This window comes from Bacillus sp. AY18-3 (assembly GCF_008042305.1).
GTDB lineage: Bacteria > Bacillota > Bacilli > Bacillales > Bacillaceae_G > Bacillus_A > Bacillus_A wiedmannii.
The window spans coordinates 1-115,343 of sequence record NZ_QKQR01000014.1; the positions used below are offsets into that span (position 1 = coordinate 1).

At 32.2% G+C, this 115,343-nt stretch carries 103 protein-coding genes and 9 pseudogenes; 85 read left to right on the top strand and 27 right to left on the bottom strand.

Annotation, left to right across the window (positions count from 1 at the left end; all coding sequences use genetic code 11):
- The 16 genes from DM800_RS13780 to DM800_RS13850 all read left to right on the top strand — a co-directional run.
- Positions 1-351: hypothetical protein (locus DM800_RS13780; RefSeq protein WP_147787031.1), on the top strand; the 351-nt coding region annotated here is incomplete at its 5' end.
- A gap of 47 nt (positions 352-398) precedes the next feature.
- On the top strand, positions 399-686 hold the full coding sequence (locus DM800_RS13785) for a DUF5592 family protein (RefSeq protein ID WP_002130425.1): 288 nt from the start codon (positions 399-401) through the stop codon (positions 684-686).
- Between the two features lie 14 nt (positions 687-700).
- Positions 701-1,522, top strand: a complete 822-nt coding sequence (locus tag DM800_RS13790) for a hypothetical protein (RefSeq protein ID WP_147787032.1) — start codon at positions 701-703, stop codon at positions 1,520-1,522.
- Positions 1,523-1,537: 15 nt separating this feature from the next.
- On the top strand, positions 1,538-3,475 hold the full coding sequence (locus DM800_RS13795; protein ID WP_147787033.1) for a VirB4 family type IV secretion system protein: 1,938 nt from the start codon (positions 1,538-1,540) through the stop codon (positions 3,473-3,475).
- A gap of 4 nt (positions 3,476-3,479) precedes the next feature.
- A complete protein-coding gene (locus tag DM800_RS13800; protein WP_147787034.1) occupies positions 3,480-4,607 on the top strand; it encodes a bifunctional lytic transglycosylase/C40 family peptidase in 1,128 nt (375 codons plus the stop codon).
- 27 nt (positions 4,608-4,634) lie between these two features.
- Complete coding sequence (locus DM800_RS13805) at positions 4,635-5,213, top strand: hypothetical protein (protein WP_048567231.1); 579 nt, start codon at positions 4,635-4,637, stop codon at positions 5,211-5,213.
- Positions 5,214-5,234: 21 nt separating this feature from the next.
- On the top strand, positions 5,235-6,131 hold the full coding sequence (locus DM800_RS13810) for a hypothetical protein (RefSeq protein WP_048567232.1): 897 nt from the start codon (positions 5,235-5,237) through the stop codon (positions 6,129-6,131).
- 259 nt (positions 6,132-6,390) lie between these two features.
- Positions 6,391-6,651, top strand: a complete 261-nt coding sequence (locus DM800_RS13815) for a hypothetical protein (RefSeq protein WP_048567270.1) — start codon at positions 6,391-6,393, stop codon at positions 6,649-6,651.
- Positions 6,644-7,834 (top strand): MobP2 family relaxase, encoded by a 1,191-nt coding sequence (gene mobP2, locus DM800_RS13820; protein WP_147787035.1) that lies wholly within the window; start codon positions 6,644-6,646, stop codon positions 7,832-7,834. The genes DM800_RS13815 and mobP2 overlap by 8 nt, the downstream gene beginning before the upstream one ends.
- 3 nt (positions 7,835-7,837) lie before the next feature.
- Positions 7,838-8,281 carry a hypothetical protein gene (locus tag DM800_RS13825; protein ID WP_048567234.1) on the top strand — a complete coding sequence of 148 codons (444 nt, stop codon included), beginning with the start codon at positions 7,838-7,840 and terminating at the stop codon, positions 8,279-8,281.
- Between the two features lie 42 nt (positions 8,282-8,323).
- A complete protein-coding gene (locus tag DM800_RS13830) occupies positions 8,324-8,599 on the top strand; it encodes a hypothetical protein (RefSeq protein WP_048567235.1) in 276 nt (91 codons plus the stop codon).
- The gene (locus tag DM800_RS13835) at positions 8,592-12,002 is read left to right on the top strand and encodes an LPD25 domain-containing protein (RefSeq protein WP_147787036.1); all 3,411 of its coding nucleotides are present in this window, start codon (positions 8,592-8,594) and stop codon (positions 12,000-12,002) included. The genes DM800_RS13830 and DM800_RS13835 overlap by 8 nt, the downstream gene beginning before the upstream one ends.
- Positions 12,003-12,099: 97 nt before the next feature.
- Positions 12,100-12,234: a hypothetical protein gene (locus DM800_RS29630; RefSeq protein ID WP_255446990.1), complete on the top strand. Its 135-nt coding sequence runs from the start codon at positions 12,100-12,102 to the stop codon at positions 12,232-12,234.
- 15 nt (positions 12,235-12,249) lie between these two features.
- The gene (locus DM800_RS13840; RefSeq protein ID WP_048567237.1) at positions 12,250-14,907 is read left to right on the top strand and encodes a type IA DNA topoisomerase; all 2,658 of its coding nucleotides are present in this window, start codon (positions 12,250-12,252) and stop codon (positions 14,905-14,907) included.
- A 98-nt stretch (positions 14,908-15,005) separates the two neighbouring features.
- Positions 15,006-15,983: a DUF3991 and TOPRIM domain-containing protein gene (locus tag DM800_RS13845; protein ID WP_048567238.1), complete on the top strand. Its 978-nt coding sequence runs from the start codon at positions 15,006-15,008 to the stop codon at positions 15,981-15,983.
- The gene (locus DM800_RS13850; RefSeq protein WP_048567239.1) at positions 15,976-16,638 is read left to right on the top strand and encodes a restriction endonuclease; all 663 of its coding nucleotides are present in this window, start codon (positions 15,976-15,978) and stop codon (positions 16,636-16,638) included. The genes DM800_RS13845 and DM800_RS13850 overlap by 8 nt, the downstream gene beginning before the upstream one ends.
- Positions 16,639-16,851: 213 nt before the next feature.
- On the opposite strand, the gene DM800_RS29200 is transcribed toward DM800_RS13850, so the two are convergent.
- Positions 16,852-17,004 (bottom strand): ribbon-helix-helix domain-containing protein, encoded by a 153-nt coding sequence (locus DM800_RS29200; protein ID WP_000290205.1) that lies wholly within the window; start codon positions 17,002-17,004, stop codon positions 16,852-16,854.
- 115 nt (positions 17,005-17,119) lie between these two features.
- Between DM800_RS29200 and DM800_RS13855 the strand changes: the two genes are divergently transcribed.
- The 7 genes from DM800_RS13855 to DM800_RS13885 all read left to right on the top strand — a co-directional run bounded on the left by DM800_RS13855 (position 17,120) and on the right by DM800_RS13885 (position 26,457).
- Positions 17,120-17,308: a hypothetical protein gene (locus tag DM800_RS13855; RefSeq protein WP_000440213.1), complete on the top strand. Its 189-nt coding sequence runs from the start codon at positions 17,120-17,122 to the stop codon at positions 17,306-17,308.
- A 29-nt stretch (positions 17,309-17,337) separates the two neighbouring features.
- Entirely contained in the window at positions 17,338-17,598 is a 261-nt protein-coding gene (locus tag DM800_RS13860; RefSeq protein ID WP_147787037.1) for a hypothetical protein, read from the top strand.
- 430 nt (positions 17,599-18,028) lie between these two features.
- Positions 18,029-18,307, top strand: a complete 279-nt coding sequence (locus DM800_RS13865; RefSeq protein ID WP_048567241.1) for an AbrB/MazE/SpoVT family DNA-binding domain-containing protein — start codon at positions 18,029-18,031, stop codon at positions 18,305-18,307.
- A 296-nt stretch (positions 18,308-18,603) separates the two neighbouring features.
- A complete protein-coding gene (locus DM800_RS13870; RefSeq protein WP_048567242.1) occupies positions 18,604-20,145 on the top strand; it encodes an SIR2 family protein in 1,542 nt (513 codons plus the stop codon).
- Between the two features lie 679 nt (positions 20,146-20,824).
- Positions 20,825-23,611 carry a binary toxin-like calcium binding domain-containing protein gene (locus DM800_RS13875; protein ID WP_179955678.1) on the top strand — a complete coding sequence of 929 codons (2,787 nt, stop codon included), beginning with the start codon at positions 20,825-20,827 and terminating at the stop codon, positions 23,609-23,611.
- Positions 23,612-24,212: 601 nt separating this feature from the next.
- The gene (locus DM800_RS13880) at positions 24,213-24,785 is read left to right on the top strand and encodes a tyrosine-type recombinase/integrase (protein ID WP_147787039.1); all 573 of its coding nucleotides are present in this window, start codon (positions 24,213-24,215) and stop codon (positions 24,783-24,785) included.
- A gap of 175 nt (positions 24,786-24,960) precedes the next feature.
- A complete protein-coding gene (locus DM800_RS13885; RefSeq protein ID WP_147787040.1) occupies positions 24,961-26,457 on the top strand; it encodes a caspase family protein in 1,497 nt (498 codons plus the stop codon).
- A 103-nt stretch (positions 26,458-26,560) separates the two neighbouring features.
- Here DM800_RS13885 and DM800_RS29205 read toward each other — a convergent pair whose 3' ends face one another.
- Positions 26,561-26,734 (bottom strand): hypothetical protein, encoded by a 174-nt coding sequence (locus DM800_RS29205; RefSeq protein WP_179955679.1) that lies wholly within the window; start codon positions 26,732-26,734, stop codon positions 26,561-26,563.
- A gap of 20 nt (positions 26,735-26,754) precedes the next feature.
- Positions 26,755-27,699 (bottom strand): tyrosine-type recombinase/integrase, encoded by a 945-nt coding sequence (locus tag DM800_RS13890; RefSeq protein ID WP_147787041.1) that lies wholly within the window; start codon positions 27,697-27,699, stop codon positions 26,755-26,757.
- 468 nt (positions 27,700-28,167) lie between these two features.
- Between DM800_RS13890 and DM800_RS13895 the strand changes: the two genes are divergently transcribed.
- Positions 28,168-28,509 carry a PadR family transcriptional regulator gene (locus DM800_RS13895; RefSeq protein ID WP_075313816.1) on the top strand — a complete coding sequence of 114 codons (342 nt, stop codon included), beginning with the start codon at positions 28,168-28,170 and terminating at the stop codon, positions 28,507-28,509.
- A complete protein-coding gene (locus DM800_RS13900; protein ID WP_147787042.1) occupies positions 28,499-29,338 on the top strand; it encodes a DUF1129 domain-containing protein in 840 nt (279 codons plus the stop codon). Before DM800_RS13895 ends, DM800_RS13900 begins: the two co-directional genes overlap by 11 nt.
- Before the next feature lie 183 nt (positions 29,339-29,521).
- Here the strand turns inward: DM800_RS13900 and DM800_RS13905 are convergent, their stop codons facing one another.
- Entirely contained in the window at positions 29,522-30,136 is a 615-nt protein-coding gene (locus DM800_RS13905) for a recombinase family protein (protein WP_147787043.1), read from the bottom strand.
- A gap of 169 nt (positions 30,137-30,305) precedes the next feature.
- On the opposite strand from DM800_RS13905, the gene DM800_RS13910 reads away from it, so the two are divergent.
- Both DM800_RS13910 and DM800_RS13915 read left to right on the top strand, forming a co-directional pair.
- Positions 30,306-31,754: a Mu transposase C-terminal domain-containing protein gene (locus tag DM800_RS13910; protein ID WP_147787044.1), complete on the top strand. Its 1,449-nt coding sequence runs from the start codon at positions 30,306-30,308 to the stop codon at positions 31,752-31,754.
- A complete protein-coding gene (locus tag DM800_RS13915) occupies positions 31,747-32,562 on the top strand; it encodes an AAA family ATPase (protein ID WP_147787045.1) in 816 nt (271 codons plus the stop codon). The genes DM800_RS13910 and DM800_RS13915 overlap by 8 nt, the downstream gene beginning before the upstream one ends.
- A 212-nt stretch (positions 32,563-32,774) precedes the next feature.
- Here the strand turns inward: DM800_RS13915 and DM800_RS13920 are convergent, their stop codons facing one another.
- The 3 genes from DM800_RS13920 to DM800_RS13930 are packed head-to-tail and all read right to left on the bottom strand — an operon-like array spanning position 32,775 to position 33,619.
- Positions 32,775-32,969, bottom strand: coding sequence for a hypothetical protein (locus DM800_RS13920; protein WP_370512867.1), 195 nt, complete (start codon positions 32,967-32,969; stop codon positions 32,775-32,777).
- A gap of 15 nt (positions 32,970-32,984) precedes the next feature.
- Complete coding sequence (locus DM800_RS13925; RefSeq protein WP_147787046.1) at positions 32,985-33,416, bottom strand: hypothetical protein; 432 nt, start codon at positions 33,414-33,416, stop codon at positions 32,985-32,987.
- Complete coding sequence (locus tag DM800_RS13930; RefSeq protein WP_147787047.1) at positions 33,413-33,619, bottom strand: helix-turn-helix transcriptional regulator; 207 nt, start codon at positions 33,617-33,619, stop codon at positions 33,413-33,415. The genes DM800_RS13925 and DM800_RS13930 overlap by 4 nt, the downstream gene beginning before the upstream one ends.
- A 511-nt stretch (positions 33,620-34,130) precedes the next feature.
- On the opposite strand from DM800_RS13930, the gene DM800_RS29210 reads away from it, so the two are divergent.
- From DM800_RS29210 to DM800_RS13995, 13 genes and pseudogenes are all read left to right on the top strand, one after another.
- Entirely contained in the window at positions 34,131-34,277 is a 147-nt protein-coding gene (locus DM800_RS29210) for a hypothetical protein (RefSeq protein WP_179955680.1), read from the top strand.
- Between the two features lie 205 nt (positions 34,278-34,482).
- Positions 34,483-37,311, top strand: coding sequence for an S-layer homology domain-containing protein (locus DM800_RS13935; protein ID WP_147787048.1), 2,829 nt, complete (start codon positions 34,483-34,485; stop codon positions 37,309-37,311).
- A gap of 46 nt (positions 37,312-37,357) precedes the next feature.
- Positions 37,358-37,681: a hypothetical protein gene (locus DM800_RS13940; RefSeq protein WP_048561829.1), complete on the top strand. Its 324-nt coding sequence runs from the start codon at positions 37,358-37,360 to the stop codon at positions 37,679-37,681.
- Between the two features lie 477 nt (positions 37,682-38,158).
- Positions 38,159-38,263, top strand: a pseudogene (locus DM800_RS13950) (ribonuclease domain-containing protein); the annotation flags it as partial.
- 20 nt (positions 38,264-38,283) lie between these two features.
- Positions 38,284-38,559, top strand: a complete 276-nt coding sequence (locus tag DM800_RS13955) for a barstar family protein (RefSeq protein ID WP_147787049.1) — start codon at positions 38,284-38,286, stop codon at positions 38,557-38,559.
- A gap of 419 nt (positions 38,560-38,978) precedes the next feature.
- Positions 38,979-39,281 (top strand): antibiotic biosynthesis monooxygenase family protein, encoded by a 303-nt coding sequence (locus tag DM800_RS13960; protein WP_147787050.1) that lies wholly within the window; start codon positions 38,979-38,981, stop codon positions 39,279-39,281.
- A 729-nt stretch (positions 39,282-40,010) separates the two neighbouring features.
- Positions 40,011-40,198: pseudogene (locus DM800_RS29915) on the top strand (hypothetical protein).
- Positions 40,199-40,557: 359 nt separating this feature from the next.
- Positions 40,558-42,087 (top strand): thiol-activated cytolysin family protein, encoded by a 1,530-nt coding sequence (locus tag DM800_RS13970; RefSeq protein ID WP_370512868.1) that lies wholly within the window; start codon positions 40,558-40,560, stop codon positions 42,085-42,087.
- 590 nt (positions 42,088-42,677) lie between these two features.
- The gene (locus DM800_RS13975; RefSeq protein ID WP_000581809.1) at positions 42,678-42,884 is read left to right on the top strand and encodes a hypothetical protein; all 207 of its coding nucleotides are present in this window, start codon (positions 42,678-42,680) and stop codon (positions 42,882-42,884) included.
- Between the two features lie 834 nt (positions 42,885-43,718).
- Complete coding sequence (locus tag DM800_RS13980; RefSeq protein ID WP_147787052.1) at positions 43,719-45,323, top strand: sensor histidine kinase; 1,605 nt, start codon at positions 43,719-43,721, stop codon at positions 45,321-45,323.
- Entirely contained in the window at positions 45,320-46,027 is a 708-nt protein-coding gene (locus DM800_RS13985; protein WP_046958451.1) for a response regulator, read from the top strand. The genes DM800_RS13980 and DM800_RS13985 overlap by 4 nt, the downstream gene beginning before the upstream one ends.
- A gap of 391 nt (positions 46,028-46,418) precedes the next feature.
- Positions 46,419-48,485, top strand: a complete 2,067-nt coding sequence (locus tag DM800_RS13990) for a M60 family metallopeptidase (RefSeq protein ID WP_370512869.1) — start codon at positions 46,419-46,421, stop codon at positions 48,483-48,485.
- A gap of 74 nt (positions 48,486-48,559) precedes the next feature.
- Positions 48,560-49,990 (top strand): IS4 family transposase, encoded by a 1,431-nt coding sequence (locus DM800_RS13995; protein WP_147787053.1) that lies wholly within the window; start codon positions 48,560-48,562, stop codon positions 49,988-49,990.
- A 301-nt stretch (positions 49,991-50,291) separates the two neighbouring features.
- Here the strand turns inward: DM800_RS13995 and DM800_RS14005 are convergent, their stop codons facing one another.
- The 5 genes from DM800_RS14005 to DM800_RS14025 all read right to left on the bottom strand — a co-directional run bounded on the left by DM800_RS14005 (position 50,292) and on the right by DM800_RS14025 (position 54,905).
- Positions 50,292-51,038 (bottom strand): ABC transporter permease, encoded by a 747-nt coding sequence (locus DM800_RS14005; protein WP_088083321.1) that lies wholly within the window; start codon positions 51,036-51,038, stop codon positions 50,292-50,294.
- 12 nt (positions 51,039-51,050) lie between these two features.
- Complete coding sequence (locus DM800_RS14010) at positions 51,051-51,791, bottom strand: ABC transporter permease (RefSeq protein ID WP_098157090.1); 741 nt, start codon at positions 51,789-51,791, stop codon at positions 51,051-51,053.
- On the bottom strand, positions 51,791-52,705 hold the full coding sequence (locus tag DM800_RS14015; protein ID WP_147787054.1) for an ABC transporter ATP-binding protein: 915 nt from the start codon (positions 52,703-52,705) through the stop codon (positions 51,791-51,793). The genes DM800_RS14010 and DM800_RS14015 overlap by 1 nt, the downstream gene beginning before the upstream one ends.
- An 86-nt stretch (positions 52,706-52,791) precedes the next feature.
- Entirely contained in the window at positions 52,792-54,186 is a 1,395-nt protein-coding gene (locus DM800_RS14020; protein WP_147787055.1) for a sensor histidine kinase, read from the bottom strand.
- On the bottom strand, positions 54,183-54,905 hold the full coding sequence (locus DM800_RS14025; RefSeq protein ID WP_147787056.1) for a response regulator transcription factor: 723 nt from the start codon (positions 54,903-54,905) through the stop codon (positions 54,183-54,185). Before DM800_RS14025 ends, DM800_RS14020 begins: the two co-directional genes overlap by 4 nt.
- A 299-nt stretch (positions 54,906-55,204) precedes the next feature.
- Between DM800_RS14025 and DM800_RS14030 the strand changes: the two genes are divergently transcribed.
- From DM800_RS14030 to DM800_RS14040, 3 genes and pseudogenes are all read left to right on the top strand, one after another.
- Positions 55,205-56,059: a tyrosine-type recombinase/integrase gene (locus DM800_RS14030; protein ID WP_147787057.1), complete on the top strand. Its 855-nt coding sequence runs from the start codon at positions 55,205-55,207 to the stop codon at positions 56,057-56,059.
- A gap of 16 nt (positions 56,060-56,075) precedes the next feature.
- Positions 56,076-59,039 (top strand): Tn3 family transposase, encoded by a 2,964-nt coding sequence (locus DM800_RS14035; protein ID WP_147787058.1) that lies wholly within the window; start codon positions 56,076-56,078, stop codon positions 59,037-59,039.
- A gap of 75 nt (positions 59,040-59,114) precedes the next feature.
- Positions 59,115-59,375: pseudogene (locus tag DM800_RS14040) on the top strand (LPXTG cell wall anchor domain-containing protein); the annotation flags it as partial.
- Positions 59,376-60,189: 814 nt separating this feature from the next.
- On the opposite strand, the gene DM800_RS14045 reads toward DM800_RS14040, so the two are convergent.
- Complete coding sequence (locus DM800_RS14045) at positions 60,190-61,656, bottom strand: catalase (RefSeq protein ID WP_147787059.1); 1,467 nt, start codon at positions 61,654-61,656, stop codon at positions 60,190-60,192.
- A 1,049-nt stretch (positions 61,657-62,705) separates the two neighbouring features.
- Between DM800_RS14045 and DM800_RS29215 the strand changes: the two genes are divergently transcribed.
- The 10 genes and pseudogenes from DM800_RS29215 (at position 62,706) to DM800_RS14095 (ending at position 70,340) form a co-directional block, all read left to right on the top strand.
- A complete protein-coding gene (locus tag DM800_RS29215) occupies positions 62,706-62,861 on the top strand; it encodes a hypothetical protein (RefSeq protein WP_176142201.1) in 156 nt (51 codons plus the stop codon).
- Positions 62,862-62,891: 30 nt separating this feature from the next.
- Complete coding sequence (locus DM800_RS29220) at positions 62,892-63,047, top strand: hypothetical protein (RefSeq protein WP_179955681.1); 156 nt, start codon at positions 62,892-62,894, stop codon at positions 63,045-63,047.
- A 218-nt stretch (positions 63,048-63,265) separates the two neighbouring features.
- Positions 63,266-63,547: a hypothetical protein gene (locus tag DM800_RS14055; RefSeq protein WP_046958449.1), complete on the top strand. Its 282-nt coding sequence runs from the start codon at positions 63,266-63,268 to the stop codon at positions 63,545-63,547.
- 568 nt (positions 63,548-64,115) lie between these two features.
- On the top strand, positions 64,116-64,811 hold the full coding sequence (locus tag DM800_RS14065; protein WP_147787060.1) for a response regulator transcription factor: 696 nt from the start codon (positions 64,116-64,118) through the stop codon (positions 64,809-64,811).
- Between the two features lie 116 nt (positions 64,812-64,927).
- Positions 64,928-65,127: pseudogene (locus tag DM800_RS29920) on the top strand (malate permease); the annotation flags it as partial.
- 177 nt (positions 65,128-65,304) lie between these two features.
- Positions 65,305-65,616, top strand: coding sequence for a heavy metal-binding domain-containing protein (locus tag DM800_RS14075; protein ID WP_147787061.1), 312 nt, complete (start codon positions 65,305-65,307; stop codon positions 65,614-65,616).
- 499 nt (positions 65,617-66,115) lie between these two features.
- Complete coding sequence (locus DM800_RS14080) at positions 66,116-66,382, top strand: ArsR/SmtB family transcription factor (RefSeq protein WP_048567250.1); 267 nt, start codon at positions 66,116-66,118, stop codon at positions 66,380-66,382.
- A gap of 359 nt (positions 66,383-66,741) precedes the next feature.
- Positions 66,742-67,068 carry a hypothetical protein gene (locus DM800_RS14085; protein WP_048567251.1) on the top strand — a complete coding sequence of 109 codons (327 nt, stop codon included), beginning with the start codon at positions 66,742-66,744 and terminating at the stop codon, positions 67,066-67,068.
- Positions 67,069-67,152: 84 nt separating this feature from the next.
- Positions 67,153-67,425 (top strand): annotated as a pseudogene (locus DM800_RS14090) (IS4 family transposase); the annotation flags it as partial.
- Between the two features lie 584 nt (positions 67,426-68,009).
- A complete protein-coding gene (locus tag DM800_RS14095) occupies positions 68,010-70,340 on the top strand; it encodes a glycoside hydrolase (RefSeq protein ID WP_147787062.1) in 2,331 nt (776 codons plus the stop codon).
- A gap of 289 nt (positions 70,341-70,629) precedes the next feature.
- Here DM800_RS14095 and DM800_RS29925 read toward each other — a convergent pair.
- Positions 70,630-70,749: pseudogene (locus DM800_RS29925) on the bottom strand (Tn3 family transposase); the annotation flags it as partial.
- 93 nt (positions 70,750-70,842) lie between these two features.
- On the opposite strand from DM800_RS29925, the gene DM800_RS14105 reads away from it, so the two are divergent.
- Positions 70,843-72,225, top strand: coding sequence for a HAMP domain-containing sensor histidine kinase (locus tag DM800_RS14105; protein WP_147787063.1), 1,383 nt, complete (start codon positions 70,843-70,845; stop codon positions 72,223-72,225).
- A gap of 342 nt (positions 72,226-72,567) precedes the next feature.
- Here the strand turns inward: DM800_RS14105 and DM800_RS14110 are convergent, their stop codons facing one another.
- Positions 72,568-75,516 (bottom strand): Tn3 family transposase, encoded by a 2,949-nt coding sequence (locus tag DM800_RS14110; protein ID WP_147787064.1) that lies wholly within the window; start codon positions 75,514-75,516, stop codon positions 72,568-72,570.
- A gap of 188 nt (positions 75,517-75,704) precedes the next feature.
- On the opposite strand from DM800_RS14110, the gene DM800_RS14115 reads away from it, so the two are divergent.
- From DM800_RS14115 to DM800_RS14125, 3 genes are all read left to right on the top strand, one after another.
- A complete protein-coding gene (locus DM800_RS14115) occupies positions 75,705-76,310 on the top strand; it encodes a recombinase family protein (RefSeq protein ID WP_147787065.1) in 606 nt (201 codons plus the stop codon).
- 21 nt (positions 76,311-76,331) lie between these two features.
- On the top strand, positions 76,332-77,057 hold the full coding sequence (locus DM800_RS14120; RefSeq protein ID WP_147787066.1) for a HEAT repeat domain-containing protein: 726 nt from the start codon (positions 76,332-76,334) through the stop codon (positions 77,055-77,057).
- Positions 77,058-77,225: 168 nt separating this feature from the next.
- Complete coding sequence (locus tag DM800_RS14125) at positions 77,226-77,519, top strand: hypothetical protein (protein ID WP_147787067.1); 294 nt, start codon at positions 77,226-77,228, stop codon at positions 77,517-77,519.
- Between the two features lie 401 nt (positions 77,520-77,920).
- On the opposite strand, the gene sdaAB is transcribed toward DM800_RS14125, so the two are convergent.
- From sdaAB to hemA, 3 genes are all read right to left on the bottom strand, one after another.
- Entirely contained in the window at positions 77,921-78,580 is a 660-nt protein-coding gene (sdaAB, locus tag DM800_RS14130; protein WP_147787068.1) for an L-serine ammonia-lyase, iron-sulfur-dependent subunit beta, read from the bottom strand.
- A gap of 270 nt (positions 78,581-78,850) precedes the next feature.
- Positions 78,851-79,765 (bottom strand): DMT family transporter, encoded by a 915-nt coding sequence (locus DM800_RS14135; protein WP_098103633.1) that lies wholly within the window; start codon positions 79,763-79,765, stop codon positions 78,851-78,853.
- Entirely contained in the window at positions 79,762-80,994 is a 1,233-nt protein-coding gene (hemA, locus tag DM800_RS14140) for a 5-aminolevulinate synthase (protein WP_147787069.1), read from the bottom strand. The genes DM800_RS14135 and hemA overlap by 4 nt, the downstream gene beginning before the upstream one ends.
- Positions 80,995-81,884: 890 nt before the next feature.
- Between hemA and DM800_RS14145 the strand changes: the two are divergent.
- Positions 81,885-82,469, top strand: a pseudogene (locus DM800_RS14145) (transposase); the annotation flags it as partial.
- A gap of 432 nt (positions 82,470-82,901) precedes the next feature.
- Here DM800_RS14145 and DM800_RS14150 read toward each other — a convergent pair.
- Positions 82,902-83,201, bottom strand: coding sequence for a hypothetical protein (locus DM800_RS14150; protein WP_147787070.1), 300 nt, complete (start codon positions 83,199-83,201; stop codon positions 82,902-82,904).
- A 566-nt stretch (positions 83,202-83,767) separates the two neighbouring features.
- Between DM800_RS14150 and DM800_RS14155 the strand changes: the two genes are divergently transcribed.
- The 5 genes from DM800_RS14155 to DM800_RS14175 all read left to right on the top strand — a co-directional run bounded on the left by DM800_RS14155 (position 83,768) and on the right by DM800_RS14175 (position 87,021).
- Entirely contained in the window at positions 83,768-84,676 is a 909-nt protein-coding gene (locus DM800_RS14155; protein WP_147787071.1) for an acyl-ACP desaturase, read from the top strand.
- 217 nt (positions 84,677-84,893) lie between these two features.
- A complete protein-coding gene (locus DM800_RS14160) occupies positions 84,894-85,355 on the top strand; it encodes a CarD family transcriptional regulator (RefSeq protein WP_162862846.1) in 462 nt (153 codons plus the stop codon).
- A 555-nt stretch (positions 85,356-85,910) separates the two neighbouring features.
- On the top strand, positions 85,911-86,075 hold the full coding sequence (locus tag DM800_RS14165; RefSeq protein WP_000827566.1) for a BC1881 family protein: 165 nt from the start codon (positions 85,911-85,913) through the stop codon (positions 86,073-86,075).
- A 272-nt stretch (positions 86,076-86,347) separates the two neighbouring features.
- The gene (locus tag DM800_RS14170; RefSeq protein ID WP_147787072.1) at positions 86,348-86,581 is read left to right on the top strand and encodes a hypothetical protein; all 234 of its coding nucleotides are present in this window, start codon (positions 86,348-86,350) and stop codon (positions 86,579-86,581) included.
- Between the two features lie 194 nt (positions 86,582-86,775).
- Entirely contained in the window at positions 86,776-87,021 is a 246-nt protein-coding gene (locus DM800_RS14175; protein WP_147787073.1) for a YuzF family protein, read from the top strand.
- 67 nt (positions 87,022-87,088) lie between these two features.
- On the opposite strand, the gene DM800_RS14180 is transcribed toward DM800_RS14175, so the two are convergent.
- Positions 87,089-87,364: a hypothetical protein gene (locus tag DM800_RS14180; protein ID WP_048567261.1), complete on the bottom strand. Its 276-nt coding sequence runs from the start codon at positions 87,362-87,364 to the stop codon at positions 87,089-87,091.
- Positions 87,365-87,642: 278 nt separating this feature from the next.
- Here DM800_RS14180 and DM800_RS14185 point away from each other — a divergent pair, with 278 nt between their 5' ends.
- From DM800_RS14185 to DM800_RS14220, 7 genes and pseudogenes are all read left to right on the top strand, one after another.
- On the top strand, positions 87,643-87,759 hold the full coding sequence (locus DM800_RS14185) for a zinc-ribbon domain-containing protein (RefSeq protein ID WP_071743609.1): 117 nt from the start codon (positions 87,643-87,645) through the stop codon (positions 87,757-87,759).
- A gap of 435 nt (positions 87,760-88,194) precedes the next feature.
- Positions 88,195-88,371 (top strand): annotated as a pseudogene (locus DM800_RS29635) (helix-turn-helix domain-containing protein); the annotation flags it as partial.
- Positions 88,372-88,756: 385 nt separating this feature from the next.
- The gene (locus DM800_RS14200; protein WP_088083931.1) at positions 88,757-88,984 is read left to right on the top strand and encodes a methyltransferase; all 228 of its coding nucleotides are present in this window, start codon (positions 88,757-88,759) and stop codon (positions 88,982-88,984) included.
- Between the two features lie 142 nt (positions 88,985-89,126).
- Positions 89,127-89,401: pseudogene (locus DM800_RS14205) on the top strand (IS4 family transposase); the annotation flags it as partial.
- A 796-nt stretch (positions 89,402-90,197) separates the two neighbouring features.
- Positions 90,198-90,575, top strand: a complete 378-nt coding sequence (locus DM800_RS14210; RefSeq protein ID WP_147787074.1) for an NUDIX domain-containing protein — start codon at positions 90,198-90,200, stop codon at positions 90,573-90,575.
- A gap of 410 nt (positions 90,576-90,985) precedes the next feature.
- Complete coding sequence (locus DM800_RS14215) at positions 90,986-91,837, top strand: S1 family peptidase (RefSeq protein ID WP_255446992.1); 852 nt, start codon at positions 90,986-90,988, stop codon at positions 91,835-91,837.
- 926 nt (positions 91,838-92,763) lie between these two features.
- Positions 92,764-93,642, top strand: a complete 879-nt coding sequence (locus DM800_RS14220; RefSeq protein ID WP_179955682.1) for a LysR family transcriptional regulator — start codon at positions 92,764-92,766, stop codon at positions 93,640-93,642.
- Between the two features lie 146 nt (positions 93,643-93,788).
- Here the strand turns inward: DM800_RS14220 and DM800_RS14225 are convergent, their stop codons facing one another.
- Both DM800_RS14225 and DM800_RS14230 read right to left on the bottom strand, forming a co-directional pair.
- Positions 93,789-93,995: a tautomerase family protein gene (locus DM800_RS14225; RefSeq protein ID WP_097814315.1), complete on the bottom strand. Its 207-nt coding sequence runs from the start codon at positions 93,993-93,995 to the stop codon at positions 93,789-93,791.
- A gap of 36 nt (positions 93,996-94,031) precedes the next feature.
- The gene (locus DM800_RS14230; RefSeq protein ID WP_147787077.1) at positions 94,032-95,009 is read right to left on the bottom strand and encodes an iron-containing redox enzyme family protein; all 978 of its coding nucleotides are present in this window, start codon (positions 95,007-95,009) and stop codon (positions 94,032-94,034) included.
- Positions 95,010-95,227: 218 nt separating this feature from the next.
- Here DM800_RS14230 and DM800_RS14235 point away from each other — a divergent pair, with 218 nt between their 5' ends.
- On the top strand, positions 95,228-95,785 hold the full coding sequence (locus DM800_RS14235) for a nitroreductase family protein (RefSeq protein WP_147787078.1): 558 nt from the start codon (positions 95,228-95,230) through the stop codon (positions 95,783-95,785).
- A gap of 90 nt (positions 95,786-95,875) precedes the next feature.
- A complete protein-coding gene (gene racE / locus DM800_RS14240) occupies positions 95,876-96,706 on the top strand; it encodes a glutamate racemase (RefSeq protein WP_147787079.1) in 831 nt (276 codons plus the stop codon).
- 1,854 nt (positions 96,707-98,560) lie between these two features.
- Here the strand turns inward: racE and DM800_RS14250 are convergent.
- Positions 98,561-99,109, bottom strand: coding sequence for a GNAT family N-acetyltransferase (locus tag DM800_RS14250; protein WP_147787081.1), 549 nt, complete (start codon positions 99,107-99,109; stop codon positions 98,561-98,563).
- 319 nt (positions 99,110-99,428) lie between these two features.
- On the opposite strand from DM800_RS14250, the gene DM800_RS14255 reads away from it, so the two are divergent.
- The 5 genes from DM800_RS14255 to DM800_RS14275 all read left to right on the top strand — a co-directional run bounded on the left by DM800_RS14255 (position 99,429) and on the right by DM800_RS14275 (position 104,558).
- The gene (locus DM800_RS14255) at positions 99,429-100,631 is read left to right on the top strand and encodes a macrolide family glycosyltransferase (protein ID WP_147787082.1); all 1,203 of its coding nucleotides are present in this window, start codon (positions 99,429-99,431) and stop codon (positions 100,629-100,631) included.
- A gap of 671 nt (positions 100,632-101,302) precedes the next feature.
- Positions 101,303-102,703, top strand: coding sequence for an MATE family efflux transporter (locus DM800_RS14260; RefSeq protein ID WP_147787083.1), 1,401 nt, complete (start codon positions 101,303-101,305; stop codon positions 102,701-102,703).
- A 386-nt stretch (positions 102,704-103,089) separates the two neighbouring features.
- The gene (locus tag DM800_RS14265) at positions 103,090-103,542 is read left to right on the top strand and encodes a LytTR family DNA-binding domain-containing protein (protein WP_147787084.1); all 453 of its coding nucleotides are present in this window, start codon (positions 103,090-103,092) and stop codon (positions 103,540-103,542) included.
- Positions 103,543-103,636: 94 nt separating this feature from the next.
- Positions 103,637-104,146 (top strand): DUF6622 family protein, encoded by a 510-nt coding sequence (locus DM800_RS14270; protein ID WP_147787085.1) that lies wholly within the window; start codon positions 103,637-103,639, stop codon positions 104,144-104,146.
- 22 nt (positions 104,147-104,168) lie between these two features.
- A complete protein-coding gene (locus DM800_RS14275; protein ID WP_147787086.1) occupies positions 104,169-104,558 on the top strand; it encodes a DUF3021 domain-containing protein in 390 nt (129 codons plus the stop codon).
- A gap of 338 nt (positions 104,559-104,896) precedes the next feature.
- On the opposite strand, the gene DM800_RS14280 is transcribed toward DM800_RS14275, so the two are convergent.
- Positions 104,897-105,697: an ADP-ribosyltransferase gene (locus DM800_RS14280; protein ID WP_147787087.1), complete on the bottom strand. Its 801-nt coding sequence runs from the start codon at positions 105,695-105,697 to the stop codon at positions 104,897-104,899.
- Between the two features lie 385 nt (positions 105,698-106,082).
- Between DM800_RS14280 and DM800_RS14285 the strand changes: the two genes are divergently transcribed.
- The 5 genes from DM800_RS14285 to DM800_RS14305 all read left to right on the top strand — a co-directional run bounded on the left by DM800_RS14285 (position 106,083) and on the right by DM800_RS14305 (position 108,021).
- Positions 106,083-106,655 (top strand): tyrosine-type recombinase/integrase, encoded by a 573-nt coding sequence (locus tag DM800_RS14285; protein WP_147787088.1) that lies wholly within the window; start codon positions 106,083-106,085, stop codon positions 106,653-106,655.
- A 24-nt stretch (positions 106,656-106,679) separates the two neighbouring features.
- Positions 106,680-106,910: a hypothetical protein gene (locus tag DM800_RS14290; protein ID WP_147787089.1), complete on the top strand. Its 231-nt coding sequence runs from the start codon at positions 106,680-106,682 to the stop codon at positions 106,908-106,910.
- An 11-nt stretch (positions 106,911-106,921) separates the two neighbouring features.
- A complete protein-coding gene (locus DM800_RS14295) occupies positions 106,922-107,173 on the top strand; it encodes a YueH family protein (protein WP_063263878.1) in 252 nt (83 codons plus the stop codon).
- A gap of 22 nt (positions 107,174-107,195) precedes the next feature.
- The gene (locus DM800_RS14300; protein WP_147787090.1) at positions 107,196-107,630 is read left to right on the top strand and encodes a NucA/NucB deoxyribonuclease domain-containing protein; all 435 of its coding nucleotides are present in this window, start codon (positions 107,196-107,198) and stop codon (positions 107,628-107,630) included.
- A 142-nt stretch (positions 107,631-107,772) separates the two neighbouring features.
- Positions 107,773-108,021, top strand: a complete 249-nt coding sequence (locus DM800_RS14305; RefSeq protein WP_131233795.1) for a hypothetical protein — start codon at positions 107,773-107,775, stop codon at positions 108,019-108,021.
- 422 nt (positions 108,022-108,443) lie between these two features.
- On the opposite strand, the gene DM800_RS14310 is transcribed toward DM800_RS14305, so the two are convergent.
- The 3 genes from DM800_RS14310 to DM800_RS14320 form a co-directional block, all read right to left on the bottom strand.
- Positions 108,444-109,307 (bottom strand): hypothetical protein, encoded by an 864-nt coding sequence (locus tag DM800_RS14310; protein WP_048567326.1) that lies wholly within the window; start codon positions 109,305-109,307, stop codon positions 108,444-108,446.
- 69 nt (positions 109,308-109,376) lie between these two features.
- Positions 109,377-111,677 carry a hypothetical protein gene (locus DM800_RS14315; RefSeq protein ID WP_147787091.1) on the bottom strand — a complete coding sequence of 767 codons (2,301 nt, stop codon included), beginning with the start codon at positions 111,675-111,677 and terminating at the stop codon, positions 109,377-109,379.
- A gap of 225 nt (positions 111,678-111,902) precedes the next feature.
- Positions 111,903-112,964, bottom strand: coding sequence for an alpha-xenorhabdolysin family binary toxin subunit A (locus DM800_RS14320; protein ID WP_048567328.1), 1,062 nt, complete (start codon positions 112,962-112,964; stop codon positions 111,903-111,905).
- A 652-nt stretch (positions 112,965-113,616) separates the two neighbouring features.
- On the opposite strand from DM800_RS14320, the gene DM800_RS14325 reads away from it, so the two are divergent.
- The 3 genes from DM800_RS14325 (at position 113,617) to DM800_RS14335 (ending at position 115,263) form a co-directional block, all read left to right on the top strand.
- On the top strand, positions 113,617-113,928 hold the full coding sequence (locus tag DM800_RS14325) for a hypothetical protein (RefSeq protein WP_048567329.1): 312 nt from the start codon (positions 113,617-113,619) through the stop codon (positions 113,926-113,928).
- Positions 113,929-114,228: 300 nt separating this feature from the next.
- Positions 114,229-114,507 (top strand): putative quinol monooxygenase, encoded by a 279-nt coding sequence (locus DM800_RS14330; RefSeq protein ID WP_002169788.1) that lies wholly within the window; start codon positions 114,229-114,231, stop codon positions 114,505-114,507.
- Between the two features lie 498 nt (positions 114,508-115,005).
- The gene (locus tag DM800_RS14335; protein WP_048567330.1) at positions 115,006-115,263 is read left to right on the top strand and encodes a helix-turn-helix domain-containing protein; all 258 of its coding nucleotides are present in this window, start codon (positions 115,006-115,008) and stop codon (positions 115,261-115,263) included.
- Positions 115,264-115,343: the final 80 nt, after the last annotated feature.

The window sequence follows — 115,343 nt, forward strand, 5'->3', positions numbered from 1 at the left end:
GGAAGTAGCCCGGCACCAGTAGAAGCATCAAGATCAGTGCCAAGTGGAGGGGGCCCGGCATCAGCCGACATCGTAACGGTGACACATAGTAGCCCGATTATTCCTTATGAAAGTGATAAAGAAGTGGCGGCAAGTAGAAATCAAGAAACACGGACATTAGGACAATATACAACGGATAAAGTTAAAAATACTACATCATCGGTGAAACAAAAGGTAAGAGGAGTGCAAGAACGGATTCATAATTCTGAAACGGTACAGAATACAAAGCGTTTTTATCAGATGGGGCAAAACACAGGCAAAAGTTGGGGAGATATCGTGAACAAAAATAAAAATAATACGGATAAAAAATAAGCGTAATCGTGCGCTTATTTTTTATTGTCGAAAAGGAGGGAATCCCGATGAGAAGCTATCGGATTCCGAAGGAAATCAGTACAGAATTACGGATTAATAAAGTGCTTTATTTAATAGATTTCTTTTTATTAATTGGTTTATTAGTTGTAACAATGATTCTTAGGAATTTCGTACATGATTCCTTTCAGTTACCATTTGTTATTTTCATGGCAGCTATTGCAATTATTATGATTTGGCGACCAAGTACGAATCCTCAAAAACGAATGTATGAAGTGTTGATTATTACACTGTTAAGAAGGAAAGGTGCATATTGCGCCATTGATAACGATCAATAAGGGAGGGATCACATATGGCGTTATTCAGCGAAAAAGATGTGGAGAAAGAAGAGCCAAAACAACTAGAAGTGCCGAAGAAAACAGCATTTCGATTTAATGAAAAAAATGTAAAAGAATCACTTTCTGAACCAAAAGATATTGTGAAGGTGGTACCCAACAAAAAGAAAGAAGAAAAACCAAAGGTAGAACCAAAAGTAGAACCAAAAGTAAAAAAACAGAAGAAAGAAAAGCCAAAGAAAGATGTTTCGAAAAAGAAAAATACAAAACTGTTAGGTTTTTTATCTAGAAAAAAGAAAGAAGCGCCACCAAAGGTAAAGAAAAGTATTGCAGAAATTATGCAAATCGTAGATATGACAGAGGATGGCATATTTGAGCTGAAAAATGAGGAGTTTTTAGAAATTCTTCAAGTGGAAGGTGACGATATGTTCTCAAAGAATAGCGACGAACAAGCATTTGTCATTTTCTCACATGCTTATTTTTATCAAGCCTACAAACAGTCCATTAAACTTGTTTTTTTAAACTTCCCATGTCAAACAACCGAACAACAACGTTATATAGAGAAGAAAATTAAAGAATGTACCAGTCCTTTGTATGAACGAATTTTAAATCAAAAGTTAAAAGAACTTCAGTTTTTAGAATGGGGCAGAACAAATCGGGAAGCCTTCTTATTTATTTACGGAGAAACGGAATTAATCGTAAAAGAACGTGTGGATGCAGCAAAGCGATATATCAAACGCTCTACTGAACTATTAGAGGTGGATGAAGAGAAAAAGTTAGAGCTTATGTTTAAATTGTTTAATCAAAATGCAAAATTAGGAACGAAAAATATATGGTAGTAAGGGGGAAACAATATGTTTGCGTTCAAACGTAAAAAATCTAAAAAAGAAAAACAGGAAGAACTAAAAAAGAAGAAAGGTTACAACCCCTATTTAGTGGCTAGAGTTCAGCCACAAGGGGGAATCAGCTTTAAAGAAAGTTATGTGCAAACAGGTGATGGATTAGGTACTTGTATTCATGTTTTTGACTATCCAACAGAAGTAAATGATTTTTGGTTAGAACAAATTATGAATATGCCGAATGTGATCACAACATTAGATGTAATGAGTGATGACCGAAAAGAAGTCGTTGAATCGATTAATAAATCCATGAGTGAACAAAGTGTACGGCATGATACAGCAAAGGATAATATAGATCGGATTGATGCAAAAAATGAATTTTTAGAGCTGGAAGCTCTTTATACGGATTTGAAACAAGGTGAGGTCATGAAACGTATTCATTTGCGTATCTATGTTTCCGCTAGAACTTTAGATGAGCTAGAAAAACAAGTAAAAGAAATCATGGAAACATTAGAGTCTTATAACTTTCGAGGAGCTGTCTTTTTAAATGAACAAGAGTATGAATGGGATGCACTCGTAACGAGCTTTGATACACAAAAAAATTATGTGAACCGAAGAAAAGGAAAAGAAATTCCGGCAGTCAGTTTGGCTGGTGGATGTCCATTTCACTATTCTTATTTGAACGATCCATACGGTACGTATTATGGAACAACGAAAACAAAAGGAAATGTTATTTTTGATATTTTTCATAAAGACAAACAAAGAAAGTTTTATAACGGTGTAATGATTGGAAAGCCTGGTGCTGGAAAATCAACATTACTAAAAAAGAAATCAGTAGACTATGCAAGTAAAGGTCATTTTATTCGTATTTTTGATATTGTAGGTGAATTCGAGGAAACAGTACGTGATCTGAACGGGAAAACAATTGCATTAGATGGTTCGCAAGGTCAAATTAACCCACTTCAAGTATATAAGACAGCAGAACTTGAAGAAGTTAGTTTCACTCAACATCTATCTAAACTGACAATTTTTTATCGATTCATTGCGCCAGAAGCAAAAGATGATGAAATTAAAGAGTATGAAAATTTGCTTCGAAAATTATATATTCGTATGGGATTATGGAATGATAAAAAAGGAGCAACAAATGAAATTACAACAAGAAAACCAAATGAGTATCCCATTTTCTCAAACTTTTTATCTTTTGTTCGTGATGAATTATATGAGAATGTAGAAAATAGAAAACACCATGAGAATTTAGGAGAAAGCAGAAAACATCGTTTAGAGTTGATTGAATTAAATCTTGTGAATTTAGTAGAAGCATATGCACAATTATTTGATGGTCATTCTACTATTGAAAACTTTAAAAAAGAACAAGTTGTATCGTTTTCCTTACGAAACATTTCAAATTTTAAACCGGAAGTATTCCAAGCGCAAATTTTTAATGTTTTTAATTTAATATGGGATGAAATGATATCCAATGGTGCGCCACAATTAGAGGCATATACTAAACAACAACTTGCTTTTGAAGATGTAATTCGTTATTTCATTATTATTGACGAGGCGCATCATATCATAAACACGAAAAAAGAAAGCGCTCATGCTTTACAATTTTTAACTAAATTTAGCCGAGAAGATCGAAAATATTTTGCAGGGCTTTTATATGCAAGTCACACGATTCGAGATTTTGTACCGGAAGGATCTTCACAAGAAATGATTGATGAAATTAAAAAGCTATTTGAACTTACACAGTACAAATTTATCATGCAACAAGATAATAACAGTTTAGATATGTTACGAAAAGTATTTGCAGGACAGTTAAGTGAAAGTGAGATTGCAGCGATTCCACATTTACCAACCGGGGATGTCATTTTAAGTATTGGGGCTGTAAAAAACATTCATTTTCATGTAGAAGTAACAGACGAAGAATTGATGTTATTCGGGGGAGGTGCTTAATACCATGCATCTAGTTTTAAAGGTTATACCAAAGAAATGGCTCATCACTTTAGCGCTAATTGTGATGGGTCTTTTTTCTTTTCTTTTACTTGGAGTTATGAGTATTTTTATTGCGGCAATGGGTGGAGAAAGTGGAACAGACGCAGGTGATATTACGTATACAGGTGAAGGGCAAGTCATGAATGTTTCGCCCGAAGTTTTAAAATGGGAACCTACGATTCGGAAGCATGCGAAAGCTTTTGGCGTGGAACCGTTTGTCGCTTTAATGCTTGCTCAAATGATGCAAGAAAGCGGAGGGCGTGGCAGCGATCCAATGCAGAGTTCCGAAGGCGCATTTAATACGAAGTATTGTAAATCACCAAACTGTATTACAGATCCAGATTACAGTATTTGGGCAGGTGTACAGGAGTTTAAACATGCGATAGAAAGAGCCGGAGTAACGAGTCCAGGGGACATGGATCATATCAAAACAGCCCTTCAAGCATACAATTTTGGAACAGGTTTTTTTGATTTTGTTGGAGCAAATGGTGGCAAGTATACGAAAGAATTAGCAATTAAATTTTCACAACAACAGTATCAAAAAGTAAAACATACTGGCATGTATCATTGCCTTAGACCAGAAGCCGTACCATATCAAGCGTGCTACGGCGATATTTTGTACGTTGACGCAGTTTTAAAATATTATCAGCCGGGTTCTGTCGTTTCTGGTGGAGGAGGAAATCCAGGAAGTGGAGGCAGTAGCGATTCAAAAGTTGCCGATGTAGGTCGCCAATGGATAGGGCGTTCTACCTATGTATTTGGTGGAGGACGTAACACAAATGACATCGCAAGAGGGATTTTTGATTGTTCAAGTTTTGTACGCTGGGCATTCGAACAAGTAGGGATGTATACCAGTCCGATAGGAGCCGTAAGTACGGAAACATTAAACAAAATTGGTACAAAAGTATCAGCAAATGATATGAAACCGGGTGATGTTATTTTCTTTGATACCTACAAACATGACGGACACGTTGGTATTGTAATTGATAAAAATACTTTCATTGGATGTCAAACGAATAAGGGTGTTTCCATTGAAGATCTAAATAATCCGTATTGGAAAAAAGTCTTTTCTGGTCATGTAAGAAGGTTCTAAAAACCGAAAGAATAGGAGACTAAAAGAATGAAAGATAAACGGAAATTTTTGTTTATTGTACTTGCAATTTTAGTGGCTGGTGTGACAGCTTTTAATATCTATTTGAGTAAAAAGTCAATGAGTGATGGCAAAGAAAAACAGTTAAAACTTTCAAATGAATTACTAACAAAACAAAATGAAGACTTAAAAAAACGATTGGATAAGGTGCTTCCTTCCGCACAAGAACAACAAAGAAGGGCGTACTTATCGACAGCCGAAACGTTTATACAATTATCATTTCACCGAGAAAAAGAAGGGTACAGTGAGCGAAAAGAAAAGGCAAAATCTATTATGAGCGAAGAACTTTTACAACAATTCTATCCGACTGACAAATACGAATTAGGAGATACGTATAAAACAAAACCAATAGAAATGAAGTTTTATTTACAAGAAAATGAACCCGATAAAGAGGAGGTAAATGTACTAGCTGAATTTATAAATGTCACGACAGATTCAACGCAAAATCGAGAAGAAAAAGTAAACAATGTGTTGCGAATCATCATGAAAAAAGATAAGGAAACATGGCGAGTTACAAGTGTGGAAGAGCTAAATATGAAAGTTTTATAACGAAAAAGGTGGGGTGAGAGTGTGATAGGTGCAATTGGTAAGAAGAGTGAAAGAATCAATCTAAGAAAAAATAAGTCGTGGGTCTACCTAACAATTATCAGCTTTCTATTTTTGGGTTTTTTTGCTTTCTTGACATCTAAAATTTACATGCCAAGCGATGAAAAACTATTCCATACAGAGACAAATAAAGTAATTAAGTTGTCGGGTATGGGGAAGTTGATTGTAGAAAAAAGGGAATACAATCCACACAAAAACTTTATACAAATTTACTTTCGATTAGAAGGATATGAGGAAACAGGATATACATTTAAGGCACAGCAAAAAGCAAATCCAGGTGTTCAGTTACCTGTCAAAGTATTGTACGAGGAGAACGGAAAATACGTTGTAGAAGTAAAAGACTTATCTCCGAATTGGGGAGCGTTAGCTTTCGATATTTACAATAAAAATGGTGAGAAAGAACAAATGGATATTCGTAAATTCACACAAGATGTTAACGAATCTGAAGAAGAAAATGCAGCAACAAAAAGTCCGAATAAATTAGTTCAGACGATTTTTACCGATCAAAGAAAAACAAAAGCGAATGACGAACTGATAGCTGAAGATAAAAAAACATATGAGCTAGATTTTATAGAAAGAGACAAAAAGGATATCGAAACAAAGATAAAAAATTATGGGAAAGCAATCAAACTGGAAGAGGAAAGTGCGAAGACAGTTTATGAAAAAGTAAAAGAATTACAAGATGAAATGAAGTATCAAACGGAAACAGAAAAAACGGAAACACAATCAAAAATAGCATCCTTAGAATCTAAAATAAAATCATCAGAAAAGAACGTGGAATTGTTTAAAGGGGAACAAAAAATTGCACGAGATAAGATCAAAAAGTTAGAGCAAAAGGCACACGAAATTAATAAAAAGTGAAAAAAGATATAGGGACACAATGGAGACATTGAGGTGAAATAAGGGGACACGAAAGGGACATTAAGAAAAAATAACGGGACATGGTGGAGACATTAATAAAAAAGGTAGGGACGTAATGGGGACATTCAACTTCTTTTCTTGCCCCCGTCGTTTCGCTAGGCTCCGCCTAGCCCCACACCCTCGGTGGGGGCAGAAACCCCTTATGCTCTTCTCCCTATTTTTTGATCTCTACCCAGAATTGCGGAAAGGAGCGGAAATTGTGAATCTAAAAATAAGAGATATAGATCCAGTTGCCTTAAAGAAAATAGATGAAATTGCAAAGAGAAAGGGAATATCCCGGCAAAAATTTTTGAAAGCTCAAATTGAAATGCTGGCATTTTTTCAGCAACAAAATAAAAGGGAAATGGAATTGGAAAATCTCATTGAAAAGAACATCCATATGATGAGTGATTGTTATAACGCAATGGAAAAAATGAATGAGTTTATTCAAATGATGATGCAGGATGTTGAAAATGAGTAATGCAGTTCCTGTTCAGTCTTCCGTCACACCGGGTGTTGTTTTAAAAACGAAATTTGTGTTACCAAGTTCCGATGCGTTTCAGAACTATATTGATTATGTAGATCGGGAGGAAGCGAAAAGTGAAGTGAAGCTGAATCCGAAAATGTTCGAAACGTATCAAGACTATATGGGAAATTCAGAAAAGACATCGGCACTATTTACGGAACATGCAAATCGTTTAACAGAAAGTGAAAAAAAGTCCTTAAAGGAAATGTTTAAAACCGCTCATGAGAATGGAAGTATCATGTGGCAAGATGTCATTTCTTTTCATAATCCCTGGTTAGAGAAACAAGGAATTTATGATGAGAAAACAAAAACATTGGATGAAAAAAAGTTAATGGATGTAACACGGCTTGCGATGAAGGAAATGCAAAAAAGAGAGGGGTTGGAAAAAAGCTCTATCTGGTCGGCAGCCATTCATTTTAATACGGATAATATTCATATTCATGTGGCAACTGTTGAACCATTTCCAACGAGAGAACGTGGTAAAAGAAAACCAAAAACATTAGATGCGATGAAGGGTAAAGTCGTAAATAATTTGTTAGATCGTAAGCAGGAACAAAAACAAATTAATGATCTGATTCGAAACAATATGGTGGGAAGGAAAAAAGAAGATTCCGTTTTTGATTGGCGTAATCAACATTTGAAACCATTGTTTTTACAAATCTATAAACAGTTACCAAGTGATAAAAGACAGTGGCAATATAGCTACAATACGATTCAACCATTAAAGCCGCAAATTGATGAATTAAGCAGTCGGTATATTCAACATCATCATAAAAAAGATTACGATCAGTTTCTCCAAAAGTTAGATAAAGAAGTGCAAGTTTTTAAAGAAGCATATGGGGAAGGAAAGTATGATAAGAAGCAATATGAAAATTACAAGACGAATAAAATCAGTGATCTGTATAAAAGGATGGGTAACGCCTTTTTACAAGAAATGAAGGCATATGATAAAGAACAAAAAAGAATCCATCACATGAAAAAATCAAAGTCATTTCGAAAATTTCAGCAGAATGTATCTATTCAGTATTCTATGAGAAAAGTGGAAGGCGCTTTTAAAAGTGAATATGAAAGTTGGAAAAATCAAAAGTATTATGAGCGTATGCAAAGGGAAAATGCATATGAAAATGAAAGGGGTTAGATCATGGAGAATAAAAAAATACGAATGAAGTTATCATTAAATGAAAATGTCCATCAATACATTCAAGACTACATGGATGAAAATAATATTACTCATCCTGGTGATGCTATATCGAAAATTTGTATGGAACATCAAGCATCAAAAAGTTCAGAATGGTCATTGAATTATATTTCCGAAATTGTATCAAAGAATCTACACGATGTGTTGAAAAGTGAACTAACAAAAATTCGTCTTGGTGCCAATAGTGCGGATAGAAATACACAAGTTTTAATCGAATTAATGAATGGATACTTTTTTGCTAATGACCTGGATTTAGAAAGCATTATTACAACGGATAAAATAGAAGTCGGTGGCGTGAAAATTGCAAAAGAAGTCGTAGCGGAACGGATTAGTAACGCAAGACAAAAACGTTTAGATCATGAGGCATCAAAGAACAATGTAACGTAAGCTACATTGTTTCTTTTTATAAAAAAACAGGAGGTTAGTAGGATGTTATTATTTCGTGAAGATATCGCATTAGGGGTCATTAAAGAGGTTGGAGAAGGTGAACTTATTTTACTTGTAAAAGAGGAAGAACTAACAATCAAAATTACACGAGAACAAGAGGAAGAACTTGCAGTTCATGTCATGAATCAAGAGAATATGTTAGTTCCGATCAATGTAAAAACTCATGAGCTTTTCTTCGATACAGCTGAGAGGTGGAATGAAGAGGAAATGGAGGAATTACAAAAAGCAAGTGAAAGAGTAGGAGAAGATCATGAGTAAAAGTTATAAGAAAAAGTATCAAACGAAATCACCAGAAGAAAAGAAAGAAGCTGTGCAAGCTTTAACAAAAAAGATGGAAAAAAACGTTGAAGGTTATTTTCGTACACCGGGAGATTTAAAAGAGTATCTAACGTTTATGGCAAAGTTTTATCACTATTCACCATCTAATATTTCATTAATACAGAGTCAATTCCAGGGAGCCAGTGCAGTTGGTTCCTTTTCTTTTTGGAAAGAAAAAGGATTTCCGGTTAAGAAGGGTGAGAAAGGAATTAAAATTCTCGTTCCAAACCGAACGGTAGCAAAATTTAAAGACAAAGATGGGACATGGAAATCCGTTACAAAGGCGAGTGAGCAAGAGAAAAAACAAATTGAATCTAAAAGCGTAGAAGTGAAACCAGGTCGCTTATATTTTGCTATCGGTCATGTGTTTGATGTGTCCCAAACAAATGCAAAAGCGGAAGATCTTCCTCGTATTTTTCCGAATCGTTGGCTAGAAGGGAGCGTTACAGATTATCAGAGTTTGTACAAGGGAATGGAAGCTATTGCGGAAAAAAACGATGTGAAAATTATTGCGCCAAAATCCGAACTGGGTGTCGTAAAAGGTGTGAGCTATCCCGTAACAAAAGAGGTTGCGTTGAATCCTAGAAACAGTGAATTACAAAATGTAAAAACACTTCTTCATGAATTGGCGCATGCCAAACTTCATACCGCAGAGACACGTATGAATTACACAGCACCAGAAAAAGAGTTCCAAGCAGAAATGACAGCTTATGCGGTTTCTTCTTATTTTGGGATTGATACAGGCGAATATTCGTTAGGATATTTAGCGAGCTGGACGCAAGGAAAAGAAATGAAAGATAAAACCAAGTTGTTGAAAGAAGTACATGAAACTTCGATTGAATTTATTGAAACAATTGAAAATACGTTAGAAAAGGAAAAAGAAAAAACGAATGAAAAGGGAGTAGATAATATGTCAAAACAAGTGTCTGAATATGAAAGAGATAATTTTGAAATTTTGACAGGTATTCAACAAGATGTGCAGCGCAATATTAATGAAAAGTTAGGATTAAATTTCGAAAGACAATGGGAAAACTACGAAATTCAATTGTCAGAAGATGGACGGATAATTGGAGGTATTTATCCTAATATGCGATTAACTGTAGGAGAAATGCATGCAATTGTTAATCAATATGGGACTGAAACAGAGAAACAAAGTATAAATAAAATTACAAAGACTTTGGAGTTTTTTCACGAAATGGATGAGTATGAATATCCGGAGTTGGTAAATAAAGAAGTATTAAAAACTCCAATTGCGAAAGTTACTTCTAACTCAAGAGGGGATATGAACGTAGAGTGCCTTTCTGGGCGTATAGAAGATAAACGTGGGTTATTTAATTTTGATAATGCAATAAATCAAACAGTGAATCAAATCAATCATTCTATTGCAGAATCACATAAGGATATTATGACAACTAGAAATGAAGAACAGGATGGAAAAAATAAAGAGAAAGAGCATGTAGTAACAGTTGAAATACTAGATAAGGATATAAAAGACGGTGAGATTGCAAAATTACACATGGTGGATGCAGAAACCAAAGAAGTATATCATATGGCAATTTATGATCCAGGTGTATTAGATCGTGATGAATTTTATAATGGTGAAAGGGATGTTTCTAATATTGAACATATTTTTAAAGGAGATGTTTATGAAAAAGTAAAAGATACTCTCCTTGATAGAAACGAAAGTCAATCATTTACTGTACGTGAAGAGGATATGCTTATTCCTTTAAGTGAGTTAGAACAAGATGATCGATACGCTATTTTATTTAATACAGAAAAATATGAAGCGGCTAAAATAAAAGAAAATGAAAGACAGAATGAAAATAGAGAACAGAATGAAAGTGAAAAAAATATTTTACTAGTGGAATACATGAGTTTAAGTAATACGACACAAGAGCTGGTTTCTGTTGCAGAGTTAAGGGAACAAGCAGATAAAAACCGAGCGTTTGAGCCTGTAGAAGGTGCAGAAAAATTGAGTGATAAAGAATTTATAGAAGCATTTAACGAGGCGAATCAAGAAAAGTATGCAGCACTAAATCAGAATGAAATTAGTCGTCCAACTATGTTAGTTCAATGGAGCGACAATGAAACTTTTAAGAATAATCAACTGATTCCATTTGGAGAAGCCAATGAAAAAATGGCTGAAGTTATTTCAAGTATTGAAAAGGCAAGAGAAGAAGCTAAAGAAAGAGGTCAAACCATCCCTTACGATCAAGCTCGTTATCATATTGCCATTCCAAAAGAAGTAGATAGGGAATTTGGGAGAATGGAGCTTGTGAGTATGGATCGTATGAATATGGGTGATGGGGACTACAAAACGCCATATGAACAAGTATTAAACGAGAAAAGGTATCTATCGGATGAAGTGAAACAAGCGTTACGAGATGAGGTAATGAACCATAGAAATAACAAAGAAATACCGATGGAAAAAACACAGGAAAGTACATTGGAAAAATCAAAAGAGATACCTAATCACTTAGTTACAATTGAAGTATTAGCAAATGGTGTTCACGATGAAGAAGAAGTTGCAAGAATCCACATGATGGATGCTGTTACGAAAGATATTGATTATTTGTCTGTATGGAATCAAGATTCAACAAATCGGGAAGATTTATCTGTTTTTCTCATGGAAAAGAACGGGAAACGGGAAAATTACTCCTTAGATAACATTTTGAAGCCAGATTTATATGAAAAAGTTCAAAGTTCTATCTTTGATGGAAGAGGAAATTTGTCATTTGTTGTTTATGAAAAGGATGCAAATATGAGTCTAGATGAGTTGGTAAAAGATGAACGATATGGACACTTAGTTGATAAAGCGGAGGCACAAAAAGATTACTCATTTAATGAAAAAGAAGTGGAATTATATAAAGAAATGAAAAAGGAAGGATATGCACCTATTGTCTCTTTAGATCAACAAATTCAACCTTCAAAAGAAAAAGAATCAACTACATTAGATAAGGACTTAAGCCGAAAATTCGAAGCATACAGACGTTCACAATATGAAGAAACACCAGATAATATTGATAGCATTGTCACTCGTGTAAAAGCTGAAGAACGGTATTATACAACGAAATATGTTTCGATTGATAATGAGCTGGTAAGCCAGGAACACGTAGTAAAATTAGAAAATCAAGTGGATGAGAAGCTTGGAAAAGAAGGAATAACAGTGAATCAGTCTACAACTTCAAAGGAAACGGATTTTGATAAAAAGTTTCAGCCATTGAATGGAAAAAAAACGAATGATAAAGAAAAAGATAAGGAAATAGATCCTGGGAATGTAGATCAGTCAAAAACTACAAAGAAATCAGGTAGAAAAAGAGAAACAATGGAAATGGAACGATGAAAAATTTTATAACAGGAAAAGCAGATTAAATCATTTTTTGTTACTCAATTGAGATAGCGGAGAGTGATTTTTTTATAGAACGAAAGGAGAGAATGCCATGAATGTATGGCTGTTTGCGGGCTGTATGTTCCTTGTAGCTGTCTTGTTAAACATGTTGCTATTATTTGGTCACAGAATGATGAAAAAGCGGAGAAATAAGAAATGGAAGCGTAAAACTGAGATTGTAGATTAATAGGAGGTAATACGTATGGGGAAAACATTGTTTATTGCTGAAAAATCGAAGGTAGCTGTTGAGTTATTAAAATCACCTAGATTTAGAAACTCACAAAGGTATACAGGGAGTAAGCCATATTATGGCTACTATGAAAATGAAAATTATATTATTAGTTGGTGCCGAGGACATTTATTAGAACTAAAATATCCAGAGGAAATGGATGAGAGATACAAAGAGTTTAAATTTGAGCACTTGCCCATTATTTTAGAGCCGGAATATAAAGAAAAATCGGATAGTCTTGAACAAATTGAAATATTGGTTAAGTTGTTAAATCGTCCCGATGTAGATCATGTGGCAAACGCCTGTGATGCGGATAAGGAAGGTGAGCTTATCTATCGTGAAATAGTTGAATATGCAGGTGTGAGCAAGCGAGAATCACGCTTGTTTATCTCTTCTTATGAAGCCGCAGAACTAGAGGGAGCCTTGAACCGATTAGAACCAAGAGCAGATTATGATGGACTTGCTCAATCCGCTAAAGCAAGGCAATACCTGGATTATATTCTAGGGATTAATGTTACAAGAGGCTGTACATCCAAACTAGCAAGAAACCAATTCTTATTGGCTTCTGGTCGTGTTCAAATGTGTATCTTGAATGAAATCAGGCAAAGGGAAATTGCTATTCAAAATTATAAAGAACAAACCTATTACAATTTAAAGCTACTAACGGAAAACGGTTTATCACCAGTAATGAAAACAGAAGATCAACTGATAGATCCATCGCCACTACAAAAGCTTGGAGATAGCTTGAAAGAAACGAATGTAATTGTAACGGAATTTAAAGAAAGCAATAGAAAAAAGAAACCAAAATTATTATATAACTTAACGGATATCTACAAAGATGCTCACGCCAAACTGAAGATAAATGCGGAAACAGCAAAAAAGCATATTCAGAGTTTGTATGAAGAAGGCTTTATCACATATCCTCGTTCTTCATCCAGGCACTTACCTACAGAACAAGTGGAACGAGTGAAGGAAGTAATGGCAGCATTAGAAAAAAGCTCCTATGCAAATCTCGTACAACAAGTAGTTCCATCTTCTATTACGAAAAAACATACTACTTTTAATGATGAGTTAGTCAGTAGTCATTTTGCCATCATCCCAACAACAAAATTATATGCCGGAACCAACCGAAATCCATTAGAAAAACAGTTATATGACTTAATTGTAAAACGATTTATCGGGAATTTTATGAAACCAGCAATCTACCTGGTAAGAGAAGTACATTTTATAGATCAAGAGGGCAACACATACAGTACAAAAGAAAAAATCCTACAAGAGAAAGGGTTTCTAAGTGTGTTTCAAGAGGATATAGAAGAGGGGTCAGTTGAAGCATTTCAGATACCTATTTTACGAGAAGGAGATTCTTTCAGAATTGTTCAGTATGACTTGATTGAGTCTCGAACAAAGAAACCAGCCTTTCATACGGAAAGTTCTATTTTAACCTTTATGGAGACGGCAGGGCGTAAATTAGATGATGAACATTTGAAAGAACTTATGAAAGGAAAACGGATTGGGACAGTCGCAACGGAAGAAACGTTTATCCCAAAATTGTTAGAGCGAAGCTATATTGATGTTACTAACAGTCAGATTCGAACTACTAATATTGGTCGTGCGTTTATAGATGCTTTTCCGGTAGATGAAATCAAAAATCCAGCTTATACGGCTGAAATGGAAGGGATGATTTACATGATCGAAAAGAATGAAATGAAATATGAGGAATTTGTGGAGAAAACGAATACGTTTGTAAAAGACACAGTGGAACAATTAGGCGCAATGGATGATAAGGTGTCGGATAGCATTATTAATACTTGGAATCAGCAAATTGAGGTGTGCAAATGCCCTTGTAGAAAAGGAAAAATCCTTCATAAAGGCAATTTTTACGGGTGCAGTAATTATCCGGAATGTGAAATCTCCTTACCGAAAAAAATTAAAGAAAAAGCGATTCCGGAAGCGCAAGCGAAAAAGCTGTTTGAAGATAAGAAAACAGATCTTTTAAAAGGATTTAAGTCCAATGAGAAGGAGTTTTCCGCTTATCTCGTGTTACATGAAGGAAAAGTTAAATTTCAGTTCCCAACACAAGAGGAGCTGTCATTTGGTAAATGTCCAAAATGTAAAAAAGGGGATATGCTTCATCGTAAAACATTTTATGGATGCACAGAGCATAAAAACGGATGTGATTTTATGTTACCAGCCAAAATGAAAGGGAAAGCAATCCCTGGCAATCAAATGAAGAAGCTACTTCAGTATAAAACAACGGATTTTATCAACGGCTTTCAAGGAGAAAAGGGAGAATTTACAGCAGCTATCTATATGGAAGCGGACGGAAGTTTGAAATTCCGTTTTCCAACGACTGAAGATCGTACCATTGGTAAATGTCCATTGTGTAAGAGTAGGGTTCTTGTAGGGAAAAGTAACTATTTATGTGAGAAATACAAAAAAGGCTGTGACTTCATTATTTTTGGTACATTCTCTGGTAAAAATTTAAGTAGTAACCATGTGAAAAAGTTATTAGAAAAGAATGTGACAGATCAGATTAAAGGGTTTATCTCAAACAAAAACGGGAAGAAATTTGACGCTCGTTTATCATACAGCGTACAGGAGAAGCGATTAAAATTCTTATTCGGCAAATAAAAATGAAATGTAACAACTATAAGTAGCAAAAGAGGACTAGGAAACGGAATAGTCCTCTTTTTTATTTCATTTTATAGAGTAAAGGGGGGGATTCCGTAATGGCATATGTCAGTGCGGAGGATGCGATGAAAGCAAGAAAAGTTGACTTGATTTCATATCTGGAAGCAAAAGGAGAAACGTTTAAGAAAGAAGGTAACTATTATCGTCATACGGAGCATGACAGTCTCATCATTAAAGGGAATCAATACGCCTGGAATAGTCGTGGGGAAAAAGGGTATGGAGCGATTAGCTTTGCCATGATGTACTATGACATGACATTCCCACAAGCTGTGATGGACATTCAGAAGGGGGACTACAAAGAGTTTGATCGTTCAAAAGCTGAAGAAGAACGCAAAAAAGAGCAGCAGCCATTTAGTTATCCCAAACACCTGGAAGTAAATAAGCAAACAGAGATTAAAGAATATCTGGTTAATGAACGGAAAATAGATCCTCGCTTGGTGAATTGGCTGATTAAAAAGGATCTTATCGCCCAGGATAAGAAAAATAATGTGGTGTTTAAATGGAGGGAAGAAGGAGGCAAAGGGAAAGTCATTGGTATGAACCGTCAAGGTACAGTAAAAATGGAGAATAAAAGAGGAAGCTTTAAGCAAATTGTCCCGAATTATGAAAAAATTAATGCCGGTTTTACGGTTGATGTAGGTAAACCGGATAAGATTTATTTTTATGAAGATCCAATCGACATGTTATCTCATTGGAGCATTAAACAAAATAATATCCAAAACGCTCGCCTGGTTTCTATGCATGGATTGAAGTCAAAAACAGTGATTCAATCTTTAATGGATGCGAAAAAAGAAGGGCACGATATTAAAGAGGTCATTATGGCAGTTGATAACGATAAGGCTGGGAAAGACTTCATTCAGACAATGAAATGCTTTGTAGATCTTAAAGAGGATATTCCAACGAATGAAAAGGATTGGAACGATGTTCGGAAGAAACAAGTGAGTGAGCAACAGGCAAAAGAAACAGCCCAACCAAAGAAAATGAAACCAATTAAAGAGGTGGAGCGAAGTGTCTAATCTACCAGAAATGCCGAACATATTACAGATTTTGATTTATGGTTTTATCCTTTATGTTCTTGTTCGTATTTGTAAATTTGTGTATCGAAAGTTCCAGGAGAGAAGAGTACTGAAGCGAATAGCAAAATCCGGTATTCGCTTCATAGACAAAATGGATGGACATCAATTTGAAGTATATCTAAAAGCACTCTTTCGAGAGTTGGGTTATTCTCCAACAGTCACAAAGCAATCAAATGATTTCGGAGCGGATTTGGTATTGAAGGGAAAAAATCGTATTGTAATCCAGGCGAAACGCTACGGGATGAAAAATAGAGTCGGTATCAGTGCCGTACAAGAGATATATGCAGCACAAGCTTATTACAAAGCACACGAGGGCTGGGTTGTAACAAACAGTGTATATACAAGACAGGCGAAAGAATTAGCGGAGGCATGCCATGTAAAACTTATAGATCGTGTAGAACTTCAGAAATTGATTAATAAAATCAATCCCGAATATTCGGCTGAAGATGTGTATCAAGGGGTAAAACCTGCAGAACGGAAATGCCCAACATGTAAACATGATTTAGTCATCCGAAATTCAAATAAAACAGGAAATAAGTTTTTTGGCTGTTCTCAATATCCCACATGTACACATACAGAACCAATTAATACATGAGCTGTGATGAAAATCCGGCTCTTTTTCATTTGTTTAAAGAATACATGAGAAAAATCAGTTTAACACAAAAATGACTCTTCAGATTTGATTGTATGAGATTTTTAATTAGTTATTAATATAATAAGTCGTATTTGTCATAAAAACGTATGTAAAGGGAGAAACGGACTTTAAATGCGTTTTTAGGTTTTTTAGGGAAAATAAAAAGGGCAGTCATTATTTACGACTTAACCCTTTGTCTACGATCTGACGAATTGCTTCATTTCGATTCTTCAGCTTATTTTCATGCCAATAATTTTCTATTTGTTCTACTTGTTCTTTTGTAAAAGTAACTAAAATTTGAGTGTACTTATCTTTATTAACAGCCATATTACAACCTCCTCTATAAAAAATATTATAAGTTATATAACTTATATTGACAACCAGAAAAATGAGTAATAGAATGGTTATATAAGTTATATAACTTTATTGAGGAGGTTATTACATGGAACGAAAAGTTAAAAAGATGATGGCTGATCTTCAATTTATTATGAATCATGGTCAAATCAGTGTAGATTTTATGGATCTAGGATATAAAAGAATGCTTTTTAGTGCATTAGAAGCTACCGGAAAAAGGTTTAATGTGCATACCAATGAACATAATGAAACAACCTTGTTCTTAGAGTTAGTTTAGTAAATTTACGCAATGAGGAGCTGTTAATAATGGAGCAGTTAACCATTTTTGACGTAATGGATGAAACTAAAAATAAGTTATATGAGGTATTAGAGAAAAATGGATTAAATTATAAGATTCATAAGTACTATTTATATTCGAATTATGAAGGGGCTGTTCAGTATTACTATATAAGGACAACTGATAATACAATTATTGATTTGTGTCTTTCCGATTTTCCAGAAATATTTGCAATCCATGAAGGGTTTAGTGATAAACAAATTAGAAAGATTTACAACTGGAACTTATAAGCTATATAAATAACAAATTTAATTAATGGAGGAATAAAGAATGAAGATTGCTGTATCGGAATGGAAAGCATTGAAAAAAGAAACAAAGTTAAAGTTATTACGTTATGCGATGCTGGAAAGCAAGCATAAATATGCAAAATAAAAAGCTCTTCATTTGCAAAAAGCAAACAAAGAGCAAAGTCATGAGTGACCGTCGAGGAAAGAAATTGGCACATTTCTTTCCTCTTTATTTTAACATATAAAAACATGTAGAGAAAAGGGGCGTATAGAATGGAAGAAGGTCATATTTCCTTTCAGCAAAGGGTTAAAGAAGTACTTGTTATGATCGTTAGTTTTTGGATCATTATGTTTCTTATGTATGGCGAAATCCTGTTACAATAGTTAAGAATAACTTGGTACAAATTGATAATGAAATGGAGAAAGATACTAGATGAAAGCAACCGGAATGACTAGAAAAGTAGATGAATTAGGACGTGTAGTACTTCCAAAGGAACTTAGAAATACACTTGGTATTAAAGAAAAATCACCATTAGAGATTTTTGTAGAAGGGGAAGATATTATTTTACAGAAGTATCAGCCTGGTGGTGTTTGTGCATTAACAGGAGAAGTGTCAAATCGTAACATGGCATTAGCAAATGGTAAGATAACATTAAGTCCAGAAGGTGCAGAACTATTACTAAAAGAAATAGAACAGTATCTTGTAAAATAAGTGCTCCTTTCAAGGGGCTTTTTTAACAAGAAAAACATATAATTTCACGTACCGTAATGAAAAAATAGAAAACAAAATACATATTCAATAGTCTACATTTAATTTTATGCTTAATTGTTGATTTGAAATAAAGTCTCGACGTTTGGAAAAAAGTTAAACACTAGAACATTTAGTTTTTATATTAAATGGTATAATTTACTTAATCATTTAAAAATCACTTCAATTTTTAAAATCAAAGTTATACATATTGAGTTTGGGATTTTATTTTGAATCTATTAAAAAGAAAGAGGGATTAGATGCATATTAGTAATTTCATTAGAAATTTTACTAATCATCCAGTACTTTTTGTAGGTACTGGAATGAGTCTTAGGTATTTAGAAAATTCTTTTACATGGGATGGTTTACTTTCATATATTTCAAATAAGATTAAAGGATCAGATGAATTTTATTATGATTTGAAGTCAAAACATGAAAAAAACGGTGAGTATGACTACTCTAAAATCGCGAAGGATCTTGAAAAAGAATTTAACGACGTATTAATGAGTGATCGTAATGGTCAGTTCAAAGAAATTAATGATCAATTTTACGAAAATATGAAAAATCATATTAATATTAGTCGCTTTAAATTATATATTTCGCAATTATTATCTAATTATATAATTAAGGATAGCCAACAGCATGAAATTTCTGAGCTAAAGAAAGTAAGGAAGAATATTGGTTCGGTGATTACAACAAACTATGACAGTTTTATAGAGGATATATTTGAATTTAAAGAACTAATAGGTAACGAAATTTTGTTAAGTAATCCCTATGGTTCTGTCTACAAAATACATGGTTGTGTTAAAGATCCCAGTAAGATTATTATTACAGATGATGACTATGGGGTTTTTGATGAAAAATATGAACTTATTAGAGCACAATTGTTATCGTTATTTATACATAATCCAATAATATTTTTAGGTTATAATATAGGCGATAATAACATTAAAGGAATTCTTAAAACCATTTTTACATATATAAATCCTAATACCCCACAAGCAGAAAAAATTAGAAAGAATTTTTTGCTCGTAGAACATGATAAAGGATCACAGAATACTGAAGTTACGGATCATGATATTGACATGAGTGGATTTTCTACAATCCGTATTAATAAAATCAAAACTGATAATTTTTTAGAAATTTATAAACACTTGGCAGATTTAAACTTGCCCGTATCTGCAATGGATATTAGAAAAGTACAAAATATAGTTAAAGAGATTTATGCAGGAGGTAATATAGAAGTTAGTGTTACAGAGGATGTAGACGCATTAAAAAATGAAGAAAAGGTATTAGCCATCGGATCATTAAAAACAATCACTTATGAATTTCAAACAAAAGCGGAGTTAATGGAAAATTACTTTAAGATAATTGATGAATCTAACCATCAATTATTAAAGTTAATTGACAAACATAAATTCCAAAAAAACCAATATTTTCCTATATACGCATTTAGTAAGATTCAATCAGAACTGGAAAGCTCCGTTGAATTAAAAGGTAATCAAAATGAGAAAATAACTAACATAATTAATAATGCAACGGATTTTGCCCAAGAGCATACAAGTATTAGTGGGATTTTACAAGATGATAATATAGTACAATCAAAAAAGAACCTAGCTATAGTATTAGGAATAATAAATGATAGAATCCAACTAGATACGGTTGAAGAACACTTAAGGACTTATTCGGACAAGAAGTCTACGGATTATCGAAAAATTTTATGTGTTTATGATTATAAAAAGTATGCAGATGAACATGAGATGATAAATCTAGCTAGTTCTGGAGGTTCAATTGTAAGCTAATGGCACTCTAGGTAATAGGTATCTTATTAGAAGTTCAAGTTTTATTTCGTTATAGAGCATGATTGTTGAAAAACAAGATAGAAAATGATCAATCTTTTTTAGAAAAACTAAGATAAACTCTTTTATTATTATATGTTTGTTCTTTCCTGTTGCAGAATCCTTATTATAAGGATTCCTTTTTTTGTATCTAAAATTTACAAATAAAAAAAGATAAGATCGGAGAGGATGATCTTATCTTAAGCATAAGGGAAAAACAAATGACAGAAACCATCTTAATATTTATAATATTATACTTTTTGTTAATTTTCGATATAAAAACCATATATAACAGATATATCTATATTGAGAAATTTTTTACAAAATAAACTATAAATAATCAAAAAATCGAATGTAAACTTTTAGCCAGAAGTTTACTTTCAATAATAGGTGTCTTGCCACATCGCTATCAAGTTAACAAAACAAAATACCCTCTAAAATGAAAAAACAAGCCATCCATTCTGTATATTATTGCAAAAAGAATAGTGTTTTTTAAAGATGAGGATACAAAGTGCCTTAGATTTATGTCGATTTCGCGAAACTTATTACAAATAAAAACTTAGATTCCATGAAATTACATTTTCCGCCATGTTCTTTTGCTATTATATGTTTGTACGTTATTTTATCTATGAGGAGTGAAGAAATGAAGATAGAAAAAAAAGTAGAAGAACATAAGAACGCAGGTAGTTTTTCACGCTATGGTTTAATCGGTTTTTATTTTAAAGGCATCCAATTTAATGACCTCTTGTTAATAACACAAAAAAAAGATAGTAATTTATCTTTAGATAAAATTCAAGTGTCCTCGATATCTAATATTCAAAATGAAAAGATACAATCTGCTAGATGGATAGGATTCATTAAACCAGAACAAACAGATGCATATGTATTCTCCACTCCTTCTAACCATGAAATGTTAATACAAATCGATAATCAAATCATCAATATGGGAAGAAAAATAACATTAGAAAAAGATAAAATATATCCGATTCGAATAGAAAGTCGTTTTGAGAAAGATATAAATCACACAGTAACTTGTGAATTATGTTGGACTTATTCCGATAAAAAAGAAATTATTTCTGAGGTTTGTCTATTATCACCAGACTTTAAGAACACAGAATTTTACCCGCAAACTAGTTTGTTTGGCGATGTAGCTGATGATACTACTGACTCCGATCAAGATGGGCTAATAGACGATTGGGAAACCAATGGATATACGATTGATGACAATGGAAATGTTGTTCAGTGGCGTACAGAATATGAAGGAATGTACACAAAGTATGTATCCAATCCAAAGCAAGCTAGTACGGTAGGAGATCCGTATACTGATTTAGAAAAAGTCACAGGAAGTATGGATCGTGCCAATTCCTTAGAAACTAGAAATCCATTAGTAGCAGCCTGTCCACAAGTTGGAGTTAGTATGGAAAAACTTATAATATCAGAGAATGAGGATCTTACAAATTCTCAAGAAAACTCCACTTCTTCTAGTAAAACAGAATCAAATACAGGAAATACTAGCGCAGAAGCTGGGGCGGAGGGTAAAAAATTTGTTGGTAAGATTACTGCAGGGTTTTCACATACATCTTCAACAACACAAACAACTGAAGAAAGCACAACCAAGCAAGTTCACATTAATACCGGTCAGTCTGCATATTTAAACGCCAATGTTAGATACTTTAATACTGGTACTGCACCTATTTATCAAGTAACACCTACAAATAACTTTATTATAGATGATGAAACAATTGTGACAATTACTGCTCCATCGAGCAATATCGGAAATTCACTCTCCCCTGGAGCAACATATCCTGACCAATCTCTACACGCTATGGCATTAACAGAGATTGAACCAGGAAAAGACTTTACAATTCATTATGATAGTTTAGAAAAGCTTCAATCTGGGGAACAACTATTAATAGAAACCACTCAAATTAGTGGGAATGTCGATGATACTAATACATCTTGGGATAAATATTTTACGCAAATAGAAGCTAGTTCAGCATGTTTAATATTAGATACAGGCGATGAAGTGTTGGAAAGAAGAGTAGCTGCAAAAAATTATAATGATTCACTTGATTATACGCCAGAAATTACTTTAAGAGATGCAATTCAAATTGCTTTTTTAGCTACGAATGATGGTGATAAACTGTTTTATAATGACAGTCCAATTTGTGAAGAACTTGTACAGCTTGTTTACGATCAACAGACAGCTGATGATTTTGAGAGCCAGTTAGAAGCAAATCCGGATAAAAAGATGTTTGATTTATTAGTAAAACAAGGAATGAAAATTTTAATTAAAATTCCTTGTGTTAGTTTTGATTGTAATGGTTCTGCTAGTGTTACAAGTAATGGCATTACGTGGACAGGTGCAGCACACCAAGATAACATAGGAATAGAAGGTGGATGCTTAAAAGGGACGAATGCTACTGGAACCTTAAACCCTTTATTAGATCCATATGGAAAATATGTTTTAAGCATATATGCAAAGGCTATTAATGATAACACATCAATAGACATGGGAATAATGGATAAGAATAGTAATAATAAAAGACATAGCAGTTTTACATTAGATGCGGACTGGCAAAGAGTTGATTTTGAATTTAAGGTTCTTGATGATACATCGATAGCAGATCAAATTTATGTAAGCTCAAACAATGGTGACATTTATTTTGATGACATTACAGTCACAAAAATTGAAACGTTAACAAGTAATATTACGGAACAAGTTATACAGCAGGCACATACTGACCCCCAATGGACAACAAACAATGATAGCTCTTATGGGCCACAAGTTACTTCCGTATCTCTTAAACTTGACCCTGAGTATATATGTGATTATGAAGTAATTGTTGATGGGAAAAGCTACGGAACAGGCACACGCTATGAGACCACTGAAGAAGGAATACAGAAGATAAATTTTACTGAATATAATGCTGGACAGACTTTCGATATAGGTTCTCGCGTTCAAATTAATGCTATATATAAGAATGACTCCACAGTAAAAGCAATAGTAGCTTTGTGGTACAGTCAAAAAAATATAGATGTACAAGGTTGGGAAAGGCTTAATATGAATGCTACAATAACGTTTACTGAAATTGGTGATGATGGTGATCCAGAACCATACGGTTGGATTAAATTCTATTCTAGTGTGGTATCAGATACAACAGCAAATGAAGTTACCTTATGGTCAGATGAAAGTAAAGATACTTTGAAAACAAAAACAGTCAACATTTTAGATTTTTATGCACCTAATAATGGCTTTACTTTTTATGGTGATGTGATGGAGAGTGATGGTAGGGGGAACGCAGATGATAGACTTGCAGATCCAAAGTATCCAGGGGTAGCTGATCCAACAGATACTAGTGTTACTCTTTATGGACCAGATTCTGAAAATGATTATATTACTATTCAGTTTTCCGTGACTTATCCGTAATATAATATTTAAAGTCTCAAAAACCTCTGTTTTTGAGACTTTTTTATGTGTTCCATATGATATTGTAATACTACTGTTTTATCAGTCTCAGAACTTATCTTAAAATCAAAATCTCATTATTTTTTAACTTGATGAGTTATAAGACAAAGCGAGATGAAGAAAATCTAGCTCGTTTCATGTTGAAAGTTGCTTAGCGTATACTTTTGTTAAAATGTGGGCAGCAAGCCATTATATATTTGTTATTTCCTGTTGCAGAGTCCTTATTATAAGGATTCTTTTTTTTTGCATTAAATTTCTACAAACAAAAAAGATAAGATCGGAGAATTCGATCTTATCTCTAGCACAAGGAGTAAACAAAAGTGATAACCATCATAATTTTATTATAATTTAATTTTTGTTAATTTTGAATATTAACACCATAATTAACAAGTATATTTATATTGAGAAATTTATTACAAATTTAGTTATAAATGTTTTTAAAAACGAATGTAAACTTTTATTTCCCCTTAAACATTGACTTTTATCTAATTTCATTGCTATCATAAAAAAAGACAAAAAAGTATACATTCAAATCATTGAAAATAAAGGGATTGAAAAACAGATGGATAAAAAGAAACATTTAATTGATGTACAACCAATTCGGAGCATAGAACAGCTTAATGATATGAAATGGTCGCTCAAACGTCATTGTTCAGATCGTGATTACATTTTATTTCTAATCGGTATTAATACGGGGTTACGTGTAAGTGATTTACTTAAAATGGAAACGAGTGAAATTTTAAAACTGAAGCGAAAAAAACGAAAAGAATTTAAAGTAAAAGAAGGAAAGACAAAAAAGGAACGTATCATAAATATTACATCTATTTTTGAGGAAGTATTGCCATACGCTGAAGATCTAAAAAGTACCTGGTTATTTCCTTCCCGAAAAGGTGATAAACCTATCAGTAAAATTCAAGCCTATCGACAGTTACAAAAAGCCGGGGATTTTGCCGGAGTCGAATCTTTAGGCACTCATACCATGCGTAAAACGTTTGGGTATTGGTTTTACAAGCAGACAAAGGATATTGCTATGCTACAAGAAATATTGAATCATAGTACACCACAAATTACACTAAGATACATTGGAATTAATAAAGAAGAAAAAGATAATGTACTTGATACATTTCGCATCTAATTTATTTTAGATTCTTTTTGGTTTGTCGGAAATATAATGACTGAGTTTTTGATTTGAAATAAAGTCGTATTGCTTCATCTTTTTTTAGTGCTTAGATACAATGTTTATAGAAAAATTTGGTACAATTGTATTATATATTTTTTAGTATTAATGAAGAAGAAGTGGGGCGAGATAGTTGGGAGTAAAAATAGCAATATTAATTGGGGTAAGCGAATATAAAAATATTAGTAATTTAGATGCATGCTTATGTGATATTGAGGTAATGCATGAACTACTTAAGCAAACAAATGAATATAGTGAAATTTTATTTATTAACAAGAATTTGAATAGTAATCAAGTAAAAGACCAAGTTGTAGAGTTTGTAAAAAAATATGAAAATCCTGAAGAAGAAATCGATCAGGTATTTTTCTATTTTACTGGACATGGTAAGACAAACTCATCTGATGTTCATTTCTTGTTATCAGATTATGAGTCCACAAAGTTAAAGGCTACTTCTTTACAAAATTCAGAGGTAGATAGTTATTTACGATTGTTAAGTCCTAAATTAGCTGTAAAGGTCATTGATGCATGCTATTCAGGTGCTACATATATTAAAGACGATGAACAACTTGTAGAAAAAACTTTAAAGGAATCTGCACGGACAAAAGAATTGAAAGACTGTTATTTTATGTTTTCGTCTCAAAATAATGAACCGTCTCTTGCACAAAGGTTAAGTTATTTTACAGAAAGTTTTGTCCAAGCAATTCTTGATCAAGATGCTGGGACTACAATTAGATTTAAGAATATTACAGACAGAATATCTGATACATTTAGTTCAATATATAAAGACGAGCAAACTCCTAAGTTTGTTTTTCAAGCTGATCTTACAGAGGACTTTTGTGCAGTAACAACTGAGTTAAAGGAACAAGTTGAAAAAAAATTAGAGGATATCGGGGCAGTTACTTCAGAAGCTGTAGTAGAAGAAAAAGAAGAATTTTCTTTAATCGAAATGGTTAAAAAAGAAGCAGAAGATTACTGTACAGATTTTTCGGAAATCATAAATGCTGTTGATATAATAGGGGATAAGTTTGAAAAGTTTACACTACCAACTCACATAGCTGACCTCTATGAGTTATCAGTTAATAAGGGTTGTATAAATAGGGGGATTCCTTTAAGTAATATTGATAAATATAAATCTGTACTCAATTTACTTAAAGAAAAACAAAATGATTATTTTGTTAATGTAATATATGAAGAGGAAGAAGAATCTACAAATCCTTATAGCATCGCTTCACTATATCCATCATTTGGAAGAAAAAAAGAAAAGAAACCTATAGATTTAGAAGTGCTATCTGGGGAAATTCCCTTTGATTATATCTCTATTGAAATTAAGGCGAAGTATCCTAGTCTTAAATCTTATAAATTTGCGTTATTAATTTTCCTGTCACGTATGAATTTCCTGATTATGAATTCTGTTGCGCCATATAAGGAAATTGCATGGAATCAATTTGCAACAGAAGAAGAAGAAATGAAATGGGTATACAGGGAAATTAAAATTAAAGACACTCAAAATTTGACAATCACTACTGAAAAAATCTTAGGTCAGTGTACGAATATTATACTTGATGAACTAGGCACAAAGTTTGAAATACAGGGTAAAGAAACAGAACGTAATTTGATTAAAACACAATAATAAAATTCAGCGAAAAGAAATGAGTATATTAGACTATAAAAAAGAGTCCTAATAATAAAGGACTCTTTTTTTATGGTTATTTGATATTATCAAGGTTTTTAATTCACACTCGCTTTTCAATCAGTTGAATTTGAAAAATGTCACTGTCATTAATATCAAGCACCTTCATTTCTTCTTTAAACGAACGCCAAGGTTCCACTTTAATGGATTTTATACTTTTATCCCGCAAAGTATATTCTCTTATATAATATGAATTGTGTTTTTTATTCTTCTTCAAATAACCTTCCTCCGTTATTATTAATTGATGTAATCATAATATCTTTTTAACGAAAGCTTAGATTTAAAACCTACCTGTTTTATAATTTCTCCCTCTAAAACTTCATTTTCGATTAGCCGTAAGATGAATGTATTCCGTAGATGTTGTGCTGAAATTCCTTTTCTTAATTTCGCTCTTTCAACTTCAAGTCGAATCATTTTTTGAACAGCAATTTCTGTTAAGGCTTTTGGAGCATCGTTTTCATATGACCAATGATAAGTTTTTCGAGTAAAATCAAATGCAACGAATAGTGGATCATTGCTATGATATTTGGGACGAACAGGTTCCGGAATAGTTTTATAATAGTTAAATAATATCTTTTTATCATCTTCAGTTAAAAGAACCGTTCTCTCTATACCCACTATTCCTGGTACTAAGATCGTATTTTTTTCAAAATGGACGTGCTTCATCTGTAAACCTACAAGTTCTTGTAAGGACAATCCATTATTAATGAGTAAGTGCACAACAGCAATGTTACGCTCCATAAGTACTGGGCGAACGGATCGTTGTTTTTCTGTTAATCCTTCTAATGAGGTTAAAATGTACTTTAACCTTTTTTCTTCCGCTTTAGAAATAAAGTCTTCATCACGTAACGCACGATTAGGCTGAACTACAAGATTCATATCTTCCATTGGATTGGGTATGTCTAAATATTGATAAAGTCTACTTAAAACAATATAAACACGATGTATCGTTTTATCCGAGTAATTTCGTTGCTTCTTTAAATCATTAAAATACTCTTCATAATCCTCTGTATTAATTGTCATCCATATATTGTGGAATGGAAGCTTTTTAGATTTTTGCAACCACTGACCAAAATCTTCAATATCATAGGCATAGCGTTTAATTGTAGAAGGTTTTCTTCCTTTATCTAATAAGAAAGAAGAAAAATACTGTACTGTATCTTGGAACTCTTTTGTTGGCATAACCTTATCATCCTAATTTTTTCTTTTAGTATATCAAATTTAAAATAACTTAAAGTATTGTGACTTTACCCATAAAGTTGCGCTAAAGGAAGCATATCCTTGCCGGAAATTACATGTTTTTGGGTGTAACTTTAGGAGATAATTTGCGTAGTTTTCAAATGATAAATTGCACATAAAACAGCTTTATTTTGGATGAAAAATACTTCATCGAACGAAAAAATAAGATAAAGTTGTTAAAAAATCTGACTTGAAGAAAAAACTCTAGACATTTATCCAAAAATAACATTTATAGCATGCTATTGACTAAACGTTACTTTAATCCAAAAAAATTAGCATATAATGACTAGTATGTTTTACAAACTAGTCATTATATGCTACAGTGTTTTTAACTAGTATGTTTTACAAACTAGTTAATGAACGATACCGCATTTCTAACTAATATGTATTACAAATTAGCGAGGTGAGTAAATGAAAGAAACACAACTACTAAAGGGGGTACTTGAAGGTTGCGTGCTATCTATTATTAAACAACAACAAGTATACGGTTATGAACTTGTACAAATAATGCGTGATTATGGGTTTACAACAATAGTAGGTGGAACGATTTATCCTCTACTGCAAAAGTTAGAAAAACAAGGGTTAATTAAAAGTAAGGAGCTCACTTCACCTGATGGACCAAATAGGAAATACTTCTTTATTACACATGAAGGAGAAGAACAACTAGAGGGTTTTGAAGAACAATGGGGTTCATTGATTGTAAAAGTGAATCGGATTTTGACAAAAGTGGAGAGTGAATCGGATGAAAAATAATACCGCTAAACAATTAGTGGAGCAAAATAACAAGCTTAGAGAACAGCTATTCCCAGAAAATAAAATATATTATGAAGATATTTTACTGTATATGCGTACATTTGGTTTTTTCTATGAAGAATTAGAAACAGAACAACATTTAATGGTGATATTACAAGATATTTTAGAAGCACAAAAACATGGTGAATCGGCAGAAGAGTATTTAGGTAAAAATCCAAAAGAGGTTGTCGATCAACTGACACAGCAATTTGATAAACCTTCATGGAAATCGATTTTTAAAATTAGTGGTTTAATTTTTTTAATTAGTATGTTTTACGATATTGTAGGTAGTTTTACAGCCCCATCATTACAAATAAATGGATTGGTTATATTGTTGAATGGAATATTCTCCGTTGCATTCGTTTATGGTGTTTTTAAATTATTACACCTGAGTATTTATATGAAAACGCAATTACCAAGGTTAATTAAATTTTTCGTAGTATGGATAATAGCAATGATTCCGTTTGGGGTATTTATCCTCATTCGACTTTTTACACCAAAACAAGGAATTTTAAAAATTGGTACCCCATTTGATTGGATTGCCATTCTTGTTATTTTAATCGTGTCTATCGTTTATGTTATATTCAAGAAGAAACGTGAATTCTTTGGGGGTCTTACTTATGTTGTCGCTTTAGGAATATTCGGTTTATTGTTAAGGATACCACAAACGAAAGAATTAGTTCAGGGTGGTAAAAACCAAACTTTTGTCATTCTTTGCATTATTTTTCCTATTGCGCTCTACGCACTAGTCGAATGGTTACTATTTCGAAAAATGGAAGATGAAAATTAGTTATGAATAAATAGTGCTTACAATACAGAGGTATCATTTTAACACTCTTTAAATGAACGATAATACTTCAAATCGTAACATCCATATAAAAGATAATCCCCGCATTTTTCTCAAATATTTTTAAAAGTGCAGGGATTTTTTTATTAAAAAATCAACATTTTTAGTTTTGATTAAACTGTATTGTCAATTAATATCTTCCTCGAGTTCTTTTTGAATACGATAAACCGTTGGTCTGGTCACGCCGTTTTTTTCAGCAATCTTCTTTATAGGTAATCCTGAATTTAACATTTGTACGATTTGATAATAGACAGCTTGTTTTTGCGGATCTCGCGCACCTGGCCCATAAAGGGTTGGTCGCCCTTTATAAACCCCTTTTTCTTTCGCGATTTTTATTCCTTGTGCCTGTCGTCGTTTACTTTCTGTTCGTTCTTTTTCCGCAAACATAGCCAAGAGTTGAAGAATTAAATCTTTGACAAAACGGTCTAATAGCGGATCACCTAGGGGCTCACTTAATATAGGCATACTTGTAACAAGTAAACCGATTTTTTCTTGCTTCAGATAATTTATTGTACGAATGATTTCATTATAATCACGTCCTAATCGATCAATTGCTTCTACCATTAAAAAATCGCCTTCTCGTACAAAATCTAAAGCTCTTTTAAATTCTACACGATTCATAAAATCCGCTCCGGATTTTTTCTCTACAAATATTTTTTCCACACCGTGATTTTTAAATTCTACAATTTGTCGATCTAAGTTTTGATCCATAGAACTGACTCTCGCATAAGCAACTTTCACTCTCAAAAACCCTCCAGTTTTCCACCATTTATTTTACACCCTAATTTTACACTTAAAACATCCGTTTCTCAATATATGACCCGTGTAAAATTAGGGTACACCCAAAATAGACACATAACAAAGTATATGAAATAATTGTGTTACATTTTATGGAAAGGAGAACAAATAAATGGACAAAGAACATTATCACTCATTAACACAATGTACAGAACAACAATTGGAAGATGCATACAAAAAATATAAAATTATTTTTCCTTATTTAGAAAATGAAAAAACTGTTCAACAAATCAGTGAAGAGACAAAATTATCAATTCGTATCATTCAATATTGGATTTGCAAATTCAAAGAAAATGGTTTATTGGGTCTTGTCAGAAAAGAACGTTCTGATTGTAGGAAATTTAAAATACCTGACTTAGTTCAACAGCAGATTCAAAAAATTCATCTTGAAAATAAAAACATTTCTATTTCTTCTATTCATCGAAGAATAAAAAAGTGGTGTGAAGAAAATGAACTTGCTGAACCTAGTTATTATCAAGTTTGGAGTTTCATAAGGAACATCCCTAAGAACTTAATTGAATTAGCTCATTACGGAAGAAAACATTATGAGAATAAATATGATTTAGTTTATTTGCGTGAAGCTAAACATCCTAATGAATTCTGGCAAGCAGACCACACTATGTTAGATATAGAAATTTTGAATGCAAAAGGTCAACCAGAAAGACCATGGTTAACTGTAATACTAGATGATTATAGTAGAGCAATTGCGGGATTTTACATCGATTTTGGTGCACCAGATACTATTCGAACTGCTTTAACACTACGTCAGGCAATTTGGAGAAAAGGAGATAAAAATTGGCCGATTTGTGGTATACCTGAAACATTTTATACAGATCACGGAAGTGATTATACATCTCAACATATGGAACAAATCTCAGCGGATTTAAAAATGGTACTGTCATTTTCACGGGTAGGGGTTCCTAGAGGACGCGGAAAAATAGAGCGATTCTTTCGAACTGTTAATACGATGTTTCTTCAAGATTTACCAGGATATATAAAGAATCATACATCACAAAAATTAATGACATTAGATGAATTAATAGAGCAATTCCACCAATTTGTTTTAAATGCTTACCATTATAGGATTCATGGGACAACAAATAAACGTCCAATTGAAATGTGGAATGAATCTGGATTTCTTCCTAATATGCCTGAAAGCTTGCAGTCTTTAGATTTACTTTTGTTGTCATCGGCTAAGCCACGTAAAATCCATTCAGATGGTATCCATTTTCTTGGATTAAAGTATATGCATACAAACCTTTCAGCGTTTGTTGGTGAAGATGTAATTGTTCGATACGATCCAAGAGATATTGCTGAGATTCGTGTTTTTTATAAAGGTACCTATCTATGTACTGCAATATCTTCTACAGTTGATGGGTATTCAATAGGCTTGAAAGAACTTCAAGCTGCAAGAAATAAACAACGCAGAAAATTAAAAAATAGCGTTATTATCACAACAAAATCGGTTGTTGAGCATTTAAAGGTTGAAAAAGACGCATCAGAAAAAGTGAAACAAGTTAAGCCTATCACTTCAAAACTTAAGAGGTATAAAAATGAATAAACAGAGCCACTTCATTGAAACCAAAGAATATAAAAAATTCGCTGAATTTAAATATATCGGTATCTGTCATGGATTACCCGGTGTGGGAAAAACAATTTCAGCTCGTCAATATGCTAATTGGGATTATACCCATTCTAAGATTAACGCATTTTCTGTTTACAGTGACCAAGGGAAAAATGTAAAAGATGATACGATTTTAAAAAGTAATACTGTTTTTCATACCGCTCCATCTGTCCGACCTTCAAGGTTATATGACATGATTAAGCACACATGCTTCAACCTTCAAATGTCTAAAGATGGTTATCTAGCGATAAGAGATAACTATGAAAATAATTGGACAAGTTCATTTAAAAAAGCAGATGAGTTTAGTACGATCGATCTCATTATCATTGATGAGATCGATCGTTTAAAGTTTCCGACACTTGAAATTCTTAGAGATATCTATGACCAGCACAACGTAGGTATGGTGTTTATTGGTATGCCAGGAATTGAAAAAAGATTATCACGTTATCCTCAGCTTTACTCCAGAGTCGGTTTTATTCATGAATTTAAAAAATTAACTCCAACAGAAATGAAACATATCTTAACATATAAGTGGGAGAAATTAGGGAACAAACTACAATATGAGAATTTTGAAGATTATGAAGCAGTGAATACTATTATAAAGATGAGTCGAGGGAATTTCCGATTACTTGAACGATTATTCTCTCAAATTGAAAGAATAATGACAATCAATCATTTAGACAAAATCACTACAGAAGTCGTTGATGTAGCAAGAGATTCTTTAGTAATTGGAGGAAATGAATGAATAACCAGAAAAATAAATTTACAATTATTAGTTTGAAATAAGTTTAATTAGAAATATTTTGCACATTTTTATTTGGTACGAAGTAAAAAGAATCCATTTTAAAAATTTTATTAAAATGGATTCTTTTACGCTACACCTAGACATATTAAAAAAAGTTTGATTATGCAACTCTATCAATTATTCAAAAAATTTCAACTTCAACAAATGCTTATTTAAATTGTATTTTTCTGATGACATCGATCACACAAAATTTCTTTCGCATTTTTTACTAATACCTTATCTAATACCCCAACTGGCATTCTTGATTTAGTTGGGTGATTTAATCGAACAATAAATTCTTCTCCTTCACCTATTTCTTTAGAACAAATAGAACAAATAAGTTTTGCTTCTTTGAAAAATGATAACAACTTTATCACCGCCCTCTATTCATCTTGTAAATCCTGTCTTTGCTTCAATCTTAGTCGATATACATAATACATCGGTATAAAACCACATATAAGTAGAATGCTTCCTAATAATAGGCCGTCTTTCCAGCCATAGTTTGGTGTAATAGAAATAAGGTAGGCAATAAACACTACAATAACAGCTAATACTACCAGCCGAATAATAAATGATTTCTGAGGGTTTATTATTGCCCTTTCTTGTTCTACACTAATATTCATTGATAAATAGGCAGATACGATTGATGTTAAAATAAATACCATCCAAAGAGGGTTCTCGTGCATTCTATCAAGTCCCCCCTGAAAAAAGTCATAACCAAGAATGGATAAGATTCCTATGGTCTGAACAATATACGTGATTTTAATATTTTTTAAGTTCCTTAAAATGAGTCTTTCATCTGTAATTTTCTTCATTTAAAATCCTCCCGATCCAACCAAAATATCTCATCTAATTTTGCATTTACGGCATAACAAATTTGTAAACATAACTTTAGTGACGGGTTATATTTACCTTTTTCAATAAGACTTACAGTTTGTCTTGTAATTCCAACAACATCAGCAAGCTGTTGTTGTGTCAAATCTGCTTTTACACGAGCAATTTTCACGTCGTTTTTCATATCATACCTCCACAAACAATTGTAACTTATATATTGCGTTATGTAAAATATAAATTGCATTAATGTTTAAAAACAGTTCTGTGTTCTAAGATGTTTTTTAGTCCCCAAAAAATACCTTAGCTCTTATAAAATCCATTAAAAATAAATATCCCTTAAGATACTAAATCCAAAGGGATAAAACAGTACAATTTCTTATAACCAGCTACGCTTAAACTTTATTTCGAATCCATAGTAATTTTGCAGAGTTTTCTATTGGTCTATATGCAATTTATTGCTTAAAAACTATGCAATTTATCTCCTAAAGTTACAGGAAATGATTTCTTCTCAATAGGGTACACTCTATCGAGAGGGTAAATATGCAATTATGCATATTTATATTTTTTTATTTTAATAGAAATTAAACCTAATATATAATTAAAAGGTTTTTACGAATTGATAAGGAGATGCGAGTATGAAGAAAATCATAGGACTTATATTATCATTATTTTAATTACTTTCTACCTATGCACCAATGTTTACAGAGGAAGTCGAAGTTTTAAATCAAATAGGCCGCGTCAAAGAGAAAGGAGACTGGTATTATTATGGATCTCGTCAACATAATGCGAATTTTACACTAAGGGATTTTCAAATTAAAAAACTTGGTTTTACTGTATATTAAGAAGGTTCTATAAACGGGCTACTACATTTAAAAAATGAAACATCTTATGCATTAATTATTGTTTAGACAGAATGACTTAGGTTGTCCTTATGCGAAATATCAGTATGAATAGAAATTTGATAATTATATAAAATGCCGTAAATGAAGGATAAAATAAGTGCTAATTTTGCAATTATATTTTTAAAAATTGAATAGGAGATCTATTATGAATACAATTAAGAAATTATTTTTAAGTTCTGTGATATGTATTTTATTATTCAGTACAGTAGGAACAGCGTATGCAGAACAAAATGCTCAAGCAAATTCATCATCTTTTATTGACGTTCCTAAAACCCACTGGGCATATAAAGAAATGATGTATATGGCTGAGAATAAGATTATAACAGGATACGGAAATGGATATTTCGGTGCTACGGATCCTATTATTCGCGAACATCTTGCTGCTTTCTTGTATCGATATTTAAATCCGCAAGATAGTACAAATAATCCATTTGTTGATATTGGTGACAGCAATTTTAAAAAGGAAATTTTGGCACTTACTGCACGGGGTATATTTAGCGTAAATGTAGAGAAACAATTCAATCCGAAAAATAATATGACGCGCGCTGAAATGGCTACAGTGCTTGTCAGAACATTCGATTTAAAACCGCAAGGGAACTTTGAATTTAAGGATATGAAAGGTCACTGGGCCAACGAATATGTCAAAATATTAGCTGGGAATAAAATAACTAGTGGTACTGGGGACGGCAATTTTAATCCAAATGGAATTGTAACAAGAGAGCAATTCTCTATGTTCTTATATAGGACAATTATGGCAACATCAGGTATAAAAAATAATGACGCGGTTGGCTGGGTTGTAGATGGAGAAAAGAAATACTATTATGACAAACCAGGTGTGAAACATACTGGATTGTTGCGTTCAGGGGATGATACATATCTCTTCGATAAAAATGGTAATCTAGCTTCGGGATGGAATACTGTAAACGGAAAAGACTACTATTTTGATAAGGTAAGCGGAGCTGCACAAAAAGGATGGTTCTCTCAAACTACCCATTGGTATTATGCAGACAATAACGGTGCTATTCAAAAAGGCGATGTAACCTACAAGGGAAAACAATTCAAATTTGATAGAACAGGTAAAATGGTAAAAGGGTGGATAACAATCCAATCCCTCGACCAAAATATCTACAAATCCAGAACAGTTGTAAGAGGATTTGACCCGATAAAAGTTAGAAATGATGAAATTCTTGAAGTAGTAGGAGAAGACGGTCCTCTATGGTTTAAGGTGAACTACAATGGTCAAACATACGTTGTGCAAAAATTATTTGCAGTCGTGTTTGACCAATCCTTATCTAATAAAATAGATACGATTCGTCAAGATATTGACGATTTAAAAACGAGTGCTGAGTTAGTAAAGAAATATTCCGAACGCTATAAAAAAGCAAAAGAAACTAAAAATTATGATGCAGCTTTAGTTGAGTCAAGTGAACTCGCACAAAGTGTCTCTCAATTTCTAACGACACTAAAAAAATCTGAATTGCAGAATACTGTAGATAAGATTTATGAAAAAGAAGCTGATCCAGCTGTAAGAGAAAAATACAATTCTACTATCGCAACTTTAGAGATGATGAATGAGGATTTTGGGAAAATCCATAAATTAATGCTACTAAAAGATAGCATTATGGTTTTAGATAAAGCAAATCAGGATTCAGGTAATATTATTCAACAAATTCAAGAAGGGAAATATTTGGTACAGCAGGATAAAGTTAGCCTTCAAAACTATGTTAATAGTATGGTGGGTTATAAGGATAGTATGAATTCGTATAAAAAGCAATTAATTGAGTGGTCTGTTGATGCTACAGAGGCACTTGTAGATGGCTATGCCATGTGGCTCGACGAATTCTATCTTTACTTTTTTTCTATAAATGATCAAATTATAACTCCAACAGAAAAATGGGTTGGTACATTACCAAAAGGTGAAATAGAAAAATTTGCTGATGGTGTCCGGGACTATGGACAACAACTTACCGCTATGCAGGAAGGATTTAAAAGTAGACTACCTGAATATAAACAAATGGCTAATGATTTACGCGTGGTAAATCAAAGTTTTATAAAATTTGGTAATTCTATACAAAAAGCTGGGGCATCACTTCATAAACAAGCCGTAATGGCTGATGGACTAATTAATAGTGTCTCAACGCATGTTGCAGAAGCTCAACAAGCATTTCCAACACTACATACAGATATAATGTCTGGATTAGATGCTGCTAATAACATGATGGACTCTGCTAATAAGATTTCAGGCTACAAAATAGATACGTCTAATGTTGTTAAAAATGTTGGTAATATGGATGGGTTAACAACCCGCCTTAAAGATTTTGGTGTACCACCTGAAAAAATGAAAGAATATCTGGAAGAACAAAAGCGAACGAATGAATTAGGATCTATGGCGCTTGATTTTATTCCAGTTGTTGGACAAATTAAACAAGGTTTACAAATTTATAATGGAAGAGAATTTTTCACAGAGAGAAAATATGAGCCGAATGATTATGTATGGGGAACTGTTTCTACAGTTGTAGGTGGCACTCCTAAAGTTATTGGTCGTGTGTTTGGTAAATATGGAGAACTAGAACAAAAAGCGAAGGATTTAGGAAAAGTATCAAAGGTAACAGAAGAGATTGGATGGAGTATGCCAAGAGGTGGCGGCGTCATTGATGGGCGTAAGTACTCTGAACATGCGCTTGAAAGGATGGCACCTGATACAGTTCAAGTTCGAGCGGAGCTTACAAAACGAGCACGTGAGCGAGCAGAAAGAAAAGGGTATACATTCGGATCAGACAAATACATGGAAGAATTAAAAAAAGTTGATCCTCGGGGAATGACTCCAAATGTAGTTGAAGATATTATAAAAACGGGCACTCGCAAACCAGGAGACAATCCTGGTACTTGGAAATACGTTAGAGACGAAGGCTACGTAGTTATAAATGATAAAGGTGATGTTATCACAGTTGTTCCCGCAAAGAAAAAAGAATAGAATGAATAGCATAGTAAGTAATCTATGACAAAAAGGTTGAGGAATATTGGATATTAAACATGATAAGTATGAGTTATTAGAAATTTTTGAAAGTGAGCCGGAAGATTACTATATTCCAGGTGCGGGTGCGTATCGATATAGTAAAATTGATACACTTGGATTTGAACTGGTTATGAATATGTTCTATTATGATGCAACAGTTGAATTGATAATGCTATACGAAGACAAACGTATCATAGAAACCAAGATGGAATCGGTGAAAGAGATATATACTCGTAATGATTCACTATACATTCTAGGTACAGAAGAAAAGAAAAAAATCAAAGTAAAATTCAAACCATATTTTACAGTTACAATAAATGAGTTTTAAAAACTTAAAATCAATGATTGTAAATATTCTGAGCATGCTTTAGAAAAAATGGCTCCGGATACAATACAAGTTCGCGCTGAATTAGAGGCACATTCCAAAAATAGAGGGGTACACAGAAATTTAAAAATTTGTTAATCCTAGAGGTATCACACCTTCTGTAGTAGATTTTCTGTGCCTTTCCATCGGAAAATCAAGACTAATATAAAAAATGAGTAGAAAAAACAAGGCTTTTACTTCGTGGATATGACTACAAAGTAAGAGCCTTGTTTCATTATATTTGTTCATACAGTTTTCCTTGTAGTCTTCTGTTTTCATCCTTCAATAGCTTATTCTTTATCAATTTTTCGAACAGCTTAGATTTGTTTCTCGTTTAGATAAATATTCTTTTCTTCTAACGCTCTAAAATAAAATGAATCAATTTCATTATCAGGGGTAAACACAGCATCTCCGAGTGAAGTAGATATTTTATAATTTTCTAATTATTCATCAGGGTATCGAGGTAATGATAGAATTCTTTATTCTAATGATGGATTAGTGTATAAAACTTCTGATCATTATAAAACGTTTACCGAAATAAAATAGGAAATAGAGGGATTAAATTTATGAATATAGTAAAATTGGATGGAAGAACATTTACTAGTAAAGAAGTATTGCACCAAACATTAAAAAAACAATTAGATTTCCCTAGTTTTTATGGGGAAAATGCAGATGCTTTGTGGGACTGTTTAACTGGATTTATAGGTCTTCCTATAACAATAGAATGGGAATTTTTCGAGAGTACTCAAAAAATGTTAGGACCTTATGCGGATTTAATTTTAAAAATATTTCAAGATGCACAAAATGAAATGCCAGGTAAGTTCTATATTGTTGTAAAATAATTAAAAGGATCTTAGGTGAAAATAAAAACCGTGGAAATATTTAATTTCTACGGTTTTTATTGTATCAATTAGATTTTCTTTCATAGTGGCCCCTCATACCTCGAATCGTTGCCGTACCCCTACTGGGGTACCGCCAGCATTTCGGAAAAAAACCATGCTAAGAGTATGCAAGATTTTATGCGAAAAATAGGGAGACATAGGGAAGCCAAAAGGCACTCCAGAATAGGAATGTATAAAAAGATGCATAGGGTCATAGAAAAAGAAAAAGGCGAATCCCTTGTGAGAGTAAGGGGACGTCTTTTTCTTTGCTATCGATAATGAGACGGTATGTTAACTTCACGTGTATATGTTATACATCAAAACTTCTCATCCAGCGTTCCCCCACATGATACAATTAAGAAAAGGAGGAGAACTTCAAAATGATTTTAGAAGCAGTCATGTTGCAAGTAAAGGACGGTATGGAGACGGTGTATGAATCGGTATTTAAGCAAGCATCCTCAATCATCTCTTCCATGCCAGGATACATAAATCATGAATTACAACGCTGTATGGAGCAGAAAGGAAAATATTTGCTCCTTGTGCAATGGGAAACTTTAGAAGATCACACGATAGGATTTCGTCAATCTGAACAATATCAAGAGTGGAAAGCATTATTGCATCACTTTTATGATCCATTTCCAACAGTTGAACACTTTAAGTCTGTAGAGTTATCACGAAACTGAACTTGACCGTCTATTAATACTTGAAAAGTAACTTCTAATAACGATAATTATGTAAATAAGCTGTCCATATGGACAGCTTATTGTATTTTTTGCTTAGCGTGTTTTTTTTCCGAAATGCTGGCGGTTCCCTTACTAGTATTCTTGCATTTAAATTATTTTTAATATATTATATTTATATGGTTATATAGAGATGGACGTATACAAAAAAGATTTTACCAAAATGTAATATAACTTATGCTTGTCTTTTTAATATGTATCTAGTAAAAATACATTTTTTATCAATACAATTATGTTTTCAATATAAATGGTAGCTTTTAAATGGAAGTTTATTTACTTTCAATGATAGGAGTTACTGGTTCTAGAACATAGAGGAACAAGGCACCATACAGAGTCATCTGAGGAACCTAAGAAGTATTGTATGCAGTTTGTTCATCTCAAGTACAACAAGAAAGCCTTACCTCTCTAGGCAAGACTCCACTAGTGTAGTTGTATAATTTTTACATGGCAAATAAGAAACAGAAAACATATAACACCAAGTAGCAGAACCCTACCATTCCGCCTACAGCTAATACCTGTTTAACCCAACTCTTAAATTTTAGATTACTGTAAATCTCTTGTACTCTTTCCATATTTCCTCCTATTAAGAAGAACCTTTAAAGACTCTCACCTTGCTATGGTACCATTAAAGAATCACGAATAGAGGTCTAATTTTTGTCTAAACGTATAAATATGCAATATTGCATACAGAAATGTATTGTTACAAATGTAAACGATTACTATAATAAGGGTATAAAGATTAATCACATCCTAGTACTAACAAAAGAGGAGGAAATAATATGGAAATCGCAATGGCAGTTTTAAAATTTATAGGTGGAGCAATCCCATTAGTTCAAGAACTTCTAAAAGCATTTATGTAAATTCACTATTTAGCAATTATTTATAAAAATTATAATACAAATGATCTGTATATCAAAGATGAATTGATATACAGATCATTTGTGTGAGTAAAGTCCCTTTAACATTATTAATATGCAATATTACATATAAAAATGTATTGATAGAATTGTAAGCGCTTACTACAATGAGAGTATAAAGATAAATCACATCTTAGCAACAACAAAAGGGGCGGAAATAATATGATAATTTTAAAATTTATAGGTGGAGTACTCCCATTAATTCAAGAACTTTTAAAAGCATTTATGTAAGTTCATTATTTAGCAATTATTTACAAATAATTATTATACCTTAATACGAAAAAAGGAAGAAGTTGATTTTTGTGAAGACTACAAGAAATACAAAAGGAAAAAAATTACTAGCAAGTTTATTAATTAGCTTTTGCACTATTAATTATTCATCTATTTCATTAGCGGAAACACCTAAAAGTAATTCAGCTAATGCACCCAAACAAGCTATTGGCATTGATACTGGCATAGCAAATTTAAAGTATAACAATCAAGAGATTTTAGCAGTAAATGGGGATAAAGTAGAGAGTTTTGTTCCGAAAGAAAGTACAAATTCAAATGGTAAATTTGTAGTAGTGGAACGTGAGAAAAAATCACTTACAACTTCACCTGTGGATATTTCAATTATTGATTCTGTGGCTAATCGTACGTATCCAGGAGCAGTACAACTTGCAAATAAAGCTTTTGCAGATAATCAACCTAGTTTATTAGTGGCTAAGAGAAAACCTTTAAATATTAGTATAGACTTACCTGGAATGAGGAAAGAAAATATGATATCTGTCCAGAATCCGACATATGGTAATGTGTCTGGAGCAGTAGATGATTTAGTATCTACTTGGAATGAGAAGTATGCATCAACACATTCGTTACCTGCAAGAATGCAGTATACAGAATCTATGGTGTATAGTAAATCACAAATCGCAAGTGCTCTTAATGTCAACGCTAAATATCTTGATAACAGTCTAAACATTGACTTTAATGCCGTTGCAAATGGAGAGAAAAAAGTGATGATTGCGGCATATAAGCAAATATTTTATACCGTAAGTGCTGAACTACCTAACAATCCATCTGATCTTTTTGATAACAGTGTTACGTTTGATGAGTTGACTCGTAAAGGGGTAAGTAATACGACTCCGCCTGTTATGGTGTCAAATGTAGCTTATGGTAGAACCGTTTATGTAAAATTAGAAACATCATCTAAAAGTAAAGATGTACAATCTGCTTTTAAAGCTCTAATTAAGGGTCAAGGCGTTGAAGCGAGTGGACAGTACAAAGATATTTTTGAAGAAAGTACCTTTACCGCTGTAGTATTAGGCGGAGATGCGAAAGAGCATAACAAGGTTGTTACTAAAGATTTCAATGAAATCCGAAATATCATTAAAGATAATGCTGAATTAAGTTTTAAAAATCCAGCATACCCAATTTCATATACAAGCACTTTCTTAAAAGATAATGCAACTGCTGCTGTTCATAACAATACAGATTATATTGAGACGACAACTACAGAATATTCAAGTGCTAAAATGACACTTGATCATTACGGTGCTTACGTTGCTCAATTTGATGTATCTTGGGATGAATTCACATTTGATCAAAATGGGAAAGAAGTACTAACACATAAAACTTGGGAAGGAAACAACCAAGATAAAACGGCTCATTACTCTACAGTAATACCACTTCCACCGAATTCAAAAAATGTAAAAGTCGTAGCGAGAGAATGTACAGGTCTTGCATGGGAATGGTGGAGAACAATTATTAATGAACAAAATGTTCCAGTAACAAATGAAATAAAAGTTTCAATTGGAGGAACAACTTTATACCCAACTGCTAATATTAGTCATTAGGTAGAAGTGAAGCACCCTGTTTACAGGGTGCTTTTTTACATGGTCACAAGTATATCGGGATTTTTTTCAAATATAGCATACTCATCAGATAGCGATGGAGTGTAGACTCATTTAGTAAACTTTGCAACTGAACCACTAATTTTAATTTTTATAGATTTGCAAGAATTTTGTTATATTCAAGTTAGCGTTTTTTGTATATCTATTTCTGTATCTGATGAATTACTACATATCAATACACTTCGGTATTGATATAAAATCTTCTATGTTATTCGAGGTTTTAAATAGTTTAAATAAATTTATGAGAGAACTGAGATGGAACAATGATTTTTTTAAAAGTTATTGCATATATTTTATTAATTAATACTCCTCCCCCTAAAGGGGCCAGCTGACTAACGTCAGTGGGATTCTTGCTACCAAAGGCGAAGTCCATTTCTGGTATCGCTGACGTGCAAGATTGCGGTGTGCTATCACCTAACTAAGAAAAATCTGATATGTATCAAAGTGTGTCCCTATCTTTAAAAATTATAATTGTAAACAACAAATAAGAATGATCTGTGAGAAAACTTAGGGAAAAAAGGAGTGGAGAAATCTTGATACATCAATATGAATTAAATTTTTCAGTGATGTATAGTGGTAAAGTATCAAGCTCACAATCTACGGTGATTCCAGCAAGTTCTTTAGAGGAAGCAAATGAAAAATTACTATCAGAAGTAAAGCGGCGATTAGGGGATTGTAGTATAGAAATTAATTCAAAAAGTTTATATGTTTCAGAAGATAGCCGATATACCATTGAATAAGATATAAAAAAAGTTCCCTAGAAAGGGAACTTTTTTTATATCAATCTCACACAATGGAGGTATGTATTAACAGTTTTTTACTTATAATATCTATTTGAGTATTTCTCCGGAGTGGCCCACATAACTAGATTTATTTCCGTCCCTAATATATAGAAATCTGTTTTCTTCATCTTTTGTAGCTGAGCGAACAAAGTAATATTTATTTAAGGAGTACCCCAAATTAAAATTTTCATATGTAATTTTAAAAATATATATAGATTTATTTATGAGATATTTGTATAGTTTAATTGTCTGTTATTTCTTTTAATCCATTTGTTTATAGTATTTTTTGAGTGCTCCAGCAATGGAGCCTTTTTTATGCAATAATCCATTTTCTGTACGTATCTATATAAGCTTTACCTTCTTTTATTAAGTGTTCCATCATATGTTCATCAACTTAATATTTTGAGATATTCTCAAAATCAAAAAAAGAAAACTTTATAACCATACAGTGATTTATGAGGATTCAGCTCATCTTGTGCATTTTAGGGAGGAGTGTATTTCTTAGCTTGATGGCAATACGATAGATTAACTTTTATGAGTAATTTAGAAGTATTTTGTGAGAAGTATAAGTTGACTAAAATAACCATTTTATAATCCTTGCTACAAAAGAAATGAAAATAATAAATTTCTCTTATTTTTTATTATGGAATAAATTTTGCAGCTAATCAAAACTTAGAAGAAACGATAGAAAAACTCCAAAAAAATAATGAGTAAATTTAAAGTATAATAACAGCTCACCTATTTTATATTTACCAAAGATCGCGTAGAAGAATTAGAGGAGTCAATGAAGAGATGAAAAAAAGGAAAAAACTATTGGATTTATGGAAAACAATCACATTATTAGTGTGTACAGTTGTAATGTTTTCTTTACTTGTAACAGATATATTAATTAGTCATAATGTAGAACGGGCAACGGAGGATAGCCAAGCAGAGAAAGCAAAAACGATTGCACGTATTGTGGCGAATGATTCAGTTGTAATCGATGGTTTAACAGGCAAAGCAGATACTTCCGCAATCCAAACGTATACAAATAGGCTATTAAAAAATACAGATGTTCAATTTATTGTCGTTATGGACATGGGCGGAATAAGAAAGTCTCACCCAGATCCAAAAAAAATAGGTCATCATTTTATTGGAGGAGATGAGGGACCTGCATTGAAGGGACAGGAACATGTTTCACTTGCAGAAGGAACTTTAGGGGTTTCTATGCGAGTATTCGTACCTATTTTTGCTGAAACAGGTGAGCAACTTGGTGCGGTCGCTGTTGGCATTTCAGCTGATAATGTGAAAGAGAGTGTGAAAAAAAGTAGACATATTATTTATATCGGTGTTGGAGTAGGAATATTAGTTGGTATTATAGGGGCGATATTGCTAGCTAGACATATAAAGAAAAGTTTATTTGGTCTTGAGCCACATAGGATAGCGAAAATTCTTGAAGAAAGAAATGCGATGTTACTTTCGGTGAAGGAGGGTATTATTGCTGTAGATAAAGATGCCAATGTAACTTTAATAAATAATGAAGCAAAACGAATATTAAAGAAAGGTGGACTTACAGGAGATATTATCGGTAAAAATCTTGAAGTGTATACGCCGAATTCACGTATAAAAGAAGTGTTGCAAACAGGAGATGTACAATTAAACGAGGAACAAACTGTTTATGGGATTACAATTGTTACGAATCGGGTTCCTTTATATGTAAAAGGAGAAATAGTTGGTGCAATTGCAACATTTCGTGATAAAACAGAGATTAGACAATTAGCAGAAGAACTAACTGGTATTAAGCTATATGCGGAAGCATTACGGGCACAATCTCATGAATTTATGAATAAAATGCATGTCGTCTTAGGGCTTACACATATGAAACAGTATGAAGAATTGCAGAAATATGTAAGTCGTATGGTATCAGAGCATCAATATGAAATTGGTGGGGTTATGAAAAGAATTAAAAGTCCAGTATTTGCTGGTTTTTTACTAGGTAAACTTAGCTATGCTAGGGAGAAAAATATAAAGTTAATTATAAGTGAAGAATCGGACTTACCAGATATATATGATGAGTGTATCATCCATGAACTTATTACAATTGTTGGAAATTTAATTAATAATGCATTTGACGCAGTAATGAATTGTGAGAAAAAACAAGTTGAAGTTGGAATACAACATGGAGATGCTTTAATGATAACAGTACAAGATACAGGAAGTGGAATACCAGAAGATATGCTGGATAAATTGTTTACAAAAGGTTATTCCACAAAGGGAGATAATCGCGGTTATGGCTTGTATCTTGTAAAGGAAAGTACACAGCGAATAAATGGGGAGATTTATATTTATTCATCGTTAGGAGAGGGAACAAAGATAACAATTGAAATACCTAATAGTAGGGATGAGGGGCAAATATGATTAAAGTTTTAATTGTAGAAGATGATCCGATGGTAGCAATGTTAAATACACATTATTTAGAACAAGTAGGAGGGTTTGAACTTGTTCAAGCAGTTAACTCAGTAAAATCGGCGATAGAAGTATTAGAGAAATCGCGAGTAGATTTGGTATTACTTGATATTTTTATGCCTGAAGAGACTGGATTTGAGCTTTTAATGTATATTCGGAATCAAGAGAAAGAAATTGATATTATAATGATTTCAGCTGTACATGATATGGGGAGTATTAAAAAAGCATTACATTATGGCGTAGTAGATTATTTAATTAAACCCTTTACATTTGAAAGATTTAAAGAGGCATTAACTATATATCGAGAAAAACTTACTTTCATGACAGAACAACAAAAAATTAGTCAATCGGAATTAGATTCTTTAATTTTACAAAAGGAAAAAAGAGAGCCTATTGTCACTAAAGAGCTTCCAAAAGGGTTAACGAAACAAACGTTACAATTAATTTGGGAGAAAATTGAGTCACTGAATGGACGGACGTTTACAACAGATGAAATGGCACAATTAGTAGGGGTTTCAAGAGTTTCTATTCGAAAGTATGTCATGTTTTTGACTGAAATCGGAATATTAGAGAATAAAATGGTGTATCAGCATGTGGGAAGACCTGTGAGTCAATTGAGATGTATTGACCAAAATAAAATAAGTTTTTACGTATAAGCGACTTATGATAAGTCGCTTATATTTTTTAAATTTTTGTTGAGAGATGTGAGACTACTCATTTAGCAAGATAAGAAAATTGTCGAAAAAAAGATATAATTGTCAAATTATGTTGCAGTAAGACTTGTTCGATGTTAAATTCTTATTAATAAGAAAAAAGGAAATGGGTTCGTTTCATTCTCATACCTTATCTTTTGTAATTATTTAGTATAAACAAGGTTGAAAATTTCTTTCTTCTAGTATGTTTTATATTTATTAAACTATAGGAAGATTTTTGAGTTTATATTTCTGAAATTTCAGAAATATAAACTCGCCAGGAGATTGAAATTAATTACATTCGTTCAACAAAAGGAGTTTAATGGAACAAATTGAAAAAGAAAGGATTATTTATATGCAGAAAAGGAATCATTATATATTTCAAAAACCGATGAAAGTACTTGCGACATCTGCTATTTTGACAACTACATTATTTACACCTATTATAACAAACAATTTAAATGTACACGCTGAAACAGTTAATCAACCAACTACAAATCAATATGAACTAAGGGAGTTTGACCTACCAGCTACAGGAAGCTATCAGGATGAAGCAACAAGAGAGAGAAGAAGTGAACAAAAAACCTATATACCAACTGGAATTTATATACAACCGAATGAAGAAGTTACAGTTGAAGTATCAGGAACGAATAAGATTAGAGCAATTATTGGAACACATGGCTATGATAAAGAATGGGGAAAAGAAATTAAACTTTCTCCTGGTACGAATAAGATTTCATCTCCAAATGGTGGGTTATTAGGACTTGATAATAATCAAACTACAGGAACAGTTAAGGTGAAAGTCACACAAGGCGGGAGCCATGTCCCGCTCTTTGAATTAGGAAAGCATACGAAAGCAGACTGGATTTCGATGATGGACAAGTATCCAAATGCACATGCTGTTCAATTAAAATCAAAGAAAGCAGTGCTTACGGTTACTCAAGATAGTGCTAAGAAGCATATAGTGAATCAAGACCCTATCCCGTTATTAGAAACCTATGATGAAATGATTCGAGCGCAAGATAAAATATCTGGATTATCTGAAACAGATCCTAATCCTTTACATCGTTCGACTCAACGTATTTGGGCCTTTATAGAAAATCCTAACAAACCAACATGGGGCATGTATGCAAGTCTAGATGGAGCTGCATTTACTACTGCTGGTAACGCAATTGAAAGTGCTTTAAATGTAAATAAATTTGGATGGGGACAAATGCACGAAGCGGGACATGCAAGACAACAACACCCATGGACGTGGAATGATTTAAGAGGAATGGGTGAAGTAACTGTTAATCTATATTCTTTAGCTGCACAAAAGCGATTATTCCCGAATCAACCGACGCGTTTAGAAAAATCCGGTGATTACGATAAAGCCTTTGTATACTTAAAACAAACAGATAAAGACTATAAAAATATTAATGACTTGTTTGTGAAACTTGTTATGCTTTGGCAACTTCATCTCGCATATGGTGAGGATTTTTATCCGAATCTTCACAAACTATATCGAGAGTTACCAAAGGATCAACTTCCAAAAACGGATGAAGAGAAAATTCAAGCATTTATTTACAATACATCCAAAGTAGCGAAACAAAATGTACTCCCGTTTTTTGATCAATGGGGACTGAAAGCATCGCAAGAAACGCGACAAAAAATAGAAGCTTTGAACTATCCAATATTAACCGCACCTATTTGGGAAGCCACAGATTCTAAACCTGTAATTGTAGAAGAAATTCCAGATATGGAACCGAATTTTACAGTACCTGTTGGAGCGACAGTTAATATAGGTAATTCATTCGACCCAATGTCAGGAGTGTCTGCTACTGATAAGGAAGACGGAGACCTTACTAATAAAATAACAGTTGACGGTAAAGTAGATACCTCTAAAGCAGGGACTTACGAGCTAACTTACACAGTTAAAGACTCTAAAAGTCATAAAGTAAACGCAAAACAAACGGTAACGGTTAAAGAGAAAGAAGAAATAAAAGATGAGCCGCCATTACTAAAAGTACCCTCAGAAACTACAATTTCGGAAGGGGATAAATTCGATCCAATGAGAGATGTAAGTGCTACTGATAAAGAAGATGGTGACCTTACATCAGAAGTAAAATATGAAGGTGAAGTAGATACAAATACACCTGGCACTTGCACGATTAAATACACAGTTAAAGATTCTGCAGGTCATTTGGCAACTCAAATACAAACTGTAACAGTTAAAGAAAAAGAAAAACCTATTGAGATTCAAGAGCCTGAGTTAACTGTACCTACTGAAGGGAATATGAATGTAGAAGACAAATTCGCACCAATGACTGGGGTTAAAGCTATTGAGAAAGAAGGTGGTAATATTACTAATAAAGTAAGACATTTTGGTGAAATAGATATATTTAAAACTGGTAGGGGTACCGCCACATCGCTATCAAGCTAACAAAATTAAATTTCCTTCAAATGAAAAAATACGCTATTCTTTCTGTAGAATCATAGGAAAGGATGGCGTTTTTTGTGTCTGTTTCTGTGTCTGACGAATTACAACTATTTGCTCAAGAGATTCAAAGTTTTTTATCTCCAAATACCTTACGGGATCTTGCTAGAGATGTTGGTTTTGTACAACGAACCAGTAAGTACCAAGCAAAAGATTTAATAGCTTTATGTGTATGGGTGAGCCAAAATGTAGCTATGACTTCTTTAACTCAGTTATCTAGCTGTTTAGAAGCATCAACAGAAGTACTCATCAGCCCTGAGGGCTTGAATCAACGATTTAATAAAGCGGCTGTTCAATTTTTACAACACCTATTAGCTAAACTACTAAACCAAAAACTGACCTCACCTATGCCGATTTCTTATCCATATACTTCTGTTTTCAAGCGTATTCGTATTTTAGATTCAACTGCATTTCAACTTCCGGATATATTTTCATCAATTTATCCTAGTGCGGGAGGATGCAGCCATACAGCGGGAGTAAAGATACAGCTTGAGTATGATTTATTAAGTGGACAATTCCTTCATATTCATACAGGTCCAGGTAAACAACATGATCGAACCTACGGTTCCCTGTGTGCCCCAACTATAACAGCGAATGATTTATGTATCCGAGATTTAGGTTATTTTCATTTGAAAGATCTTCAACATATACAAGATAAAAAGGCTTATTATATATCACGTATCAAATCGAATACACGTATTTATCAAAAAAATCCTAACCCTGATTATTTTCAAGATGGAAGAATTAAGAAAGGTACAGAGTATATCCAGATAAATATGGAGGTTTTAATGAACTCTCTTCAGCCAGGACAAACATGCGAAATATCCAACGCTTATGTAGGAATGACTGATAAAGTCCCAACTCGTGTGATTGTTCATCGACTAACAAAAGAACAACAACAAAAACGATTACACGATCAAACTGTAAGAGAAAAAAAGAAAGGAATGAAGTATTCTGCTCGTAGTAAACGACTTAGCGGTATCAATGTATATATGACAAATACCCCTATAGATATTGTCCCGATGGGACAAGTACATGATTGGTATTCTTTACGTTGGCAAATCGAGATTTTATTTAAAACGTGGAAATCATTCTTTCATATTCATCATTGTAAAAAGATAAAACGAGAACGATTGGAATGCCATTTGTATGGGCAACTGATTGCCATTTTACTTTGTTCTTCTACCATGTTTCAAATGCGGCAATTGCTTCTTATGAAAAAGAAACGAGAACTGAGTGAATATAAGGCCATATATATGATTAAAGATTACTTTCTTCTTCTTTTCCAAGCAATACAGAAAGACACCCAAGAGCTATCAAAGATTCTAATTCGCCTGTTCAACCTCCTACAGCAAAACGGGAGAAAATCTCATCGATATGAGAAGAAAACAGTCTTTGATATATTAGGTGTCGTTTACAATTGTACCATGTCTGATAATCAAGCGGCTTAATTCAAAAAAATGAAACCCGTTAGGGTTTATTTCGTGTGCAGATCTTTAGGTTCCCTACACATAAATTTTATAAAAAAGAAACAACCTCTACTTTAATTGACGTTGTATGAGCTTAGCTTGATAGCAATGGGGTACCGCCAGCATTTCGGAAAAAACCCACGCTAAGCAAATTTCGACAGAAAAAGAGACAATTTTACCCTATCAAGAGTAAAATTGTCTCTTTTTCTTAATACACGTATTCCACTTAGAAATTTTATCTGTTCTGTCCACTAATATTTCAATAATTTCGCTGTACTTCTATTCATATAATATCTTTTATTGTAAATCTTCGAACTCCAACAAAAGTAAATATAATAACTAATAAGCAACTTAACAAATAAAAGCTACTAAACTGAAAGAAAGTCTGCAGGCCTTCTAGATGAATAGGGTCCATTGCTAATCCTGGTTGTGCATATGGCCATACATACCCGATATTTAAGTAATGAAATATCATTCCTATACATGTAAAACCAAAACTCATTCCAACTGGAACAGCAAAACTTTTTATAGAAGATGAAAGGAATAATTGTAGTGCAGCAATTGAAAATGTACCAATCCATCCATTGAATGACCAATTTAATAATGAAACCCAAGGAATAGGACTTGTAATACCTAGTAGCTTACCAATTAAGATATAGGCAATTAAAAAAAATACTTGTGTCAATAAAGTTAACATAAAGATTACTAATAACTTTGCCATGTACACATATCGAAATGGAATTGGTAAAGAGATGATTTTTTTCCAATTTCCCTCGCTATGTTCAAAGCGGCATACAAACGCACAATAAATACTTACTACAACAGGAAATAAAAATAATCCATAAATTAATCCAACTTGTGTCCAAGCTTTCTCCCACTCATTTGTTGAGACTGTCATTAAGACATCGTAGTTTACTTGAAAATTTATGAGTCCAAGCGCAATACAAATAAGCGGAATGATTGTCATTACAATCCATATTTTTGAACGTTTTAATTTTAATAATTCGCATCGAAATGAGCTTAATAACATATCTGCATCCTCCTAATGAATATCTTTTTGCGAAAAATGAGCAGTGCTGAGAACGATAAATAATAAACTAACTCCTAAACTTAACAAAAGATTCATCATGACTTCTTGGTTTGGGAAAAATACTATTTTCCCATTGGAAAATGCCCAAGAAATTGGATTTGTCAGAGATGAATAGGTCCAAATTATCCATGTTTTCCAAGGTAACATCTGTCCGAAATACCCAAGAAATGAGCCGATTACACCTGCCGTTAAAGCAAATACTTGATTTTTCACTACCAAAGATATCCAGAGTTGCAAAATAACCATTGGAATACATCCTATAATGGTAAAACAACCATATTTCAGTAATAATATCACCGGAATTCCACTTTCAAAATTGAAAATTTTCCCTATTAATATAATTGCAGAAATAGAAATTATACCTGCATATACAAGAAAAAAGATACTAAAGATAATTTTGGTTATATATACTAGCTGCCTGGATGTGGGAATTGCACACAATAGCTTCCAGGTGTTCCCCTTATTTTCAAAATCAATAATTCGAGATGTAATTGTCGCAATCATTATAGGTAAAAATAATGCATTTATCATACTTACTCTTGAAAGAAGCGACTCCCAATTTAGAAATTCCTTTTTTTCTTGTGACACAATAGCAAATAACCAAAGTAACGCTAAAGACTGTATCAAAAATACTACTAAAAATAATTTTTTTCTTTTTAATTTCAATAATTCACTTCTTAAGGCAGCAATCATTATAAAACACCGCCTTTTTCTGTTAAGCTTAGAAATATTTCTTCCAACGTATGCTTCTCTTCTTCAATGCGATATACTGATAAATTCTGCTGTACTAATAAATGATTTATGTGAGAAATAAGGTGATCCTCTTGTTGATGCGTAACTAGACAATTACCTTCAATTCTAAGATGAATATGATGTTGTTCTAAAATTTGATGAGCCTTTACTACATCATTTACGCGTATTTTCATTGCTGCCTGGCTTTTTTTGCGTAACACTTCAATTTTATCTTGAAAAATAAGCTGTCCACTATTAATAATGCCCACTTGCGTTGCAATTTGATCCATCTCATTTAACAAATGACTAGAAATAACAACTGTCATATCATATTGTTTTGGCAGTTGTTTGATGAGTTCACGAATTTCTTGAATCCCGGCAGGGTCTAATCCGTTTGTGGGTTCATCTAAAATTAACAATTTTGGATTTCCAAGTAGTGCCATTGCTATGCCAAGGCGTTGCTTCATTCCAAGTGAGTATTGTTTAACTAGTTTATCTTTTTGTTTCTCTAATCGAACAATACGCAATACTTCATCAATATTCTTTTTTGGTACTTGTAACATTTGCCGAATTACTTCTAGGTTTTCATGACCTGTTAAATGTCCATAATAAGATGGCGATTCAACAAGAGAGCCAACCTCTCTTAAAATATCTATTCGACTTGTTTTTAAATCTCGATTGAATACCTTAATATTACCTTTCGACGGTTTTATTAATCCCAGTAACATTCTAATTGTCGTCGTTTTCCCAGCCCCATTTGGACCTAGGAATCCATAAATTTCACCTTTACCAACTTGCATTTGTAATTGATTCACACTATTTACAGCTCCATATGTCTTTGTCAAATCTTCTGTTTCAACGATATATGTTCCCATTATTGGCACCTCTTTTTCTTGATTAAGCTATCATTTATTATGAAAGTTCTTGCTTAATCTTGAATTGAGCTGACCTTAAGTTTAGCTTAATTTTCTAACGGAAGCTGAAATGTAATTTTAGTACCGTTTCCTTTGGTGCTTTCTACTGTAATTTCTCCACCGTGAGCTACGATAATTTCCTTTACAATTGCCATCCCTAAACCTGAGCCACTTTTTGGATCAGTATTTGTACCACGGAAGTATCGATCAAAAATATGTGGTAAATCATTTTTATTTATTCCGTCACCATTGTCCTCAATCGTAACTATGGTGTATCCGGATGTTTTTTTTATACGAACTTGTATTAATGTTTTAACATCAGTATGAATGAGCGCATTATTCAATAGGTTTACTGTAGCACGTTGAATTAATCCCTGATCTGCTTTTATAATTAGTTCTTCCTGAGGGCATTCAAATTCAATTAATCGATTCTCATATTGAGGCATATTCATAAATTCAATAATTGTTTCTCGGGTGAGATTCACAATATCTACTGTAGTTTTATGGATAGGTAACAACGCATTCTTCAATTGATATGTAAGTTTTAAATCATCAATCAATTTTTCAATATAAATTGATTTACTTTGAATTACTTCTGCATATTGATACATTTCTTGTGCAGTAATTTTATACTCCCGATTCCCTATAACTTCACTATAGCCTTTAATAGAGGAAAGCGGTGTCTTTAAATCATGAGAGATGTTTATAATCCATTCTGCTCGCATCGTATCTAGTCTTTTTCTTTGAACGTTAATATCCTTTAGTTGATGTGATAACTGATTCAGATTTGTATACACCTCTGCATAGATTCCCTTTTCTTCCGGTACTTGTTTATATTGTCCTTGTTTTAATTTATTAATATGTTCAATTATCATGACAACAGGTTTTGACATATACCTTGCCACAATGTAAGCAAATAATAAAATACAAACCACTGTTACTCCTATCAACATTAAAATCCCATATGGATAGAAGCTAGATAAATTATTGAAGTTCAAATAGACAGATTTTCGCAATGCTTGTTTTGAAGGGAAAGCGACAATGTAACTTTCTACTTGTGTACTTTTATCTAACTTGCCGACAAACGTTGTATAATTCCCAATATCGTACTTATAGCGTAAAATCAACTCACTAGGAGTATAGTGAGTTGGCGTATTTTTAGGCTTATACATTTGAAATACTTCATCACTATTATGATTTAATATTTGTAACCATGCTCCATGTTCTTGTAAAAAATTTTTTCCTTTATTTGTTATAGAGATACTTCCACTTTCTATTGTGATTTCTTTTTGAAAAGCTAATACTGAGCCCTCTGGATCGTCCATTCCCTCACGGTTATAAGTAAATACTAAATAACTAAAAGCAAAAAATTGAACGATTAGGATAAACATAATTAATCCTATTAATGAGGTAATATATAGTCTCGTGACCTTCCACTTCATCTTGCATCACCTTTTGTATTAAGTTTATATCCTAGTCCCCTTACTGTTACAAGGTAATGAGGTTTGGAAGGATTATCCTCTATTTTTTCTCTTAAATGTCTCATATGTACCATTATAATATTGTCATTACCCAGATACGTTTCCCCCCAGACAGCTTCATATAAGCGAGCCTTACTAAAAATTTGATTTGGGTTCTTTATTAAAAATAGTAATATATTAAATTCTTTTGCTGTTAAAGTTAGTAATGTATCAGCCTTTAACACTGTTCCTTGTGCCTCATCTACCGTAATGTCTCCAAACTGATACATATTCCGAGCCTTTTCTTGATATTGATTGCGTCGAAAAAATGCTTTCATCTTATATGCTACTTCTTTCGGACTAAAAGGTTTTGTAATATAATCATCGCCACCTATACTTAATCCAAGTATTTTATCTAAATCTTCATTTTTCGCCGATAAGAAGAATATCGGAACGAATGTAAACTGTCGAATTTGCTGACAAACACTATATCCATCTAAATCTGGAAGCATAATATCTAATATGATAAGATCTGGCTGTACTTGCCTACACATGCGTATTCCTTCTTCTCCTGTTGTACACGTATAAATATGTTGAAATTCCTCTTTCTTTAAAACTGCTTCCAACAAATTTAAAATCTCTTTTTCATCATCTACTATAAGAATTTTTTTCGTATAAATATCTGGGATATTATGTATCATCTATTGCACCTCAATATCTTTCTAAATAATTTAAAATTAAATAGTGAACCGTATTACCTTAATTATTAATGTATCATTTTCATTCTACAGTAGAAAAGTAATTTGAAAGTTTTACCACTTATTTTAGGGAAGAAGTATCATTTTTTCGATATGGGTTCGTTTATTTTTTAACTGTAAGTACATGTTTGGTTTTCCTTTTATGAAAATTTCAAATTAAACATGCGTCACCTAATACAACACAATTTAGGATAAACTCTGCGATTACTTATGCAACACAATTTATAGAAAGGAGTGAGGCTGTGAGTATAGTAGAACGATTTTCTTTTTATCTGGAACAGGAAAGGAAAAGCATAAATACAATTAAGGGATACACATTAGACCTTAAGCAGTACATAAGGTGGTTTAAAGAATCATATGATAGAGATTTAACAAATTTGTATCGTCAAAGTGTGTTGGAGTATATTAGTTTTCTAAAAAATATTAAGATGCTCAATGCCAAGACCATTAACCATAAGGTCAGCGGTCTTGCTAAATTTAACGCATTCTTAATACAAGAAGGTATACAGGAAGACCAGGTGATTTTTAAAACAGATATGATGAAAGTTCAGACACCTTATGCATCTCCTACCAAAATTGCAGATATAGAGGTGAAGAAGTTTTTACAAGATGTGTTAGAAAATAAAAACAAACGTAATTATGCAATTGTAATTCTATTAGCTTACACAGGGCTTCGAATCTCTGAAGCGTTGTCTATCAAAATGAATGATTTTAACTTACAAACTGGGGAATGTATTATTCGAAATGGAGAAGGTGAAAAGCAACGAGTTGTGTTGTTAAACAGTAAAGTCATTCATGCGCTTAGAGATTATCTTTTAGAACGAAAAACATATAGCGTGGCACAACAGTCACCTTATCTATTTATTAGTAAGAAACGGGAGAAACTCGACCGTACGGTTGTAAACCGTATTTTTCAATCATATAGTGAGATGATTACACCTCATCAACTTCGACATTTTTTCTGTACAAATGCAATTGAAAAAGGATTCAGTATTCATGAAGTTGCAAATCAGGCTGGACATTCTAATATTCATACAACGTTGCTTTACACAAATCCAAATCAACTTCAATTAAAAAATAAGATGGAACTCTTATAAAATAAAGGGGAAAGCTATGGGAGTAAAACAATTATTATCGGAAGTACAACGCAACGAGCTTATGGATCTATCACGTTTAACTGAATGGGAGTTGATAACATTTCACACATTTTCTCAACATGATTTAGAACTAATTTTTCGGCATCGGAGAGATTACAACCGGCTAGGATTTGCGGTTCAACTGGCACTTGTTCGTTATCCAGGCTGGGCTTTATCCGAGTACAATGATATTCCAACTTCAGTAATTGGTTATATAGCGCAACAATTACAACTACCTCCCGAGTCTTTTCAAAATTATGCGCAACGCGAGAATACATTATGGGAGCATATGGGAGAAATCCGAGAAGAATACGGATACACTAATTTTTCACCCCAACATCAAGAACACCTCTTACAGCATCTAACAAAACAAGCATTAGAAAACGGAAACACCCTTCATTTAATTGAAATAGCTCTATCCATTTTGAGACAATCCAAGGTCATATTACCCGCTATGTATGTCATTGAAAATATAGTTTGGGAAGCTCGACAACAAGCTGATCAAAAAGTTTATCATATGTTATACGATAGTTTAACACAAGAACAAAAATATAAGATAGATGCTTTACTTATGCCAACTGAAAATGGAATAACACCTTTAGCGTGGTTAAAAGAGTTTCCAGGTCAATCCTCTCCGGAAGCATTTCTAAAAGTTATAAAACGATTAGAACGTATACGAGATATTGATTTAAGTATCGATACAACAGAAATTAATTCTAACCGTCTTCGACAATTAGCTAAAATTGGTGCTAGGTATGAACCTTATGCGTTTAGAAGATTTGATGATGAGAAAAGATACAGTATTATTGTTGCTTTTCTTTTAGAAATTACACAGGATTTAATTGATCAAGCGATTGAGATTCATGATCGTCAAATGATGAATTTACAATTAAAGGGAAGAAAGGCACAAGAAGAATTACAAAAGGTGAATGGAAAAAGACTAAATGAAAAAGTAGTCCAATTTATAGGTATATGTGATGCACTTATTAAAGCAAAAGAAGAAGGATTAGATGCTTTTACAGCACTAGATGGTGTCATGCCCTGGAATAAGATTGTAGAATCAGTTGAAGAAGCCAAACAGCTATCTAGGCCTGTTAACTATGATTATTTAGATCTATTGGAAAATCGTTACTCTTATTTAAGAAAATACACACCTACACTATTACAAACATTTAAGTTTGGAGCAACGAAGTCTGCTGAACCTGTTTTGCAAGCATTGGAAACGATCCATGAGTTAAATAAAGCTGGAAAGAGAAACGTACCAATAGGTGCTAATCTTAGTTTTGTTTCAAATCGTTGGCAAAAGCATGTGTATGATGAGGAGGGAAATATTAATCGTCATTACTATGAACTTGCAGCATTGACAGAATTAAGAAATTATATTCGATCAGGAGACATATTTGTTCCTGGAAGTAGGCAACATAAAGCATTTGATGATTACCTTGTACCTCAAGATAATTGGAAAAGTGTAACTAGTGTTCAGGATTATCTTGCGGTCCCACTCAGAGTTGAGGAATATTTAATGGAACGTATAGACTCGCTAAACCAACGTTTAGATTGGTTGTTCCAAAATAGCAATGACTTAGAGGGAGTTGATATAGCAAAAGGTAAGTTCTATGTTCACCGGCTCGATAAAGATACACCTGAAGAAGCAAAAGCTTATAGTTCGCACCTATACAGTATGTTACCTAGGGTGAAATTAACCGATTTATTACTAGAGGTGGCAAGTTGGACTGGGTTTCATGAACAATTTATTCATGCATCAAGCAACAAATCACCTAGTGAAGAAGAGAAGAATATTCTGTTGGCAACCATTATGTCTATGGGAACAAACATAGGTCTAACTAAGATGGCAGAAGCTACTCCAGGTATTTCTTATAGACAAATGGCCAATGTTGCTCAATGGAGAATGTATGAAGATGCTATGAATCTTGCTCAATCGGTTTTAGTCAACTTTCATCACCAACGAAAGTTAGTAACATACTGGGGAGATGGAACTACATCATCTTCTGATGGTATGCGCATGCAAGTGGGTGTATCTTCTTTGCATGCTGATTCAAACCCTCACTATGGTACAGGAAAAGGCGCTACAATTTATCGCTTTGTTAGTGATCAGTTCTCTTCTTTTTATACAAAAGTAATTAATACAAATGTTCGTGATGCTGTACATGTTATTGATGGTTTACTACATCATGAGACAGATCTTAACATTGAAGAACACTATACAGATACTGCTGGGTATACTGATCAAGTATTTGGTTTAACTCATATACTCGGATTTCGTTTTGCCCCTCGCCTTCGTGATTTAGCTGACACTAAATTATTTACTATAAATGGCATTCAAGAATACCCTGATGTACAAGCACTTCTTAGAGGCAAGATAGATATAAAGGTCATTCAAGAAAACTACGATGATGTATTACGTTTAGCGTACTCTGTAAGGATAGGTAAGGTTTCTGGATCATTAATTATGGGGAAATTAGGTTCTTACGCAAGACAGAATAAGCTTGCAAAAACGCTTCGAGAAATGGGAAGAATAGAAAAAACGATATTTACCTTGGATTACCTTTCAAGTAAAACTTTGAGAAGACGTATACAAAGAGGTTTAAATAAAGGCGAAGCTGTGAATGCACTTGCCAGAGCTATATTTTTTGGAAAACTTGGTGAATTTAGAGAACGCGCTCTCCAAGATCAATTACAACGAGCAAGTGCACTCAATATCATAATCAATGCTATTAGTGTTTGGAACACGGTTTATTTAGAGAAAGCTATTGAAGAACTCAAAAAAAAGGGGGGATTTAGGGAAGATTTAATGCCCCACGTGTCTCCATTAGGTTGGGAGCACATAAACTTTCTAGGTGAATACAATTTTGATGTAGCATATAATTTAAGCTTACGTAACTTGCGTCCATTACATAAAAAAGATCCGGTTTACTCTTAACGGGGTAAAAACCGGATCTTTTTCTGTCGAAATTTGCTTAGCGTGGTTTTTTTCCGAAATGCTGGCGGTACCCCTGGTACTTCTGAGGTAAAATTCCTTGGTCGTGACTCCGGTAGTAATGAGGTAACTACAATACAAAAAGTGGTAGTAACAGATAAAGAAAATGGTATTAATAATATCCCTAACAACAGTAATTCTGATGAAAAAGAAGATACGTATAAAGAGCTTCCAAAAGCAGGTACAAGTACAAATAACAGTGCAGCAATAGGCATATTGATGGTTCTTGTAGGTATGATAATTACTTTTGGTTGCAAATTTAAAAAGGTACTAAAATAGTTGTACCTCAGTGTATTAAATAAAAGTAAGACTGAATCAGGAGCTCAAATTGAAACAATGGAGAGATTGACACTCCCACGTCTAAAGAAGGACTAAAGTCCTGTGTGGGCTTTCTCGTATCGTAAATTCTGTAATTTTTTTGTTACCTTCAAATGAATCAGCTATATGTTAAAATATTTATATTCCTCCTAATCAATTCATGTGATTAGGTGAGCCCTAAAGAGTCCCTATCTCCTAAGGGCTCTTTTCATAAGGTCTATTATTCTATCTCATTTCTCTACTCTATCAAGCAAATTGAAGCATACCCACAAATTATTATCCTCAATATCAGATGCCTTGAAATCTCTCTTCAGGATATTAGGTACTTCCCTCTTGATACGAGAGTATTAAGCCATTATTAGCACTGTTTATAGTTATGTATTTTTTACATAATTAAAATTGATTAACTATCTATTTTTTAGTATTTATTCTTACAAAGATTCAAGTATACATTAGTTCTTCGCCAAGGTTCCCTAAATAAAAATATATCCATAGGGAAGCGTGTAGAACCTTGCTATAACGATAATAAGAAAATACAGCCAATATATGTTACCTATATGCCTGCATTGTAATTGTAGGATTAGCAAAAACAAAATAATAATTTGGAAATGCTGCATAAATTGTATGAACAAATATTAATCTCCTATCTATTGTTGAAGAGAACTAAAAAAAGAAGTTGTCCCTAAAAAGTCGTTTTTTAACGAATTTTTGAGACAACTTCTTTTCTCACATATTGTAAGTTAAATTTGAGAGTAAAATAAAATTAAGCATGTTATTATTTTGTAGAAATTCCTACATACGATGAAATATCAACATTTAATGCTTCTGCTAAGCGAATACCATATTCGCGATCTGCACGGAAGAAGTTACAAATAGCTAGTAGTTTCGTACGCTCATTTACGTCTTTCAAGTCATTAGTTAAGTTTGCAATTAAGTTGTCTTGCTCTTCTTTAGTAAATGAACGATAACGCTCACCGGCTTGTTTGAAGTCGTTCGGTTTCTCATTTTTTTCACGAGATACATAGCCTCCTACTCTCATAGTTGAATCGCGGTATGTTGGGTCTTCAACTGGATTTTCAGTATGGCGGCTCGGTTCATAGTTTATTGTAGATGGGTTTTGATTTACTTGCATCGCACCATCACGTTGTTGATTACGAACAGTTGCGTATGGGCAGTTTACAGGGATTTGTAAATAATTTGCACCAAGTCGGTAACGCTGTGTATCTGGGTAAGAGAATAAACGACCTTGTAATAGTTTATCTTCAGATGGTTCAATACCAGGTATAGTTGCACTTGGTGTAAAGGCCACTTGCTCTACTTCCGCAAAAAAGTTTTGTGGGTTACGATTTAGTGTCATTGTCCCTACTTCAATGAGTGGGAAACAATCTTCTGGCCATACTTTTGTTGGATCTAATGGGTCGAAATCTAAAGAATCCATTTGATCTAATTGCATCACTTGTACGTATAGATCCCATTTTGGATGATTTCCTTTTTCAATCGCATCGAATAAATCGCGAGTTGCATGATTGAAATCTTTACCTTGTACTTGTTCCACTTCTTTTGCACTTAAATTTCGTACACCCTGCTGTGGTTTCCAATGATATTTAATGTAAACAATTTTACCTTTTGCATTAATCCATTTAAATGGATGGACGCCGAAACCTTCCATTTCACGATAGTTTGCTGGTGTACCATAATCAGAAAATACCCATGTCATCATATGAGTAGATTCTGGTGTTAACGTCATAAAATCCCAATAACGATCTGGCGTTTGAATATTTGTATCAGGTGCTGGCTTTAAAGAATGCACCATGTCAGGGAATTTAATTGCATCACGAATGAAGAAAACTGGTAAATGGTTACCTACGATATCGTAGTTTCCTTCTTCTGTATAAAATTTAACAGCGAACCCACGCGGATCACGTGCTGTCTCCGGAGAGCCTTGGCCATGAATAACTGTTGAGAATCGAACGAATACAGGCGTTTCAGTTCCTTCATTTTGTAAAAATGCTGCCTTCGTATATTGCTTCATACTGTTTTTAGTTACAAATACACCGTGAGCACCTGCACCACGTGCATGTACAACACGCTCTGGAATACGTTCACGATCAAAATGAGCAAGCTTTTCTACTAAATGATAGTCTTCTAATAATACCGGTCCACGGCGACCAGCTGTACGAGAATTTTGGTTATCTCCAACTGGAGCACCTTGGTTTGTTGTTAAGCGATTACTTGGATTCATGAAGTGAAACCTCCTGTTTGTAAACGATAATATTTTTTTTATAATAATTATTATAATTTAATATATATTTAGTTTTATTGCTTGTCAATAATTAAAAATCGTTTTTATTTCATTTTTTGAGATAGGGTCCGCGAATCAATCTATAAATATATCTTGTATATTTACCATAGCCAACCTAAAATACTCTACAATAAATCCATGACTCTGTTTTACCCCCTGAAATTATCCAATCAATTAGTAATCTTCTAAACTAGAGCATACTAATCACAGATCTTTTCTGCAGTTTCATTCCCCTTATAGTTATATAAATTAATCCGTATGAGTACTCGTCCATCATTTTGGATTTTTTCAAAACCCCGCCAGTGGTAACTATATGCTCAACTAAGTAATTATTACATGTTATGTAGTATGTATATTAAGTTGTAATTATTATAAATTGATAATTGATAAAAGTAAATAATTTGTCGATAAATGTCATAAAAAAACAATATCAATTCTTTTTTTATAATTTTTATAAAAAAAGAATTGATATTGCATGGAGATTATATTAATATCATTCGAGGATATTATGCACTATTTGGGGCTACCGCCAGCATTTTGGAACAACCAAGCTTCTTAAATGAAAAGATCTCTAGCGTACGATATTCGCCTTTAGGGTAGGAAGATACTAATTTCTTAGGAGAATATAAGTTTGGGAGATTACATTGCTTATGTCTTTTAAATATTAAAGAGCCGATTTGCTCATAACGAGGTAAATTGGGCTTTTTTCTTCTCTGAATTTTCTTAGCTTGGTTTTTTTCTGAAATAAACGTTAATTATGAGGAGAGAATGCCGATGCTTAGAAAATACCGAAATATAGGGAGTTTATTATTAATTCTTACTCTGCTAATTATAGCCTGTGTATTACAGGCCTTGGGAGAGGAGAATGGGGAATGACGGATGCAATTATAGAAATTTTTATGAAATTCATTGTGATTTATTGTATAGGCTGTTTTGGTGGTAGTTTGTTATGGAAAACGAAAACAGATTGAAAAATAAGGAGATTCACTATGAGCCTTCCCACCAAAAAAAAGATGTTGCAGCGAGTTAAAAAAGAGGCAACGTCATACTGTAATGTTGATCCTTTAGCTTTTGCAATAGGGATTAGAAATGGATTTTTAATGGTAATGCCATTTTGGTTAGTTGTATTGTATTTAGTTATATGAAAACGCCATAACTACGAAAGGGTGAAAAAAATGATTGCTTCGAATGGAATTGTAGATATCCATTCGAAAAAGCAGGCCCAAGAATTCACAATGGAAATGACAAAACAAAAGCTTCATGAAACCGTTGGATTCGAATGGGGGAGAACTACACAATCATTTTTAATTGGAACTATCCTTTATATTTAAGCTAAGTATAAAGAACAAGCTCATTTATTCAAACTTAAGGTGTTTGTTGTACAAAGTGGGAAGAAGGACAGCTTTTTAGAATATATCACTAGCCATTTGAGATTACCCTTCCTCTCATGCTTTTTAAATTATGTTAGCTTGTAAAGAATCAATGCGTGCTCTTTGTTCCTATCCTTTCTGGATCGTATATGAGGGCAATAGAGGGGGGAAATAACAAAATGAGTTTAATCACTCCACATTATTTGCTTGTAGGCGGATGTTCGAAAGACAAAGTGTTACAGGCACATAAAAAAGCAAAAGAAATATTTAATCCGAATAATGAAATGAATAAATTGATAAGTCCCTTGAAAAGCGACTCCTTTTTTATACTTTACGACGGCAGCCATCACAGTTGGAAAAATGAAGATGAATATATGAAGGCGAAAACAGCATATATTCAATACCTTGTAGAGTCTGATATTCAGTTTGTAGAAATGGCAACACAAGAATTGATTTCTTGAAAGCATGCAAAAGGTCCAAAAAAACTAGAACAGCACATCTATCATGTAGAAAGAAAAAAACGGCGCATCATTAATCAGCTAATCGATTGGGGAGTTTCAAGAGGCTCAACATTATTTAGGTGAATCCGAAGAGAACTTGGATTATCTAGTCAAAGCGTTTTGAGGTGTATATAAAAACGTGGGAATTTAAGAGCAAACGATGAAAAATATTTCGTTTTCACGTAATAAATTATGTGGTCGTAGAGTTGACAGGGGAATGAGATTAAGGACGAAAAAGTCCTATCACTTAATTAATATAAGGCGAATAAACTAGGGATACCACTCCATGTCCACCAACTTAAGAATCTTTACTAGCTCCACGTTATTCTTTCTAAAAGACTAAATAGAAAGGATGACAGTTTTTTTACTAGATTTTTAAGTTGATGGACATATATAGTGACTCCTAGGAGTTGATACATATAAAAAAAGTGCACATGTATATACAATTTTTTGAAAATAAACTACCAGAATCTTAGAACTTATATCAAACCTATAGCCGTTTATCAACAAGAGTAAAGGAGCGGTGAGTATGACAACAATTTTAGTATTAGAAGATGATATAACCATCCGTAGTTTTATTACATTGAATATGAAGCGTGCTGGTTTCAATGTTTTAGAAATCGATACAGGTGAAAAAGCTCTTGAGCTTTTAGAACAGCATAATGTTGATATTGTAATACTTGATGTTGTGTTACCAGGAATAGATGGATTTCGGGTATGCAAAAGCATACGAAAAAACAATGAAGATATTGGTATTATTATATTAACGGCACTTGTTCAAGAGAAAGATCAGGTACACGGTTTGACAATTGGGGCAGATGATTATATTAAAAAGCCATTTAGTATAATTGGATTAGTAGCACGTGTACAATCATTGCTAAGAAGAATTCAAAAAAATAAAAAGGATTTGAAATTGATTCATTCGGGGCCATTTCAATTAAATCTCCAGCTAGGAGAATTATATAGGGATGAGATAGTAATTGATTTAACTCCAACAGAGCATATTATTTTACGATATTTAATGGAAAATTCCATAAAACCAATTTCACGTAATGAACTCTTGAATAAAATATGGGGTATAAATTGTGTAGGTAATACAAAAGTCATAGATGTGAATATCAGTCGTCTTCGTCAGAAAATCGAAACTATTCCTTCTGATCCTCAGTTTCTCCTTACGGTACGGGGCAAAGGATATAGATGGAATGAAAGCAAACATTGCAACTAATTTGGCATAAAATCGAGTCGCTTATACTTTTTTTAAATTACAAAATTATTTACAAAACTTACAAAAACTATTTTTACTATTGAAAGCATTTTAATATTAATGTTAAGAAAACAAGTTTGGGCAATAGGGGAATTCAAAAGAACGTCGAAACAGTATCTTTTTCTGATGGGAATGAATTGAGAATTGAATCTATTCCTTTAAGATTATAAATGTTAAAATTGATGTTTTACCGTTATATGTAGTATTGGCTGCTATTATTTCTGGAGCATCTGTATATAAAAAATTACCAGTAGATATGATTGGTGGATATGCAGTTTTTTGATAAATAACCCCAACAAGAAACAAGTTTTTTGTGGATAGCTTGTTTTCTTTCACCCTTACAGAACTGTCATCTTTATGTAAGGTTATTAGATAGTTTATTTAGCTTTTAAAATTAATAATAGGATTATACAACCAACAAGAAATTTTTAAAAATTATAGGAGTGTGTTAATAATGATCGTAACAACAACTAATACTATTCAGGGTAAAGAAATTATTGAGTATATAGACATCGTAAACGGTGAAGCAATTATGGGTGCAAATATCGTACGCGACATCTTCGCTTCTGTTCGCGACGTTGTAGGTGGCCGTTCTGGTGCTTATGAAAGTAAATTAAAAGAAGCTCGTGACATTGCCATGGAAGAAATGAAACAACTTGCAACGCAAAAAGGAGCAAATGCAATTGTTGGTATCGATGTAGACTACGAAGTCGTTCGTGATGGAATGCTAATGGTTGCAGTAAGTGGTACAGCTGTACGTAACTAACAAGTAGAGTTGCAGTTTTTTATAGAAAAATATTTTTGAAAAAAATTAGTTACATAGAAGTTCTGGTGAATAGTTAAAAATGTATCAAACAAGTCGATACATTAGGTGTAGGGTTTACACAATCGCTATTAACTATTGGAATTTCTGGCATACTCCAAAAAGGATTCTTGCGAAAGTACATGAAGGGACTCACTCCCTTGGTAAAGGGCAATTTCTGCTACTAGAAATCGCTGATTTGGTTAAGCCAAGATACCTAGTACAAGCATATGGTAAGAAGTCATCAAAGATGACCTTGGAATTATGTATTATATGAAAAAGCCAAATGTAACATTTTCAGATGAATTGAAGGAAGTAAAAATACAAGTAAAAAAGAGAATAAGAGTGTCTCGAGCATACCGGGTTATGTTGAAGAAATAAAAAACTAATTAAATCAAAAAGATGATGCAGAATAAATTATTAATATTATAAACATATATCGATTTAAAAGGAGATTTTTAGTTTGTTAAATTATGAAAAAGACGCAGAAGTTTTTAAGGCATTAGCTCATCCAGTAAGAATTGAAATTTTGAAAGAATTAATTATAAGAGGGGCATGTAATGTAACACAAATTGTACATATACTGGGGATCCCACAATCTACTGTTTCGCAGCATTTAGCAAAGATGAAATCTCAAAAATTAATTATAAATAATAGAAAGGGATTAGAGGTTTACTATAGTGCTCAAAACAAAACAATTAATTCCATTGTCAAAATACTATTAAATTAGAACTCTATTAATTGTAAGTGAAAATTAGTAATCTTTGCACCAAAATTTAAAAAAACATGCCCATCTATCAATACGATTACGTTACATAGGGGGTAACACCCATGCCCGTCAAGCTAAGAAAACAAGTTACCCCCAAAAATAAATTTTTTAACTTAATGACGATGTGATGGAATTCCATAATAGGATTATTTAATAGATTAATTGAGATAAAGATCAGGATAGTTAGAGAAATGCTTTATATATTTGTCTAAAACAACAGGCATTATCAATAAAAAAATAATAATAAATAATAAAAATTTATTGAAAAACAATAAATACCGTGTTAATCTTTAAAAAAAGATAGACAAGGATGAAGAAGAATGAAAAAATTACTATTAGTTGGACTTTCTACAATAACTTTGATTATTATTGGTTTTGTCTCTTACATTACATTAACAACGAAAGATCCATTAAGTGAGAAAGAATTTCCAAAAACTCGAGAAAAAGCAAAGGAAACTGCTATTGAATATTTTCAAAAAGAAAAACAGTTAGATGTTGTGATAACTGAAGTTGGAGTAACGGGAGAAATGGGATATAAAGTTTGGATCGAAGGACATGAGCTGAATAATGAACAAAAAAAGATTCGTGCAATTATAGATGTTGCAAAAGAAGATAAATATAAAGTAATAAGTTCTAATATCGATTAAATGATTCATCATAGAAATCTACCTATAAAATGAAAAAAGCGCTATCCTGTTTGTAGAAATATACAGAAAGGATGGCGCTTTTGTATGAATTTATCGATTCAAGATGAGTTTCATTTGTTCGCTGAAGAACCACAGCGATATCTATCTCCACTTATTCTTCAAAAACTTGGCCAAGAGACAGGTTTTGTAAAACGTAAAAGTAAGTATGGTGCACGAGATTTGGCTGCTTTATGTATTTGGATTAGTCAACATGTAGCAAGCGATTCGCTTACTCGATTATGTAGTCAGCTTTATGCAAATACAGCTACACTTATGAGTCCTGAAGGACTTAATCAACGTTTTAACCGATGCGCTGTTTATTAGTGCACTGTATCCAATCTAAAGCAGAAAACTGCATAATCTTTAAAAATACACCTTATCAAGCTTTATTTGGAATGCTTATTTTTAAAAACAAATAAAAAAATATCAAGCATGTAGGCAACAAAAACGAAAGGTCATGGAATCCCCAACCTTAACTTGATGGGCATGGGCTCACCATACCATTTCGGGAAAATTGTACGTTTAGACATATTTTAGACAGAAATCAACCGATTCCCTGTACGTTAAGAAATCGGTTATTTATTTTATGGCTTTTTTATACAGTTTTTATCTCCCGCTGTTCAATAACTTAATTCTGTATATTTATCTGAACATACATAAGTTTACAAGGTTTTTGAACACAAAAAAGGAGAAATCCTATGTTTTTGGGTTCGATATTAACGTGTACAGAAATATACAATTTTCTGTACACATGAGTCCCCAAAAAAAGAGTTTGTTGGGACACGGCAAGAATTCGTTCTTTTTTGAGCCACTCATCATGAAGCTAAATAAAAAAATACATTGTCACATTCCTGTCACAATGTATTTGTATCATAGAAATAAAAATAAGGAGGTTTATAAATATGAATAAAAAAATGAAAAAGCTAGTTATTCCAATCTTGATGAGTTCAATATGTCTTACGTTGCCATCCCTGAGTTATGCGCAACAAAAGGATATTACAACAAAGGGACAAAACGTGGTTTCTCAATACAAAAATTTCACTTTTGATGTGAATCCTGAAACGGGTGAAATTTTTGTGGAAAAAGATGGTGTAAGAGAAAGTGCATCCTTACCACTACCGAAGAAAAAGATAACAAATCTAATAAAAAAACATGATTGTATATCTTGGAATTATCCAGATGACCAAATAGATGTGAAGATTGAAATGAAAGAATCCTATTTAAGTATTAAGTTAAAATCTACTAAGTCTGAAGGAGCTAATGAATTTACATGGCCTAAAGTAAGTGCAGAAAGCTATACGTTACCATTATGGGAAGGAAAAAATATACCTAGCAATGACCCAAACTGGAAAGAATATTTAAAAGATGAAGATATGTCATTCATAGAAAGTTTTTCTATGAGATTCTTTGCATTGAATAAATCTAAATATTCCATTATGTATATAGCTGACAATATGTATAATGATAATATTCATTTCACTGCTGATTCCGATATACAGTTTAGTTTTACACATCAATATCCTTCTATTAATAAGAATAAAGAATATGGATTCAGATTGTATCTAACTGATAAAAACCCTGTCTCAATGGCAAATATTTATAAAAATTATATAAAAGAACAGGGAGAATTTAAGACCCTAGAAGAAAAAGCAAAAACAAATCCGAACATTAAAAAATTATATGGTGCTCCTCATATTTATTTTTGGGACCACAGTGGGATTTCAGTAGAAAATATTAAGTGGGATACATTCACACAAAAAATGGATGAGACATTTACCAATTGGATTGCACAGTTGTTACAAGAAAATACGGAAGATGGCTCAAAAGATTTTGAAACTGTTATGCAGGAGATAAAGAATCAAAAAGCTATCGATAAAAGCCAGCAAAAAGTAATAGTTAAAGCGATAAATCAGGTATTAAAATTAGAACAACTTTATAATAAAGACATTTTTAGTAATCTAGATACTGGAACAAATGAATTGTTGAAAAAAGGAATCCAAAACTTGAGTGAACAAGAACTATATACACTGAATAAAGGATTAATTAAGAATAAGTTAACAGATGCAGTAGATGAAGTAAGCAGATGGGAACAGAAAGAAACAACAGATGTTTTAGTTGATATGAAGAAATCGAATGTTAAAAAAGCATGGATAGGTTTACCTAATTGGGCTAATGGATTAATGAATCCCAAAATGGTAGAAGAAGCAAATAGAATGGGGTATTTAATCGGCCCTTATGATTCATATCACTCGATTCATGAAGTTGGAAGTAGAGAGTGGAATACTGCTTCTTTTAAAGATAAAACTTTATATGAAAATGCTACAATATCGAATGAAAAAGGAGAAAAAATAGGAGGATTCGCAGGAAAAGGAAGAAAGTTAAATCCAACTTTATCATTACCAAGTGTGAAAGAACGTGTAGATGATATTTTACACAATAATATACAGTTTAATTCTTGGTTTGTCGATTGCGATGCTACAGGTGAAATTTATGATGATTATTCTCCAAATCACATTACTACTCAGGAGCAAGATGTAAAAGCAAGACTGCAAAGAATGAAATATATTAGCGAAGAAAAACATATGGTAGTCGGATCAGAAGGTGGGAATGACTTTGCTAGTAATATAATTGCCTTTGCGCATGGAATAGAAACACCTGGGATTTGGCCCGACTCTGATATGAGAGATAAAAAGAACCCATATTATGTAGGCGGATATAAATCCACTTCACCAGATGGTGCTATTCCAGAACTGAATGGCAAAACCATACCTATTAAGCCTATTTATAAAAACATTTATAATAATCCCGTATATTCAGTTCCTTTATATAAACTTGTATATAATGATTCGATTATTACTACTCACCAATGGGGATGGGGGAGTTTTAGAATTAAAGATGAAATTGGGAATAGAATGTTATCTGAAATGTTGTATAATATTCCACCTTTATATCATATTGATAAAAATGAATGGGAGAAAAGTAAATCCATCATTACCTCTTATTTGAAAGTATGGTCTCCATTTCATGAGAAAGCTGTAACAAAACCAATGACTAATTTTGAAGTATTGTCTGAAGATCGGCAAGTTCAAAGTACGACATTTGGAAAAAACATGAAAGTGATTGTGAATTTCTCAAACCAAGATTTTACATATAACAATGAGAATATAAAAGCAAAAACAGCCATTGTATATGATGGGAAGAAAAAGAGTATATTAGAAGTTCCTAAATACTAGGATACATGACATGGTAACCGCTGTTAAAAGTTCTGAACCAAGGAAATCGGTTCGAAGGGTTTTCTTTTTTTAATCATATGTGTAGATCTCTCCTTGCATAAAATTACGTAGAATATGTATTCTACGTAATTTTTTAAAAAGAGATAACTATAGAAGGGCTAACGATGAAAAAAGTGACGCAGAACTCGATAGATTTAAAGACTACCTTTTAGAAAAAGGGAAACGACTATTAAAGATTATATAAGACATATGACTAACTTTGAAAAATGGCTAAAATCTGAAGGAAGTAGTTTAAACCAATATGTATACGTCTTCTAAGTTCAGGACTCTGTAACCATTCTAGCGTATATAAAGTTCTTTCAATCCTCCCTATTTCACGTAAAGTTACAGATAAGCTATTCCGTCGTGGTATTCAAATGTTTTTCTTTTTCAACTCAATTTCTATATAAGTAATCAAATCATAAAAATATATCGAGGCATAGGATTTAATATGGGGGAAGTTATGAGTAAACTGGCTCAAAAATTATTTATAAATATATCAATTACAATCTTTCTTGTTTTTACACTGTCATTATTAGTAACAAATTATTTTTCACCTAAATATTACTTATATAAAACGAGAGAAAAAGTTAATATTGTGACGACACAAATACAAAATCAATCAAAAGAACAATTTATGAATAACATTCAAAATATGGAACAAAAATATAATCTAACTATTGTGTATACATCTATAACAAATAAACCAGAAGATTTGAGTGGGTCTTTACGTCAGGAACTTTCAAAGAAACGAGTTACATTAAATCGTTTTTGGATTGGAACAGAAAAATTAAAACAAGTAGAAAAATGTGGAAAAGATGGTGAACTATACGATCAAGAAAAATTAAAGTCCCAATACTTTGCTAATTTTCTCTCAAAAGGAGATATTTTTATTGTGGTAGGGGCATCTATGGCTCAATCTGATGAAATAATAAAGATACTTAATAATTTTAATATTTTTATATTGATCTTTACTATTGTTATTGTAATCCTATTAGTATGGATACAATCCAAAAAGATTACTGACCCTTTAAAGCAACTAAGTAAAGTTGCAAAAGATATTTCAAACTTAGATTTTAAACAGACTAATATAAAAACCAATGATGAAATTCAAGGTTTGGCTGAGAGTATAAATATAATGAGTAATAAACTATGCCAAGCCCATCAAAACTTAACTCATAGAAATGAAAATTTAAAAAGAGTTATGGGAGATATTACACATGAATTAAAAACACCTATTGCATTGATTAAAGCATACTCTCTTGGAATCAAAGATGGGTTAGATGATGGAACATATCTAGATACTGTTATTAAACAAACTGATAACATCTCAAATTTAATTGAAGAACTTTTAAAATTTGCAAAAATAGAACGAAATGAATTGAAAAAAGAACAATTTAATATAGTATCACAAATTAACAATATTTTACAAACGCATGAAATTGAACTGCAATCCCAAAATATAGATGTATTTTTTAAATATCCACAAGATAAGATGCTTATATTCGGTGATAAAGACAAAATAGAAATGGTTTTTAATAACTTTATTTCAAATGCAATTAGATATACAACAAATCAAAAAATAGAAATTAAGTTAGAGGAGTCTCGTGAACAGTTGTTGTTTAGTATAAAAAACGGAATAGAATTTTCAACTACAACTAAAATTGAGAAAATTTGGGAACCATTTTTTGTCTTAGAAAGCTCTAGAAGTAAAGACATATCTGGAACAGGTTTAGGTTTAGCGATTGTAAAAGGAATATTAGAAATGCATGATTTTCAACATGGTATTTACACTAGAGAAGATGAAATAGAATTTTATGTGTATATGCAAAAGAGCTTAGAATAAATTAATATTATCTAATTATCAGTGTGATTTAGAATGCAATCATAATAGCTTGTTTCTTTAAAAATTTGCATCTTATCAAGGATAAAAATATTATGGAACATGGAATGTATACCACGTACAGTAGGTGCTTTACGTGCAAAAAGGGTAAATATCTCAGAGAGTTTTTCGTAACATATAATCCAAATATTTACAAGATTTAAATAAATATTTCTAAAAATTCAATATATTTACAAAAAATACAAAAATGATACATTTAAGTTGTAACAAATATGGGGTACAGCCGAGATACGTGTAAAAATAGGTCATAGACTTACTTTTATTTCCATCTACGACCTATTGAGGTTATACGGGGATCGTTTCTTCTATTGGATGAGGGATTTTCTGTAGATCAATTACATAATCCCCAAAGCGTTTTATATGTCTAGTCATATAAGGACTCAATGTCTCTAAATCTTGGCGAGAAAAGCGATAACCTTCTTTTTTTAGTTGCCACAAAATCATAGTGATATCTACTACATTTTGAAAAATTATAGAATTGGTGATTAAATCATTATATTTAATACGTTTTTCCTGTTCGATTGGATCATTTTCCGTAATAATACCATCACCTCCAAAAAACAACCATTTTGAAAACCCATTATAGGCTTCTACTTTATTGGTACTAGCTGTAATTTGTTCACGTAATTTCATATCTGAAATATACTGAAGTAGGAAGATTGTTCGAATCACTCTTCCAAGCTCTCGAAACGCTTGATATAATCGATTTTTTTTACTATTACTACTTAATTTTCTAAGAAGCGTTGAAGGTAATATCTTCCCCATTTTAATGGAAACAACCACTTGAAATAAGTCTTTCCAATGTGTTTCAATTAACCCCCAATCAATTACATCTTTAAATAAAGGGTCTATATGTTTATATTGCGTATGTTTATCAGGACGGAAAAACTTAAGATCCTTCCAATTGCGAATTCTAGGCATAAGATGAATTCCTAATAAATAGGATAAGGCAAATACAGGTGTAGATTGTCCTTGTGTATCCGCATGAAGGGTATCTGGTTGAATGTCAGATTTATTTTTTAATAGTCCATCAATAATATATACTGCTTCCCAAACACCACAGGGAATGAAGTGACTAAAAAGAGCGATATAATTATCTGCAACATGATGATAGGCAAGTCCTCCATATCCCCCATAACGAATATGGTATTCTGATACTAAATTTTCTATATACATATCATGTTTTGTTCCATCAGCTGAAGCTACTTTTCCAGTTCCCCATAGTTTTGGCAGACTAAACGTATTATATTGATTTAAAACATCTTGAAGTGCTGCATTTAATTTTGGAATATGAATGTGTCTACGATTAACGAAAGAAAGCATGTGAGCTGTAATAGTATCACGCATATGTTTAGCCGTTTGTATTGGTCCTAAATTACACCCATATCCAAATGTAGTAACAATATAACGTTCCGTTGGATTTTCTAATTTAGGTTCAGATCCGGATAAAGGACCAAAATGTCTTGTCCAATGAGTCCAATGTTCTACATTACAAAGTATATCTAATACGGTTCGTTCTGGTAAACGTTGTATAATTTCTTTTTCTAACAATTTACTACTTGCAGATATATCTCTTCGTACTAATCGTTTTAAAATAGGCTCGCCATCTTCTGTTATAATTACCTGGCCATTATTCGGATAATTTAAATCAACTGAATTGGCGACAGAAGTTAACTGATGTTTCAGTTGTTTAACAAAATCAGTAGGCGATGAAGGGAAATTAAGTTCTTTACAATACTCCTGAACTAGCGGTTCACATTCTTCCCAAGGTAATAGTTGTTTCCTATAATCAGCATATTTTTCAGAACTTTGTACACTTACATCACCTGTCTTCAGTTCAGCAGCTAAATAGGAAAATATACAGATTTCAAGACGTTTACGATACAGTGAATTAGAATCTTTCTCCACTCGAAGAGTTTGTCTCCATTGCTCGTTTGCGAATGATAAATCAAGATCAGTAGGAAGATGTTCTACTCTTCGATTTTCATTTATCAATAAGAATTGTAAAGCTTTGATAAGAGAATCATCTTGAGTCGTTGAATCCAATTTTAATAATGAAATCAATCGAAATAAGGTCTTTCTATGACTATTGTAGAATTTTTCTAGTAGAGGAAGATAATTATTCCGGTTATACGCAGAAAGGGCTAAACAATTTTGCTGTAAAGATTCTATACCGCCTTTTTTTTCAAATAACTCGGTTATTTTACTTCCTATCATGTTCGTATCATCATACATATGAGTCGTATCTAAAACTTCACCTAATATAGAAATAAGGTTTTCACTTATAGAACGTTGCTGCTCTCGTAAAAGAATTAATTCTTCTTTTCCCCTTTTATGTATCCTAGCAATCCTTTTTAAAAACATATCTATCAAGTTATCTCTTGTTACAATTTGTGAGCGATAAATAACAGACAATAACAACATATACCTTTTGGCCATATGAAAGTCTTTTATTTCTGATGCATCTAAAGCTAGTGCTTCTGAAGCAAAGTGTTTAATTTTAGAATTTGGAATTTCTTTTAATAGTTCCTCGATATTCGACATAAAAGATGTAATAAAATCTAGCCTGCTTTGTAGCTCTTTCATATGAGATATTGAGGGGCTTTTAGGAAGTTCTTTAAAATAATGAAAACCAGAATACTGAGCTTCTTGTGAAGTATAAAGCAATTCATCAAGTTTATGTTTTTCTTGTTTTGACAACCGATTCATAACTGAATGACATAATTGATTGTTAACCAGTGTACGAACACGACGAGCAAGTCTATCTAAAGTACTGAATGCTGGTAGTTCATAACGCTCCTTAATTAATTCCTCAATTGCAACATTAATTAAATCGGGAGGATGATCCATCACATGAGAAGCGTTATAAATAGCTTTTGTAGCTACATGTAAAGCCCCTTTTTTAAATTCATATACCTGTAAATATTGACGAATTTCTTTTTGATGTCGATACATCATTTTTGGATTGAATTTAAGTTCTATTTCACCAGATATATTAAGGCATGATTGAATATGTTGAAGCGCCATTGGCGGAATATCCTTGGGTCGTGGAAAGTAGCCCAATCTTTGAAAGGACTTTAACATGACTAAACAAATAAAAACTGAATTCTCTCCACGTGCTACACGATGTGCGAATATATTTTCTTCGTGTGTAATCGTATAAACTGCTGCAAGTTCTTTCTTAGTTAAATTTTGTTTGAATCTTGGATATGCTGTGCGTTCAACTGAAGTCAATCTCATTCCTCCTAGTTCGAATTATGCTACAAATGTGTACCTATTTTTCATCTTACGATAAAGAGTTAAACCTTGTCTATTATGGGTAGACCCTAATCACACATTTGTGAATTGTTGAAAATGCTAGGTTTCAAGTGTATGATTAGGGTGTATGATAAAAAAGTGGAAAATGAGGTGAATTTTGAAAAATGAAAATTGCTTACGCTAGAGTTTCAACATTAGATCAAAATTTAAATAGACAGATACAAAGCTTAAAAGAATTTGGAGCGGAAAAAATATTTACGGAACAAAAATCTGGTGCATCTGTTCACAATAGAGAAGCATTTCAAGAGGCGCTACAATTTGTTCGAAGTGGAGATACATTTATGGTAGAAGCAATTGATAGACTTGGACGTAATTATGATGAAATTATCCAGACTGTTAATTACTTAAAGCAAAGGGAAGTAAAATTAATTATTACTAGCTTACCTATCATGGCAGAAGCAATTGGAAATTCTTTATTAGATAAATTTATTAAAGATTTAATCGTTCAAATTTTAGCTATGATTGCGGAACAGGAACGAACAGAAACGAAAAGAAGACAAGCACAAGGAATTTCAATTGCTAAACAGAAAGGTATCTATAAAGGAAGACCAACCACCTATTCTCCAAAAGCAAAAGATCCTCAAAAGAGGTTGGTATATAATCGCGTGGTTGAAATGTTAAAGAATGGCGAAGCTATTTCTCATATTGCAAAAGAGAATGGCATAACTAGGCAAACCGTTTACAGAATAAAGCATGCCATATCTAGTTAAGACAATTATATGGAGGTATAAATGAAAAGTTCCGATTCTCAATTAAAAAGTCGTGGGAAAATTACATTTGAAGATTTGCAACGCTATAACGATTACTCAAAGCTTGAATTATTAGAAATGATTAAATCAAAAGAAGCATATAAAAGAACTATCGCTATAAAATTACTATCAGAGAAAAAAGATTTAAATGATGATTTGATTCGTTTGTTTCTTCAAACTCTTACACAAGAAAATAAACTTTATACAAAAATTGAATTATGTGACGTACTTTCAAAAGGTAATGTTCAATCTGCTAAGATTATGGTCGAATATTTAGGACAGATAGGCAATAATCAACATAAAGTATTACCTACTAATGGTTTCAATAAGAAAAGTTATCCTTTGCCGAGGGACATTATCGCCAGAACTTTAGCCCATATGAAAAAAGAGATTTTACCAGTTTTATTGGATGTACTAAAGACAGATAATACTCTTGTAATTAGAGAAGTCATTGATGCAATAGGGTTTATGTGTTTTTACCAAAAACTACATTCAAATCATCAAATTATCGATGCACTTTTACTATGTTTAAAGACCAATTTCAAAGATGATATTATTCGATGGAAATTGGTTAGAGCTTTTGAAAGTTTTAATGATATCAATGTTATTCACACTCTTTTGGACATCGAAAAAAATGATGGTCAGCCGATTATAAGAAATGAAGCCAAAAGATCCCTGAGAATAATAGATAGCCGAACCGGAAATTGAAAAAGGACTTATCCTATTGATAAGTCCTTTTTATATCTCAATTATCAACAATATAATTTAACAAAAAAACCGATTTTAAAATCGGTTGGAAATAAAAGTAAGCCTATGACCTATTTTTACACGTATCTCGGCTGTACCCCAATATAATTTAAACAAGGGGGGATTTTTATGTTAAAAAAATTAGTAGTTGGAGTATTGGCGACTGGTATTGCTTTAACTGGAGGAATGGGGGCTTCGGCAGCAAGTATGGAAAAGCCAGAAGGTCCAGTAAGTTCTTTAAAAGCGGCCAAATGTGAGCTACCTTCTCACATTAAAAAGCTTTCAAATGGTAAATTTGAACAATACGTTAAGCGTTCTGATAATTATTATACTGAACCACTCTGTGGTGGTACAATGCATTGGTACTTCAAAGGTAATGCTCCAGATGGATATTCACGTTATGAAGGGCATCTAATTTTATAGAAATATTTCTATAGAAGTATTTTAAATAATTATAAGTCATATTTTTGGGATGGAAGATTCTAGGTTCAACTCTTTTTTGTTAGGTGAGCATGTATTACTACATATCACTATATGTTTCTCTAAATCCCATTTGATTAGGTTCTGTCTGATACTACAAGGTATCGGCAGTCATGGACACTGTTAATGGTTTTAAGAAAAATAAAATTTGATAGCCTTTCTGTAAAAGCATAAAGATGATATGCCTATGGTAGTAATAAAGAAGGGTATAAAATATTATTAAAAAAAGACTGTTGTAAGAAATGGACAAGTATATGAATTATATGAACTAAAATTTTGTTAAGAAAGGACACTCAATTGGGTGTCCTTTCTTGATTTATTAAATATCATACACATAATGGAATTTAATCTAAAATTAATGTTTGATGAATTCCTGATAATTTTTTAATTTTCCTAATTACTTCTGGAACTAATGGTTTCTCAGTTTCAATTATTAACAAAGATAGTTTTCCGGTTTCTTTTCTTGAAATTCTTACTGTATTAATATTAATTTTACATCTTGATAAGAGAGCGATTACAGAAGAAATCGTACTAAAATGATTATTATTCATAATAAGAAGGGCAGGGGTTGTATCGCGTAACTTTAGTTCAAAACCATTAACTTCAATAATTTTTACTCTTCCCCCTCCGAGTGAGCAAGCAATCATTTCAATTTTATCTTTCCCTTTATATAAGCAAATTTTTGCTGTATGAGAATGTATTGGTTTTGCAACCTCTTCTATACAATTAATTGTAATTCCTCTTTCTTTTGCGATTGTAAGTGCATTAATAATTAGCGAATCATCTATTTTGAAGCCTAAAGCTCCACCAACAATTGCTACATCTGCACCAAAAGGATGATTCGTCTTTTTAAATCCTCCATATAATGAAATTTCAATTCTGTCTGGTTCATGTGAAAATAGCTGTCGGATAGTATACCCTATTTTAACGGCGTCTGTTCCAAAAATATTGGGTGTTCCAATTGAAATAGGACCGATGATATCAAATACAGATCTATAGTTCATAATAGTTGGTTCCCCTTAACATTGTTAATGAAAGTTATAGACAATTAGCTTTCTTTTTCAAAGTATTATTAAATAAAAAAGAATTATGAGGTATTTAACATTTGTTCATAATAGAAGAAGTAAGTAGTTGGTATTCCACTTGTTGATTTGGAAACTTCTTTTGAAAAGTTAAGAAAACATACAGTATATGAACTAAAGTTATTAAATATCTCTTTCAAATATGTGTAAAGTATAGATAGACTTTACTATAAATAAAGCCCACAGGAGTTTTTAACTCCCTGGGCTTTCATTTTTCATAGTAATTCGGTTTCTATATGGTAAACGGAATCCTAGTGCGATTGCGGCTCCGGCACAACTAAATAAACACCCAAATAATAAGTAGAGTGTAGGTGATGATTCCCCAATTGCAACAGACGCAACGCCCCCAATTGCAGGGAAAAGTGCAACCATATAACTACTTACTGATGCACCAATACGCTCTACTAACTTAAGGTAGAACATCCATGCACCGAAGGAAGCAAATACAGTTAAAAATGCTAAAGCTCCTAGGTAAGAAACAGAAGTTGGTATTGTAAAGGTTTGTTGCTGGAAAACACAAACAGCAAGTAAAAGTATTGAAGCTACAATAAAACCAACACTATTTGAATAAACAGCATTAATCCCACGTCTTGCATTTCGAGCAGAAGCCGCGTCTCCAATTGCTGTAAGAACTGTTCCTAATACTGCAAGTCCTATTCCTTTTAAATCACTTGTATTAGAAGACCCCGTTGTTAGTAATGGATAAACCAATATAGAAACGCCTGCAATTCCAACTATTCCACCTATTAAAATTCGAGAATGAAGTTGTTCACCTAAAAATATGCGAAGTGCAATCGGTGTCAAAACTGTTTTTAGTGAAAATAGTAGCGTTACTAATGCAGCAGAAATCCAAATCGTAGCATAGTATAAACACAAATAACTAATAGCTAAGTTACATACCCCAAAAGTAATGAGAGGTAAAGCATCTTCACGGGAAGGCTTACCCTTTGGACGTACCACGCACGCAAGGACAATAAACATGAGTGCAGCTCCCACCAAGCGATAAGTTAATGATAGTTCAAGACTTACGGGTGTACCTTGGATTTTTACTACAATAAAGTTCAAACCCCATACTATCAAGCAAAATATATACATTAAAGCTGTCATGCAAATTCTACCTCAGCAACCTTTGCAAAAGGAATGTCGAAATAATTAAATACTTCTGTTAGTGCTTCAGCTAATTGCAAGATTTGTTCCTCAGTATGATTTGGTGTGACGTTAACTCGGAAACGCTCCGTACCTACAGCAACAGTTGGTGAGTTAATAGGTTGTAAATAGACATGATGCTGTTCAAGTAAACGTTGAGCAGCAGCTTTACATTTTTTAGCATCCCCAATTAGTACAGGAAGAATATGTGTCTCACTTGAATCCATAATAGGAATATTTGCTTGACCCATTGCATCTCTTAACATACTAGTCTTTTGATGTAGGGCATTTCGTTCACTGTCTGAAGATTTTAGGTGTTCAACACTAGCATGACAAGCTGCAACAATTGCTGGTGGCAATGAAGTTGTAAAAATGAAACCGGATGCAAAAGAACGTACAGCATCAATTAATAATGCTGAAGCTGCAATGTATCCTCCAATTACTCCAATACCCTTTGCCATTGTTCCTTGAATAAAGTCTAAACGATCTACAAGACCTAGTTCGGCAGCTATTCCTGCACCGCGGGGGCCATACATTCCGATTGCATGCACTTCATCAATAAACGTTAAAGCATTATATTGTTCAGCAAGTTCTATGATTTTTTCAATTGGTGAAATATCGCCATCCATTGAGTAAACGGATTCAAAAACAATGATTTTAGCTCGATCATGTGGTTGAGCTGCAAGCAATTCTTCCAAATGTTCAACATCGTTATGTCTAAATACCGCTCGTTCAACTTTTGTACTACGTATACCATTAATGATTGAAGCATGATTGCGTTCGTCAGAGAATACGATACAATTTGGAAATAAACGAAGTAAACATTGTAATGTCGCATCATTAGAACCATATCCTGTAGGGAAAACTAAGGCTGCTTCCTTACCATGCCATTCAGCAAGTGAGGATTCAAGTGCAGCATAATGATAATGTGTACCACCTATGTTACGGGATCCACCTGAACCCGCACCAAATGCTCGAATAGCATCGTGCATTGCTTCCGTAACCACTGGGTGTTGTGACATTCCTAAATAGTCATTACTGCACCAAACAACAACAGGTTCTGTATCTTTTTGACCATTTAAGTGTGCCAATGGGTATTGACCGCGAATTCGATTAATGGTAACAAATTCACGATATTGTCCACTTTCTTTTAATGATTGGAGCTTATTGCTAATAATTTCTGAATACATAACCTTACCTCCAAGAAAATTTTACGGTTTGAACCGTTTTATTGTTATATTCTTTTTATTAAAAGAATATAAACATGTAAAAAAATTCTAAAAATTGCTTTTTCATTATAGCAATAAATTACAAAAATAGTTAATGATATGTAAATTTACATATTTTTATTTCTATTAGACTGATATTATACAAGAGGTATTGTATATATAAATGGTACTAGTAATGTTTATTTGTAACAGACGGTATATTAAAGAAGTATGTGGAAGTATTGTAATGAGATTGGGAAAAGATAAGTAGGAAAAGTATAAGGAGTATGACATTATAAAACTTAGGAAATTCATAATGTTAGGCTAGTCTAGTATCATTGGAAAGTAGCAAACTTAATTATAAAAAATTTTGAGTATAGACATGTAAAATAAAAGGCTAACTTTTAGTATATTAAAACAGTAAACTTATAAGTATGATGGTTGAAGCAAGTAATCAAAAGAAATGGTAATAATTTAGGGAATGATTCATTAAGTTTTATGGAATAATACTGCGAAAATTACTTGAGTATGAAGAGGTGTAGAGGACTTATAGTCCTTTGATTTGGGGTATAAAAATGTAGGATAGATTTGTAAAAAATACAATATTTAATAGATAGGGGTTATAGTGCATGTCCATCAACTTAAGATTTCAAAGTATCCCCATAACGAAAATTTTATACCTCTACAGTTAATGAGCGATCTCATCAATAAAAAGTAAATAAAGTTGAGTGTCCTATTATAAGGGAGTAGTACTACCCGTAAAAGTTTAATTGGTCACAGCAACTTAAAAATTTTATAACACCCCCAATTGTACACTTTTTTGTTTTGGGGGTATTTGCTTTTCTTAGCTTGATGGCGATGTGGTGCTACCCCTATATAGACTCACATCAACTCAAATTCATAAACGTAGGAAACAACAAACTTATGTTGAAAAGAAAAAAGGAGTTACATACTCTGAAAAAAGTAAACGTCTAACAGAAATCAATGTTTATATTACCAACATTCCATGGGAAGTTGTTCCGATGGAACATATTCATGATATCTACCCTCTACGTTGGCAAATAGAGATTGTATTTAAAACATGGAAATCTCTTTTTGGTATCAATCGTTGCCGCAATGTTAAGCGGGAACGCCTAGAATGTCATCTTTACGGCCAATTAATCGCTATTTTTCTTTGTTCTTCAACTATGTTCAAAATGAGACAACTGTTACTACAGAAAAAGCAAAAAGAGTTAAGTGAATATAAAGCTATTTACATGATTCAAGATCATCTGTATTTGGTGTATGAAGCCCTACAAAAAAGTACTCAAGAAATAACAAAGGTTTTTCTCCAACTTTTTAATCTCTTACAAAAAAACAGCCGGAAATGTCACCGGTATGAGAAGAAGACAGTCTTTGATATTCTGGGCATTGTATATGAGTATAGTGGTTTGAGAAGGCAAAAGAAAGCTGCATAATTTTTTAAAATAATGCCTATCTAGGTTTATTTGGCATGTGCATTTTTAAGAGTGTACCTCTACTTTAAGGATATTTTAGTCCTAATGAATGAAAGTTCATTTTGTTTCTGTTCTTAAGTTGATGGGCATGTGACGGTACCCTTATGAGAAATCCTACTTTTTATCTGGTTGTAAGAATCTTGGAGTTTTTGCACCAGAATAGTATTATGTATATCGAGAAAAAATAAAAGACAACTCTAATTAAGAGTTGTCTTTTGTGTAATAAAATTCACAAAATCTGAAGATATACAAACGAATATAATACGTTATGGTTGATATTATAACAAAACCGAAGAGTATTGAGAATAAAAAGAATGGTGTAATGATTTTTTAAGGTTTTAGTTAAAAAAGCCTCGAAAATAAACCTTTTATAAAGGTTTCCTTTAAATATGATTATTGTATTTCGAGGGGTTCATTATAAATCTTAGCTATATATTTTACAAAATCAATGACGGGATAGTGTATGAGTGAACGGTGCTGCGTAAAACGAACCCCTGCTTTTTCCATTTTCGAAATGAGTTGTTCAACTTCCAACTCTTTTTGTTGTATTCTATTATAATTTTGATATACAATGTTTTTCCATTGATAGGAAGAGCCGTGAAAATAATTCTCTCCTTTTACCATGTGACTAAATATAATTTCTATTTTTTCTCTACGTTGTTTTTCCTTCATATGTGCTTCCGTTGACTGCATGCTTATCGCCTCTTCCCTTTGTGCTGTATACCGTTTCATAAAATTTGGTCTAACTCATCCATAGCCAATGTACATTGATCTTGTTGGGAATTGTCGTTTAAGGCTATCTAATCAACTATGTTTGTTTTTCAAGTGCTTAATCTAATATATTGGATTTTACATCTAAATAAGCTGATAGTGTGTATAAAACACTATCAAACTTTATTATAAAACGATTCTTTATAGGCATGCACCTTTTTACACTCACCAAGATTTACAACATGACGAGTATCTTCATCCATGAATGTTATTCTCTATTTACTGATGATCGTTTTTTTATCTAGGCTAAGCAATATACCGTATGCCTCAGAACCCCTTTTATAAAAAAGGACAATATATGTAACGGTTCCTCTTTTGATTTGAAAAAATCATATAAAAATATAGGGATCTTAAAGAGTTTTGTTACAAATTTGTTATGTTTGACTTAAAAAAAGGAAAGTAATATTTATTTGTAGAAAATTTTTAAGGATAAAAATGAATGTAAAAATAGAATGACTATCTATGATAAGAAAAGGGGGCACTTATATATGCTAACAAATGATTTAGATTTCCGATTAGAACCACGTTTAAAAGAACTGTATGAACAACATAAAATAAGAGCGCAGAAGATAGACTGGGGTTATCATGAGTTTTTACCATGGGATAAGGGAATGGACTTTAAAAGAGTTCCTTGGGATGAAAGTCAAGTTACTCTTCCTTCTGGCGTAATTACGGCTATTGAAACAGCTTTATTAACAGAAGTGAATTTACCATGGTTTACAACGTATTTATCTGCAACTTTTAAAGGATCCCTTTCTGTTATTACAGACTTTATTCATACCTGGACCTCAGAAGAGGATCAACATTCGAATTTATTGGAGACATATTTACTACTCACTCGAAGTGTGAATCCTAAACGAATACATGAATTAAGAAAGTCAGTCGTTGAGGGTGGATTTGAACCTGATTTTCACACACCAATCGAAGCAATGACATATACGACCCTACAAGAACTTGCAACAATGGTGTTTTACAATAATGTAGCTAAGGTGGCAAGTAAGCATGATCCAGATCTTGCTACATTATTACGCCGTCTTGCAAAAGATGAAACTCTTCATTATGCGTTTTATCGGGACGTCATTCGAACACATTTGGAGTTGGAACCTAATTATTGCTATCATATTGCCAATGTGATTAGGAATTTTAAAATGCCAGGTGCTGTCATGCCTGATTTTGAAAATAGAATGGCTGTAATTGCAAAAGAAGCGAACTATGGACCACTACAATATTTTGATCAAGTACTTGATGTAGTGGTTGATTATTGGGGGTTAAAAGACTTACGACCAATTGCACCTTTAGCTGAAAAAGCAAGAATTGAGATTTTGGAATACCACACAAGATTGAAAAAAATACGGAATCGATTTGGTCGTTTTCAAGGGAAAACTGATCTACGTTAATGAGTAGAGATTTCAGAATATAAGCGGGGAAATTCCCCTTCCCTTTATGGAAAATCTGACACACTCCCTATTGTTTTGGGGGTGTTTTCTACTTAATTTAATTTTTGTTAAAAAAGTGATTGACGATAAAAATGATTTTGTGATATTATAAAATATTTGATAAAAAATCAAATATATGTTAAGGTTAAGAAGGTTACCATATATGGAGGTGGATTATATGTTTCAAATTGGCGATAACATTGTTTATCCAATGCACGGAGCAGGTATAATTGAAGCCATAGAAGAAAAAGAATTCTCAGGGAAAAAACAACAGTATTATGTGATAAAAATGTCAATCCGTAATATGCAAGTCATGATTCCTACGGGAAAAATATTGAGTTCGAGTATACGACCAGTTACTGATATACTTGCATTAAAACACATTATACACATTTTCCAGCATGGAGAATCAGATGAATTACTGCCGTGGAAACAAAGGCATAAAGTGAACACGGACAAAATAAAAACGGGTGAAATACAAGAAGGTGCTGAAGTTGTACGTGATTTAATGCGTATGAAGAAAGAAAAAGCACTGAATACAAGCGACAAAAAAATGTTGGATAACGCACATGAATTTTTGATTAGTGAACTAGGATTAATTAAAGGGATCACTGAAAATCAAATAAAAAGTTTCTGTTAAGGTTCATTATAGATAATGTATTACATCTCCCGGAAATATCCTGAATTTTTCGGGAATATGATGATTATTAAAAGTAAATCATTTCAAAGACATTCAACTTCTTCAACTCACTTTTAGAGTAGAAACCTCTTTTGTTATTACTTCAATCTAATCCATTTTTATTTTTAAATTTCTTTTACGAACGTTCAAAGTTTCATTAAATAACTCGATCAAATAGTCACTTGATTTTTGCAATCCTGATTCACACTGGCACGGACAAGGAGCCGTAAGGATGAAAGAGAGGTAGGGCTTTCATTGTTTTAGGTATATATATCTAAGTCATTATTTCTAGAAGAAAAAACAATCAATCTCATCTCTATCTTTAAGAATTTTTACATTTACTGAGACAGTGAATAGTAATTGTTTATCTTCTTTTCATAAGAGAGATACGCGAGTTGGTAACATCTAAATATATGGTCAACGATACAAATTGATGGGATTTCTAGAACTAGAACCCATTTTTACAATTTATTTCACATAATAAGATTAAATGAAACAATAAGAAGGAGTGAAGATATGAAACGCATGCCAACGCAAGAATTAAGTAACGAGTTAAAGAAGCGGAAAGGGATTACTTCTATTAAGATTGAGCCTTATGAAAAAATTGAAGTTGGTGGAATTGTTGTAGATGGACCGGCTGTTATTTTAATTAATCAAGAATACCTAAAAATTGTTGAATGAAGAAAAGGATGATCCTTTACGAAAAGGGATGATCCTTTTTGTTTGCTGCAGTTAATATGGGATATACATAACTTTTATCTAATGTATTGGGGTTAAAAGGAAGGAGAGGGTCGGGATTATCATAATGGTAAGCTTAATATTGGTAGGATTTCTTTTTATATTATATAAATTAGTTGCTTAAAAAAACTAATTATTTGAACCGATAGATTGTTTTCTTTTTAAGGGTGAGATTTATTTTATAGGAAAATTGATAATTTTAAGGAGGAATTTAGATGTATGCAAGGAAACAACGCATAAAATACGAGAAGATGTCAAAGAACTATGAACGTATTTCTTTAGTTTCGTTTCTTCTATTAATTGTACTTGTTTGTAGTAGTGTGATTATCATAGAAGCTACAGGGGGGGAATATGGAGTGTTTTTGTTGGTAGCGATTTTACTTAACGCACGTATTACGAAAGAATCTCAAAAAAAGTATGAGCAGTATGCTAATAAAGGGCATATTTAAAATAATACATATTTTGAAAAGAACAACCTGAATGTACATTCAAAATATCCCTATATCATCACCTATTAACTAGCAAAAGGAACCTTATTAAAATGTTAGTTTCGTTCCTATAATGAATTATCCTTCTAGCATATTTAAAAGATTTATATCATATATTAAGAGAAAGAATGTAAGTTAGAAAGGAGTCTTATAGAATGAGTTATTTGGAGGAAAATGACTTGAGTGAACAAAATATGGTAAGTGTACCGAATCCCTACGTATATCAGACATTACAATCAGCAATTGGTAAACATGTGGTTATTGAAACTGTAAGAGGTAATGTAAGAGGTAATGTAAGAGGAAAGTTAAAGGATGTGAAACCAGATCATTTGCTCATTGAAGATACGGTACCGTATATTGTACGTATTCAACAAATTGTATGGATTATGCCAAAACAATGATTAAATTACATCTAATTTGATTTATAACAGATTGGTTTCATAGACGACCAAATAAAAACACAGGGTCTTATCTCTGTGTTTCTTCAAATTTTCGTTTTTGGATATATGCTTGAGCATGAATAATTTCTTTCTGCAGTTCTTTTAATTCTTCCGTAGATCCAGTTTCAATCCTCATGTACGTAGTAACTAGACTAATCATCATATCCATCTTCTCTACTATATTTTGAATGACCTGTTCAGCTTGCTCTTTTTTAGGGTGTTGTATTGCTATTAATACATTTTCTATATAATTGTTCTTTCTTTGCTGGATATCATAAATAAACTGTTTTGTGTTTGAGTTCATTTTTTGTTCCTCCATTTCGGATATAGTTCCATTCTATCATATCTGAATGGAAAATATTAGATTCCCCTATATTTACACCTCTCTCGTACATCTCCTCAAATATACAAACTAATTCCTTAACGTACAGAGAACTAATCGAAATGTGTCAATTTCATGTCTAAACGTAAAATTTTCTTTTCGGGGTAGGTGACCCCATATAGATATATCAAATAGCTATAATGTGTAAATAAATTATATGATTTATACCCCTAGCATATAAAAAGAGGAGGTAACACTTTATGGAAAACAGCTTAGCAATAAGAAAGCCTAAACTATCTAAACAATGGCATGAAACTAAAAATGGGAAATTAACTCCTTTTGATGTTACATATAGTTCCGATAAAAAGGAATTGTGAGAAAGGGCATGAATGAGAAACATCCCCCAACCGACATAAAGGAAGTGGCTGTCCTTATTGTTCAAGGAAAAATAAGTTAAGAAAATAATATGGTTTAGACACGAATTTATCCTTTTTCTGTACGCTGTATCACAATATATGTACCTGAAACAGATAATTACAGAACTCAGTAATAAATCAACTAATTAACCAATTCCAAGTATATAAGCATTTCTTAAAAAGAAATTTTTATTACGCACATAATCTATTTAGGTTATGTGCTTTTTTGTCGAAATTAACAGAAATAATTTTCAGAAATATTATTGATTAATCACGAAAACTTGATAGTATAGAAATACAGAAAATCACGTTTTCGTGATTGGAGAGGGGGAATATAATGACCGATAAGAAGAATTCTGTAGAAAAAGTTTTTTAAACTCCCCACTTTTCAATGTTTTTACAGCAAGTGAAGCCGAACAGAAGTGGGGATTGGAAAAAGGTACCGTGAGATCGTCTTGTGTACGCGGTAAATTAAAAAATTATGTAGAATTAGGGTTAGTCAAGAAGTCAGGAAATACATGGCTTCTGACTAAAGGGGTTATGACTGAAGTATACGGATTTCAAAAGAATTAGGGATCTATAAACCACAAGAAATACCCATTAAAAATAGACATAAAAAAGCCCCCACCACCGCCAAGTAAGTAAGGGCTTTTCCAGATACATTATAAAAGAAAGGCTGATTTTAGATTACAATTAGCTACCTAAAAACTCATCACAGCAAGAATATTTTATCATATTTAACTAAAAAAGAAAATTATTATAAAAACCAATTTAAATAAGCGATATAATGTCACTTGTAAATGGTTTATAGATAATTGTATTACCTCACAAATTTGCTTCTTCGGTACATTTGAAATATCTATTTTTATGGTTGTAGCTACATATATAATCTCTGGAATATATTTTGGGTTTTAATTCTAATATCTTTCAACCTATATAATTGAGGAGGAACTATTTGATGAATAAAAAATCTGTAAATGTAAAAATTGGGGATTCTGTACAATTCCATTATCGTCATGATTCTTCAGTAACACTAATTGGTTCGGTAGTTAATGTATTAACTAATACCATTGTTGTGGATGTCTCAGATTCTTCAAATAAGATCCCTGGAGTAGAAAATCGGCAACTAGTAAAGTTGGGTCAGTTTAAAAAAATTTGTAAACAAGATTTGTTCTTAGCGCAATAATTTTCCCTTATAACTAATTCCTTTCAAAAATACAATTTATCTACATCTAACATATGTCAATACGATTGTAGAAGATTTAAAATGCATATTTTAAAGTTGGATTTCTTTGCCCATCCCTTCGAGGAGATGGGCAAAAACCCCTTCTTCGACAATGTTTAAGATGAGAGAACTCCTGTTACGTAAGAAACAGAAAGAGCTAAGTGAATATAAAACGATGTACATAATTAAAGATTATTTTTCAATTTTTCACTAAGCATTACACAAAAACACCCAAGAGCTATCAAAGTTTCTCCTTCGTCTGCTTAACCTCCTACAGCGCAACGAACGAAAATCTCTCATCGATACGAGAAAAAGACAGTCTTTGATATTTTAGGTGTTGTGTATGAGTATATCACTTCTACTCATCAGGTAGCATAGTAAAAAAATTCAAACCCGTCAGGGTTTATTTGATATGCCTACTTTTATAACATCTATAAACAATAATAAAATACTACGTGAAAAGACCGTGTTTTGTATAAAAATATACCTTAAGTTGATAGAGGTGGGGTTCTATCTCTAATGGAGCGGATAGATAAACGGATTATGAAGGAGGAACAAAAATGACAAACAAAGTTGAAGTGGCGCAGGCTTTATTAGAAAGAATCAATGAATTAACTAAGGGTTGTAACGACATAGAAACAGCGTTGGTAAAAGTATATCACTCTAGCTAAATAAAAATGAGCCTTGAGTGTGAAGCTCAAGGCTCATTTTTTAAGGGTAAGGTCGAATTGGCGACCTTACAAACTAATAATACCACAAATTTACATATAAGGCAAATTATAAATTATTTGAACATTCAGTAAATAAAAAAACTAAAGTGGCAGGTGCCCCCACTAATGCAACTGTTCCTGGATATTCCGATGCGTGAAAGCATCAGAAAGGGTGAGCACAATGCATCCGCTAGCTAAAACTAGCATCAAAAAAAGCCCGTACAGAAGCACAGGCCGGTTGTAACACAACGGTAATTACATTTTAACAGGATAGTTAGAAATTATCAAAACCAAATAAAAAACCGCATTACCCCTAAGACGGTTTGGTTATTAAAAATGAAAAAACGCCCAGTTGGGAGACGGGGCGTTTTTTGAAAAGTCGAAAGATTATGAGCTGTTATTATATCATATCGACTTTTCCTAGTAAAGGGAAGAATGTGGAAATGAAAGGAGGTGTAGTTCTAATGTATTGCAAGGGTGGAGTGCTATATCCAGTAGCGTTAACAGACGAACAAAAAAAGATGTTACAAATGTCATCAATGTTATTTCAAGTATTAAAAGTGGGTTTTGATAAACCGCAAGGACAAGCTAGAGGATATACAAATACTTTTTTACCAGGCGGTCATATTGAATTTGGAGAGAGTGCAAAAGATGCATTGATAAGAGAGATTCAAGAAGAATTAGACATTAAATGCACAGTAAATAATTTTCTTGGATTAGTTGAACACAAATGGGAGAAAAATGGAGAATTACATTGCGAGGTAAATCAAGTATTTGAGGTTAATAGTCATGAGTTACAAAAAAATTTAAAGTCTAGCGAATCACACCTTAAGTTTTTCTGATGTGATGGAAAACATTTGGATGATAGGGGCACCATATCATTTCGAGAAAATTGTACGCTAAGGAATTTATAAAGGTCATAGATACTTAATAAACGTTTATAAATGTTTTGCAACATGTTTATAAACGTGATAAACCTGGATTTGATAACGATTAAAGTTACGTCCTTAAAAGTATACCTTTATAAACGGGGCGCTTTTTTATTTTTCGAAGAAATATATCATTTGAACATTTCGAAAAGTTTTTATATTGAAGCCCATAATCATTTCTATATCTTTGTTGAGCGGATGGGAAAAGAATGAAAAATTACAAAGTATATCAAGTTTATTATTAAAATAGTCAAAAGTTTAGCTAATTTATGTCCTATCTATATATAATTAGAGGAAAGTATATATAAAGGATGGGGAAAATCTTGGATGTTTTGGATCAATTAGCGAAAGTCACTGTGAAAATTTCTTGTGATAATGGTACATCTGGTACAGGATTCTTTTTTAATTTTAATTTTAACGAAAAAACAGTTCATACAATTATTACTAATAGGCATGTGTTGGAAGGGGTCAATTCAATAAAAATAGTTTTTTCAACAAATGACTATTTTTCCGCTATGGATCGAAATGTTTCTAAGTTCACAGTTAATTATAGTGACATTCAACAAAATCTTATATATCACAGCGATCCAGATATTGATTTATGTGCATTAATTATCACTACAATAATAAAACATAAGATTGAAAATGAATTGCACTTTGAGATAAGTCATCTCGGGATGGAACACATACCTACTGACGAAGAATTGGAAGGATTAAGATTTGTAGAAGAGCTTACCATGGTTGGTTATCCAAATGGTATATCTGATGAGAAGAATAACTTGCCAATCTTTAGAAGGGGAACGACAGCGACACATCCAGGTGTTGATTTTAATGGGAAATTAGAATGTGTAATAGATATGACTGTTACACCAGGATCAAGCGGTTCACCAGTTTTTATCTATAATTCTGATGGTTATAAACAACGGAATGGTAATATTATTTTTGGGAATGAAAGGTTAATCTTTTTGGGAATAAATAAGGCTGTATTCACTCTTGGCACTTTAGGAGAAATCATTGAAATACCTTCGCCAACTAAACTTATGGCACATTCAAATATCGGGATAAATTTAGGTATAATTGTAAAATCGAAGGCTATTTATGATTTAGAAGAACAAATCAAATCCAGGGTTACTTACTACTCAGAATTAGAGAGAATGGATGAAATAAGTAATTGAAATCAAAAGTAGATAGAAGCAGAATAGTACGTATAGAAATGAAAAAGCATCCATTTGGATGCTTTCATCAAAAAATCCCCTGTTAAAGGGGATTTTTTATTGATTAGAAATAAATTTCTATGTAATTTTCTCCAAGAGGCGTAATATAAACAATTCCCTTAAGAATATTAATATTCTCAATTTTTACTGGAACATCTCCAACGGCTAAGTTAATTAGTTCTAACATTTTTTTCTTAATATCGCGATAAGGAGCCCGAGATATTTTTTATAGAGTCCAGAAGACATTGAAATCAAACCTAATCTAGATACATTTGAAATAGATGTTGCGTTTAAGTGAATATTTATAGAATCTGGATTTTATAAAAACGTGCCTATCAACTTATGAATTCAGAATTACTCCAAAACGAAAAAATGAGTTTCTTTATTACAAGTTAAAACAAAATTTTGTTCTGGGGATACTATAAAGTATTAGCTTGATAGCGATGGAATGCTACCCCTTATTCACAAAGCAGTTAACTTTTTATATTTTAAATAAATAAAACTTCGATATGAATTAAAAAGGGGCTTTTTTGAATTTCAATGGTTTATGTAAATAATCGTAATCAAAGTAGTATAATTCATATTTTGATTTTCGTTTGCAATACTTACATTTTATAGATTTATTCGTTTTTTTTATATGTGGTGCTAAATCAAGATCATGAATTCCCATTAAAATATGTTCTTCACAGGCAAACAATGAAATCTCCTCTTTTCAATGAATAGTTGTGATATACATATATTATATAAGTTTAAAATTATGAAATTCCAATATCAAAATATCATACGCTATATAATATTTTGATATTGAACTGAACGCTCTGATTACATATACTTACATGTGTTGAATTTTTATACAAATGTATATATGTATGTTATGGGGGATATTTATGGAATTTTATCAATTAGAATATTTTCAAGTAATAGCAGAAGAAAGGAGTTTTTCTAAAGCATCTGAAGTGCTACACATATCTCAGCCTGCCTTAAGTAGACAAATTAAGGCATTAGAAGAGGAACTTAAACAGCAACTGTTTATTAGAAATGGGAAAAAATTAAATTTGACAAAGCATGGGCAAAAATTATTTATTGAATCGCAAAGCATAATCAGTAATGTTAATTCATTAAAAATGAGATTCATGTTTAATATTAATGAACAAGATCACATCAAAATTTGCACCACTCCAACAATTAGTGAATGTTTCTTACCTGAATTCACCAAATGTATAGTAAATATCTTTCCTAAAATTAAAATTAAATTTGACATTCGGAATACATATGATGAGGTAATTAATGAGATTGCAAGTAAGAATTGTGAATTAGCAATAGTACCCGACTTTCAAAACATGGATACAGTTGAATTTTTCCCACTCTTACATGAGAAGTTTGTGTTAGTTAGCTCCTATAAATTAGCTAACGATAATCAAGAAATAGTAGTTAAAGATTTAAAAGATGAGCCTTTTATTTTGACTAAATATCCCTGTGTATTACGAAAACAAATTGATAACAGGTGTAAAAAAGAAGGATTCTATCCATATACAGTATCAGAAGTTGAGGATATTCATTTAATTCCTTGTGAGATTGCTGCAGGAACAGGTATTAGTATTTTACCAGGATTGTTTGTACATAATAACGCTGCATTTAAAAATCTATATACATATGAATTGGACCGAGGATTTGGAAGGAATTTCTTTCTAGCATGGAATACATCTAACGAATTATCTATACATACTCAACAAATAATAAATTTATTATCTAAAAATAAAATGTAATTTTAAAATAAAAAAAGAAAAAGAAACATATTTGTTTCTTTTTCTTTGAAAGTTATAATCATTTGCGAGTTTCTACATACATATTATTAAATATCTTAATCATTCAAAATTATTTTATTCGAATTAAAATTACACTGGTCATTTAATTATTTTAAAGTTTCTGATTCCCTATCCGAAACTAAAATACCTGAGCTTCCCCAATTCTCAGGGTTTATTTCATTAATCACAATCATCGTCCTATCCGGACTTTTCCCCAAAACTTCTTGCAATATATGTGTAAAACCATAAACTATCTCAGCCTTTTGTTGCTTTGTGATATTATTCTTAGTTAAAGATATATTTACGAAAGGCATAACAATATTAATCCCCTTATTATCTAACAAATAAAATTATTTGTTTTTATTAATTTCATTCCATAATCCATCATAAAACACAACACGTGCATCAAGAATACTTTTTGCCCCGTTTAATACTGCAATACAGTCATCTTTAGTTTCAATGATTTCTTGTAAAGACTCAAACCATTGTTCACCGTGTACTACATCAATTTCTACATGCGTATCAAAGAATTCAAGAGCACTGCTATCTAAACCAATTTGTCTAAAACCATTAGCAATTTTAGATTGTTGTAAAGGTACAGCAGTTTCTAAAGCTCCCATAGCCCCTAATCCATAAAGGTAATTAGAAAATGCTGTTAATGAAACCATGTTATTTAGAGTAGCGATAGACTCTGGTAAAAACGCAAAATGGTTAGGTACTTCTAATGCCGCTAACAGTTTTTTAAATATAGTTGGATGAGCTTTTTTAATATCCCCTTGTCCTAACTCATCATTTAAATTTTCATACATTGTACCTCTAAATTCTAAAGGTGAGAAGTAGCTTAAGATAGCGATATGAAGATGGAAAAATTCGTTAATTACTCTGTAATTCCCAATAAATAATCTAGCTTCTTCTTTTGTCATTTTTCCCGAATTAATATAGTCCAAAAATGGATGAGTGTTTGCAGGGTGTTCCTTAACCAATTTTAATAGGTATTCTAAGAATGCTTTTTTTTCAGTTACAGGTGGTACTACTGTTTCAGTAGCTTCTTTTTCTACATTCATAATAGTGCCTCGCACTAGGTAGCTTGCTACATTCTCATTTTTTGTAGGATCAAATCCTTTTTCAAACATGTTCATATTGAGCTTAAATAATACTTTTTGAATCGTATTCCATGCCTCTTTGTCTTTATTTAGAAAAGCTTTTTTAGATAAATCCTTAATGTATGGTAGCGTATTTTCTAAGACATTTGTTAATTCAATTTGCTTTTCATCTTGTAAAAAATCAAAATGTAATACTTTGCTTGTTTCAATTGTACTTAAACTCATTTTTATTAACCCCTTTTTGTATGTGTTTTTTGTTCGGGTTAATGTTACCAAGAAAATTAATTGAAATCGAAGACCAAAAAGTTATACAAAGTATAATAAATTTTCATACATAATTTTTCCAAATTAATCTTTCTATTTCAATAACCAGCTTATAAAATGTATTAATATTACATAACTAATTTGTAATATTGTTCTATTCTTAAAAGGGGGAACTATATATGAGTATAATTAATACAATGAAAAATCGAAGAACTATAGGTTTAATGGAGGAAAAAGAAGTACCTTTCGAATTGATTAATCAAATGTTGGATGCTGCTACATGGGCTCCTAATCATAAGAGAACCGAACCCTGGAAATTCCGAGTAATAACGGGTAATGCACGAGTTAAGTTAGGTGAAGAAATAAGTAATATAATGTCTAAAAAATTATTGGATATTGTAAATCGTGAAAAAGAACTAAAAAAGCTTAAAGATAAACCATTAACAGCACCGGTTATTATAGCGGTTGCTGTAAGTCCATCTGGAAAAGTCCCTGTAATAGAAGAAATAGCTGCTGTTTCATGTGCTACACAAAATATGTTACTTGTAGCTGAAGAAAATAACCTAGCAACTATTTGGAGAACTGGAAAAGCTGTTTTTCAAACAGAATTAAATAACTTTCTTTCTTTAGAAAAAGACGATTTCTTATTAGGACTAATATACGTGGGTTATCCCAAGAAAAAAATCGGCAAAGGAATGCGAACAAATTTTCAAGAAAAGACGATTTGGATTAAATAATAAGAGATATTTAAGTCCCATCCTTGATGTTTATCTATATATTTTCTTATAATAATTATGTTTGGAATACTTAAATTTTAACGAAAGAAGATGGGATTAGTGAATTCTGTTAGACATGAAAAAGCAATAGGTGTATTAGATTCTGGAGTTGGAGGATTAACTGTAGCAAAGGAAATAATGCGACAGTTACCAAAAGAATCTATATATTATTTTGGTGATACTAAACGATGCCCTTATGGATCTAGGACAACTGATGAAGTATATAAGTTTACATTAGAAATGATAACTTTCTTGAAACAATTTCCATTAAAAGCTATAGTAATAGCATGTAATACTGCCACATCGGTGGTTTTACCACATATTCAGCATGAAATTGATATACCAATTATAGGAGTAATAAATGCTGGAGCTAGGGCAGCAATAAAAAATACCCAAAATAATAATATAGGAATCATAGGAACTAATGTAACTATCAATTCTAATGCTTATAAACATAAAATGTGTGAGTTAAATCCTAATATAAATGTTTTAAGTTTAGCATGTCCTACATTAGCACCATTAGTAGAGAAGGAACTAAATAATAAGAAGCTATTAAAAACAGAAGTTAGAAATGCATTACAACCATTACTAAATACAAATATTGATACTTTAGTTTTAGGATGTACACATTATCCTCACCTTACTGAATATATACAAGAAATACTTGAAGATACTGTTTCAGTTATAAGTTCTTCTGAAGAAACAGCGAGAGAATTAAGTGCTATTCTTGAACACAACAATTTATTATCCTTAGGAACTAGCAAAAAAGATAATTTTTATGTGACGGGATCTGTTGAAGATTTTAATGAAATTGCAGAAAAATGGTTGCAAAAAAAAATAGATGCACATTTTGTTAATTTAGAAAGTACCATATCTATTTAAGTCATTATTTCAAAAAAATTTAGTTTTTGAGAAGAACTAAAACAATTCAAAGAATAATCCATCGCATTCGTAAATAAATGAAATAATAGTTAGCATATTAATTTTAGGGGCAATCGTAATAAGATACACAATTAATCGGATGGAAAAAAGTACCTATTAAATTAGGTGCTTTTTTTCTTTGTTATATAAATTTTATATAGTAAAAGCCTAATTTAACAAAGCGGACGATTGTTCTTATATTGATTATTAGCTAAAATATTTTAAACAAACGTTTGTTTAACTTTCCCATATCTGATTTGTTTATCACATAAATAAAAAAGATAAGAATACCCCATTTACATATATTCAAGAATTATAGTTAGTTATAACGTAAAATTTAGTTTCTTATAGTTAATTAATCCTGAATATCATTATACGTTTTTCTGTAAGAATGCACCATCCTTCTCTATTTACCTATGTATACATTTTCACTAATTTATTATGATATCAATGTTGATTTAAAACGGTTTATATAAAATCAATAAATGGGATATTTAAAGGAAGGGCGGACCTTTATATATTAATTCACATAATTTTCAAACATTAAAACTCTGGATGTTATTATTTGTTATATAATGGAATCAAGCCGTAATCAATATGGTTTCCCCGTTATGAATAATGAGATAATTTATGTGTCCCGTGTATTCGCTTTAAAGCAAAAAGAACTTGTAGTGATTTCTACAAGTTCTTTTTGTTTTTCTTATTTCATTAGAAAAAGGCCTTTAAATATAGCAGAAATAATAATGAAGTGTTTATTTCTCGTTTGCTAACTAAAATGTTGTATTTTTGAATTTTAATAAGTTTGATTAATAAAAACATTTAGACTATAGAATGAATCATTAGACTGTTAGAAAAATAAGCAAAAAGGGAAGAACCACCAATATTCTTCGCCTTTTGCCTGTAATTAGGGTTTCTATATTATTGAATATAGAAGATTATAAAATGTTGGATGCAACAGTTTACTCTTGAAATTATAGCAAGAGTAACAGGTGTTTTTTTATGCAATATTGCATGAAAAAATCATTGTTTATCAAAGATACTGTCTAACGATAGACAGTATTATATATTTTGTGTGTTTAGTTTTAAGTAAGGTTTGATTTTAAATCAAATTCCCCTTGTAATATGAACGGAAAAACTCTATATAGGATGTATTTTTCTTTATTCTAAAAAACTATATAACAACTTGAAACTAGAATATTATTAATTTCTGAGTGTAAATAAATTAAACTTTAATTTTTAAACAAACGTTTGGTTAATTCTATATAAACAATTTATAAGGATAAATTGAATTTAAAAAAGTTTCTTTATAGTGGAATAAAGGCTGCAAAATCAAAAAGGTGAATTTTATCAATACGAGTTTTTGCTTTTATATATTAAAATAGAAGTACCCTTTCAATGTATGCTGAACCCCTTCACAAATCGTGGAGGGATTTTTCGTTTAATAAATGAATTTTACAAAATATACAAAAATATTTTACTCATGAAATCCACTGATATCAGTGGATTTTTATTTGGATATTTAACGACTTGTTTTGCAATTTATAAAATGATGTAAATTTAGTTTTACTTTTTACAGATGAATCTTCCTAAAAAGTGATCAGTGTTTATAAAGGCACACTCTTTGGTTCGCTTTTTATTATTACGTGTTCAAAGATATAGAGAGCATTTGATATACCTATAAAAGTGTACCTTTATAAACAGTTATGAGTTTTAGGTTAGTAACTAGAAACGAAATCAATTTTCTATTGACTTACAATTTAAATTTTATTAAGGAATAAAAAGAGCCTATACTTCACTGAAGTATAGGGGGAGAGACTACAAGCAATCAGTTATTAATTTTGAATAGATACTTAAATCGATGAATTTTCCATTTGATTTTTCACATTTTCTTAGAGTTCCTTCTAATGTGAATTTTAATTTTTTTAAAACGCTTATGGAATTTAGATTTTCAGGTTCAACTTTTGCTTCAATTCGGTTTAGTTTTAAATCAATAAATGCATAATCTATTAAAGCGGAGATTGCTTCAGGTGCATATCCTTTGCCCCAAAATGCTTTTGAAATATCATAGCCGATCTCAGTTTTAGAGTTTTCAAAATCTAAGAAATTATAACCACATGAGCCAATGATTTGATTAGATTTTGCTTCGATAATAGTAAATCGGATTGCTTTATTGTTTTGAGCCAGCTCATTTAGAAATTTAATCATATCTTTTGCCTGATCCTCATTAGTGAAATTAATAATATTCATGAATTTCGTAACATCTGGATCAGACCATATTTTAAATAAGCTTAATGAATCAGATTCTTCTGTTTTTCTTAAATATAATCTTTGTGTGTATAGTTTAATCAATACTTTTACCTCCATTATATTGTTGATGGGTAGATGAAAAATATTGATATCTGTGCATAATTCAGCCCTTTCTACTCTTAGTTATTTTTTATTATACATGAGATAAATAGAGGGGGGAATTATGTGGTTTTTTATATCAACTTTGTTTCTTAATTGTTTATTCCATTTAATAGCACGCGTGATTTTATTAAAATGAGAGGAGAAAAACTCTTGAATAGAAAGGATATTTAGTAAAAATTTATTCAAAGAGAAAATCTTTACTTCAAATATCGGTACATGATTGATATTAGTAATAATGAAATAGCTATTTAAACTTTAGGGGAGGAACAATAATATGGCAAAAGTTCTAATGTTTAATTTTCCAGGAGAAGGACATATTAATCCGACAATTGCACTTGTTGAAGAACTAATAAAAAGAGGCGAGGAAGTTATTTATTATTGCGTAGAAGAGTATAGAAGTAAAATAGAGAATACAGGAGCTTTGTTTCGACCATATGAAAATTTCATATCACAAATAGACATGGTAAAAAGAATGAATGGGCAAATAAATCCTCAAGAACTATTATTACACATGGTGAAATCCATGGATAAAATAATAGGGATAATTTTAGAAGAAGTAAAAGAAGAAGAATACGATTATGTTATATATGATAATAATTTCGCTGTTGGATGGATTATAGCTGAAGTACTACAAATACCTAAAATTTCTTCATGTACAACATTTTCCATTACTAAAAAAATAGCATCTGCTCTTATGAAGGATCATGAAGAAGAGAATAAAAAATCTCCTTTATATCAGAAAGTTATGCGTATTTTTAAAAAATGGGAAGATATTTATGGAATTACTCTTAGTGAAAAACAAAATTTGATGACATGCCCAGGGGATATTACAATTGTATATACATCAAAATTATACCAACCAAATGTCGAAGAATTTGATGATTCTTATATATTTGTTGGGCCCTCTATTGCACAGCGTAAAGATGTAGATTCTTTTTCCTTAGAACAGGAAAAGGGAAACAAGCTGATTTTTATTTCTATGGGAACAGTATTTAACCAGCAACCCGATTTTTATCACACATGTTTTGAAGCATTTCGAAATAGCTCGGTTACTGTCATATTAGCTGTAGGGAAGCAAAATGATATTAGCCAATTAAATAATATTCCTTCTAATTTTAAGCTATATAATTACGTTCCTCAATTAGACATTCTACAACATACTGATCTATTTATTACACATGGGGGAATGAATAGTTCCAGTGAAAGCTTATATTTTGGTGTTCCTATGCTAGTTATTCCAGTTATGGGAGATCAGCCTATAATTGCTCAAAGAATAGAAGAATTAGAAGCCGGAGTCCAGTTAAATCTTAAATTGCTTACTCCGGAGATATTACGTAATACAGCGATGCATGTGTTATCAAATGATATTTATACAAAAAATAGCCATAGAATTGGAGAATCTTTAAAAAATGCTGGAGGATATAACAAGGCAGTCGATGAAATTGAAACCTTTAAATTAAAAATAGGTATTAAATAAAGCAATACTATTGTGGCTGAAGAATTTGGGGAGCATGTGATGATTGGTATGAAAATCTATCTAATAACCTATCAGTTTTATACCGCTTATCGTTATTCAGTTAGTTGTTTATATCTTGTTTTTACTGTAATCATTTTAAGCATTTTAATTTTTGGGATACTAGAAGCTGAATAATTATGAATAAATATGATTGATTTATATTCCGTTTTTTAATTATTAAGGTAACTGATTATATAATAGTTCAATATTTTATTATGGACGGAACCTAAGTTAGGTTAGTTCAAATGAAACTGATCTTTATTTCTAAATTAAGTACATTTTGGTATGTTATTTAGGGTACCGCCACATGCTTATCAATCTAGTGAAATGAAACATCCCCAAAACATCAAAATTGATATCTACGGAGTAAAAATATACAAATTTCTTGTTTTTGGGGACATTATGTAAACATAGCTTGGTGGCTATGGACAGTATCCATATAGAAGGACTTCTTAAAAAGAGTTAGCTAAAATTTATCACTAAATTTAACTCTGAAATTGGTGAACAATATTGACTATTTAATATAGGGTAATGTTTGCAAATAATAAAGTTGGGTTTAAAATCTCTTTTTTGTCTTTCGGCGTACAATTCCCAGAATGACATAGTACCCCTAATAAAAGGAGAAATGAAATTTGAAATCATCTACAGATAATATTCAAGAAAGTGCAAAATCAAAAAATCAAGGGCAACCAATATGGAAATCAATGTCTATGTTTTTAGTTCCCTTGCTTTTAAGTAATATATTACAATCATTTGGACAATTGTTTGGTATGGTAGTGGTAGGGCGATGGCTTGGTGTGAATGATTTAGCTGCTATTTCAGCGTTTTTTCCATTATTCTTTTTACTTGTATCATTTGTAATTGGGATTGGATCAGGTAGTTCGATTTTAATTGGTCAGGCATTTGGTGCCCGTAATGAAGATCGTTTAAAAGCTATCGTTGGTACGACGCTGACTTTTACCTTTATAATAGGAGCTATTTTGGCAGTAGTGGGAAGTATATTTGCCCTAAATATTATGCGCCTTATGGGTACGCCAGAAAATATAATTGATATGAGTGTGCATTATGCGCGTATCTTATTTATTTCTATGCCAGTTTTATTCTTATATTTTGCCTATACAACATTTATGCGAGGTACAGGAGATTCTAAAACACCATTTTATTTCTTAATTGTTAGTACAGCTTTAAATATGATTTTATTACCTATTTTAATTTTTGGCTGGCTAGGAATGCCGAAGTTTGATGTGTATGGGGCTGCTTATGCTTCTGTTATCTCAACCATTGTAACATTTGTTGTTATGATTATTTATTTAAAGAAGAAGAATCATCCACTGCAATTAGATGAAACAGTCCGGAAATATCTTCGTATGGATTGGGATTTATTAAAACTATTATTACGCCTTGGGATTCCAGCGAGTATCAATATGATACTTGTTTCGTTATCTGAGATTGCGGTAATCGCATTTGTGAATCGCTTCGGATCTGATGCGACTGCTGCATATGGGGTTGTGAACCAGGTTGCAAGTTATGTTCAGATGCCGGCAGTCAGTCTTGGAATTACGGTATCCATTTTTGCTGCACAATCCATTGGTGCGAATCAATTTAATCGATTACAGAAAGTTATTCGCGCTGGAATTGTTATGAACTATATAATCGGTGGAATATTAATCACTCTTATTTACTTGTTTTCAAGAGAAATCCTATCGTTATTCTTAACGAGCCCAAATACAATCGAAATTGCACATAGTTTAGTGATGATTACACTTTGGAGTTACTTAATTTTTGGTCACGCTCAAATTATTGGTGCAACAATGCGAGCAAGTGGAACTGTACTATGGCCCACTGTTATCGGTGTCGTATCAATATGGCTTGTAGAAGTCCCAGTTGCTTATTACCTTTCTTATCATACAAATCTTGGTATAAAAGGAATATGGATTGGATATCCAGCTGCATTTATTGTGAGTTTACTTTTGCAATACGGATACTATAAACTTTCATGGCAGAAGAAACGAATTTCACGACTTGTTAGTTAGAATAGAAGGTGAAAAAAAGTTGTCCCATAAGTCGATTGTAGGGGTATGGTAACATCGCCATCAAGCTAACAAAACCGAGATACCCCAAAAACAGGAGTATCTCGGTTTTATATTTCCAACACGATTTCCTCCTTTCATAGTTGTCCATAGAAGTTCAGCTCAATTTTTCATTTTAGAGAAGAATACATTTCTTAGATTGATGGTAATATGGTAAGTTGTGTTTTAAAAATAATGTTACGATGTTTATAAAGAAGATGCGATGAAAGATAAAATATGTTGATAGATTTTTTAATAATATTCATATAAAATACTATTTTGAATTTGATAAAACTTTATTTCAAACCAACGATAGAATGTATTTTGAAGAAAGGAACATAGGATAACAAATGAAAGTAAACATTAACATCATTGAAAAACTTAAAGAAGAATCTTGTACTTTTTACGTTCACAAAGTTACATCTTTCATTCTAGATATGGTATCTACACTAGAGAATAGTTCTGATGATTATTTAATAGTAAATTCTATCCACAAAAATGAACAAGAAAAAATCTCTTGTTCAACTATTTATTATTTGGAATACCTTGAAAGAAAAGTGTTTGTTTATACAAAAGAAAATATATTTGAGATAAAATGTCCTTTATATAAATTGCAATATACACTTCCAGATAACTTTATTAGAATTTCAAAGACTACAATTGTCAATATCCATTTTTTAAAAAAATTCTCAGCTAAGGCGAGTGGAAATCTAGAAACACTGCTTTCAAATGGAGAAAATTTAATTGTCTCAAGAAAATATGTTTTTTCTTTAAAAAATAAGCTAAAACAGTATTCTAAATAACCACATATGTATTGATTTTTACCACTTATGTTTAAAAGCATTTCTTTATATCTCCTTTAATGTAAATATTAATAAAAGCAAAGGAGGAGATACAATGATTAAAGAAGTGCTTATAAGAACTCCATTATGGGTATGGATATTATTATTTATTTTAATAAAAAGAGGTATTGCTATTTCTCAAGAGAGACCGATTAATTTGTCTAAAATGTTTCTTGTTCCTGTGATTTTTATGATGTGGGGTTTGGAGAAAATTATTAGTAAATTTCCTCACCTAGGGTATTGTTTAATAAGCTATATTATTTTCATTTTTTCAGGCATTTTAATTGGATATTTGTTATATAAAAAATATCAAATTTATTTTAAACAAGGCACAATTATTTTTAGAAAGAAATGTTATTTGCCATTAATAATTATTTTGATTAACTTTTTTGTGAAATATCTTTTAAATGTAACTTTAGAAGTATCTTCCTCATTTTATGATGATATTGCATTTAATGTAATGTATTCTGCTATAAGTGGATTGTCTGTAGGTTTATTTTTTGGAGGAATCTTATATACATTTTATATGCAATCAAAATTAAAGAATATTACCTTACAGTCATAAAAAGTACGAAAGGAAAAAAATATTGAAATTAAAAGAACGACTATATAAAGGCTTAGGAACTGGATCATTTATATATATGATAGTTTTACTATCGAGAAACAATAGCACCTTTATTACAAAAACTGAAATAATAAGTGTTCTGTTAATTTCTGCTTGTGCAGGTATTTTCTCATTTATTTTTGATGTTGAAAGAATAAGTTATGTATTGGCTTTAGTAATTCATTTTTTCATAATGATTTTAGTTATATTTCTTATATCTCTATATAACCATTGGATAGCAACTTTTCCAACTGCTGATTTTTTCGAAAGTATAGTTTTGATATATGCATTTTCTTGGTTTATATCCTATTTAAATACAAAAAAAGATGCTAAAGAATTAAATATGTTACTAAAGAACAATAAGAGCATTTAAACTGTTCTTCTAGGGATCTCGCCGCATCGCCATCAAGCTAAAAGAATCAGTTACCCCAAAACAATAAAAAAGAAAAATGCATAAAATTTCCGTTTTTAAGGTATTTGCTTTTCTTAACTCGATGGTTATGTGGCGAGACTACCCATTACAAGAATCCATTAAATCCATCTATAAAAAAGTACCCCTAGATAAGTCTAGGGGTACTTTTTTACAAAGCATTACTTTCAACATAAACAGGAAGGGTATACCCATTAATTAGCATTGGAGCAATTAATGAACAAGCCCAAACATCCCAGTAAATCTTTTTTCATAATTCTTCTTCTTCAAGCTTTATTAAACTATTTATTTACCACACTTGCATCAACCTTTACAATCAGTTTTCCTTTTTCAACAATTCCTGAAACTTTTTTTATTTTTAATGAAGCGTTTCTTGGTAATATTAATTCCGCATATTCATTTCCCATATATACAGCATGTGTTCCTTTTGGAACTTCAATATCCATACGAATTGTTTTTGCCTTTTCTCCTAGATATTTATCAAGAATAGCTAGTGACGTACTTGTAAAACCTTTGTCTTTAACAGTTTTCCCTTCAAACTTTTTCTTGAATTTTTCAATTGATTCTTTATTAACTACAGTTTCTTTTGGGTTTTTTGGATCTTTGGGAAAAAATGTCCCCGGGGCAATTCCAAACTGTTGTTCATCTGTATATCTATATACCATAATTGTATCTGGTACACTAGCAGTGTTTTGTTTAAATACTTTATCCATTTCTGCAGCGTATTCTTTTGCTACTTTTACATACTCTTTAGGATATCCATCTACTTTCCCTTCTCTTAAAGCTTGATTAATCCTTGTTCCATTTTGCTCATAGTTATTAAAAGCTTCTTTTGCTTTTGGTGTTACTACAATTTTATCTCTATGATTAGGAAGGTTCTTTCCATAATTTTTTGCTTCTTTTTCTTTGTCTTTAAAATCTATCAATTTATCTAAAAATGTATCAGTTTTTTTTGTAGATTCAATAGAAGAAATAGGATAATCGAGAGTTGAACGTTGCTCCATTGCAGATGCTACATTAGCTGTTCCACTCATAAGAACTATAGTAGCTAGACTAAAAAAAGCGAATTTTTTACTTAACATGCGAATTTCCCCTTTCAATGTCTTTAATATTTTTCAATTAGCTAAAACAATACAGCACTCAATTAATTGTAGATATTGATTTGGTGGTAAATTAAAAATCTTTTCGAAATAACTTTATTCAAAAAACTTCCCTTAAAAAACACACTTCAAAAGGTACACTTTTTTGAACATGTTTAAAGATTACAAAGATAAAATTAGTTTTACAAAACATACAAAATGTTAAACTTATAAGAACCAGTGATATCATGCGTTTTTCTATGGTATTACTGGGTTTTTTCGCTATAAAATGAAAAGAAAAAGATTGTCAGTTTAACAAAATGAAGTTATAGTTAAAGTAAGTTTTACATATTATAGGTAACAGCATCGAATTAGGAGGTCGTGTTTTATGGCGAAAGGAGGACGAAAACCTGGAGCAAAAGAGCCGGTCCGTTCATTAGAAAAAATTGAAGAAATGAAAGATTGGTTATTACAAAATTCCTCATACCGAAATTACTTTTTATTTTACTTTGGAATTAATACAGGTTTACGTATCAGTGACATTCTACGATTACGTGTAAAAGATATTCGTGGAAAAGATGTTATGAAAATTAAAATGGAAAAAACAGATACAACGGTAGAAGTGTATTTTAATTCAGTCTTGCAACAAGAGATTGCGAAATACACGAGTAATCGGGCCGACTCTGATTGGCTTTTTCCAAGTCGTCAAGGGGATAAACCCATTACAAGACAAATGGCTCATACTTTTTTGCATAAAGCGGCCGAGGCTTGCGGTATTGATTCAGAACAATGGGGAACACATAGTATGCGAAAAACGTTTGGATATCACTATTATCAGAGAAAGAAAGATGTGTACTATTTGATGAAACTATTTGGCCATGCGACGCAAGGTCAAACTTTACAATACATTGGTGTCGAAGCCGATGAAATTCGTAAAACAATGGAGGATTTCACTTTATAAGAATCCAAAGGGGGAAACCAGAGTATGAAAGAGGGGAAATTAGAACAGGAAAGTAAATCTCGAAAGTACGAACGTATTTTTATCATCTCATTTTTTACCACGGTAGTTCTTATTATTGGAAGTATAGTTGTTGTAGAGTATACGGGTTTTAAATATATTATGTACTTAGCATTACCAATTCTAGTCAGTGTAGCTTTTACCAACGACATACAAAAAAGATATAAGAAATACTCTAATTTAAGTAATAAAGAATAGGAGGGGTATAGATGAATCTTGTAAATTTTGAAGTTCTAAAAAATTATGAATCACCCAGCGTTTATTTTTGTGAACATGCAATGAAGCATAGTTGTTTGATTGCAATTCCTTCCTGGAATTGGAGTTTCTTAATGGATTATACGATTGATTTTAAAGATGAAAAGCCTATGTTAATGAAAGCATTGGAGAAGTATGTTTCTTATGATTTGGTGGAAAATGTTGCAGATGCATTTTATGATTATGTATTTAGCGAATTTAATTAAGATTTTCATAAGGGGGAGCATAATGAATTTTAAAGGGGCTGTAAGTAGTTTTTTAGTAATGGGATTATTATTTTCGGGATGTTCAGCAACTCAAAATTCAAATTCTGCAAAACAAACGAGTGGATCACAAGATATTGCACAAGTGATAGAGCTTCCATCAAATAAGTATCCAGAAACAGCGGCACATATTAAAGATGCGATTGCAAATGGTAAGACAGATATTTGTACAATTGATCGGGATGGAGCCGCCGAAAGGAGAAAACAGTCTTTGGCAAATGTTCCAACGAAAAAAGGATATGATCGGGATGAATACCCTATGGCTATGTGTAGGGAAGGTGGGAAAGGTGCTGATATTAGGCATATAAAACCAGCTGATAATCGTGGTGCTGGTTCGTACATTGGGAATAAAGTGGAGAAATTACCAGACGGTGCAAAAGTTAAGATCGTTGTGAAATAAAGGGGATAGAGCTATGACAATTATAAAACTGTCTTGTATTTTCGTTATAGTTATATTCCTGGTATGGCGCTTTATAAGACTTTTATATCGTTTTTTAGAAAAGAAGGCTCAACAGATCGAGGAAAGACAGGAAAGTAAAAAGGTGCAACTTAGAGAGTTACGAAAAGATGAGTTTGAAAATCAATATGATGAAGTTTATTACAATGATTCACCACCATTTAAGAGTAAACAACGTAAGAAATCCGCAAAATCTTCTACTTATACAGATGATAATTCAGACTATATATCACCTGTTGTAACTACATCTACATTTCACTCACATTATGATAATTCATCAAGTAATTGTGGCGATTCTTCTTCTAGTAATGATGGAAGTTCAAGCTGTGATTAACTAATAAAGAGCCATTTATATACAGAGCTCTTTTTGTTTTTTGAAAATAAGAAAAATTAAATGGTGAAAAACTCAGTCTGGATTTAAATGATTTGAAAGAGCATATGAATCCTAAAGATTTTGAAACGAGAAAATCTGTTTCAAAAGGTGTCCTTTTTAAGATGCATTTCAAAAATGGATTTTTGAGGTTTTGGAACTAATATTTTATGTGGTTTCGATAGCACCAAAAGGTGTACCTTTCGAAACACTTCACAGACGTATCAAGGATTCTTTTTATCTTTAGATATATGAAAATAAAAAATATTCTTAAAATCATAACTTTATGAACAAAACAAAAGAAGAATCCAAGTTGGATTCTTCTTTTGTTTTGTTCGTTTAGCTGATTGGGCGGTACTCTACATTTATAATAAGAGTAATTAGCCTCAAGAAATGTTAATTGCGTTTTTATAGAAGTTTTCAGCTTCATCACGAATTGCTTTCCAATCTTCAAAGGCCAATTCAAGTTCTAAAGCAGCAATGAACTCCTCTAAATTTTCAATATCATCAATATTATCTGCTAATTCTTTTAAATCATAAGATATAGCGCTCCATATTCTATGAACTTTCCGAATAACAAGTGAAACGTGCTCCTTAAACTGAACCAAATGCATGACTGGAGCTACTAAATAGACAACCGTGTTTTGTGCGACAACGAAATCATTTGAGTTTTGCAGTGATAAATATGACATCCGATGCGACCACGTTTGTACTGTTTCTTCGTATTTTTGAATTTCTGAATAAAATTCGGAGAGAGATGTTGCCATAGATTGAGACTGTTGATAATATGTCTGTGCGTGATTAGATAAATCTTTACATATATTTATGAATTTAGATTTTGTATTTGGGGATAATTTACCGGTTTGCGCTTCCAATATTACTTGATTAAGATCATTATAATATTTAATAGAAATTAAATCCGCAAAGGAAACAATATTTTGAGCAATGATAAGTATATCTTTATGCCCTCCATTTTCCCAGAACCTACATTTTTCCCTAACGTTTAACTTAGTTGCAATTGCTTCTTCAACTAATTCACGAAAAACAGAAGTTGTTATGAGTCTATCCCAATTTTTTTTGACTTTCCCGTCGAGTACGAGATACATTCTTTCCTTGACTTGATCGATACTAGTTGGTGCTGAGATCCATCCGTTCAAATAACGAGCGAATGAACGCCATTCATCTATTGTTAGGAGAAAAGGGGAATATTTCCCGCCTAATTCACGTGGAGAAAAGGCTAAATTGTTCATGTTAACACCCCTCTAAATTATTTTAAGTTGTATTTATTCATCCATTTTAGAAAGATTCCATTAGAACATTTAAGATAGGAATTTTTTCTTGTAATTAGCAACAAGAGATCCTGCTAGTTCCATTCGGATTTTTGTAATTTTAGAAAGATCTGGCCCATCCTGTACTTTAATTGTCCAAGTTGTAAAAGGGTTTGGAATAAAGTAATCATAAGCAAATTCTTCTGCTATCGTGCCATCAGTAATAATCGTTGAACCTACATAGCTAAAACCTCGATTAAAGGGCTCTGTATTAAATTGAAACTTTTTATTTTTATAATCATCATAATAATGTCCCGAATTCGTGATCCGTATTTGTACTTTAGAAGTAGCGTCAACTCCATCTAACCAAATTCGCATTAATTTAAGTCGAACACGGTACTCGTTTTCAAAAAACGAATCATTTAGGTTGATTTCCCAAGAAGCTTCTCTTGTCTCCTTCAGGGTTTTCAAAGCATTAGAATCTGTAATCTCTATTGTTCGATTTTGAAATGGTTGAGGTGGTGGATTAAACTGTTTTAAGGCCTCCATACAGTCCTTTTGTAATGTAGCAACATCTACTTTTAATTCTGATACATCTTTTAAAATATTAGGATTTACATCTGAATCGCGAAGAGCCCAATACTTATAAGCATGTTTATAATTTGCTAAAGCTACAAATAGAATTTGCTTCATATCTAAATAGCGTTGATATAATTTTTGTTCCATTTCTTCGTTTTCAGATTCTTGCCCTTCAAGATTCTTAATATACTCTTTCAACCTCGCAAGATCTGCTTGATGAATATGTTTTTCTAGCAACAGACGAAATAGCTCTTGACTACAGCGAATGATAATAACTTGATTCGAAGCAAGTGTTTGACCATAAACAGCTAGAATATCTAATGATAGTAGATACTCTCTAGCCCCCTCAACTTCTTTCTTAATGGCATCTTCTAAAGCAGCAGCTATTTTCAACTGAAATATTTTCCACGTTGCCTCTCCAGTCAGATCCTCTTTAGGAAGTTCCCACTCATTTTCTTGAATTTTTTTTAAGAGTTCTTCTGAGAACTCCATATCCGTAGATGCTTTTGATATCTCTGCAGCTAGTGCATATATTTTATTAATTAATTCAGCTAATTCATTAAGTTTCTCCATACATTCTTTTAATGATTGCGCTAATGCAGCTAGCTGACCTCCAGCTTCTATTACTTCTTTTAAACTGTTAATTATATCGATAATTTCTCCAGGTGCTGCAGTCCCTCCTGTAGCAATTATCGAGCCTATAGATTCTGCGAAATTAAGAACGGCGCTCACCATTTTAAAAGCCATCTTCATTTGTTGTTCATAATGATACTTTTTAAGCCCATACTCGAAATCAATTTTAGCTATTGTTACAACATGTTGCTGTTTTTCGAATTGATACAAAGATGATTCAACAGCATTTTGAGCACTTCTCAGATTATCTTTTGCTTGATTAATTAGTGTTTCTTTAAATAACAATGTATCCTGTTCATGCTGGAGCATAAGAGTAGCTGCTGCTTTTCGATCTGCAATTGCTAGGTTTTTATCTAAGTAACGGTGATATTGTTCCTCAAAATGTTGTGCTGCTGCCAAGAAAGCATTAATTTCATCCCTATAAAGATCTTTATCCAGAAGTGGAACAAACGTATTCTCACCATAGTTAGCAGTTAAAATGGTAAGTAATGCAGTGCTTTGTATACACAATGAACTTAAATCTTTATATTGAGCTGTAAAAGCTTTCAACCAGTTTAACTGATCAGCTGCAATATCCGGTTGAGATTCATAAAATAGACAAGCTACTTGGAAAACAGACATAAATAGTTTTGGGAATTGAGGTGTAGGAACTACATACGAAATTTCTTCTTTGGTGAATGTACCATCTTTATCGGACAAACGTACGCCTTTATTTCTCAGTTCTATTGGATATGGCGATGGGGAACTTTGATTGTAGATAGGAATAGCATGTAACGTTCCAGAAAGCTCAAGTCCATAAATCGTCAATTGTGCGAGCTTACTTCCATCTTTGTAATCTAGTCGAATCTCTGCTTTTCCATCTGATTCAATTTCCACACGTCTTGTTCGGATAACTAGTTGCATATCTTTTAAAGTACAGTTAAATTTATCAGGAATTCGAACAACATCTGCAAAAATCGAAATCATATTTGGCGTTAGTTGATTTTCCTCAATAAACTTATATACTTCACCTAAATCAACAAATAAACTGCGAATTTCATATTTTGTTTTCGTAGTACTTGAGTAAAAAGTTCCTGGGATATGCTGATTATTCAACAATTCTTCATATAGTTTTTTATAATCCACTTTATGGGCTAACATGTATTTCCCCCATCTACATAAAATTAGGGACAAAAGAAGTTAAATATTACGCAAGCGAGAATTCAATCTCTGTTTCTTTAGCTCCTTTTATCCCTATATTAACGGTTAAGTTATTTGTTGTAACTGCTCAATTCTTAAACTTACGTAATAAAAACAACTGATTTATTTGAGATAACACATAGGTTTATTCTATTTGTTCGGTTCTATTAATTACTTTTAGTGTACTTATGCAATATATTGATCAACTATATATTCTACATCTGCATTAACTCGGAAATCATCTGCTTGTTTACCTACTGCTTCCCATTGTAAAATTGCCAATTCAATTCCTAAATCAGCAAATTCCGGATCATTTTGAATATCTTCCATTACAATTTCCGATAGTACTGATAGATCTTCGTGAAGAGAATTCCAAATCCCCTTGATTTTCTCAATTACAGGAAGCGCATCCTCAATTTGTTTTTGGGTTTTGTCGGTTCCCACATCTGCCTTATCGAGTAAAGCCATCAAATAAACATTTCGCTGTATGATTTCCCCATTTGCTTTGATTTTTTCCCTTGTGGCTTCAATTCTAGCTTGTAACGCTTTTCCTTTCGTACTATCGAGAATTGCCTTTAACGCAAAACCAAAAACAGGGCCAAGTAGTAAAGACAGCCAAGATTGAGATTCATAATCTTTGAACTCTTCCATGTATTTCTCTAGATCTTTCCGCAAGCTTTCTACTTCAGCTCTAAGGCGTTTTACCTCTTCGCTATGATCGCCATACAATTTATCATATTTATTTTTTACCGTTGTTAAGTTAGTATAATCAGATTTAGTATCTTTAGCGAATTGTCCAACGGCATCCGCTAATGTTTTAGCGTGGTCCCCAAATTCTTTTGCTTCATTCGCTAACCTGGCACAAATTTTCTTGAACTGTTCTAACGCCACCGTATCCCCATCTAAAATATCTGGTAAATAACCAATTAAGGGTTGATAGTAGACCTTTGCTCTTCTTGAATAATTAACAATTTGATTCGCAACAGTAAGAACTTCTCTGTAGGTATTATCGTTCCAGTTTCCACAATGACCTTTAATACTTGTATGAACAGTATATAACTCTTTAAAATCTGGAAGTGTTGCTGAGCTACCCATTAATAAAGCAAGGCGCATCTCTCGATCATTTACAGGTAAATATGCACCATCACCTGTGTATTTTTGAACTTTAATCCAATCTTCTTTTTTTAATAAAAATGGAGATTCTTCCTTACCACCAAGGTCCCTTGCTGAAATATCTCTTTTTACCATAACAATACACCCTTTCTATTTTATAAAATGAAATTATATTATTGTTCGCACTCCTTCTATAGCAAAAAATACGTCCAATATTTCGAACTTCAAACTGTACATAGTAAAGTAGAATACAAGTTCAACAATCAATTCATCTCTCCCTTAATTTGGTTATTTTGATACCCATTCAGTATAATTTACAAACTCCTAATCTAGAATTGAGAAATATATTTTTTAGTGTAATTTCTAGCGTGTTCCCTGAATTTTTAAGTTGCCATATATTCCGTATTAGAGAACACTATATTCAGAATATAAATTATATTAGAAGTCCGTTCTAAAATTCAAAAGTTTACTTTCGAATTTATAATAAAAAGCAAAAAGAACTTGTAGCAATTAATACAAGTTCTTTTTGAGATAATGTCAATAATACAACTGGTTGTTATTAGTTTGCTATTTTCATACTTTTGTAAAACTCGTTTTCACTAAATGAACATTAAAAAAGTTTACTTTTGAATTTTGTTTAATTTACAATTAATTTTGTAATAAATCTCTCTATACAGATATAACTGTTATTTATGCCCTACTAGAAGATAAAAAGGTATACGCTTACATATAATAGAAGTGATATCGTGGTACGTAGTAATTATTAAATTAAAGGGGAGTAATAAGGATGGATACTAATAAATTAAATGGTTCTGAAAATGAATTACAACCTTTGGATATTGACATGATTGATATGAAAAGTGCAAGAGAAGGTATTAAAGTTACAATAGAACCTTACCCAGATATGCAAGTTGGAGATAGAATTGAACTTATTTGGAATGGTCGTACACTCAACTATACGATAGATGAAGATGAAGTTAATAACGCGATTGAAATTGAAGTACCATTCGCTGATGTTAAAAAAATAAAGAATGGAAGTGTTCCCGTATATTATCAGCTTTATGACAGGGCAGGTAATAAGAGTCGTCCTAAAGAATAAAAATACAAGGCAAGCTTCGTGCTTGCCCTTTTCTATTTTTCTCTTAAACCCATGTGGCGTATATTGATACCCTCGAGCACTATGAATCTTGTGATAAAATCAACAATTTGAAAGTAAACTAATGTGTAAAAGTTTACTTTCGTGTTTTAGGTCTAAGGAAAGAGAAATTAGAAGGGCTAGTTCCTCGGCTTCGCTTCACCCCAGCCATCACCTCACACCTAAAAACAAGGAATTATAAAATATTAATTGAATATATTTTTGATACCGACTAAAATTTAGGAATGGAAAGAGGGCAATCTGATGCATTACATAACCGCATGCTTGAAAATTATTAGTGATAAAGACCTTAATGAAATAATAGAGGAGTTCAAAAAACTTGAAAAAGAAACTATTAAAGAAGAAGGATGTATTCAATTTCATGTGTACCCTCTTGAACCCTCAGAACGAAAATTAATGCTTTGGGAGATTTGGGAAAACGAAGAAGCTCTTAATGTTCATTTCACCAAGCCACACACTCAAAATACTCTAAAACAAGAATTAGCAGAAATAGAATGGGTAATTAGAAGTAATGTGAATTAACAAGATTGGTTGTTCTTGTAGTTTTGATAAAATATAAATCGGAGCCACTATATGTATGTAGAGTAGCAAAAGCTACTCTTTTTTTATTGGATTGATGTTTATAGCGAAAGTGATCTTTTATTCAAAAGTTTACATTCAAATTTATAATAAAGAACTTGTAGAAATTACTACAAGTTCTTTTTGACATAATGGTAATAATACAATTTTTTTTATTGGTTTGCTATTTTCATACTTTTGTAAAACTCGTTTTCACTAAATGAACATTAAAAAAGTTTACTTTCGGTTTTTGTTTAAATTTTAAAATTGTAATTTAATCCCAGAGTGGCCCCTCATTCCCTGAATCGTTTCCGTACCCCATATTTATAGGGATTTTTTAATTTGTCGAAAAAATTCGAAAGAAAAAATAGGAAAACACTTAAATTTAACCTATATAGGTTAAATTTAAGTTGAAAGGAGGTTCATATAAAAATATTTATAGATTTAGAAAGGGATTTGTTAATGAAGGAAATTGATAAGTATATGTTTCTTCAAGAAGCGGCTATAAGATGGGGGATACCCTATGAAACAGTAAAAAACAAGGTAAAACCATCTTTAGCAAAAGAAAAGCAAATTGATAGTATGATTGAACGCGGTTTGATTAAATATTTTGAACCGCCGCGTGATCCGAACCGCATATATAAACGGGATCAAAAGTCTTGGCTTGTATCGATTGATGCAATGCATGAATGGTTTGGTGAACCTAAAAATAAAAAGTAAAAAAACAAAAGAGAAAGATGTTTCCGTGCCTGCCAGCCTGGAAAAACACCTTCCTCTTATGGGCCAACATAATTTAAGAA

Bases quoted from the DNA above. Each gene is read 5' to 3' on its own strand.
- DM800_RS13870 (WP_048567242.1), top strand. From the start codon at position 18,604: ATGCATATTAGTAATTTCATTAGAAATTTTACTAATCATCCAGTACTT.
- DM800_RS14320 (WP_048567328.1), bottom strand. From the start codon at position 112,964: ATGGTAAAAAGAGATATTTCAGCAAGGGACCTTGGTGGTAAGGAAGAA.
- DM800_RS14015 (WP_147787054.1), bottom strand. From the start codon at position 52,705: ATGGGAACATATATCGTTGAAACAGAAGATTTGACAAAGACATATGGA.
- DM800_RS14045 (WP_147787059.1), bottom strand. From the start codon at position 61,656: ATGAATCCAAGTAATCGCTTAACAACAAACCAAGGTGCTCCAGTTGGA.
- DM800_RS13835 (WP_147787036.1), top strand. From the start codon at position 8,592: ATGAGTAAAAGTTATAAGAAAAAGTATCAAACGAAATCACCAGAAGAA.
- DM800_RS14310 (WP_048567326.1), bottom strand. From the start codon at position 109,307: ATGAACAATTTAGCCTTTTCTCCACGTGAATTAGGCGGGAAATATTCC.
- DM800_RS14210 (WP_147787074.1), top strand. From the start codon at position 90,198: ATGTATTGCAAGGGTGGAGTGCTATATCCAGTAGCGTTAACAGACGAA.
- DM800_RS13980 (WP_147787052.1), top strand. From the start codon at position 43,719: ATGAAAAAAAGGAAAAAACTATTGGATTTATGGAAAACAATCACATTA.
- DM800_RS13985 (WP_046958451.1), top strand. From the start codon at position 45,320: ATGATTAAAGTTTTAATTGTAGAAGATGATCCGATGGTAGCAATGTTA.
- DM800_RS14120 (WP_147787066.1), top strand. From the start codon at position 76,332: ATGAAAAGTTCCGATTCTCAATTAAAAAGTCGTGGGAAAATTACATTT.
- DM800_RS14105 (WP_147787063.1), top strand. From the start codon at position 70,843: ATGAGTAAACTGGCTCAAAAATTATTTATAAATATATCAATTACAATC.
- DM800_RS13990 (WP_370512869.1), top strand. From the start codon at position 46,419: ATGCAGAAAAGGAATCATTATATATTTCAAAAACCGATGAAAGTACTT.
- DM800_RS14220 (WP_179955682.1), top strand. From the start codon at position 92,764: ATGGAATTTTATCAATTAGAATATTTTCAAGTAATAGCAGAAGAAAGG.
- DM800_RS13800 (WP_147787034.1), top strand. From the start codon at position 3,480: ATGCATCTAGTTTTAAAGGTTATACCAAAGAAATGGCTCATCACTTTA.
- DM800_RS13795 (WP_147787033.1), top strand. From the start codon at position 1,538: ATGTTTGCGTTCAAACGTAAAAAATCTAAAAAAGAAAAACAGGAAGAA.
- DM800_RS13910 (WP_147787044.1), top strand. From the start codon at position 30,306: ATGGACAAAGAACATTATCACTCATTAACACAATGTACAGAACAACAA.
- DM800_RS14315 (WP_147787091.1), bottom strand. From the start codon at position 111,677: ATGTTAGCCCATAAAGTGGATTATAAAAAACTATATGAAGAATTGTTG.
- DM800_RS14295 (WP_063263878.1), top strand. From the start codon at position 106,922: ATGAATCTTGTAAATTTTGAAGTTCTAAAAAATTATGAATCACCCAGC.
- DM800_RS13860 (WP_147787037.1), top strand. From the start codon at position 17,338: ATGGAGCAGTTAACCATTTTTGACGTAATGGATGAAACTAAAAATAAG.
- mobP2 (WP_147787035.1), top strand. From the start codon at position 6,644: ATGAGTAATGCAGTTCCTGTTCAGTCTTCCGTCACACCGGGTGTTGTT.
- DM800_RS14250 (WP_147787081.1), bottom strand. From the start codon at position 99,109: ATGGAGGTAAAAGTATTGATTAAACTATACACACAAAGATTATATTTA.
- DM800_RS13790 (WP_147787032.1), top strand. From the start codon at position 701: ATGGCGTTATTCAGCGAAAAAGATGTGGAGAAAGAAGAGCCAAAACAA.
- DM800_RS14170 (WP_147787072.1), top strand. From the start codon at position 86,348: ATGTATGCAAGGAAACAACGCATAAAATACGAGAAGATGTCAAAGAAC.
- DM800_RS14235 (WP_147787078.1), top strand. From the start codon at position 95,228: ATGAGTATAATTAATACAATGAAAAATCGAAGAACTATAGGTTTAATG.
- DM800_RS13930 (WP_147787047.1), bottom strand. From the start codon at position 33,619: ATGAAAAACGACGTGAAAATTGCTCGTGTAAAAGCAGATTTGACACAA.
- DM800_RS29210 (WP_179955680.1), top strand. From the start codon at position 34,131: ATGTTTACAGAGGAAGTCGAAGTTTTAAATCAAATAGGCCGCGTCAAA.
- racE (WP_147787079.1), top strand. From the start codon at position 95,876: ATGGGATTAGTGAATTCTGTTAGACATGAAAAAGCAATAGGTGTATTA.
- DM800_RS14125 (WP_147787067.1), top strand. From the start codon at position 77,226: ATGTTAAAAAAATTAGTAGTTGGAGTATTGGCGACTGGTATTGCTTTA.
- DM800_RS14055 (WP_046958449.1), top strand. From the start codon at position 63,266: ATGAGTTTAATCACTCCACATTATTTGCTTGTAGGCGGATGTTCGAAA.
- DM800_RS14150 (WP_147787070.1), bottom strand. From the start codon at position 83,201: ATGCAGTCAACGGAAGCACATATGAAGGAAAAACAACGTAGAGAAAAA.
- DM800_RS14200 (WP_088083931.1), top strand. From the start codon at position 88,757: ATGAATAAAAAATCTGTAAATGTAAAAATTGGGGATTCTGTACAATTC.
- DM800_RS14025 (WP_147787056.1), bottom strand. From the start codon at position 54,905: ATGATACATAATATCCCAGATATTTATACGAAAAAAATTCTTATAGTA.
- DM800_RS14155 (WP_147787071.1), top strand. From the start codon at position 83,768: ATGCTAACAAATGATTTAGATTTCCGATTAGAACCACGTTTAAAAGAA.
- DM800_RS13900 (WP_147787042.1), top strand. From the start codon at position 28,499: ATGAAAAATAATACCGCTAAACAATTAGTGGAGCAAAATAACAAGCTT.
- DM800_RS14085 (WP_048567251.1), top strand. From the start codon at position 66,742: ATGAAAAAATTACTATTAGTTGGACTTTCTACAATAACTTTGATTATT.
- DM800_RS14185 (WP_071743609.1), top strand. From the start codon at position 87,643: ATGGAAAACAGCTTAGCAATAAGAAAGCCTAAACTATCTAAACAATGG.
- DM800_RS13895 (WP_075313816.1), top strand. From the start codon at position 28,168: ATGAAAGAAACACAACTACTAAAGGGGGTACTTGAAGGTTGCGTGCTA.
- DM800_RS14095 (WP_147787062.1), top strand. From the start codon at position 68,010: ATGAATAAAAAAATGAAAAAGCTAGTTATTCCAATCTTGATGAGTTCA.
- DM800_RS13865 (WP_048567241.1), top strand. From the start codon at position 18,029: ATGAAAGCAACCGGAATGACTAGAAAAGTAGATGAATTAGGACGTGTA.
- DM800_RS29215 (WP_176142201.1), top strand. From the start codon at position 62,706: ATGAGCCTTCCCACCAAAAAAAAGATGTTGCAGCGAGTTAAAAAAGAG.
- DM800_RS13805 (WP_048567231.1), top strand. From the start codon at position 4,635: ATGAAAGATAAACGGAAATTTTTGTTTATTGTACTTGCAATTTTAGTG.
- DM800_RS14285 (WP_147787088.1), top strand. From the start codon at position 106,083: ATGGCGAAAGGAGGACGAAAACCTGGAGCAAAAGAGCCGGTCCGTTCA.
- DM800_RS14230 (WP_147787077.1), bottom strand. From the start codon at position 95,009: ATGAGTTTAAGTACAATTGAAACAAGCAAAGTATTACATTTTGATTTT.
- DM800_RS13960 (WP_147787050.1), top strand. From the start codon at position 38,979: ATGATTTTAGAAGCAGTCATGTTGCAAGTAAAGGACGGTATGGAGACG.
- DM800_RS14335 (WP_048567330.1), top strand. From the start codon at position 115,006: ATGAAGGAAATTGATAAGTATATGTTTCTTCAAGAAGCGGCTATAAGA.
- DM800_RS13935 (WP_147787048.1), top strand. From the start codon at position 34,483: ATGAATACAATTAAGAAATTATTTTTAAGTTCTGTGATATGTATTTTA.
- DM800_RS14005 (WP_088083321.1), bottom strand. From the start codon at position 51,038: ATGTTATTAAGCTCATTTCGATGCGAATTATTAAAATTAAAACGTTCA.
- hemA (WP_147787069.1), bottom strand. From the start codon at position 80,994: ATGTATTCAGAAATTATTAGCAATAAGCTCCAATCATTAAAAGAAAGT.
- DM800_RS13845 (WP_048567238.1), top strand. From the start codon at position 15,006: ATGGCATATGTCAGTGCGGAGGATGCGATGAAAGCAAGAAAAGTTGAC.
- DM800_RS13915 (WP_147787045.1), top strand. From the start codon at position 31,747: ATGAATAAACAGAGCCACTTCATTGAAACCAAAGAATATAAAAAATTC.
- DM800_RS13855 (WP_000440213.1), top strand. From the start codon at position 17,120: ATGGAACGAAAAGTTAAAAAGATGATGGCTGATCTTCAATTTATTATG.
- DM800_RS14330 (WP_002169788.1), top strand. From the start codon at position 114,229: ATGCATTACATAACCGCATGCTTGAAAATTATTAGTGATAAAGACCTT.
- DM800_RS14325 (WP_048567329.1), top strand. From the start codon at position 113,617: ATGGATACTAATAAATTAAATGGTTCTGAAAATGAATTACAACCTTTG.
- DM800_RS14175 (WP_147787073.1), top strand. From the start codon at position 86,776: ATGAGTTATTTGGAGGAAAATGACTTGAGTGAACAAAATATGGTAAGT.
- DM800_RS14270 (WP_147787085.1), top strand. From the start codon at position 103,637: ATGATTAAAGAAGTGCTTATAAGAACTCCATTATGGGTATGGATATTA.
- DM800_RS29220 (WP_179955681.1), top strand. From the start codon at position 62,892: ATGATTGCTTCGAATGGAATTGTAGATATCCATTCGAAAAAGCAGGCC.
- DM800_RS14035 (WP_147787058.1), top strand. From the start codon at position 56,076: ATGGGAGTAAAACAATTATTATCGGAAGTACAACGCAACGAGCTTATG.
- DM800_RS14255 (WP_147787082.1), top strand. From the start codon at position 99,429: ATGGCAAAAGTTCTAATGTTTAATTTTCCAGGAGAAGGACATATTAAT.
- DM800_RS13880 (WP_147787039.1), top strand. From the start codon at position 24,213: ATGGATAAAAAGAAACATTTAATTGATGTACAACCAATTCGGAGCATA.
- DM800_RS14290 (WP_147787089.1), top strand. From the start codon at position 106,680: ATGAAAGAGGGGAAATTAGAACAGGAAAGTAAATCTCGAAAGTACGAA.
- DM800_RS13890 (WP_147787041.1), bottom strand. From the start codon at position 27,699: ATGCCAACAAAAGAGTTCCAAGATACAGTACAGTATTTTTCTTCTTTC.
- DM800_RS14280 (WP_147787087.1), bottom strand. From the start codon at position 105,697: ATGTTAAGTAAAAAATTCGCTTTTTTTAGTCTAGCTACTATAGTTCTT.
- DM800_RS14075 (WP_147787061.1), top strand. From the start codon at position 65,305: ATGATCGTAACAACAACTAATACTATTCAGGGTAAAGAAATTATTGAG.
- DM800_RS14135 (WP_098103633.1), bottom strand. From the start codon at position 79,765: ATGACAGCTTTAATGTATATATTTTGCTTGATAGTATGGGGTTTGAAC.
- DM800_RS13875 (WP_179955678.1), top strand. From the start codon at position 20,825: ATGAAGATAGAAAAAAAAGTAGAAGAACATAAGAACGCAGGTAGTTTT.
- DM800_RS13825 (WP_048567234.1), top strand. From the start codon at position 7,838: ATGGAGAATAAAAAAATACGAATGAAGTTATCATTAAATGAAAATGTC.
- DM800_RS14160 (WP_162862846.1), top strand. From the start codon at position 84,894: ATGTTTCAAATTGGCGATAACATTGTTTATCCAATGCACGGAGCAGGT.
- DM800_RS13830 (WP_048567235.1), top strand. From the start codon at position 8,324: ATGTTATTATTTCGTGAAGATATCGCATTAGGGGTCATTAAAGAGGTT.
- DM800_RS29630 (WP_255446990.1), top strand. From the start codon at position 12,100: ATGAATGTATGGCTGTTTGCGGGCTGTATGTTCCTTGTAGCTGTCTTG.
- DM800_RS14225 (WP_097814315.1), bottom strand. From the start codon at position 93,995: ATGCCTTTCGTAAATATATCTTTAACTAAGAATAATATCACAAAGCAA.
- DM800_RS14115 (WP_147787065.1), top strand. From the start codon at position 75,705: ATGAAAATTGCTTACGCTAGAGTTTCAACATTAGATCAAAATTTAAAT.
- DM800_RS14065 (WP_147787060.1), top strand. From the start codon at position 64,116: ATGACAACAATTTTAGTATTAGAAGATGATATAACCATCCGTAGTTTT.
- DM800_RS14180 (WP_048567261.1), bottom strand. From the start codon at position 87,364: ATGAACTCAAACACAAAACAGTTTATTTATGATATCCAGCAAAGAAAG.
- DM800_RS14165 (WP_000827566.1), top strand. From the start codon at position 85,911: ATGAAACGCATGCCAACGCAAGAATTAAGTAACGAGTTAAAGAAGCGG.
- DM800_RS13840 (WP_048567237.1), top strand. From the start codon at position 12,250: ATGGGGAAAACATTGTTTATTGCTGAAAAATCGAAGGTAGCTGTTGAG.
- DM800_RS29200 (WP_000290205.1), bottom strand. From the start codon at position 17,004: ATGGCTGTTAATAAAGATAAGTACACTCAAATTTTAGTTACTTTTACA.
- DM800_RS14010 (WP_098157090.1), bottom strand. From the start codon at position 51,791: ATGATTGCTGCCTTAAGAAGTGAATTATTGAAATTAAAAAGAAAAAAA.
- DM800_RS14300 (WP_147787090.1), top strand. From the start codon at position 107,196: ATGAATTTTAAAGGGGCTGTAAGTAGTTTTTTAGTAATGGGATTATTA.
- DM800_RS13925 (WP_147787046.1), bottom strand. From the start codon at position 33,416: ATGAAGAAAATTACAGATGAAAGACTCATTTTAAGGAACTTAAAAAAT.
- DM800_RS13785 (WP_002130425.1), top strand. From the start codon at position 399: ATGAGAAGCTATCGGATTCCGAAGGAAATCAGTACAGAATTACGGATT.
- sdaAB (WP_147787068.1), bottom strand. From the start codon at position 78,580: ATGAACTATAGATCTGTATTTGATATCATCGGTCCTATTTCAATTGGA.
- DM800_RS14265 (WP_147787084.1), top strand. From the start codon at position 103,090: ATGAAAGTAAACATTAACATCATTGAAAAACTTAAAGAAGAATCTTGT.
- DM800_RS14020 (WP_147787055.1), bottom strand. From the start codon at position 54,186: ATGAAGTGGAAGGTCACGAGACTATATATTACCTCATTAATAGGATTA.
- DM800_RS13955 (WP_147787049.1), top strand. From the start codon at position 38,284: ATGAATATAGTAAAATTGGATGGAAGAACATTTACTAGTAAAGAAGTA.